A 113,154-nucleotide genomic window follows, 5' to 3' on the forward strand; every position below is an offset into this window, starting at 1 on the left:
TGCGCAGCCCGGGCTGTACCGCAACCTGCTCGGTGGCGCGGCCGAGCGGCTGGAGTCCGACACCGACGTGGTGACCTCGCTGCGCGCGCGCCTGGGCCGCAGCTACGACACGCAGCGCATCGAGCGCCTGGGCTTCGCCGAGGTGGAGCGCGTGCGCACGCTGCCGGTGGTCACGCCGCTGTCTGGCGCGGGCACCCGCACCGACCTGATCGCCGCCACGCTTAACTTCCACGGCATCTGGCGCGACGTCGACAGCGTGGTGCTGCCCACGCTGGGTCAGAGCCTGGCGCTGCAGACTGGCGTGGGCCGCGTGCACAGCATCGACGAGAGCGGGGCCACCGGCCAGGGCAGCGGCAACTTCTCGCGCCTGTACCTGCGCGCCAACGTGTGGCGTCCGCTCGGCCAGCGCTGGTTCGCGCAGGCCCGCGTCGAACTGGGCCAGGTGTTCGCCGGCGACGACGTCGACGTGCCCGAGACGCAGCGCTTCCGCGCCGGCGGCGACGATTCCGTGCGCGGCTATGCGTGGCGCTCGCTGACGCCGCAGGTGGCCGGCGTGGACGTCGGCGGCCGCGTGCTCGCCACCGCCAGCGTCGAGATCGCGCGCCCGGTGAGCGAGCGCCTGCCCAGCGTCTGGTGGGCGGCCTTCGTCGACGCGGGCAATGCCGCGGCGAACTGGGGCGACTTCAAGCCAGCCTGGGGCGCCGGCCTGGGCGTACGCTGGCGCAGCCCGGTGGGCCCGCTGCGCGCCGACCTCGCCTGGGGCGACGAGGTCCGCAGCTGGCGCCTGCATCTGTCGGTGGGCATCGCGTTTTGAACCCGACCCCGCCCGCGCGCGCCCCGCGCCGCCTGCGTCCGCTGGCCCTGGCCGGGACGGCGGTGCTGCTGTCGCTGGCCTCGGCCGGCGCCGCCCTGGGCGTGCTGCTGCACACCGAAGCCGGCTCGGCCTGGGTGCTGCGGCAGGTGCCCGGCCTGACGGTGGAACAAGCGCAGGGCCGCGTGTTCGGCGGCGCCTTCGCCGCCGAGCGGGTGACGCTGAAGGCCGGGGCGCGCCCGGTGGTGCTGCACGGCCTGGGCTGGCGCGACACGAACTGGGCCTGGCGGCCGCACGACGGCGCCTGGCTCGGCCTGAACGTGCAGGCGCCGTCGGTGCGCCGCATCGAGATCGGTGCGTCCACCGACACCACGCCGCCGTCCCCGCCGCGGTCGCTGCGGCTGCCGCTGGCGCTGCAACTCGACGGCCTGACCGTGGACCGCGTGGACTTCGAGGGCCGCGAGCTGGTGTCGGGCCTGACGGCCCGCGTCGAGCTGGGCCACGGCCGCGGCGCCGAGCACCGCGTCGAGCAGCTCGCGCTGCGCACCGCGCTGGCCCGCGTCGAGGGTCGGGCGCAGATCGGCGCCGACGCGCCCTTCGACGTGTTGGCCACGCTGGACGCGCGCTCGGCCGACGGCGTGGCCTGGCCCTGGCAGGCACTGCTGCAGGCGCGTGGCCCGCTGTCCACGCTGGAGGCCCAGGCCCGCCTGACCAGCCCGCGCTCGGCCGGCGCACAGCTCGACGCGAAGGCCACGCTGTCGCCCTTTGCCGCCTGGCCGCTGGCGGCGCTGCAGGCCAGCGCCACCGACCTCGACCTCGCCGCCCTGGTGCAGGGTGCGCCGCAGACGCGGCTGTCCGGCCGCGCCACCCTCGACACGCGGGCGCTGGACCAGCCGATGACGGCGCGCGCGAGCCTGACCAATGCGCTGGCCGGGCGCTGGGACGCGCAGCGCCTGCCGCTGCAGGCGCTCGACCTCGACGTGTCCGGCCGGGCCGACCGGCGCGACCGTCTCGACGTGCAGCGCTTCGAGCTGCGGCTGGCCGGCGACGGCGGCCGCATCGGCGGCCAGGGCCACTGGCATGCCGACGCGGTGCGCCTGCAGCTCGCGCTGCAGGGCGTGCGGCCGGCCGCGCTGGACGCGCGTGCGCCGGCGATGACGCTGGGCGGTACGCTGGCGCTGGACCTGCAGGGCCTGCCCGCGCCGGACGGATCGCGCCCCGCGGCCGCGACGCAGCGCCTGCGTGCCGAAGCGGCGCTGGACGGCCGCGGTGACGGCGCGCGCGGCGCGCCTGCGCGCGTGCGCGGCACCGTGCTCGCGCAGCGCGACGCGGACGACTGGCGCGTGCAGATCGACGGCCTGGAGGCTGCGGCCGGCACGGCGCAGCTCAACGGGCAGGCCACCGTCGAGCGGTCTCGTGCCACGGGATGGCGCGTCGCCGGGCAGGCCGGGGCGCAGGGCTTCGATCCGTCACTGTGGTGGGCCACGGCGCCGCGCGCCCAGCTCGACGCGCGCGCGCAGCTGCGACTGTCCGCGCCGGCGACCACCGACTGGCCGCTGCGCACCGCGGCCGCCTGGCAGGCCCTTCGCGGCGAGGCCCGGCTGGAACTGCTGGCGCCCAGCCAGGTGGCCGGCGTGCCGCTGCAGGGCGTGCTGTCGGCCGACGGCCGCGAGCCCGGCTGGTCCGTCGACGCCGACCTGCTAGCGGCCTCCAGCACCGCCCGCCTGCGCGGTCGGCTCGCGCCGCGCGCCGAGGACGACCGCTGGCAGCTCGACATGGACGCACCGGCGCTGGCCGCGCTGCGGCCGCTGCTGGCGGCGCTGCGCGCCGGCAGCGCCGCCGACGGCCTGGCCGGCACGCTGAAGGCCGACGTGCAGGCGCAGGGCCGCTGGCCGGCGCTGCGCACGCAGGGCAGCCTGCGCGCCGACGCCCTGCGTGTCGGGCCGGCGTCGGCCCAGCGCCTGGCGGCACGCTGGCAGGCCGGTCCGGACCGCGACGCAGCGCTGTCGCTCACCATCGACGGCGAGCGCGTGGCCCACGGCAGCACGGCTCTCGAATCGATGCGCGGCAGCGTCGGCGGCAGCCTGGCCTCGCACACGCTGCAGCTGGAGGCGCTGTCGGCGCTGCGGCCGCCCGCCTGGACCGACGCCCTGCCCAGCGGCGGCACGCAGCGCGGCAGCCGGCTGCTGCTGCGCGCCGACGGGCGCTGGACCGCGGCGCCGCCGCCCGCGCGCGGCAACCCGCCGCCGGGGCCGCTGGCCGGCCAGTGGCAGGCGCGCGTGGTCGAACTGGACGCGCGCGGCCGCGACGCGGCGCAGCCCTGGTTCAGCGCCCGCGACGTGCCCCTGCAGGCCGTGCTGGACGACACCGGTGCGCTGGTCCAGGCCGGCGCCGGGGCCGGCCGCGCCAGCCTGCTCGGCGCGGCCGTCACCTGGCGCGAAGCCCGCTATGCCGCGCCGCGCGGCGCGCAGCCGGCGCAGATCGCGCTCGACGCCGAACTGGAGCCGATGGCGCTGGCGCCCTGGCTGGTGCGGCTGCAGCCCGACGCCGGCTTCGGCGGCGACCTCACGGTCAAGGGTCGCGCCATCGTGCGGCGCCTGCAGGGCTTCGAGGCCGACCTCGTGCTCGAGCGCGCCGGCGGCGACCTCACCGTCACCAGCGACGGCGTGACCCAGCCGCTGGGCCTGACCGACCTGCGCCTGGCCATGGCGGCAGGCGACGGCACCTGGCACTTCACCCAGGCCCTGGCCGGCGCCAACATGGGCGTGCTGGCCGGCGCCCAGTCGATGCGCGTGTCGCCGCAGGCCACCTGGCCCGCGCCCGACACGCCGATGCAGGGCGTGCTCGAGTGGCGCGTGGCCGACCTCGGCGTGTGGGCGCCGTTCACGCCGCCGGGCTGGCGCGTCGGCGGCACGCTGCGCACCAGCGCCGCACTCGGCGGGCGCTTCGGCGCCCCGGAGATCGAGGGCCGCATGGAAGGCAGCGGCCTGGCACTGCGCAACCTGCTGCAGGGCGTGGACGTGCGCGACGGCGAACTGGCGCTGTCGCTGCGCGGCATCGACGCGCGCATCGAACGCTTCGAATTCAAGGGCGGCGACGGCACGCTGCGGCTGGCCGGCGGCGCCACCCTCGGTGCCGACCCGGTGACGAACCTGCAGCTCGTGGCGCAGCGCTTCCGCCTGCTCGGCCGCGCCGACCGGCGCATCGTGGCCAGCGGCGAGGCCACGCTGGCGCTGGACCGCAGCTCGGTCGCGCTGGACGGCCGCTTCGTCGTCGACGAGGGCCTGATCGACGTGTCGCGCGGCGACGCGCCGAGCCTGGACGAGGACATCACCGTGCGCGGCGGCCGCCATGCGCAGCGGCCGGCGCCGCCATCGGGCGCGGCCAGCGCCGCCGAAGCGGCCGATGCAGCCAGCGCACCGCCCCGCCGTGCGGCGCGCCCGGTCGCCGTGCGCCTGGGCGTGCAGGTGGACCTGGGACGCCAGCTGCGCCTGCGCGGTCGCGGCCTGGACACCCGGCTGGCGGGCGTGCTGACGGTCAGCGCGCCGGGCGGGCGGCTGGCGCTGAACGGCCAGGTCAGCGCGCAGGACGGCAGCTACGCCGCCTACGGCCAGAAGCTCGAGATCGAGCGCGGCGTGGTCAGCTTCGTCGGCCCGGCGGAGAACCCGCGCCTGGACATCTTCGCGGTGCGGCCCAACCTCGACGTGAAGGTGGGCGTGCTGGTGGGCGGCACGGCGCAGGCCCCGCGCGTGCGCCTCGTCAGCGAGCCCGAGATGAGCGACTACGACAAGCTGTCGTGGCTGGTGCTCGGCCGCGCCAGCGACGGCCTGGCGCGCGCCGACACCGCGCTGCTGCAGCGCGCCGCGCTGGCGATCCTGGCCGGCGAGAACGAGAGCCCGGACACGCTGCTGCTGGCCAACCTGGGGCTCGACGAGCTGTCGGTGCGGCAGAGCGACGGCGAACTGCGCGAGACCGTCGTCACGCTCGGCAAGCAGCTGTCGCGGCGCTGGTACGTGGGCTACGAGCGCGGCGTCAACAGCACCACCGGCACCTGGCAGCTGATCTACCGCGCCGCCCAGCGCTTCACGCTGCGCGCGCAGAGCGGCGCCGACAACTCGCTCGACGCGATCTGGACCTGGCGCTGGAACTGAGCGCGCTAGTTGCCGCCATTGACTGCGTCCACCACATGCTGGGCCACCTTCACCGCGCCTCGCACACTCAGGTGATCCCGATCGCGGTACATCAGCATGTCGCCGCGATCGACACGGCAAATTGGGCCGTCACAGAGCGCATCAAGCACGTCGACGACTTCCACGCCTGACGCTGCCATCTCCGAACGCAACGACGCCTGGCGGCTCTGCGCGTCCGAACGCTGGAAAGTGCAGTCGACCTTGTTTCCCAATGGCCTGGTGATGCAGTCGCGTGGCGAGAACGACAGATCCGGCACGCTGGTCAGAACGACGACCCTCTTGCCTTCCAGTGCCCGAACTGTCGTGCCGATCGCCGCCGGCAATCCGGGGTAGGTCTCCCGGAAGGCGAGCACCACGGTTTCGTACTCAGATGCCGCCACCGCCGACAGCAGATCGGTGATCGAGCTGCACTTCCTGCCTTGGATGCCCGGCAGGTCGGCCGGAGCGCAACCGTGGCGAACGATGACGGACCACTTCCCCGGTTGCTGTTGCCGCAAGCCATTGAACAGAGCTTCGGCATGACTGTCGCCCAGCAGAAGGAACTGTCGACCGTCGGTGACGCACTCCTGCCGGGGCCCCTTCAGCCACTCATCGCAGGCGCCACCCGTAGGCTGAACCAGCTCCAGGTCCTTCACCTTGTCCGTCCGACTCAGGACCATGCCAGGAATGGCCGGAACCATCACGAGTGCAGACACGGACACCGCCGCCATCCCCGCAGCGAGGGCCACAGCGACTTGACGCCGATATGTCGACCGCACGGGCCGTTCGATCCAACGATACGTCAGCACCGCCAGCACAACGGACAGCACCACGGTCGCCAGGGTTACAAGACTTCCGGTGTGGCCCGTGATGCGCAGGAACGACAACAGCGGCCAGTGCCACAGATACAAGGGGTAGCTGACAAGTCCGATGGCCACCAGCCAGCGCACTTCGAGAAGGCGGCTTCGTCCTGCAACGGCACAGGCGGCCGCCACCGTGGCCACGGTCGACGTGAGTCCCAGGCCCATGTGCTTGCTGCACAGCAGCGCAGCAGCGACGCATAGGATCAGACCCGGAGTCCCCAAGCTGTCTCGTCTCCAACCGCCGATCGCCAGGGCCGCGCCGGCCAGGATCTGCCAGAACCTCGTGTGAGGAAGGAAGTAGCCGGCTTCGCCCTGCCAGACGATCAAGCCGAAGCTGGCGGCCATGCAGGCGAACGTCATGTGCAACCGCAGTCTCGCAGGGCAAGCGACCAGCGCGAGCGGCCACAGCAGATAGAACTGTTCCTCGACCGACAGGGACCAGAGGTGCAGAAGGGGCATCAACTGCGAATCCGGGGCAAAGTAGCCCTCCAGTTGCAGCAGATGGAAGTTCTGCATGAACAGCGCACTCGCAGCCGTGTGCCGCATCAGCGCCACCAGCTCATCTTCGAACAGGACGGTGAACCCGATGGCCGCGGTGGCCGTCAGCACCAGCAACAGTGCAGGGAAGATGCGACGGATGCGCCGGACATAGAAGTCCGTCAGCCCGAAGGTGCCGGCCCCCTGTCGTTCGATGATGTCGCGAGTGATCAGGTAGCCTGAAATCACAAAGAATACGTCGACGCCGACAAAGCCACCGGGCACCAGCGCGGGAAACGCATGGAAGCCGACCACGGCCATCACGGCCAGTCCTCTCAGACCATCGATGTCGAGACGGTACGGTTGCATCGAGAGAATGTACTTGCCGCGATTCGTCCAGGCCCCAGGCTCGATGCCGGTCGCGCCTGGCGCTGGAACTGAGCCTCCTACAATCCGGCTCCCCTGCCGCCGTAGTTCAATGGATAGAACGGGCGCCTCCTAAGCGCCAGATGCAGGTTCGATTCCTGCCGGGGGCGCCATTCGCCGATGCCTGACCTGCTTGCCCAGTTCGACGCCGCGCCGCTGGCCCTGACGCTGCGCGTGGCGTCGGTGGCCACGCTGCTGGCCCTGGCCGGTGGGGTGGCGCTGGGCTGGGTCGTGGCGCGCACGCGCCTGCCGGGCCGCCAGCTGCTCGAAGCCGTGTGCATGCTGCCGCTGGTGCTGCCGCCCACCGTGCTGGGCTATGCGATCCTGGTGCTGATGGGGCGCCGCAGCGCGCTCGGCGCGTGGCTGCGCGAGCACTTCGACTACACGGTCATCTTCCATTGGCACGGCGCGGTGATCGCCTCCGCGCTGGTGGCGCTGCCGCTGGTGCTCAAGGCCGCGTCCACCGCCTTCGCCCAGGTCGACCGCCCGCTGGAGGCCGCCGCGCGCACGCTGCGCCAGTCGGAGTGGAGCGTGTTCATGCGCGTGACGCTGCCGCTGGCGTGGCCCGGCATCCTGGCCGGCACGCTGCTGGCCTTCGCGCGCGCGATGGGCGAGTTCGGCGCGTCGCTGATGGTGGCCGGTTCGATCCCCGGCCGCACGCAGACGGCGTCGATGGCGATCTACGACGCCGTGCAGGCCGGCCAGGACGACGTGGCGCTGCTGCTCGTGCTGGCGGTGTCGGGCCTGTCGGTGGCGATCCTGCTGCTGGCCAACCGGCTGCTGTGGCCGCGATGAAGCGCCGCAGCGCCATCGCCGCGGTCGCCGTCGCCTCGCTGACGGGTGGCGGGCCGTCGATCGCCACCACGCCGTCGCTCACGGTGTCGGTCACCGCCAGCATGGCCGACGCCCTGCGCGAGATCGGCGCGCGCTTCCAGGCGGCGCGCCCGGGCGTGACGCTGCACTTCAACGCCGCCGCCTCGGGCGTGCTGGTGCAGCAGATCGTCAACGGCGCACCGGCCGACGTGCTGGTGTGCGCCGACGCCGAGTCGATGGACCGCGCGGTGCAGCAGCGCGTGGTGGACCCCACCACGCGGCGCGACTTCGCGGCCAACACCCTGGTGCTGGTGGTGCCGGCGCGCAGCGGCGCGCTGCCAGCCGGCGTGGCCGGCCTGACTGCGCCGGCGGTGCGCCGTGTGGCCATCGGCAAGCCGGCCACGGTGCCCGCCGGCCGCTATGCGCGCCAGGCGCTGGAGCACGCCGGCGTGTGGGCCGCCGTGCAGCCGCGGCTGGTGTATGCCGACCATGTGCGCCAGGTGCTGGACTACGTGGCGCGCGGCGAGGTCGACGCGGGCTTCGTCTACCGCACCGATGCGCTGGCTGCCGCCGGCGCCGTGCAGTTGGTGGACCCGGCGCCGGGGCACTCGCCGATCGCCTACCCGGTGGCGGTGGTGGCCGACAGCCGCCAGTCGGCGCTGGCGCGCGAGTTCACGGCCTTCCTGCTGACACCTCAGGCGCAGGATCTGCTGGCCCGCCGAGGCTTCGCACGCCCATGAGCGGCCCGACGTTCGACGTGTCGGTGGTGCTGTCGGTCAGCGACGGGCGGCGCCGCTTCGACCTCGACGCCCGCTTCGCCGCCGACGCCGGCGTGGTGGCGTTGCACGGCGCGTCGGGCGCCGGCAAGTCGCTCACGCTGCAGGCGATGGCCGGCCTGGTGCGGCCGTCGCGCGGCCATGTGCGCATCGGCGGGCGCACGCTGTTCGACGCCGCGCAGGGCGTGGACGTGCCGGCGCGGGCGCGCGCGCTGGGCCTGGTGTTCCAGCATTACGCGCTGTTCCCGCACCTGTCGGTGCGCGACAACGTGGCCTTCGGCCTCACCACGTGGCGGCGCGGGCTGGACCCCGACGGCGCGCGCCGCGTCGACGATCTGCTGACCAGCTTCGGCCTCGACGCGATGGCGCGCAGCCGGCCCGGCACGCTGTCCGGCGGCCAGCAGCAGCGCGTGGCGCTGGCGCGTGCGCTGGCCTGCGATCCGGCCGCGCTGCTGCTCGACGAGCCGTTCGCGGCCCTGAACCGCGCGCTGCGCGAGCAGCTTCGCGGCGAGTTGCTCGCGGTGCACCGGCGCTGGCGCATCCCGGTGGTGCTGGTCACGCACGACCCGGAGGACGTGGCCGCGCTCGCCGACGTGGCCTTCGAGTTCGACGACGGCCGGGTGGTCGGGCGCACCGACGTGCGCCCCGGCACGGCGGCGCAGGAGGGCTAGCGCATGGGCCTGCGCATCGCCGCGCTGCTGCTGGCCTGCTGCGCCCCGTGCACGGCCGCCCCCACCGCGGCCCCGCCGCCGCACCGCGTGCCCGACACGCTGGCCCAGCGCGTGCAGGCCTGCACCCCGTGCCACGGCGCGCAGGGCGTGGCCACGCGCGAGGGCTACTTCCCGCGCATCGCGGGCAAGCCGGAGGGCTACCTCTACCGGCAGCTGCTGAATTTCCGCGAAGGGCGGCGCCAGAACCCCGCGATGGCTCGGCTGGTGGAGAACCTGTCGGACGCCTACCTGAAGGAGATCGCGGCGTATTTCGCGGCGCTCGACCTGCCGCACGAGCCGACGCCTGCGCGCCCGGCCGACGCGCTGGCGATGGCGCGCGGCGCCGCGCTGGTGCGGCAGGGCGACGCGGCGCGTGGCGTGCCGGCCTGCGCCAGCTGCCATGGCGCCGCGATGACCGGCGTGGCGCCCGACGTGCCGGGCCTGCTGGGCCTGCCGCGCGACTACCTCATCGCGCAGCTCGGCGCCTGGCGTACCGGGCTGCGCCGTGCCCATGCGCCCGACTGCATGGCCGACCTCGCGCGCCGCCTGCCCGACGCCGACATCGCCGCCGTGGCCACCTACCTGTCGCAGCAGCCCCTGCCGCGCGACACGCGGCCGGCTGTATCGCTGCCCGCGCCGATGCCGCAGGACTGCGGATCGGTGGCCCGATGAGCCTGACGGTCCGTCCGCGCGGGCGCGTGGCGGTGGCGCTGGCCGCGCTGCTGGCCGCGTGCGCCGTGGTGGCCGGCAGCGTGGCCTGGCTCAACGGGCGCGGCGACGCGCACTTCGCGCAGGCCGACTTCACGGTGCCGGTGACGCCGGCCCTGGTGGTACGCGGCGCCTACCTCGCTCGCGCGGGCAACTGCGCCGGCTGCCACACCGCGCCGGGCGGTGCGCCCTATGCGGGCGGGCGCGGCATCGACACGCCGTTCGGCACCGTGTACGCGGGCAACCTCACGCCCGACGCCGCCACCGGCCTGGGCGCGTGGAGCGCGGGCGACTTCTGGCGCGCGCTGCACAACGGGCGCTCGCGCGACGGCCGCCTGCTCTACCCGGCGTTCCCCTACCCGGACATGACGCAGACCACGCGCGAGGACGCCGACGCGCTGTTCGCCTACCTGCGCACGCTGACGCCGGTGGCGCAGGCGCCGCGGCCCCATGCGCTGCGCGCGCCCTTCGACACCCAGGTGGCGCTCGCGCTGTGGCGCGCGCTGTACTTCCGCCCTGGGGTGTACGAGCCCGACGCCACCCGCAGTGCCGAGTGGAACCGCGGTGCCTACCTCGTGCGCGGGCTCGGCCACTGCGCGTCGTGCCACGCGCCGCGCAACCTGCTCGGGGCCACGCGCGACGCGCAGGGCCTGGGCGGCGGCGCGATCCCGGTGCAGGGCTGGGTGGCGCCGTCGCTGGCGGCCGCCGACGCCGCCGGCGTGCAGCGCTGGCCGCTGGACGACGTCGTGGCGCTGCTCCGGACCGGCGTGTCGCCGCAGGGCTCGGCCCTCGGACCGATGGCGCAGGTGGTGATGCGCAGCACCCAGCACCTGGACGACGCCGACCTGCGCGCGATGGCGACCTACCTGCAGTCCCTGCCGGCACGGGCCGCGGCCCGCGCCGCGCCGCCCGCGCCCGACCCGGCGTCGATGGCGCGCGGCGAGCGCCTGTACGGCGACCACTGCGCCGACTGCCATGGCCTCCAGGGACAGGGCGCCGCCGGGGCCTACCCGGCCCTGGCCGGCAACCGCAGCGTGCAGCTGGACGACCCGGCCAACGTGGTGCGCGTCATCGTCGAGGGCGGCTTCGCGCCGGCCACCGACGGCCACCCGCGGCCCTACGGCATGCCGCCGTTCGGTCACCGGCTGAACCGCGCCGAGATCGCCGACGTCGCGACCTACGTGCGCAATGCCTGGGGCCAGCGCGCCGGCGCCGTGCGCGAACTGGACGTGATCGACGTGCGCTGAGCGCCGTATGCCGTCACAGCGGCGAGGGCAGCGTCTCCACCTCGCCGCGCGCCGGCAGCACCACGTGGAACGCGGCGCCGCCGCCCGCACGGTTCTCGGCGCGGATGTGGCCGCCGTGCGCCTGCACGATCTTGCGGCAGATGGCCAGGCCCAGGCCGGTGCCGCCGGAGCCGTCCTTGGTGCGGGTGGACTGCACGAAGGCCTCGAAGATCGACTCCAGCTCCGCCTCGGGCACGCCGGGCCCGCGGTCGCAGACCGAAAAGCGCGGCTCGGCCTTCGCGTTGTAGCCGGCCTGGATCTCGATCGCGCTGCCGTCGGGGGCGAAGCGCAGCGCATTGGCCATCAGGTTGCGCGCCACCTGCTGCATGCGGGTGGCGTCCACCTTGGCCAGCACCGGTGCCTCCGGCAGCACGAGGTCGATCGACTGGCCGCGCTTGCCGGCCAGCACGCGCAGCTCGTCGGCCACCTCGCGCAGCAGCGGGCGCAGGTCGCTGCGCTCCAGGTCCACGCCGCCGATGGCGCTTTCGATCTTGGCCACGTCGAGAAGATCGTTCACCAGCGCCAGCATGCGGCGCCCGGCGGCATGGATGTCGCCGAACATCGCGGCGAAGCGCTCGTGCTCGCGCGCCCGCAGGCCGCCCAGTTCCGAGAAGCCGATGATCGACTGCAGGGGCGTGCGCAGCTCGTGGCTGATATTGGCGATGAACTCGGACTTGGCGCGCGAGGTCTCCTCCGCGGCCAGGCGGGCCGCGGTGGTGGCGCGCTCGGCCTCGCGGAACTCGGTCACGTCGATCACCACCGACAGCACGCCGGCTGCGCGACCATCGTGGCCGGGCACGCGCAGCTTGTTCACGACCACGTCGCGCGGCGAGCCGTCGGCATGGACGTACACCGCCTCGTAGCGCGCGGGCAGGCCGGTGGCGAGCACCTCGCGGTCCTCGCGCTCGCTGGCCTCGCGCTCGTGCGGCGCGAGGTGGGCGCCGGCGACCTGGCCCACCGCGTCCTCGCGACGACGTCCGGTGAAGGCTTCCCAGGCGCGGTTGACCAGCAGGTAGCGCCGGTCCGGATCCGTCACCGAGCTGGGCATCGGGTTGGCCTCGATCAGTTCCGCGGTGAGGGCGAGCTGCGCGCGCAGCCGCTGCTCGGCGGCCACCAGCGCCGACACGTCCACCGCACTGCCGGCAAAGCCGACGATCGCGCCGCTGTCCACCAGCGGCATCACCGACACGTCGAAGGTGTGGCCGGCCGTGCCCTTGCCGCGAATCACGAGCTGCGCGCGCCGCACGCCGCTGTCGGCATGATCAAGGTCGAACAGCGCACGGGCCGCGTCGCGCTGGGTGCGGTCGACGTAGTCCCACAGGTGGGCGCCCACCACCACGCCCCTGCCGACGACGGCGCTCCAGCGCCGCTCGTTGGCAAAGGTGAACGCACCGCGCACGTCGGTGCGGAAGATCAGCTCCTGCAGGCTGCGCACGGTGACGTTGAGCTCCTGCTCGCGGTGCGCCACCTGGGCGCGCGCCGAAGCCAGTCGGCCATAGGCCTGCTCGCGCGAGTTCGCGCTGCGGATGGCCACCGCCATCATCAGGGCCACGAACGCCAGCGCGAGCACGGCCGCCACGACGAGGTTGCGGATCTTCGCGATCCACTCCTTCAGCGCGCTGTCGGCCGAGTACTCCACCAGCACCGCGATGGGCCGCGTGGCGGACACGCGGAACGCCGCCTGCTGCTCGCCGGCGCGCAGGCCCGGGCCGGCCCACTGGCCATGCTCACGCGCCGGCAGGAAGCTCGTGAACGGCGGCAGCCCGGCCACCGACTCGCCGGGCACCTGGGTCACGCCGCGTGTGGCCGCGATGAGCTGACCGTCGAAGGTGGTGAGCGCGGCGGCGGCATCGTCCTCGCCGAGCGAGGCCTGCTGGAAGGTGGCGAAGGCGCCGGCATTGATCAACGCCAGCAGGTAGACGCGCTGGCCGTGGGGCGCCACCACGCCGTAGATCAGCGGCAGGAAACCCACGCCGGGCGGCTGCGCCGCGGCGGACTTGCCGACCCGCAGGTCCGACAGGCCACGTCCGGCGACGAAGCGCCCGAGCCGGTCGCGGCCGGGCTCGGGCAGCGGCCCCAGCAACTCCAGATTCAACACGTAGCCCGAAGCTGCTTCTTCGGTGGACGACAGTACCCCGCCGGAGCCGTCGATGACGCCGAGCGCCCGCACGAACGGCAGGTTCACCAGGGTCTGCGCCATGGCGGCGCGGATCTCGGCGCCGTCGGGCGGTGCCCCGCGGGTCAGCGGCTCGGCCAGCGTGGCCGTGGCCAGCGCTGCGCCTTCCACGTTGCGCGTGGCGGCGTCGATGAACAGGCGCGCCATCAGCGCGTTGCGTTCGTCGACGTGCTGCCGCTCCTCCTCGTACTCGTGCCAGCCCAGCGCCGCGAAGGTGAGCAGCAGCACCGCCAGCACCGCCACGCCGACGGCCGCAAGCACGCGCGCCGGGTTCGCGCGCGGCGATCCGTCGGCGGGGGGGGCGAGCCAGCGGCGCAGCAGGGTCACGGACGAGCGAGGCTCAGGGCTTCTGGACGATCGCGCTCAGGCCATGCCGCTTCGCGGCGGCGTCGAGCCGGCCGTCGCGCTGGATCGCGGCGACGAACTCGTCCACCCGCGCCAGCCACGCGTCGTCGCCCGGCTTGACCGCATAGGCATAAGGCAGCACGTGGAAGGGCTTCGGCGGCGCCACCAGCTGCGCCCAGTCGGCGTTGTCGAGCAGGCGCCGGCTGTAGGGGTAGTCGGTCATGAACACGTCCACGCGGCCGGCCTCGAGCTCGCGCTCGCGCGTGGCCGGCGGGCTCACGCGCACAAGCCTGGCCTGCTTCAGGCTGGCCGTCATCACCGGGTCCATGAAGGTGCCGGCCTGCACCGCCACCACCACGCCGGGCTTGTCGATGTCCTCCCAGCGCGACACGACGCGGCTGCCCTTGGCCGCGACGCCGTAGACGTCGCTGCTGAGGTACGGGCGGGTGAACTTCAGGTGCTCCATGCGCTGCGGCAGCATGCCCACGGCGAACATCGCCACGTCGCAGCGATCGGCCTTGACATCGTCGATCAGCGTGGCGAAGGACGAGTCCACGTACTGCAGCTTCGCGCCGAGGTCGCGCGCGAACTCGCCGGACAGGTCGATGTCGATGCCGGCGAGCTGCTGCGTGCGCGGGCTGCGGAAGGTGATGCCGTAATAGTCCGGCCAGATGCACACGCGCAGGGCGCCGGTGCTGCGCACGCGGTCGAGTACCGGGCCGGCATGGGCAGCGACGCCGGCGCAGGCCAGCAGCAGGGCGGCGCCGATCTGGCGCAGGCCGGTCGGGATCGTGATGGGCTTCATGATCGTCTCCTTCAGGCGTCGACCTGCAGTTGCAGGTCGGCATAGCCGGTCAGCGCGGACAGCCCGAGCTGGTCGGCATTGATGCGGTCACGCAGGGCGAAAAGCTCCTCGGCGTGTTCGATGTAGGCGTCGACGACGCGCGGGTCGAAGGCGCGGCCGCGCTGTTCGCGCAGCATCTCCATCGCCTGGTCGTCGTCGAATGCGGGGCGGTAGCAGCGGTCCATCGTCAGCGCATCGCAGAAGTCGACCACCGCGACGATGCGGCCCGACAGCGGGATCGCCTCGCCCGCCAGCTTGCCCGGATAGCCGGAGCCGTCCCAGCGCTCGTGGTGCGCCAGGGCCACCTCGGCCGCCAGCTGGAACAGCGGGATGCGCGAGCGGCCGAGGATGTCGGCGCCGATCTTCGGGTGCTCGTTCATCACCGCACGCTCCTCCGGCGTCAGCGGGCCGGGCTTCTTGAGCACGTTGTCGGGGATGCCGATCTTGCCGATATCGTGCATCGGCGCGGCCTGGCGCAGCAACTGGGCGAACTGAGGCCGCTCGCCCAGCTTGAGCGCCAGCCGCTCGGCGATGTGGCCGATGCGCACGATGTGCACGCCGGTGTCGTCGTCGCGCAGTTCGGCGGCGCGCGCCAGGCGCAGCAGCGCGTCGTGGTGGGCGCGCGCCACTTCCTGCAGCGCCTCGTTGCGCTCGCGGTACATGCGGCCGAAGTCGGCCACCAGGCGCTGCATCTGGCGGTTGGCCGCGTCCGAGAAGCAGTTCTCGCCGTCGTCCAGGTTCGTGGTCATCTCGGTGTTCATGATGTTGTCTTCTCCCTTCGGCGTTTCAGTGCACGCCTTGAGCGTCGGCCACCAGGTCCAGCACCTGCATCGGGCTGAAGGGCTTCACCAGGTAGGCGTCGGCGCCGGCGTACTTGCCGGCGGCGATGTCGGCCTGGCTGCCGCGGGCCGACAGCACGATCACGCGCGACCGCGCCAGGCGGCCGTCGGTCTTGATGGCATGGCACAGGTCCAGCCCGTTGAGCGGGCCGGGCATCATCACGTCCAGCAGCACCACGTCCGGCTGGAGTCGGTGCGCCTGCTCCCAGCCGCTCTCGGCGTCGGGCGCCTCGTGGATCTCGCAGTCCTCCAGTTCCAGTGTCATGCGGATCAGGCGCCGGATGTCGGGCTGGTCTTCGACGATGAGGATCTTCTTCATGGGGGTGTGGACCGTTGGCATGGCGCAATTATGATCAAAATGAAACGTATCATTTCATTCCGGGTATTCACAACCGGCCCAAATCGGTAGAATTGCGCAATGCCCGTCACCTCCCCCGCCCCCCTGACCGATTCCGACGACTGCAGCACGCTCGAAGTGGCGCGCCGGCTCGGCATGGCCGTGCGCTCGGTGCAGCTGATGGTCGACCGCGGCGAGCTCGAAGCCTGGAAGACGCCGGGTGGCCATCGCCGCATCTCGCGCGCATCGGTCGACCGCTGGGTGGCCGAGCGCCAGCGCGGCCCGGCCGGGCCGGCCGGCTCCGTGGCGGCGCCCCCACCCCCCGCACCGCGCGCCGCCGGCGCACCGCGACGCGTGCTGCTGATCGAGGACTCCAACCACTACCAGAACCTGGTGCGCCTCCTGGTGCAGCAGCGCTTCCCCGATGTGGAACTGCACATCGCGCACGACGGCATCGAAGGCCTGGCCATGGTGGGCCGGCTGCAGCCCGACGTGCTGCTGGTGGACATCCTGCTGCCGGGCATCGACGGCGCCACGCTGGTGACCGGCCTGCGCTCGAGCACCGCGTTCGGCAGCGTGCGGCCGATCGTCGTCACCTCGCTCGAGGGCGATCAGCTCGCGCCGTATGCGTTCGCACTGGGCGGGCTGCCGGTGGTGCACAAGGCCCGCCTGGTGACCGACCTGCCGCCGCTGGTGGCGCAGGCCCTGGCCGAGGCGCAGGCCGCCCGGCCGCAAGGCGCGACCACCGCGTGAACGCAGCGCGCGTCGTGGTGGTCGACGACGACGCGTCGATCCGCCGCCTCGTCGAGCTGGCGCTCGAACCGCTGCCGATCGAACTGGTGCTGTGCGCCGACGTGCCCGCGGCGCGCGCCGCGCTGCGCGAGCGCCGCGCCGACCTGCTGATCACCGACATGATGATGCCGGGCGAGACCGGCATCGACCTGCTGCGTTCGCTGCAGGCCGACCCGTCCCTGCGCGGCGGGGCCCGGCTGGCGGTGTTCAGCGCCGGGCTCGACGGGGCGCGCCGCGCCGAGCTGAAGCTGCTCGACGTGTGGCGCCTGATCGACAAGCCGGTGTCCACGCTCGCGCTGGAAGCCTGCGTCTGCGAGGCGCTCGGCCTCGACCCCGATGCCGCGGCCGCGCCGCCGTCCGCCCCGGCGGACGACGATGCCGATGCGCAGGCCGCAGCCGCGCACTTCGGCGGCGACCTGGCCCTGTTCCGCGCCTTCCGCGACGGCTGTCTGGCGCAGTTTCCGCTCGACCGCGCGGCGGGCGACACCGCCAGCGCAGCCGGCGATGCGCCCGCGCTGCGGCGCGTGGCGCACAACCTCAAGAGCGTGCTGCGCCTGCTCGGCCTCGAGCCTTCGTCCCGGCTGGCCGCGCGCCTGGAGCAGGCTGCCGCCGACGGCGACACCGTGACCGCGCGGTCCTTGTGGACCGGCCTGCGCGACGACCTGCCACGCCCGCCGGGCTGACCTCGGCACCGGTATTTCTTCACGAAAGCCGGTTGAAAGTGTCATTTTTAATGATACATATGATTCGATAAGTGATTCGATAGGTATCATTTGTCCATCGATCGCGAAACACGGCTCCCCGGGCTGGCGCGGTCGACGCAAGAGGACACGATGAACCTGTCTCACCCCCCGATCGACACCCTGGCCACGGCAGCCGCCCAGGTGGCCGTGCCGGTCGCCGCGATGGCGCCGGCCGCGCCGGTGCGCGGCGTGCTGAGCTTCCAGCTCGGCGACCAGACCTACGCCGTGGACGTGCGCCGCGTGCGCGAGATCCGCCGCTTCGAGAAACCGACCCGCATCGCCGGCGCGCGTGCCGACGTGCTCGGCCTGATCGATCTGCGCGGCACCGTGGTGCCGGTGATCGACCTGCGCCTGCGCCTGGACGCCGGCCGCGCCGACTGCAACGCCACCACCAGCGTGGTGGTGCTCGAGGTCGGCAGCCACCTCGTCGGCGCCGTGGTCGACCTCGTCTGCGACGTGGTCGACCTGGAGCAGGCCGCGCTGCACCCGGTGCCGCCGCTCGAGAGCGACCGTCCGGTGGCCTACCTGCGCGGCCTGGCCACCGTCGGCGACCAGATGCTGCTGCTGCTGGACACCGACACGCTGCTTGGCGACGCCGTCGCCACCGAACACTGACAAGCCCACAAGGACACACGTCATGAACCGATTCAAGGTTGCCACCCGCATCCACCTGATCACCGCCCTGCTGTCGCTGCTGCTGCTGACGGTGGGCGCCTTCGGCCTGTGGGGCATCAAGGCCAGCAACGACTCGCTGCGCACCGTCTACGACGACCGCGTGGTGCCGATGCAGCAGCTCACTCAGATCCAGAAACTGCAGCTCGACGCCCAGATGGCGCTGCTCAACGCGATCGGCGACCCCCGGCCCGAGGAGATCGCCATCGCCCAGGCCACCGTCGCCAGCGCCGGGCAGGAGATCGGCAAGATCTGGACCGCCTACATGGCCACCTACCTGACGCCCGAGGAGGCCGTGCTGGCACGCGAGTTCGCCGCCGCCCACAAGCGCCTGGAGGCCGAAGGCATCAAGCCGACGCTCGACGCCGTGGTGGCGAACCGGCTCGACCATGCGCGCAAGCTGGCCGACGACACGCTGCGCCCGATGCAGGAGAAGGACGACCAGCTGATGACCGCGCTGATCAAGCTGCAGATGGACGTGGCCAAGGCCGAGTACGACGCCGCCACTGCGCGCTACGGCTGGCTGTTCGCGCTGGCGGTGGCGAGCGTGCTGGCCGGCGTCGGCGGCGCGCTGGTGGTCGGCACCCTGGTGGCGCGGAGCCTGGCCCGTGAACTTGGCGCCGAACCTTCCGAGGCCGCCACGGTGGCCCGCGCCGTGGCCTCGGGCGACCTGGGCGTGGAGATCGCGCTGCGCCCCGGCGACCGGAACAGCCTGATGGCGTCGATGCTGCACATGCGCAACAGCCTGCAGACCGCCGTGCGCAGCGTGCGCCAGAACGCCGACAGCGTGGCCACCGCGTCGGTGCAGATCGCCCAGGGCAACCTGGACCTGAGCCAGCGCACCGAGGAGCAGGCCAGCGCGCTGCAGCAGACCGCCGCGTCGATGGAGGAGCTGGCCACCACGGTGCAGCGCAACGCCGACGCCGCCCAGCAGGCCAGCCAGCTGGCCGCCAGCGCCACCGACACCGCGGTGCGCGGCGGCGAGGTGGTGGGCGAGGTGGTGTCCACGATGAAGACGATCGAGGACAGCTCGCGCCAGATCGCCGAGATCATCGCGGTGATCGACTCGATCGCCTTCCAGACCAACATCCTGGCGCTCAACGCCGCCGTCGAGGCGGCGCGGGCCGGCGAGCAGGGGCGCGGCTTCGCGGTGGTGGCCGGCGAGGTGCGTGCGCTGTCGCAACGCAGCGCCCAGGCTGCGCGCGACGTCAAGGCGTTGATCGGCACGAGCTCCGAACGCGTCGCCGCCGGTGCCGAACTGGTGGCCACGGCCGGCGCCACGATGGCCGAGGTGGTGCAGTCGATCCGCCGCGTCAACGATCTGGTGGCCGAGATCAGCGCTGCCAGCACCGAGCAGAGCGCCGGCGTCGCGCAGATCGAGACCGCGGTGACGCAGATGGACCAGGTGACGCAGCAGAACGCGGCGCTGGTCGAGGAGAGCGCCGCCGCCGCGGACAGCCTGCGCCATCAGGCGGCGCAGCTGCAGGAGACGGTGTCCGTGTTCCGTGTCGGCGAGGAGACCGCGGCCAACGCCCCGGCCGAGAGCGCCGTCACGACGGCCGCGGGTCCCAAGCCGGCCTTCGTGCCCGGCGCGCCCGACGGCGTCGAGCGCCGCAGCCCGAACCGCGCCCGCAACGTGGTGCGCCCCACCTTCACCAAGGGCGGGCCGACGCGCCCGGCGCAGAAGGTCTCCGAAGAAGGCGCGCTGATCGCCCGCGCGATGCGCACCGGCACCGACGACGCCTGGGAGAACTTCTGACCCACCCTCCGCGCAGCCGGAGTCGAGGGCGCCTTGCGGCGCCCTTTTTCTTCGCCGGGCCGCGCTTCGTTAACGGGGGACCTGATCCTGGGCACCCACCATGCGGGCGATGGTCTCGATCAGCTCCAGCGGGCTGAACGGCTTGGCCAGGAAGGCGTCGGCACCGGCCGCGACGGCGGCGGCGCGGTCGGTGGACTGGGCCCGTGCCGTCAGCATGACCACGCGCACACCGGCCAGGTCGGGATCGGCCTTGAGCTGCGCGCAGACGGCCAGGCCGTCGAGGTCGCCCGGCATCATCACGTCCAGCAGCACGACCTCGGGCCTGACGCGGCGCGCCAGCGCCAGACCCTCGGTACCGTTGGACGCCTCGTGCAGCTCGTGCGGTTCGAGCTCGAGCGACCAGCGCACGAGGCGCCGGATGTCGGGCTGGTCCTCGACGATCAGCAGCCGGCTCATGGCCGGGCCCTCCGCGCGGGGATGCGATCGGCCGATGGCGTGCAAAGGCGTGACATGTTCATGCTTCCTCCAGAACCTGCGGCGGCGTGCGCGCGGCCGCATCGGCCAGCGGCAGCCACAACGTGACGGTGGTGCCCTGTCCGGACTCGCTGGCCAGCGCCACGGTGCCGCCGAGCAGTTCGACGATCTCCTTGACGATGCTCATGCCCAGGCCGGTGCCGGGAATGGTGCCCGAGGCGTCGGCGCGGTAGAAGCGCTCGCTGACGCGGGCCAGCTGCTCCGGCGTCATGCCGATGCCGTGGTCGCGCACCTCGATGCCCAGGCGGCGCGCCGCGTCGTCGCGCAGCAGGCGCAGGTCGACGGCACCGCCCTCGGGCGAATACTTGTAGGCGTTGGACAGCACGTTGACCAGTGCCTGGCGCAGCTTGGCCGGGTCCACGTTCACCGGCGCCGGCGCGCCGCCCAGGTCCAGCTGCGGCTCGGCGCGCTGGGGGGGCGCGCGGAAGTCGGCCACCAGCACCGGCAGCAGCCGGGTCAGGTCGCAGGGCTCGAGCACGAAGTCCTGCCCGCGGCGCGCCTCGATGCGCGCCAGGTCGAGCAGCTCGTTGATGATGGCGATCATCAGCTCGCTCTGACGGTGGATCGTCGCCACCACCTCCTGCTGCCGCTCGGGCGACATGCGCCGGCGCAGCATCAGTTCCGAGAAGCCGTAGATGCTGGCCATCGGCGTGCGCAGCTCGTGCGCGGCCGTGGACAGGAACTCGCTCTTCATCAGGTCGACCTCGGTCTCGTGCGTCACGTCGCGCATCGACAGCACCTGCGACACGCCACCGCCGTGGCCCTGGCGCAGCGCGATTTCGAGCACGCGGCGCGCGGGCCGAGCCACGTCCAGGCGTTCGCGCCGGTCGGTCGGGCCGCCCTCCTTTCGCATTGCGGCCAGGCCGCGCCAGCTTGCGGCACCGTCGCACTGCGTGCGCAGCAGCGCCTCCACGCGCGCCTCGTCGGCGCCCAGCACCAGCGACTCGGCCAGGCCGGTCAGTCGCACGAACGCGGGGCTCGCATAGTGCACGCGGCGATGCGAGTCGAAGGACAGGTAGCCGTCGGCGCTGAGCGCGAAGATCGCGTCGAGCTGGTCGCCGCGCACGCGCAGCCGCTCCACCAGCACCTCGATCATCGACGAGATCGCCGCCAGGTCGTCGCTACCGGCCGCGGCCGAGGGCACTGCATCGGCGCGGGTCAGGCCCTCGAGTACATGGCGCAACTTCACCAGCGCGGCATCGCGCGAGCGCACCTCGTCGCGCAGGCGCGCCACGGCCCGGCCGAGCACGTCGAAGGTCTCGCGCAGCTCCAGTGGCACGTCCTCGGCGGCCGGCAGCGCCGGCACGGACAGGCCGTTGCGCAGCGCCTCGTCGAAGGCCTGCACGCGATGCAGGTTGCCGAGCCAGCGCACCAGCGCAAACCGGATCAGCACCAGGCCGCCGATGGCCGCGGCCAGCGCCAGCACCAGGGCCCAGCGCGTCTGCTCCCACAGGGTCCCGGCGATGCGGTCGGCGGCCAGGGTCATGCGCAGCACGCCATAGTCGCGGCCGCCCGCGGCGACGGGCTGGTTGATGTCGTACAGGCGGGCGGCCACCAGCCGCTCCAGCCACCGCGGCGGAGCCACGTCGAGCGCATGCCCGCCCGGCACGCGCAGCTCGCCGCCGCGCAGGTCGATGAAGCTGGCCGAGGCCATCGACGAGTCGCGCACCGCGCGTTCGAGCGTGCGGCGGATCGTGTCGTAGTCGCCGATCTCCGCGCTGTCGGACACGGCCGGCTGCACCACCGCGGCCAGCGACTCGGCACGCAGCTGCGCCTGCTCGAGCTCGACGCCGAACTGGTGGCGGTAGAACATCAGCAGGCCGCCGACGACGAACACCAGCAGCACCGCGGTGTAGAGCGCGTACACGCGCCCGACCAGGGTGCGGAACCACCAGTCGCGGGTCCCTCCGGGCATCAGCTCTCTCCGGGCGCCCGCGGGTCAGCGAAGCGCCGGCGGCGAAGGGGAGCGGACGAGTTCATGCGCGGCGCCATGGCGTTAGAGGCCCGGCACACCACGCCCCCCCCAAGGCGGCGCGGCGCAGGCCCTTCGGTTTATCGGCGCCGGTGCGCCCGGCCTTGAGCGCCATGCAAAGCCCCGGACTGGCGGGCTTTCGGCGCGCATTTCGCACGCTGGACACGCCAGCGGCGCCCCTAGCATCGTGCGATGGCCACGAGACCGCCTCCCGCCCGAGCTGCCGCATGGTCCGCGCCGGGCCGGATGCCGTCCGCGGCGGCGCGGCCCTGGTCGTCCCTGAAGATGCGCCTGGCGCTGCTGGGGGCGCTGCTGATCGCGCTCAGCGTCACGCTGACCGTGGGGCTGACCCTGCACACGCTGGACCAGCGCAGCCAGCAGGAAGCGCTCGACCTGTCCCTGGCCCAGACCCGCAAGGCGGCCCGCATGGTCAGCATGCGGCTGGTGCAGCTGCAGCTCGCGCTGCGCGCCGCTGCGGGCCGGCTCGATGCCGGCACGCCGGGCGACGTGGACGCCGCGCGGCGGTTCCTGGCCGAACGCGACGTGCTGGCGCAGGAGATGCACACGATCCTGGTCACCGACGCACGCGGCCGCGTGCTGGCGCTGCGCGACCGCCACGGCGTGCACCTGTCCGACCTGGACATCGGCGACCGCGCCTACTTCCGGCAGACGCTGGCGCAGCAGCGGCCGATCATCTCCGAGGCGCAGTCCGGCGAGGGCGGGCGCGAGGCGGGCGTGATGCTTACCTTCCCCGTGCGCGGGCCCGACGGCCGCATCGCCGCCGTGATCGCCGGCAGCATCGGGCTGGCCGGCAACGTGATCACCCGCGAGCTGACGGCCGACGACGAGGACGACCCCGCCCAGACGGTGATCGTGGACCCGCAGGGCCGCGTGATCGCGCACCCGCGGCGCGAGTGGCTGATGCGCGACGCCGCGCTCGAGCCCAGCCTCGCCGAAGCGGTGTCGCACTGGGTGGCCCAGGGCCGCCCGGTGGAGCCGAGCGGCCACGCCGGGCGCTACGGTGACTACATCGTGTCGCACGCCGGCGTGCCCGACGCCGAATGGGTGGTGTTCCGCACCGTGGCGCACGACCGGGTGCTGACCGGGCTGGCCGACGCGCGGCGCCAGGCGGTGATGGTGGGTGCCGGGGTTGCGCTGGCCGGCGGCATGGCGCTGCTGGTGACCACGTTCGTGATGCTGCGTCCGCTGCGCCGGCTGGAGGCCTGCGCCGGCGCGCTGGCGCGCGGCGACACGCCGAGGGACGACGAATGGCCGCAGGTGACCGGCGAGCTGGGCCAGCTCACCGACGTGCTGCGCGACGCGCTGCAGCAGCGGGCCGCGGCCGACGCCAAGGGCCGCGAACTGCTGCAGCGTCTGCAGGCGGTGATGGCGCATGCGCCGGTGGGCTTCGCCTTCACGCGTGACAAGCACTTCGAGGCGGTGAGCATGCAGTTCGAGCGCCTGCTCGGCTACCCGCCCGGCGCACTGGACTTCACGCCGGCGCGCCAGATCTACGCCAGCGACGCGGCCTACGACTCCCTGGGTGCGCGGGTGGCGGCGGCCTTCACCGTGCACCGGCCGCTGGACGAGGAACTGGAGTTCATCCGCCGCGACGGCAGCGTGTTCTGGGGCCGGCTGCGCGGCCAGCCCGTGCAGTGGGGCCACGCGGCGGGCGGCACGATCTGGACCCTGGAGGACGTGACCGAGCAGCGCCGCGAGCGCCAGAGCCTGGCCTGGACCTCGACCCACGACGCGCTGACCGGCCTGGTGAACCGGGCCGAGTTCGAGCGCCGCCTGGCCGAGCGGCTGGCGGAACGCCGCGACGGCGATGCCGCCCTGCTGTTCGTCGACCTCGACCGCTTCAAGGCGGTCAACGACAGTGCCGGCCATGCCGCCGGCGACGCGGTGCTGATCGAGGTCGGTCGCACCCTGGAGCGCCTGGTGCGCCACGGCGACACGGTGGCGCGCATCGGTGGCGACGAGTTCGCGGTGCTGCTGCCCGACTGCAGCCTGGACAGCGCGACCCGCATCGCCGAGAAGATGCGCTCCGCGGTGGACGCGCTGGAGGTGATGTTCGGCAGCACCCCCCTGCGCGTGGGCGCCAGCATCGGCGTGGCCGAGGTGGTCGCCGCGCACGGCGACGCTGCGTCGCTGATGGCCGCGGCCGACGCCGCCTGCTACGAGGTCAAGCGCGCCGGCCGCAACGGCGTGCGCCTGCACCGCGAGCCCGAGTCCCGCGGCGCGGTCGAGGACGCGATCGCTTGACGCGCACGCCGGGACGGCGTGCCGTGGCCGCGCCGGCTCAGCGGCGCATGGCCCGCACCAGCAGCAGCACCGGCAGCAGCCCCACCAGCACGATCGCGAACGACGGCAACGCCGCCTCGGCCAGCCGCTCGTCGCGCGCCAGGTTGTAGGCCACCACCGCCAGCGTGTCGCTGTCGAAGGGCCGCAGGACCAGCGTTGCGGGCAGTTCCTTCATCACGTCGACGAACACCAGCAGCATCGCCGCGGCCAGCGAGCGCCGCAGCAGCGGCACGTGCACCGCGCCCAGCAGGCGCAGGCGCGACGCGCCGAGCATGCGGGCGCTGTCGTCCAGGCTCGGCGGCAGCCGCGTGTAGCCGGCCTCCAGCGTCTGCAGCGCCACGGCGGAAAAGCGCACCAGGTAGGCCAGCACCAGCCCGGCGGCGGTCCCCGTGACGATGGCCGTGGCCGGCCCGCCGGGCCACCAGGCCTGCAGCGCGCCCAGCGGCAGCAGGATGCCCACCGCCACCACCGCGCCCGGCACGGCATAGCCCAGCGACACGAGCCCGGTGCCGGCGTTCAGGGCCCGCGTGCGCCACTGCGACGCGCGGCTGACCCGGCCGACGAAGGCCAGCGCCAGCGCCAGCGCGGTGGCGGCCAGCGCCGCGATCAGCGCGAGCTGGAAGCTGTTGAGGCACCACTGGGCAAAACGCGCCAGCGGCAAGCCCACCTCGCCGTACACCGCCTCGCGCCAGAGCAGGCGCGCCAGCAGCGCCAGCGGCAGCACGAAGCCCAGGGCCACCGGCAGCGCGCACAGGGTCCACGCCAGCGCCGCCAGGTGACCGTGCAGCACCACCGCGCGCGCCTCGCGCCCCTCGGACGCCGTGGGCCGCGAGGCCGCGAAGCGCAGGCGGGCCCGGGCGCGCCGCTCGCCCACCAGCACCACGGCCACCACCACCAGCAGCACCGACGCGATCTGGGCCGCGGCGACACGGTCGTTCATCACCAGCCACGCCTTGTAGACGCCAGTGGACAGCGTGGTGAGCCCGAAGTACGCCCCCACGCCATAGTCGGCCAGCGTCTCCATGAGGGCCAGCGCCACGCCGGCCACCAGCGCCGGCCGCGACAGCGGCAGCGCCACCTCGCGCACCCGGCGCCAGAAGCCGGCGCCGAGCAGGCGCGCGGCTTCCATCAGGTGCACGCCGCGCTCGGCCAGCGACGTGCGCACCAGCAGGTACACGTAGGGGTACAGCGCCAGCACGAACAGCACGATCGCCCCGGGCAGGCTGCGCACGTCGGGCCACAGCGCGCCCTGCATGCCGGTGAGGTCGCGCAGCGCCGACTGCAGCGGCCCGCTGTACTGCAGGAAATCGGTGTACACGTAGGCCAGCACATAGGCCGGCACCGCCAGCGGCAGCAGCAGCGCCCACTCGAACCAGCGCCGGCCCGGGAACTCGAACAGGGCCACCGCGGCGGCCGCGCCCGCGCCGACCGCCGCCACCCCGACGGCCACGCCGGCCGCCAGCAGCGCCGACTGCAGCGCGTAGCCGCCGAGCACCGTGCCAGCCTGGTGCACCAGCACTTGCCACGCCTGAGCGTCGAAGCTCAGCCATGCCCCGAGCACCCCGAGCACGGGCAGCGCCAGCAGCAGGCACAGGGCGGTGAGCAGGACACGCATCGGGCGCAGGGCATCCAGGCGGGCGACGCGCCACCTGAATGAGAATGATTCTTATGTGATGGGTATGATACGGCCATGTTCCTCGACCTCCGGGACGTCGGCGTGCGCTACGCCGCCAGTCGCAGCGGCCACGACGCCGTGGCCGGCGTCAGCCTGTCGCTGGAGCGGGGCCAGATCGGCGTGCTGATCGGCCCGTCGGGCTGCGGCAAGACCTCGCTGCTGCGGGCCGTGGCCGGCCTGGAGCGGGTGTGCGCCGGCAGCGTGCGCATGGACGGCCGGCTGCTCGCCGACGAGACCACCCACGTGGAGCCCGAGGCGCGCCGCATCGGCATGGTGTTCCAGGACTACGCGCTGTTTCCGCACCTGACGGTGCGCGACAACGTGGCGTTCGGCGTGCGCCAGCTGCTGCGCGCCGAGCGCGACGCCCGCGTGGCCGAGGTGCTGGAGCTGGTGGGGCTGGCCCATGCCGCACGGCGTGCGCCGCACCAGCTGTCCGGCGGCCAGCAGCAGCGCGTGGCGCTGGCGCGGGCGCTGGCCCCGCGGCCGGACCTGCTGCTGCTCGACGAGCCCTTCTCCAGCCTCGACGCCGACCTGCGCGACCGGCTGGCGCACGACATCCGCGCCATCCTGCAGCGCACCGGCACCACCGCGCTTTTCGTCACCCACGACCAGCTCGAGGCCTTCGCCATCGGCGACCGCATCGGCGTGATGCACCGCGGGCGCCTCGAGCAGTGGGACGACGCCTACTCGCTGTACCACCGGCCGGCCACCCGCTTCGTGGCCGACTTCATCGGGCACGGCGTGTTCACGCCGGGCGAGGTGGTCGTCACCGCCGAGGGACCGCGGGTGATGACGCCGCTGGGGCCGCTGGCCGACGCGATCGAGTGCCCGCTGCCCGGCGCCTACCCCGACGACCGCTGCGACGTGCTGCTGCGCGCCGACGACATCGTCCACGACGACGAGGCTCCGGTGCGGGCCCGCATCGAGCGCAAGGCCTTCCGCGGCTCGGAGTTCCTGTACACCCTGCGCCTGGCCTCGGGCGAGCAGGTGCTGGCGCACGTGCCGAGCCACCACGACCACCAGGTCGGCGAATGGATCGGCATCCGGCCCGTGGTCGACCACGTGGTCACCTTCGAGCGCCAGGCCGGGCCCGGGGCGCCGGCCGGCCCCGCCAGCCCGGGCGCAGGGAACAACCCGTAACCCTTTCGCGGGGGACGAACTTTGCCCTTCTTCACGCCTGTACCCTGAGGCTCGGGCGTATATTCCCGTGACGCATTTCCCGGAGGCACCCATGGGCGCCAAACTGAAGATCGCCGGCTTCGTCGCGCTGGGCGCGCTGGCCGGCGCACTGACCACCATCCAGCTGCAGGCCGTCGCGCGCGCGAGCTACACGCCGCTGCCGCTCGAGGAGATGCAGCAGCTCGCCGCCGTGTTCGGCATGATCAAGAGCGACTACGTCGAGCCGGTGGACGAGAAGAAGCTCGTCACCGACGCCATCGCCGGCATGGTCGCGGGGCTGGATCCGCACAGCCAGTACTTCGACAAGAAGAGCTTCAAGGAATTCCGCGAGGGCACGACCGGCAAGTTCGTCGGCATCGGCATCGAGATCGCGATGGAGGACGGCCTGGTCAAGGTGGTCTCCCCGATCGAGGGCTCGCCCGCCTTCCGCGCCGGCCTGAAGAGCGGCGACCTGATCACCCGCATCGACGACACGCCCGTCAAGGGCCTGACGATCGACCAGGCCGTCAAGCGCATGCGCGGCGAGCCGGCCACCAAGGTGTCGCTGACCGTCTTCCGCAAGGACGAGTCGCGCAGCTTCCCGGTGACGCTGGTGCGCGAGGAAATCCGCCAGCAGAGCGTGCGCGCCAGGCTGGTCGAGCCGGGCTACGCCTGGCTGCGCATCTCGGTGTTCCAGGAGCGCACCCTCGACGACTTCGCGCGCAAGATCGAGGAGCTGTACAAGGCCGACCCGAACCTCAAGGGCATCGTGCTCGACCTGCGCAACGACCCGGGCGGCCTGCTCGACGGCGCGATCGGCATCTCGGCGGCCTTCCTGCCGGCCAACACGGTGGTCGTCACCACCAACGGCCAGGTGGCCGATTCCAAGGCCACCTTCACCACGGCGCCGGAGTTCTACGCCCGCCGCGGCGCGGACCCGCTGCGCCGCCTGCCCGAGGCGATCAAGAAGGTGCCGCTGGTGGTGCTGGTCAACGAGGGCTCGGCCTCGGCCAGCGAGATCGTCGCCGGCGCGCTGCAGGACCACAAGCGCGCGGTCGTGATGGGCGCGCAGACCTTCGGCAAGGGCTCGGTGCAGACCTGGCGCCCGCTCACCGCCGACACGGCGCTCAAGATCACCACCGCGCGCTACTTCACGCCGGCCGGCCGCTCGATCCAGGCCACCGGCATCGTGCCCGATGTCTGGCTGGACGAGACCGCCGAGGGCAACGTGTTCGCCGCACTGCGCCTGCGCGAGGCCGACCTCGACAAGCACCTCGCCGGCAAGGACGAGAAGAAGGACGAGGCGCGCGCCAAGGCCCGCGAGGAAGCGCGCAAGAAGTTCGAGGAGCAGGTCGCCAAGAGCAAGGACCAGCAGCCCAAGCCGCTGCCCGAGTTCGGCAGCGCAGAGGACTGGCCGCTGCGCCAGGCGCTCAACCAGCTGCAGGGCAAGACGGTCACCGCGTCCAAGACCGGCGCCGAGCGCAAGGCCGAGGCCAAGACCGAGTAGGCTCGCGCCTTCACCGGCCACCGCCTCCCGAAGGCCCGCTCCGGCGGGCCTTCGTCATGGCTCCGCCCATCCCATGGACGACACCCAGCTGCTGCGCTATTCGCGCCACATCCTGCTCGACGAGATCGGCATCGAGGGCCAGCAGCGCCTGCTCGCGGCGCACGCGCTCGTCATCGGCGCCGGCGGACTGGGCTCGCCTGTGGCGCTGTACCTGGGCACCGCGGGCGTGGGCCGCATCACCATCGTCGACCACGACACGGTGGACCTGACCAACCTGCAGCGCCAGATCGCGCACGACCTGGCGCGCGTGGGCACGCCCAAGGCCATGTCGGCCCAGGCGTCGATCGCCGCCATCAACCCGGACGTGCAGGTGGTGCCGCTGGTGGAGCGGGCCGACGCCGCGCGCCTGGACGCACTGGTGCGCGACGCCGACGTGGTGGTCGACTGCTGCGACAACTTCGCCACCCGCCAGGCCGTCAACGCCGCCTGCGTCGCGCACGCCGTGCCGCTGGTGTCCGGCGCGGCGATCGGCTTCGACGGCCAGGTGTCGGTGTACGACACGCGCCGGCCCGACGCGCCCTGCTACGCCTGCCTGTTCCCGCCCGAAGCCACCTTCGAGGAGGTGCGCTGCGCCACGATGGGCGTCTTCGCGCCACTGGTGGGCATCATCGGCACGGTGCAGGCGGCCGAGGCGCTGAAGCTGCTGGCCGGCGTGGGCACGTCGCTCGCCGGCCGGCTGCAGATGCTCGACGCGCGTTCGATGGAATGGACCGAGGTGCGGCTCAGCCGCCAGGCGGCCTGCCCGGTGTGTGCCCCGCGGCGCGCCGGCGCCGCGCCAGCCAGCGGCTGAGCTGCGAGCGCGTCGGCGCGAACTCGGCGCCGCCACCCTGCTCGCACTTGTAGGCCGCCGCGGCGCAGGCCCAGGCCACGGCCGGTTCCACCGGCCGGCCTTCGCCCAGCGCCACTGCCAGCGCGGCATGGAACACGTCGCCGGCGGCCGTGGTGTCGCGCGCGCGCACCGCGGGCGCCCCCACCTGATGCACCCCGCCGTCGGCGCCGATCCAGCGCGCACCCTGCGCGCCGAGGGTCACCAGCGCGATCTCGCAGCCCTGCGCGCGCGCGGCGCGCAGCCCGGCGTCGCGGTCGCCGCCCGCAGCCCACTGGTCGCAGCCGGGCTCGGAGAACGCCACCCAGCGCGCCAGCGGCACCAGGCGTTCCAGCACGCCCGGCGCCGCCACGTCGCCGTCCAGCAGCGACGGCACGCCGTGGCGCCGCGCCCACGCCAGCGCCGCCTGCGCGCCTTCGGGCCAGCGCGTGTCGGCCATCACCACGTCGGCGCCTTCGAGCTGGCGCGTGTCCAGCGCATGGGCGCGGCGCAGCGCCTCGCCGCGGTGGATGTAGATCTGGCGCGCGCCCGCGGCGTCGACAACCACCGTCGCCAGGGAGGTGGTGGTGCCGGGCACCGCCTCCAGGCCCTGCACCTGAACGCCCTCGTCGATCAGGCGCTGCTTGAGGAAGGCGGCCGCAGCGTCCTGCCCGACGCGGCCGAGCAGGCGAGACACCGCCCCCAGGCGCACGCAGGCGATGGCCGCGTGCAGCGACATGCCGCCGGGCCGCGCGCGGTAGGCGCGGGCCAGGGTCTTGGTGGGCTCGGCCGGCATCGCGTCGACCTCGAACACGTGGTCGAGCGCGGCATGGCCGACGCAGGCCACGCGCAGGGGTCGATCCGGCGACGGGTTCCGGGCTTCAGGCGCTCGCACGCAGCGAGGCTACCACCGCGTCGGGCACCTCGAGGCCCTCGGCCTCGGCGCGGCGGCGTAGCGCCTCCCGACGCGCACCGGGCAGGCGCACGCCGTCGTCGCGCAGCATCTCGGCCACCAGCACCTCGAGGCGGTCGAGATAGGCCTCGCGGCCGGCCAGCGCGCCCGGGTCGATGACGATGAAGGTCTGGCCGATGCGCGGCCGGTTGCCCTCGTCGACGAAGAAGCTCGACGCCTCGAAGCCGAACTGGGCGCCGATCAGCGCGGTGACCAGCAGTTCCACCATCAGCGCCAGCATCGCGCCCTTGCTCGACGTGGCCGCACCCACCGGCAGCATGGAGCCTTCCAATGCGGCCTTGGCGTCGGTGGTCGGACGGCCCTGGGCGTCCAGCGCCCAGCCCTCGGGGATGGGGTCGCCCTTCTTCGCCGCCAGCATGACCTTGCCGCGCGCCACCTCGGACAGGCTCAGGTCGATCAGCAGCGGGTCGGCCGCGCGGCGCGGGAACGCCGCGGCCACCGGGTTGGTGCCGAACACCGGATGCCGGCCGCCGGCCGCCGGCATCGCGGCCGGCGAGTTGGCGAAGCCCAGGCCCACCATGCCGGCCGCGGCCACCGGGCGCAGGTGGTCGACGATGACGCCCGCGTGGTGGCTGTTGAACACGCCGGCGATGGCGATGCCGTGGCTGCGCGCGCGCTCGATCGCCTCGCGCACCGCCAGCTCGCAGGCCGGAAAGGCCAGGCCGTCGTGCGCGTCGATCTGCAGCGCCGCGCCCTGCACCCGCGCCACGCTGGCGCGCGCACCGCCGTCGACGCGCCCGTTGCGCAGGTGGGTGACGTACTGCACCACGCGCGACAGGCCGTGCGAGCCCAGGCCCTGCGACTCGGCCAGCACCAGCGCGCGCGCGGTGCTGGCGGCCATGGCCTCGTGGGCCCCGGCGCGCACCAGCGCGTCGCGCACCAGCGTGGCCAGTTCGTCGACGCCGAGCTTCATGCCAGCGCCTCGATCACCTTGTCGGCGATGAGGAAGCTCACGCGCTCGTTGCTCTCGGTGGTCACACCCGCGATGTGCGGCGTGAGCAGCAGGTTCGGGCAGCCCGCGAAGTGCTCGGCCGCGGGCAGCGGCTCCTGGCCGAAGACGTCGATCGCCGCGCCGCCCAGATGGCCGCTGCGAAGCGCCGCGGCCAGCGCCACCTCGTCGACGATGCCGCCGCGCGCCGTGTTCACCAGCACCGCGCCCGGCTTCATCGACGCGATGCGGGCCGCGTCGAACAGGTTGCGCGTGCTGTCCACCAGCGGCACGTGCAGGCTCACCACGTCGGCGCCGGTGACCACCTCGTCCAGCCCGGCGGCGCGCACGCCCAGCGCGGCGAAGGCCGGGTGGTCGGCGTCCATCATGGCGTCGAAGGCGATGACCTGCATGCCCAGGCCGCGCGCCAGACGCGCGGTGAGCTGGCCGATGGAGCCGAAGCCGATCAGGCCGAGGGTGCGACCGCCGGCCTCGCGGCCGTTGGACAGCGCCGCGCGCGGCCACTGGCCCGCGGCGACCGCCGCCGTGGACTGATAGGCGCCGCGCAGCAGCAACAGCGCGCTGGCCACCACGTACTCGGCCACCGACAGCGCGTTGGCGCCGGTGGCCGGGATCACCTTCATGCCGCGCGCCTCGCAGGCCGGCACGTCGATGTTGTCCAGGCCCACGCCCAGGCGTCCCACCACGCGGCACTGCTTCAGCGCCGCCAGCAGCTCGCCGCGCACCTGCGTGCGATTGCGCACCACGATGGCGTCGGCCGTGGCCGCCGCCGCCAGCAGCCGCGCCGGGTCGTCGACCAGCTTCGGGTCGTACTCGACCTGGTGCGCCGCCCGCAGCGCCGGCAGCGCCCGCTCGTCGATGAACTCGGTGATCACGATGCGCGCCATCGTCAAGCCTCCTGCCCCTGCAACAGCCTCAGCCCAGATCCCCGCTGCGGCCCGTCGCCCTCCCCCCACCCAGCTTCCCGCCGCGGATCCGGCTCCGCCGGTCCGCAGGCGGACGCCCCCTCGGGGGGCAGCGAGCGGGAGCGAGCGTGGGGGCCCACCATCACGCGGATTCGTACAAGCGCGTCAGCACGAACTCGCGGTGACCCAGCGCCTCGGCGGCGGTCAGGCGGCCGTTGGCCGTGCGCAGCATGCACTCCAGCAGCTTGTCGCCGGCCTGGTCGAGCGTGATCTCGCGCTGCAGCAGGCCCGAGGTGTCGACGTCCACGTGCTCGCTCATCAGGCGCACCGTGCGCGGGTTGGCGCAGATCTTGATCACCGGCAGGATCGGGTTGCCGATCACGTTGCCCTGGCCGGTGGGGAAGAAGTGCACCGCATAGCCCGAGGCGGCGCACAGCGTCACCATCTCGGCGGCGGCCGACGACGAGTCCATGAACCACAGGCCCGGGTGGGTGGGCATCTCGGCCTTGTCGATCACGCCGTCGACCGTGCACTTCTTGCCGATCTTCTGGATGTTGCCGAGCGCCTTCTCCTCGATCGTGGTCAGCCCGCCGGCGATGTTGCCCTTGGTCGGCTGGCTCTCGGACAGGTCGGTCGTCTTGTGGCGGTTGATCATGTCCTGGTAGCGGTTGAACATGAACATGAAGCGCTCCGCCACCTCCGGCGTCTTGCAGCGCGCGGCGACGATCTTCTCGCCACCGGTGATCTCGCTGGTCTCGCCGAAGCACAGGTAGTTGCCCAGCGGGTGCAGCTTGTCGAAGGCGTTGCCCACGGTGGGGTTGGCGCCGCAGCCGCTGGTGGTGTCGCTCTCGCCGCACTTGGTGCTGACCCACAGCTCGTGGATCGGGCAAGCCTCGCGCTGCTTCTCGCTGGCCCACTGCGCGTACTCGCGCGCCACCTTGCTGGCCTTCATGATCGTGGCGTGGTCGCCATGACCCTCGATGCCGAAGCCGGTGACCGGCTTGCCGGTGGCGGCGATGCCGTCGACGACCTTCTTGGTCCAGCCGTCCTCGATGCCGATCACGACCACCGCCGCGACGTTGGGGTTGCAGCCCGTGCCGATGAGGGTGCGGAAGTGCAGCTCCAGGTCGGCGCCGAACTGCAGCCGGCCATACGGGTGCGGGATCGCCAGCGTGCCCTTGATGTTGTGGGCCACGGCCTCGGCGGCCGCGTTGGACAGGTCGTCCAGCGGCAGGATGATGACGTGGTTGCGCACGCCCACGCGGCCGTTCTCGCGCCGGTAGCCGAGGAACGTGGTGTCTTTGCTGATGACGGACATGCTTACCACCTCTTGGTCTTGATGTTCTGCACGTGGGCGTGTTCGCCCGCCTTGATCGGCGCGACGACCTTGCCCATGTCGATGCCGTACTTCCACACGGTGTCACCGACGGCCATGTCGGCCAGGGCGACCTTGTGGCCGATGGGGATGTCCGAGCGCGCGACCACGCTGGTCATGCGGTCCTCGTCCATGATCCAGCCGGCGAGTTCCATGCCGGCCTTGACGCCTTCCACCACCACGACCGCCACGGTGTCCTTGGCGTCGTGCAGCACGAAATGAATCATGCGCGCTCCTTGCGTTGCTTCGGTTGAGCGGCGCAGTCTAGCGGCGCCGCGGAGCCTGTCAACAAGGTCATTCATATGACTTGTATGTAACCCCGGGCCCGGCTAGCATCGCCGCCCATGCCCAATGCCCTGCGCGTCGAACGCATCGAACCCGGCGCCCAGGGCGCGCCGCTGTACCGCCTGGCCAAGCGCTCGCTGCTGGCGGCGATCGAGGCCGGCCGCTGCACGCCGGGGGAGGCCCTGCCCAGCGAGACCCTGCTGGCGCAGTCCCTGGGCGTGTCGGTGGGCACGCTGCGCCACGCCGTGGACGAACTGGTGGCCGAGAACGTGCTCGTGCGCCGGCAGGGCAAGGGCACCTTCGTGGCCACGCACAGCGCCGACCGCTTCCTGTTCCAGTTCTTCCACGTCGAGCACCGCGACGGCCGGCGCGAGGTGCCCGAGGTCGAGCTGCTCGGCTTCGAGCGCGTGCGTGCCGGCACCGAGGCGGCCGAAGCGCTGGGCGTGCGCGAGGGCGAACCCGCGATCGAGTTCTGCAACCTGCTGCGGCTGCAGGGCCGCCCTGTCGTGCACGACCGCATCACGCTGCCTGCCGCGCTGTTCCGCGGCCTGGGCGAGAAGCGGCTGCGCGAGCGCCCGGGCACGATCTACCAGCTCTACCAGACCGACTTCGGCATCACCGTGCTGCGCGCCCGCGAGCGCGCCCGTGCGGTGGCGGCCGACCGCGCCATCGCGCGAGCCCTGGGCGTGGCGCCGGGCAGCCCGGTAATGCAGGTGCGGCGCACCGCGCTCAGCTTCGGCGAGCGCGCGGTGGAGTACCGCGTGTCCACCATCGACACCGCGCAGCACGAGTACGTGCACCTGCTGTCCCGCCCCGATGCGAACTGACGGCGAGGAGCCCCGCCCATGATGCAGCGCGCATCGGACGCCGTCGCGGCGCTCGGCCGGCTGTGGCCCGGCACCGCGCTCACCGTGGTGCTGGCGCTGGCGGCCACCTTCGTGTCGACGATGCACGGCGGACCGACACTGCTGTATGCGTTGTTCTTCGGCGTGTCGTTCCACTACCTCAGCAAGGAGCCGCGCACGAAGCCCGGCATCGACCTGTGCTCTCGCACCGTGCTGCGCCTGGGCGTCGGGCTGCTGGGCGCGCGCATCACGGCGGCGCAGATCGTGGCGCTGGGCTGGCCGACCGCGCTGACCGTCGTGGTGGCGGTGGTGGCCACCCTCTCGCTGGGCGCCTGGCTGGCGCCGCGCTTCGGCCTCTCGCGCGACCAGGGCGTGCTGTCGGGCGGATCGGTGGCGATCTGCGGCGCCTCGGCGGCGCTGGCCATTTCCGCGGTGCTGCCGCGCACGAAGGACTCCGACCGCTTCACGCTGCTGGTGGTGGTGTCGGTCACCGCGCTGTCGACCGTGGCGATGGTGCTGTACCCGCTGCTCGCGCGCTGGCTCGGGCTGCCGCCGGCGCTGGCGGGCCTGTTCATCGGCGGCTCGATCCACGACGTGGCCCAGGTGGTCGGCGCCGGCTACACCATGGGTCCGGAGACCGGCGACGTCGCCACCGTGGTCAAGCTGATGCGGGTGGCGATGCTGTCGGTGGTGGTGCTGGTGCTGTCGCTGGCGCTGCGTCGCGCGCACGACGAGGCGGCCCGGGCCCGCGCCCGCAGCGAAGCGTCGGGCGACACCTCGGACGATGCCGGCGCGCCCGCGGCGGCGCGGCCGCCCGTACTGCCCTGGTTCCTGTGGCTGTTCCTCGCGCTGGTGGCCGTCAACTCCGCGGGCGTGCTGCCGGCGCCGGTGCAGTCCGGGCTGGCGGACACGGCCCGCGCCTGCCTCGTGGTGGCGATCGCGGCACTGGGCACCAAGACCTCGATCGGCCAGCTGGCCGCGGCCGGCTGGCGGCCGATGGCGCTGATCCTGGCCGAGACGGTCTTCCTCGCGCTGCTGGTGCTGGGCGTGATCGTGTTCATGCGCTGAGCCCCCGCCGCTCGGTCGCCGCGCCGCCGCGCGCGCAGAATGCCGCCATGAGCCCGAACCGCCCCGAACTGACCGCGCGCAACTTCCCGACCGCCGAGGAGGAGGCCGCGCTGCTAAAGCCCACCTCGCGCTACGACGGGCCGGACAGCAGCTACCGCCTGGCCTTCGCCGACGAGCGCTTCCTGCTGCGCGAGGACCTGCGGCCGGTGCGCATGCAGCTCGAGCTGCTCAAGCCCGAGCTGATCCTGCGCGAGGAGAACATCCTCGCCACCATCGTCATCTTCGGCAGCGCGCGGCTACTGCCGCAGGACGTGGCGCAGGAACGGCTGGCGCAGGCCCAGGCCGGCGGCGACGCGCAGGCCGAAGCGCGCGCCCGCATGGCCCTGACGATGTCGAAGTACTACGAGGAGGCGCGCCAGCTCGCGCGCCTGATCACCGCCGCCAGCAAGGCGCTCGACGAGAAGATCGTCGTCGTCACCGGCGGCGGGCCGGGCATCATGGAAGCCGGCAACCGTGGCGCCAGCGAGGCCGGCGGCCCGAGCATCGGCCTGAACATCGTGCTGCCGCACGAGCAGGAGCCCAACGCGTACATCACGCCGCGGCTGTGCTTCCAGTTCCACTACTTCGCGCTGCGCAAGATGCATTTCCTGATGCGCTCGGCGGGGCTGGTGTGCTTCCCCGGCGGCTTCGGCACGCTCGACGAGATGTTCGAGGTGCTCACGCTCACGCAGACCGGCAAGGTGCGCCGGCGCCCCATCGTGCTGGTGGGCCGCGAGTTCTGGAGCCGGCTGATCGACTGGGACTGGCTGGTGGCCACCGGCATGATCGCGGCCGACGACCTGAAGCTGTTCCACATCGTCGAGACCGCCGAGGAGGCCTGGGGCGTGCTGGAACATGCGCTCGGCCTGGACGCGCCCGAGACCGTGACGGGCGAGTTCGCCGACGACGTCTGAACGACAATCGCGCCCCATGACGAGCCGCCAGGTCTCCCTCATCGGCGCCCCCACCGACATCGGTGCGGGCTCGCGCGGTGCCAGCATGGGCCCCGAGGCGCTGCGCGTGGCGGGCCTCGTGCCCACGCTGGAGTCGCACGGCCTGTCGGTGATGGACCGCGGCAACCTCGCCGGCCCCGGCAACCCCTGGCTGCCTCCGGTGGACGGCTATCGCCACCTGAAGGAGGTGGCGCAGTGGAACCGCGCCGTGCACGACGCGGTACATGCGGAGCTGGCGCTGCGCCGGCTGCCGATCCTGCTCGGCGGCGACCACTGCCTGGCCATCGGCTCGATCAGCGCGGTGGCGCGCTTCTGCCGCGAGAACGGCCGCAAGCTGCGCGTGCTGTGGCTGGACGCGCACGCCGACTTCAACACCCATGTGCTCACGCCGTCGGGCAACGTGCACGGCATGCCGGTGGCCTGCCTGTGCGGCCACGGCCCGAAGGAACTGGTGGAGATCGGCGGGCACGTGCCGGCGATCAGCCCGAAGGCCGTGCGCCAGATCGGCATCCGCAGCGTGGACCCGGGCGAGAAGCGCTTCGTCCACGAGCAGGGCCTCGAAGTGTTCGACATGCGCTACATCGACGAGATGGGCATGCGCCACGCGATGGAGCTGGCCCTGGCCACGCTGGACTCGAACACGCACCTGCACGTCAGCTTCGACGTCGACTTCCTCGACCCGGAGATCGCGCCCGGCGTCGGCACCACGGTGCCCGGCGGCCCCACCTACCGCGAGGCGCAGCTGTGCATGGAGATGATCGCCGACACCGGCCGCCTCGCGTCGCTCGACGTGATGGAGCTCAACCCGGCGCTGGACGTGCGCAACAAGACCGCCCTGCTCGCGGTGGACCTGATCGAGAGCCTGTTCGGCAAGAGCACGCTGATGCGCGAGCGCGGCTGAGGGCCGCGCACCGATTCGGGCCGCTGCCGCGGCGCCGGATTCCCCCTTTTGGACGAATGACCCGGCGGTGGCCGGTTCCTATCCTGACCTGAACGCTCCCCCGAGGGAGCCAGGAGATCGAGGATGGTCCGCTCCCCCGCCACTGCCCGTCACGTGCCCCGGCTCGCGCTGTTGCTGGCCCTGGCGGCGCCGGGCGCCCTGCCCGCCATCGCCGACGCTGCCACGGCCGTGGCCTGGCTGACCCTGGCCGACGGCCCGGTCGAACTGCTGCGCGGCACGCAGCGGCATGCCGCGGGCGAGGGCCTGGCGCTGGCCGGCAACGACCTGCTGCGCACCGGCACGAGCACCCGCGTCGCGCGCATCGAGTTCGCCGACGGCCGGGTGCTCGACCTCGGACCGGACACCCAGGCCCTGCTGCCCGCAGCGCCGGCCGCCGCGGCGGCTGGCCTGCCCGGCACGACGACCGCCGTGCTCGTGCAAGGCTGGGCCAAGCTGTCGGTACCTGCGGCGGTCAACGCCGGGCCCGGGCCGGGCGCCCACCTCGCCGCGCCCGGCCTCACGCTGCAGGCCCCGGCAGCCGGCACGGTGCTGCTGCATGTGGCCACCGACGGCGCCCTGCTCGCTTTTGCCGAGTCGCGCGGCGCCACGCTGGCGCGGCGTGCGGCCGGCAGCGCGTCGCCGCCCGAGGCGCTGCTGCGCGAGGGCGACACCTGGGTGCGCGAGGCCGGGGCGGCCACCGGCGGGCGTGCCGCCAGCCTGGCCGCGCTGCGGCAGGTGCCGCCGGCGCTGGCCGACACCCTGCCGCGGCGCGCCGCCCGCATGGCGTCGCTGGCGGCCGACCCGGCGCCGGGCGAGCCGCTGTCGCCGGCCGACCTGGTGGCGTGGACGCGCGCCGAACCGGCCCTGATGGCCGTGCTGCGTCCCCGCACCCGCGTCGGCGCCCAGGGCGCTGCCCGCCTCGCCCGCCACGACGTCGCCCTCGCCGCGCCCGACGCCCTGCGCCGCCGCTGACCCTTCACGACACGGACACCCGCCATGAAGCTGCTCGTCAAGTTCAATCTCGTGTTCCTGGCCGTCTTCGCGCTCGGCTGGGGCGCCACCGCCGCCGTCACGCGCCATCTGCTCGAACGCCAGGCGCAGGACGAGGTGCTGCAGCATGCGCGCTTCCTGCTCGAGAAGGCCGTGGCCGTGCGCCACTACACCTCCACCCAGGTGGCACCGCTGCTGGAGACGCAGATGAAGTACGCGTTCCTGCCGCAGTCGGTGCCGGCCTTTTCCGCCACCGAGGTGCTGGGCCGGCTGCAGAAGGCCTACCCCGACTACAGCTACAAGGAGGCCACGCTCAACCCGACCAACCCGCGCGACCGCGCGCTGGCCTGGGAAGCCGACGTGATCTCCGAGTTCCGCAAGTCGCCGGACATGAAGGAGTTCGTCGGCGAACGCGACACGCCCGCGGGCCGCGCCCTGTACATCGCGCGGCCGATCCGCATCAGCGACGGCGCCTGCCTGCGCTGCCACAGCACGGTGGACGCCGCGCCGCGCGCCCTGGTGGAACGCTACGGCCCGGCCAACGGCTTCGGCTGGCAACTGCACGAGGTGGTGGGCGCGCAGATGGTGTCGGTGCCGATGAACGTGGCGCAGGACCGCTCGCAGCACACCTGGGGCACGTTCATGGCGCTGTTCAGCGCCGTGTTCGCCGCCACCGCCCTGGTGCTGAACGGGCTGCTGTGGGCGCTGGTGATCCGGCCGATCACGCGCATGGCGCACCTGGCCGAGCGCGTCAGCCTGGGCGAGCCCGACGTGCCGGCGTTCGCGGTGCGCGGCCGCGACGAGATCGCCGTGCTGGGGCAGTCGTTCACGCGCATGCGGCGCAGCCTGGGCAAGGCGATGAAGCTGCTCGAGGGGGCCTCGTGACGACCACCCGCCTGCACCTCGCGGCCGCGGCGGGAAGCCGCGTCGCACCGGCTTCCGGCGGGCCGGCCGGGCCGGGCCCCGAGGCCCCCGCGACGCCCGGGCGCCTCGGCCGCTACGAGCTGCAGGGCCTGATCGGCGAAGGGGCGATGGGCCAGGTCTGGCGCGCGCACGACCCGCTGCTGGCCCGCCCCGTGGCGCTGAAGACCATCCGCCGCGCGCTGCTGGGCAGCGCGGACGCCGCGGTGGCGGCGACGGCGCGGCTGCGCAACGAGGCGCAGGCCGCGGCGCGCCTGTCGCATCCGGGCATCGTCTCGGTGTACGAGTACGGCGAGGACGACGGCCAAAGCTTCATCGCGATGGAGTACGTGCACGGCACGCCGCTGCTGGCCGGGCTGGCGGGCCCCGACGTGCTGCCGCTGGACGATGTGCTGTGCCTGATGGTCCAGCTGCTGGCGGCGCTGCAGGGCGCACACGACCAGGGCGTGTGGCACCGCGACATCAAGCCCGCCAACCTGATGATCACGCCCGCGGGCCGGCTGAAGATCGCCGACTTCGGCATCGCCCGCATCGACGCCGTCGCGCTGACGCAGGAGGCGTCGGTGATGGGCTCGCCCGGCTACATGGCGCCCGAGTGCTACAGCGGCGTCGGCGTGGACTGGCGCTGCGACCTGTATGCCTGCGGCGTGCTGCTGTACGAGCTGCTGACGGGCGTGCGCCCGTACCGCGGCGGCCCCGACATGGTGATGTACCGGACCATGCACCTGCCGGTGCCGCCGCTGGTGCGCGACGACGCGCCGGGCGCGTCGGAACTGGCGGCGTTCGAGCCGGTGGTGCGCCGGGCCATGGCCAAGGCGCCGGGCGAGCGCTTCGCCAGCGCGCTGGAGATGCGCGAGGCGCTCACGCGCGTGGCGCCGCGGCCGGTGCCCAGTGCACTGTCGGCGCAGGCCATGCGCCGGCTGGTGCCGGGCGCCGCCACCGGGCCGGGGGCCGGCAGCGCGCCGGCGTCGCTGCCGCGCTCGCGCCCGCCGCTGCCGCGGGCCTTGCCGTCGATCTCGCCGACGGATCCGCCGTCGGACCCGCCGGTGAATGCGTCCGGCGCAGCCGCGGGCCTCGCCGCGACCACCGTCAGCGACCGGATCGCCGGCCCGGCGTCGCAACGCTTCGCCCCCGGGCTGCTGGCCCGGCTGGCACGCGACCTGGCCCCCGAGATCGGTGCGGTGGCGCGCTGCGTCGTGCAGCGTGCCGCGGCGCGCAGCGACGGTCTGCCCGCGCTGCTGCTGCGGGTGGCCAACGACGCGTTGCCGCCGGGGCAGCGGCAGGCGTTCATCGAGCGCCATCTCGGCGGCCCGCGTCCGGCCCGGGACCCGGCACGGGCCACGGCGCCGCCGCCGGTACTGGGCGACACGCCCCTGCAGGCCGGGCTGGTGCAGGCGGCGCGCGCGCTGCTGCTGCGCCGGCTCGGGCCGATCGCGTCGTGGATGGTGGGGCAGGCGGCCGCGCAGGCGGCCACGCGCGAGCAGTTCATCGCCCGCCTCGCGGACCTGGCCGCGGACGGGCCGGACCGCGAGCGGCTGCTGGCCGCGCTGTGCCGGCTGCGCTAGCCCGTCAGGGCTGCGGGCAGGCGCCGTTGCGCTGGCGGAACTCGCGCGGCTGGATGGCGCCGCCTTCGGCGTGCAGGCCGCGCTTGAGCGACTGCGCCATGCGCTCCTCGGCGATGTAGGGCCCGCGGTCGTACTTGTAGCGCGTGCTCCAGGCGTGGCCGTCGCGCACCATGCGGTCGCCGATGTCGCGCGTGCCGTCGAACACCTTGCCGACCTTGCGGCCCCAGTCGTCGGTGGCCACCGGCTTGACGGTGACGCTGCGGTTGAGCACCAGCGCGGCCAGCGCGGCCGTGGCCTCGGCGCCGCCGACCTGGCAGCTCTCCGGCGCGTCGATGCCCTCGATGCGCACCACCACCGGCGCCGCATCGACGGCCGTGCGCAGCCACAGCGTGTCGCCGTCGACGATGCGGCTGACCTGGCCGGTGATCTCCACCGGCGGCGGCGGCTCGCTGCGCCCCTTGCGGGCCGGTGCGGCACCGGCCGTGGCCGCACCCAGCAGCAGGGCGGCCAGTGCGGCGGTCATGGCGGTCGTGGCGATGCGGGGTCTGGTCATGACGTCACTCCGAGGCCCCGGATTTTCGCCCGCGGCCCCGGGTCGCCCGACCCTTCGAAGCCGGCGCGGGCGTGGCATCGAGCACACCTTGGGCCTCGGCGAGGATGCGCTGCAACCGGTCGGCCAGCTTCTCGGTGGACAGCTCCTCCCGGAAGCGCTCCACCATCAGCGGCAGCGCGAACGGGCTGGGCACCGCCAGCTCCACCAGTTCCACGCGCTGCGCGGCCATGCGCGACAGCGTGGCGCGCAGGCGGCCCAGTTCCAGCTCCTGCGCCAGCACCTCGCGCTCGGCCTGCGCCAGCAGGCGGTTGCCGGCGTCGTACTTGCGGAACACCTCCCAGAACAGGCTCGACGACGCCTGCAGCTGCTTCAGGCTCTTCGGCGCACCCGGGTAGCCGCCGAACACCAGACCGGCGACGCGCGCGATCTCGCGGAAGCGCCGCTGCGCCAGCTCGCCCGAGTTCAGGCTCGCCAGCACGTCGGCCAGGAGGTCGCGCGTGGCGAAGGCGCTGCCGTCCCGCAGCGGCGCCGGGTCCACCGGCTGCACCGCCAGCAGCTCGATGCCGAAGTCGTTGATCGACAGCGAGAAGGTGTTGGGCTGCGCGCGCGACAGGCGCCACGCGAGCAGCTGCGCCAGGCCCATGTGCACGTGGCGGCCGCCGAACGGATAGAGGAACAGGTGATGCCCCTCGCGCGATCGGAAGCGCTCGACCAGCAGCACGCCGGGCTGCGGCAGGCGCGACAGCCGCGCCTGCGTCGCCAGCATCGGCTGCGCGGCCTGCATCTCGGGCTCGAGGAAGTCGGCCTGGAAGGCGCCGCGGCGGCCGTCGAACGTGGCCGCGGCCTCGAACAGCAGCGCCTGCACCATGTCGGTCATCGCCTCGGACAGCGCCATCTTGGTGCCGCCCCAGGCCGGCACGCGGCCCTTGTCCTTGGCCGCCTTGCGCACGTAGGCGGTCATGTCCTGCGTGCGCACGAACTCCAGCACGCGGCCGGCAAAGACGAAGCAGTCGCCGGGCGCCAGCCGCGCGATGAAGCTTTCCTCCACCGTGCCGATGCGCCCGCCGCTCAACCACGCCACCTGCATCGCCGCGTCGCTGACGATGGTGCCCACCTGCAGGCGGTGGCGCTGCGCGATGCCGCGGTCGGTGACGCGATAGCGGCCGTCCGCGCCGCGCACGACGCGGTGGTACTGCGGATACGCGCCCAGGCTGTCGCCGCCGCGCTCGACGAAGGCCAGCGCCCAGTCGAATTCCTCGCGCGTCAGCGAGCGATACGCGAAGGCGCCGCGCACCTCGTCGAACAGCGCGTCGGCGTGAAAGCCGCTGCGCGCTGCCGCCCCGGCCGTGTCCGGCTCGCTGCCCAGCGCCACCGTCACCAGGTGCTGCACCAGCACGTCCAGCGGCTTGTCGGGCGCCTCGCGCGACTCCACCCGGCCCGCCACCGCCGCGCGCCGCGCCGCGGCCGCCTCCACCAGCTCCAGCGTGTTGGTGGGCACCAGGGTGACGCGGCTGATCCGGCCCGGCGCATGGCCGCTGCGGCCGGCGCGCTGCAGCAGCCGCGCCACGCCCTTGGGGCTGCCGATCTGCAGCACGCGCTCCACCGGCAGGAAGTCCACGCCGAGGTCCAGGCTGGACGTGGCCACCACCGCCTTGAGCGAGCCGTCCTTCAGGCCGGCCTCGACCCACTCGCGCACCTCGCGGTCGAGCGAGCCGTGATGCAGCGCGATGCTGCCGGCCCACTGCGGCCGCGCGGCCAGCAGCATCTGGTACCAGATCTCGGCCTGCGAGCGCACATTGGTGAACACCAGGGTCGTGCCGCCGGTGGTGGCCATCGTGCGCTCGATCTCCTGCACCACCGGCTGCTGCATCTGCGCGCCCAGGTGTCCGCCCCAGGAGAAGCGACCGGGCTCCACCGGCAGCAGCGTGTCGATGACGATGGTCTTGTCGGTGCGGCCGCGCACCAGCTGCGCGCCCGGGCCGCACAGCGTCTGCATGGCCTGGTCGAGGTTGCCGAGCGTGGCCGACAGGCCCCACACCACGAGCTTCGGGTTCCAGCGCGCCAGCCTCGCCAGCGCCAGCTGCACCTGCACGCCGCGCTTGTTGCCCACCAGCTCGTGCCACTCGTCGACGATCACGGTGTGCACGCCGGCCAGCTCGGTGGCGGCGCGCTCGCGCGCCAGCAGCAGCGACAGCGATTCCGGCGTCGTGACCAGCGCCGTGGGCAGGCGCCGGTCCTGCCGCGCGCGCTCGCCGCTGGCGGTGTCGCCGGTGCGCTGGCCGACCGTCCAGGCCGGGGCCACGTCCGCCAGCGGCGCCTGGAGCGCCCGCGTCGTGTCGGCCGACAGCGCGCGCATCGGCGTCAGCCACAGCACGCCCAGCGGGGGCGCATGCGCCCCCTCCAGCGCGACGCCGCGCTCGCGGGCGCGCGCGATCGCGCCGAACCAGACCGCATAGGTCTTGCCGCTGCCGGTGTTGGCATGCAGCAGGCCGCTGCGCCCGGCCGCCATCGCCTGCCAGACCTCGCGCTGGAAGGCGAAGGGGGCCCAGCCGCGCGCGGCAAACCAGGCCTCGGCCCGGGCCTCGAAGGGGGTATCGGTGCGCGCTTCGACGGTCAAGGCGGGGCTCGGATGGCAGCGTCCCATTGTGCGGGGCGGGCCTGCGGCGAGGCGCCGGTCACGGCGCCGGCGGCGCTGCGGCCTGCACCCCCCTTGAATAGGGGGGAGCGACGCCGGACCCCCGCGAAGAAGGGTTTGCCCGTTGGACCGTGGCGCGACGGGTGCTGAAGATGCCGGCTTCCGTGTGCACACGCACCGCTTGTGCGCGCGGAGCCATCGGGGGCCAGCGCACGCAGACGGCAACACCATTGCCCGATGCTGGCGCTGGGTGGAACACAAACAAGTGGCTGGTGCACGCCTGTCCCGCCAACACCATGCCATCAGGAGAAGTCACGTGAGCAGAGGGTACCTACGTCATCGCCTGGCCATTGCGGCCTGCGCGCTGGGTCTCGGCGCTGGCGCCGTCCAGGCGCAGACCGTGCCGATCACCGCAGCCGAGGGCGGCAATCTGTGGTTCGTCGAGCTGCGGGGCGCGCCGCGCTCCGAGGGGGCCTCGGCTGCCGAGGTGCAGGCCGACAAGGCCTCGTTCCGCCAGGCGGCCACCACGGCCGGCGTGCGCTATCGCGAGCGCCGCGCCTACGACACCCTGTTCAACGGCTTCGCCGTCGAGGCCACGGCGGCCGAACGCGCCAAGCTCGCGCGCCTGCCCGGCGTCAAGGCCCTCTACCCCGTCGAGGTGGTGTACGCCCCGACGCCCGACACCGGCTTCGCCGGCAGCACGCCGGACCTGGTGGCGGCGATCACGCAGACCGGCGCCAACGTCGCCCAGGCCGCCGGCTGGTCCGGCACCGGGATCAAGGTCGGCATCATCGACACCGGCATCGACATCGACCACCCGGCCTTCGGCGGCACCGGCGTTCCCGGCACCACCGCCTTCCCGAGCGCCCGCGTGGCCTACGGCTACGACTTCGTGGGCGACCGGTTCAACGCCGACCCGTCCAGCGCCTCGTACAACCCGGTGCCGGTGCCCGACAACAACCCGGACGACTGCGGTGGCCACGGCACGCACGTCGCCGGCATCGTCGGCGCCAACGGCGCCATCAAGGGGGTCGCGCCGGGCGTGACCTTCGGTGCCTACCGTGTGTTCGGCTGCAGCGGCTCGACCACCGCCGACGTGATCATCGACGCGCTGGAGCGGGCGCTGGCCGACGGCATGCACGTCGTCAACCAGAGCCTGGGCGCGTCGCGCCAGTGGCCCCAGTACCCGACCGCGGTGGCCGCCAGCCGGCTGGCCAAGCTCGGTGTGGTGGTCGTGGCCTCGATCGGCAACAACGGCCCTGGCGGTTCCCAGCCCGATGGCCTGTACGCGGCGGGCGCCCCCGGCGTCGGCGCGGGCGTGATCGGCGTGGCGTCGTTCGACAACGCGCAGCGCTCGCTCACCGTGGGCGGCACGCCCTACGGCTTCAACCCCGCCACCGGCGCGCCGCTGCCGCCCACCTCGGGCAGCCTGCCGATGGCCCGCACCGGCACGCCGGCCTCGACGGCCGACGGATGCGCGGCGCTGCCCGCGGGCAGCCTGACCGGCCGCGCGGTCCTGATCCGTCGTGGCACCTGCGGCTTCTATCAGAAGGCGTTCAATGCGCAGTCCGCCGGCGCGGCCGCTGTCGTGCTGTACAACAACGCAGCCGGCGCACTCGGTGCGACGGTGGCCGGATCGCCTGCCATCACCGTGCCGGTGGTGGGCATCACGGCAGCCCAGGGCGCGGCGCTCGACGCGCTGATCGCCGCCGGCGCCACGACGCTGACCTGGGGCGACGCCTACGTCGGCTATCCCTTCGGCACGGGCGGCCTGATCTCGGGCTTCAGCTCGTTCGGCCTGGCCGCCGACCTGTCGCTCAAGCCCAATCTCGGCGCGCCGGGCGGAGCGATCTTCTCCACCTATCCGCTCGAGCTGGGCGGGTCGGCCACGCTGTCGGGCACGTCGATGTCCGCGCCGCATGTGGCAGGCGCCGCGGCGCTCATCCTGCAGGCCCGTCCCTATGACGGCCAGGAGGTGCTGAGGCAGGTGCTGCACAACACGGCTCAGCCCAAGCTGTGGAACGGCAATCCGGCGCTGGGCTTCCTCGACAACGTGCATCGCCAGGGCGCCGGCATGATCGACATCCCGGCGGCCATCGCGCAGAAGGTGGTCGTCGAGCCGACCGAGCTGGCGCTGGGTGAAAGCGGCGCGACGCCGACTTCCATCGTGCGCACGGTGAAGGTGGTCAACCACGGCCTCACGGCGGTGACCTACGACATCACGCACGAGCCGGCACTGGCGACGGGACCCTTCACCTTCGTCCAGGCCCCGGGTCTGTCGTACTTCAATGCGCCCGCCGGCGCGACGCTGAGCCGCACGTCGGTCACGGTCAACGGCAAGGACCGCCGCGGCCGCTTCGGCACGCAGTCGGTGTCGGTCACGTTCACGGCGCCCGACAGCGCCGCGCTCGCCGACCGGGGCCTGTACGGCGGCTACCTGGTGTTCACGCCGCGTGGCGGCGGCAAGACGCTGCGCGTGCCCTACGCCGGCTTCAAGGGCGACTACCAGGCCATCCGTGTGCTCGAGCCGACCGCCAACGGCTTCCCGTGGCTGGCCAAGCTGTCGGGCACGTCGTTCCAGAACCAGCCCACCGGCGCGAGCTACACCCTCGCCGGCGGCGACATCCCGTACTTCCTGATCCACCTGGATCACCATTCGGAGTCGGTGCTGCTGGAAGCGCTGGACGCGGCGACCGACCAGGTCAAGGGCCGCATCAGCCTCGACGAATGGGTCACACGCAACAGCAGCCCGACCGGGTTCTTCACCTTCACCTGGGACGGCGAGGTGTTCCAGTCGGACCCGAGCAAGCCCGGCAACTGGAGCGCGCTGCCCAACGGGGCCTACAAGGTGCGCGTCACGGTGCGCAAGGCCCTGGCCGATGTGCGCAACCCGGCGCACTTCGAGAGCTGGGTCTCGCCGGTGATCACGCTGGCGCGTCCCTGAGCCGAAGCGCCGATCGGCTCTCGAAGCCCCGCCCCGGCGGGGCTTTTTCGTTGCCGGGCGTGGTTCAGCGCGACGCGGCCGGCGCCGCGGGCTCGGGCTGCGGCTGGGCGCAGCGCAGCCAGGCGCCGCTGCGGCTCGCGTGATAGGCGAGCCGGCGCCCGTCGCCCAGGTGCACGACGACGAGCCAGCCCGGCACCAGCGCCTGCGTGTAGGCCAGCCCGGGCTGGGGGCAGCCGAGCGCGCCGTCGTTCCACACCACGGCCTTCGGCGGCTGCACCTCGGCCACGCGGCCCCCGGGACCGGCCAGGCGCAGCGCGTCCGCCCGCACCTCGGCCACCAGTGCGGCCGGGTCCACGGTGGCGCCGGTCGTCAGTGGCGGGCGCGCCGCCGGCGGCGGCACGACACGCGCGTTCTCGGCCGCGCCGGCCGGCAGGCTCTGCACTGCGCCGGCCTGCGTCACTAACCACAGCGTCGACAGCACCCAGGGCGAGATCATCAGGGGTTCTCCATCACACCCTGCTGCAACGCCCGGCCGCGTCGTCCGGCCGACGCCGGGTGCGCCGCGTGCGGCAGCGCCGTCGCGATCCAGCCTTCCAGCGGATCGACGCCGGGCGGCAGGCCGAAGCCCGGCTGCGTGGCAGCCCAGGCGGCCTGCATAAGGCACAGCACGGCATCGAGGCGGTCGCCGCTGCCGTCGTCCGCCAGGGCGTCGCGCTGGGCATGGCTGAGCGCCAGGCGAAGGCCGAGCCGCGTACGCCCCTGCTCGAGCGCCTCGATGAGGTCCTTGCGCGCGATCAGGCGCTCCGGCGTGTGGGCGCGGCGGTCGTCGCTCTTGTACGAGCGCGCGCCGATCAGCTCGCGCGCCAGCAGGCCGGGGTAGGCCTCCAGCGCGACGCGGTCGCGGTCGCCGTCGTGCAGGCCGGGCAGGTGCACGCCGGCGTCGAGCAGCCGCGGCGCCCCGGCATGCAGCATCCAGGCCACCGGCGGGTTGACCCACTTCATCGAGGGGCTGGCACCGGCCGGGCCGTCGCAGGCCCGGTGCGCGAACTTGCCGCCCGCAGGCCGCGCAGCGCAGAACTCGACGAAGCGGCGCCGGATCTCGGGGCGGGGCAGCGCGGCGTAGTGGCGCACCAGCGACGGCCAGTCCTGCGGCCAGTGCATCGCCTGCACCAGCTCGCGCGGCAGGCCGAACGGGAAGTCGAAGCCGCCCAGCCAGGGCCCGGGTTCGCGCAGCAGGGCTTCGAAGGCGGCGAAGTCGGTCTGGGTGTCCACGCGCTGCAGGGCCAGCCGGCGGCCCGACAGGCTGCCGCGCGCGACGGTGATCGCCTTGCGTCGCGACGGGGCGCTGGTGAAATCGACGCCGACGAGGGACAAGTTCATGTCGGGCATTGTCGCGGTGGCCCGTGTCCTCTCCCCGGCGGATCGACAATCGGCGCATGTCGAGGATGTGGTCGTCGCGCCGCCTGCGCATCGGGCTGGCCGTCGTGAGCGCGGCGGGCCTGCTGCTGCTGGCCCTGCAGCTGGCGCTGCGCCAGCTGCCGCAACGCGTGGCCGCGGCGCTCGGCCCGCAGGCCAGCGTGCGCAGCATCGAGCTGGGCTGGACCGGTGTGCAGGTGCAGGGCCTCGTCGTGCGCGGCACGCCGGGCCGCTGGCCGGCCGAACATGAACTGCGGGCCGATAGGGTGACGATCCGCCCGGCGCTGTCGAGCCTGTGGCGCGACGGCTGGCAGCTCGCGAGCGTGCAGGTGCACGGCGGCTACGTCGCGATGCTGCGCTCGCGCGACGGGCGCCTGCAGGTGGTGCCGTCATTGCGCGGCCGCGACGACGCGGGCGGCAAGGCCGCCGCCGGCGACGCGGCGGGCGCGCCCGTGCGCATCGACTCGCTGGTGCTCGAGGGCGTGGCGGTGGACGTGTTCGACGCCACCGTCAGTCGGGCCGCGCCGCATCGCCTGCAGCTCGTCGACGTGCGCGCCGAGGCCGGGCCGCTGGCGCTGCCGGCGCTGGACGAGCGCATCGACCTGCAGCTGCAGGCCCGGCTGCGCGGCGCCCCGCGCGACGGCCGCATCGCCGTGCGCGGTCACCTGACCCCGGCCACGCGCACCGCGGACCTGCGCGTGGAAGCGCGCGGCCTCGACCTGCGCGCGCTGCAGCCCTACCTGCTGCGCAGCGGCGAGGGCGCGGTGCGCGCCGGCACGCTGGACCTGGACCTGCATGCGCGCGCCGCGGGCGGCCGCCTCGACGCGCCGGGCCGTGTCGTGCTCGACGGCCTGGAGCTGCAGGGCGGCGGTGGCCTGATGGGCACCTTCGCGGGCGTGCCCCGGCAGGCGGTGCTGGCCGCGATGAGCCGCGACGGCCGCATCGAGATGGAGTTCAGGCTCGAGGGCCGTGTCGACGACCCGCAGTTCTCGATCAACGAGCTGTTCGCGGCGCGCTTTGCCGTCGGCCTGGCCGAGAAGCTCGGGGTCAGCCTCGGCGGCGTGGTCGAAGGCGTGGGCAGCCTCGTCAAGGGCCTGTTCGGCCGCTGAGCGGCCGGCCCGTCAGCCCGTCACCGCGGGGGCGGCAGCGGTTCGCCCAGCGCGCGGCGCCCGACCCAGCGCAGGTAGGGGCCGACCTCGGGCCGGCGGCCCACCCGCGTCGGCACGGCCACGGGCTGCGGCGCCGCGGCACGCGTGGCCACGACGAAGCTGAAGTTGAAGGACGGGTGCTGGCCCATGCGCAGGTCGGACACGCGCAGCTCGTCGCCCACCGCGGCGAACGCGAAGTAGCCGCGGCTGAAGTCCGCCACGAGCTGCACCGCCGGCAGACCGGCCACCGGCGCGCCGAGGGCGAGGCCGCGGTCGAAGGCGTCGAACGCGACGCGGCGGTCGCGGTCGAGCAGCGAATGGAAACCTTCGAGGTAGCGGTCGCCGTCGATCACCAGCACGCGCCACAGCACGCTGTTGAACGCGGTGGGCGTGACCAGCACCTGCGTCGCGGCGATGCCCTGCGCCGCCAGCGACTCGCGCGCCACCCGCTCCACATGCTGCTGCGCCGCCCAGCCCCAGCCGAGGTAGGCGGTGGACAGCAGCAGCCCCGCGGCATTGGCCCGCAGCGAACGCCGCGCCAGCGCGAGCCCGAGTCCCACGAGCAGCGGCAGCGTGTAGAGCGGGTCGATGATGAAGACGCTGCCCACGCCGTAGGGCCGGTCGTGCAACGGCAGCGCCAGCCGCGTGCCGTACACGGTCATGGCGTCGAGCAGCGGATGCGTCAACAGCGCCAGGGCCATCGCCAGCCACCAGCGCCGCCACTGCGCGCGCTCGCCCGACAGCCACGCGACCGCCACGCCGAACGGCAGCGAGAACAGCGCCAGCCACGCCAGGGCATGCGTCTCGGCCCGGTGCAGCACCATGTTGCGCACGTCGTCGCCATGGTCGATGAAGACATCGAGGTCGGGCAGCGTACCCGCCAGGGCGCCCCAGGCTGCGGCCTTCCAGAGCGCGGTGCGCCGGCCCATCGCCGCCACGCCGACGGCCGCGCCGAGCGCGATCTGCGACATCGAATCCATGGGGCTCGATTGTGGGACGGCGTCCCCGCGCGCGCCGCCGTGGGGGCTTGCGTGCGCGCCGCCGGTTCAGCGCGACTTGCAGCGCTCGTCGTAGCGTGCCTGGAAGCGGGCGAGGTCGTCGCGCTCGCCGGGTGTCAGCGTGTCGATGCGGCGCCGCTTGGCCGACAGTGCCAGCAGCATCTCGTCGCACTGGGCGGCGACGCGGGCCGCATCGGCGCGCGCGGTCTGCTCGGCCTCGCGGGCGGCCTTGCGCTCGGTGCGCTCGCGCCGTTCCTCGTTCCAGGCCTGCTGCCGGGCTTCGGCATCCTCGTCCTGGCACTTCCTCTGGTACTCGGCGCGCAGGTCACGCACCACGGACCAGGACACGCCGCGCGACGGACCGGTGCGGATCGCATCGTCGATGCGGGCGCATTCGGCACCCAGGTACTGGGAATGCGCCTGGGCACGGCCCGGCAGGCCGGGCGTGCTCTGGCGCTGCGTGGCCGAGGGCCGCTCGGGCACCGGGCCGTACTGTCGCAGCGTCGTGCTGGCGGACGAGGGCCCGGCCGGGCACGGCGTGCGGGACCACCAGGTCTGGCCCGACGCCGTGGTGCACTGATGCATGCCCTGGGCCTGGGCCAGGGCGGCCGGGGTGGTGCAGGCCATCAGGGCCGCGAGGGCCCAGCGGCCCGTGACGCGTCGGTCGAACATGCCCGCTCCCTGTCGTCGAGGCTGGTCGTGGTGGTCCTGGCAGCATAGCGGCGCGCAGGCCGCGCCACACCCGCGCGTTCGTGAGGGAGCGCACGCTGCAGCGCTCCCGCGCGGGGTCAACCCAGCGCCAGGGTCGCCACGCCGGCGGCAATGCAGGCCGCACCGGCCACGCGCAGGCCGCGGTCGGCCTCGCCGAGCAGCCGGCCGCCGATCAGCGCGGCGAACAGCATCGACACCTCGCGCGCCGGGGCCACATGCGACAGCGGTGCCATGCGCGCCGCATAGAGCACCAGGATGTAGGCCAGCGGCCCCATCGCGCTGATGGCCAGCACCGCGCGCCAGTGCTGGCGCCACTGGTCGACGAGCGTGGCGCGCTCGCGCCACACCAGCGGCGCCTGCAGCGGCACGCGCAGCACGTTGCCGAGGTAGTCGAACAGCACCGGCCCGAGCAGCATCACCTTGACCGCATAGCCGTCGATCACGGTGTAGCCGGCGATGAGCACCCCGGTGAGCGCGCCCCAGGCCAGGCCGGTGCGCACGCGCTGACGCGCGGCGGCGTCGTGTGCGCCGCGGGCGCTGCGCCACAGCGCCGGCCCGCCGGCCACCAGGAACACCCCGCTGCAGATGCCCGCCACGCCCAGCGCGGTGGCCCAGGTGAAGGGCTCGCCCAGCAGCAGCACCGCACCGGCCACGGTGACCAGCGGCGCGCCGCCGCGCGCCACCGGGTACACCACGGTGAGATCGGCCTCGCGGTAGCCGCGCAGCAGGGCCAGGTAGTAGCCCACGTGCACCACGGCGCTGGCCGTCAGCACGGCCCACTCGGCCACGCCCCAGCGCGGCAGTTCGTCGGCGCCGAACCACCAGGCCGCGGGCGCCCACAGCACCGTCACGCCGACGGCGGTGAGGAAGGCAAAGCGATGGTCGCCGCCGCTGCGCTTGGCGATCAGGTTCCAGGTGGCGTGCAGCAGCGCGGCGGCCAGCACGAGGGCGAGCGCTTGGGCGGGCATGCGGCGATTGTCGCCAGAGCCGGCGCCGCTACAGTCGCGCACAGGACACCCTGCATGAACCTCCAGCCCGTTCTCGTCGAAGCCTGGCGCGGCAGCGCCGTCGAATCCTTCCACCGCGGCGCCTGGATCGTGTCCGACGCGGCGGGGCGCACGGTCGCCAGCGCCGGCGACGTGCAGCGGCCCGTCTTCCCGCGCTCGGCGATCAAGCTGCTGCAGGCGCTGCCGCTGGTGGACAGCGGTGCGGCGGACCGGTTCGGGCTCGACGCGGCGGAGCTGGCGCTGGCCTGCGCCTCGCACGGCGGCGAGGCCGACCATGCGCGCACGGCCGCGTCGATGCTGGCCAAGGCCGGGCTCGACGCGTCGGTGCTGGAGTGCGGCACGCACTGGCCCTACGACGAGAACGCCAAGCTCGCGCTGGCGTCCGCCGGGCAGGCGCCGGGCCCACTGCACAACAACTGCTCGGGCAAGCATGCGGGCTTCGTCTGCCTGGGCTGCATGCTCGCCGGCCAGGACGATGCGCGCGCGTTCCTCGCCGGCTACGTGCGGCACGGGCACCCGGTGATGCGCGAGGTGGACGCCGGCATCGAGTCGAGCACCGGCTGGCGCCTGGCGGACGCGCCGCGCGGCGTGGACGGCTGCTCGATCCCCACCTACGGCATCCCGCTGCAGCGGCTGGCGCTGGCGTTCGCGCGCGCGGGCACCGGCGTCGGCCTGACGCCCGGCCGCGCCGATGCGGCACGGCGGCTGCGCGACGCGGTGGCGCGCGCGCCTCGCATGGTGGCCGGCACCGGACGCTTCGACACGCTGGTGATGCAGCGCTTCGGGCCGCGCGTGTTCTGCAAGGTGGGTGCCGAGGGCGTGTACTGCGCCGCCCTGCCCGGGCCGGGCCTGGGCATCGCGCTCAAGATCGACGACGGCACCACGGCGCGTGCGGCCGAGGTGGTGATGGCCGCGCTGCTGCTCGCCTGGCTGGACCCGCTGGACGACGCCGGGCGCGCCCTGCTCGACGGCCTGGCCCGCCCGGTGCTGCGCAACTGGCGCGGCCTCGAAGTCGGCCGGCTCGCGCCGCATGACACGCTGGAAGCGACGGCAAAGCACCGCGGCGCGTGACACATTGCCACCTGGAGGCGCGGTGCGGCCTCCAGAATGACGGCACTTGCTGTCTCCCATGAAGAAGACCCCGCCCGCCTATGTCCCGCGCAAGTCGGGGCTGATGGAATTCGAACCCGTGTCGATCGAAGCCGCCCGTGCCTCGATCGAGCAGATCCCCGAGGGCATGGCCGCCATGCTCAGCAACGAGTACTGGCAGAAGGTGCGCCGTGCACCGCTGGCCACCGACCGTGCGCTGACCGGCCGTGCCATGGACTGGGTGGCCCGCCTGCCCGCCGAGGTGCGGCCGCTGGTCACCTGCGACCGCTATGCCCGCATCGTCAACACCCTGGCCGCAGCCTGGGACAGCGCCTCGTCGCGCGACGAGTGCCTGGAGCACCTGCTCAAGGATCGCCGGCGCGGCCGACGCGGCTTCCCGCCCGACGTCGAACGCGAGCTGGTGGCACTGAACCGGTACGCGAGGTACCTGCCGCGATGACCGCACCGAACTCGGCCGTGGCCGAGGCCCCCCTGCTGACCATCGCCCCCGTCGATCCGTCGCACCTGCAGGCGCTGGCCCTGCTGGCCGAGGCCGGCATCGAGGCGCGCGAGATCTATCCCGAGCTGTTCGCCCCGGACAGCCCGGCCCCGACCAACCTGCCGCTGGGCGAGCGCGAGGTGTATCTGCTGGCCTGGCGCGACGGCGTCGCGGTGGGCTGCGGTGCGCTGCGCCGCATCGACGCCACCACCGGCGAGGTGCGCCGCATGTTCGTCAGCCGCAGCGCGCGGCGCGAGGGCGTGGGGCGTGCGCTGCTGGCGCGGCTGGAAGCCGACGCACTGGCCATGGGCTATCGCCGCCTCGTGCTGGAGACCGGCGTGAAGCAGAAGCCCGCGATGGCGCTGTACCGTGCCAGCGGCTGGCGCCGCATCAAGGCCTACGGCAACTTCGTCGGCGACCCCACCAGCGTGTGCTTCGGCAAGACCATGCGTTGAGCCGAGGGCCCCGGCGCGGGCCCGGATAGGATCGCTGCCAGCGGCACACCGCCGCAGCCCGATGCGCACCGCTTCCCATGGACGATCCCGACAACGACTCCCTGCGCCGACTGCTGTTCACGTTCGACGGCCGCATCGGCCGCCGCACCTGGTGGCTCTGGGCCGTGGGCGCGATGCTCGGCCTGGGCCTGTACGCCACCGTGCTGCTGCGCGTGGCGGGCGTGTCGTCGCACATCACCGAGGGCCTGGTCAACATGCTGCTGCTGTGGCCGGCGCTGGCGCTGAGCATCAAGCGATGGCACGACCGCGGCAAGTCCGGCTGGTGGGTGCTGGTGACGCTGATCCCCGTGATCGGCTGGGCCTGGGCCGTGGTGGAGAACGGCCTGCTGCCCGGCACCGCGGGCGCCAACCGATACGGCAACGCGCCCACGGCCTGACGACCCGCAGGCCCGCGCCCGCGGGCCCCGCGGCGCGGACGGATCAGTAGCGGCGGCCCATGCCGGCCACGCGCGCCACCCAGTGCGCGGCCCAGGCCACGAAGCCGCGGCGCAACGCCGCCAGCCAGCCGGCGGCCACCGGCGGCGCCGTCACCTCGCGCGACACCGACACCGCACGATCGAACGCGTCGGCCAGCGTGCGCGTGAAGGCCGCGTCGCGCACGACGACGTTGGCCTCCAGGTTGAGCAGCAGCGACAGCGGGTCGATGTTGGAACTGCCGACGGTGGCCCAGTCGTCGTCGGCCAGCGCCACCTTGGCATGCAGGAAGGCGGGCGTGTACTCGTAGATGCGCACGCCCTGCGCGAGCATCTCGTCGTACAGCACCTGCGCCGCCAGCCCGGCGATGCGGTAGTCGAGCTTGCCCTGCAGCAGCAGACGCACCTGCACGCCGCGCCGCGCGGCGCTGCGCAGCGTGCGCCGGAACAGCCGGCCCGGATAGAAGTACGGGCAGACGATGTCGATGCGCGTGCGCGCCGACTGCAGCGCCGCGACGTAGCTGCGCTCGATGGCGCGGCGCTGGCGCAGGTTGTCGCGCACGACGAACGCGGCCTGCACCGGCGGCAGGGCCTCGGGCGGCGGCGCCGGCACGCCGGCCGGCAGGATGCGCAGGCGCTGCAGCAGCGCGCGGGCGCCGGCCACCGGCTCGGCGCTGCGCGCCAGCGCCAGCAGTTCCTCGCGCCACTCCTGGCCGAAGGCGGCGCGGGTCCACATCGCGCGCGTGCTCTGCGCCACCGGCCCGACCACCGGCCCGCGCAGCGCCACCGCGAAGTCCAGCCGCGGCTCGGGCGAGCGGCCGTGGTTGAGGTCGTTGCGGTCGTCGATGATGTTGATGCCGCCGACGAAGGCATGCTCGTCGTCCACCGCCAGCAGCTTCTGGTGCAGGCGGCGCAGTTGCCCGGGCTGCAGGTAGGCGGTCCAGCGGTCGAGCGGGCGGAACACCGCCAGCGCCACGCCGCTGCCGTGGAACCACGAGCGCAGCACCGGCAGGCTGGCCTTGGAGCCGAACCCGTCCACCACGACACGTACGCGCACGCCACGCCGCGCCGCGGCCACCAGCGCGTCGGCCACCGACCGCGCCGCCTCGTCGTGGTGGAAGATGTACGTCGCCAGCCAGACCTCGTGCTGCGCGCCGACGATGGCCTGGCACATCGCCGGGAACAGCTCGTCGCCCCCGGTCAGCAACTGCACCTCGTTGCCCCCCGACAGCGCCGGCTCGCGATCGAACACGCGAAGATCCGGCAAGGCAGGCAGCGGCGGCATGGGACCCCTCAGCGCCAGCCCGCACCGATCGCACGAGCGACCAGCGAAGTGCACCACCAGCGGGCGCCCGTGTCGGGCTCCGCCCGGCACGCGGCGCCGCCCCCCCGGGGGGGAGCGCCGAAGGCGCAACGGGGGGGGGTCATTCCACCTCCAGCTCCGCCACCAGCGGCAGGTGGTCCGACATGCGGGCCCAGGCCGGCCCGCGCGGCACGTGGGTCAGGCAGCAGCGCATGCGCCGCGTGTAGATGCGGTCGAGCGCGAAGATCGGCACGCGCGAGGGAAAGGTCGGCCGCACGCGGTGGTCCACCGCCCGCGTCAGGCCGATGCGGCGCATCGGCTCGTCCAGACGCTCGCCCCAGTCGTTGAAGTCGCCGGCCACCACCAGCGGCGCGTCGGCCGGCACCTCGGCCTCGATCGCCTCGGCCAGGCGCTGCACCTGGCGCACGCGGCTGGAATGGATGAGCCCGAGGTGCGCCACCAGCGCGTGGATCGTGGTGCCCTGCCACTGCACCGGCACATGCAGCAGGCCGCGCTGCTCGAAGCGGTGGTCGCTGACGTCGTGGTGGCCCACGTCGCCGAGCGGCCAGCGCGACAGCAGCGCGTTGCCGTGCTCGCCATGCCGCGTGACGGCGTTGGTGCGGTAGGCCACGGTGTAGCCCTCGGGCGCGAGGAACTCGGCCTGCCCCTCGTCGGGCCAGCCGAACCACGTGCGCTCGAAGCGCCGCGCCTCGCGCGCGTGGTACAGCCGCACCTCCTGCAGGAACACCAGGTCGGCGTCGAGCGCCTCGATGCCCAGGCCCAGGTTGTGGATCTCCAGCCGCTTGCGCGGGCCCACGCCCCGCACGCCCTTGTGGATGTTGTAGGTGGCCACGCGCAGGCGGCTGTGCAGCTCGCTGGCCGGCGGCAGCTGGCTGTGCCGGCTCATCGCGGCGCCTGCGCGGCAAAGCGCGGCAGCATCAGCACCGCCTCGGCATTGGACGGCGAGAAGCAGCGGTCGGCAGCCTCGCGCCAGGGCAGCCACGCGTGCTGCAGGTGCTCGCGCGGGTTCAGCCGCACCGGCGTGCCCGACGGCACCTGCAGCCCGAACACATGCTCGGTGTTGTGCGTGACCCCGGGCGCATAGCGGTGGCGCCACACCGGGTAGATCTCGTACAGGTTGGCCAGGTCCCAGTCCACCAGCGCGCTGCGCGGCACGGCCGCGCCGCCGATCTCGATGCCGGTCTCCTCGGCCACCTCGCGCACGCAGGTGGCCTCCAGCGGCTCGTCGGGCGCATCCTTCGAGCCGGTGACGCTCTGCCAGAAGCCGGGCTTGTCGGCGCGCTCGATCAGCAGCACGTCGAGCGCCGGCGTGTGGATGACGACGAGGACCGATTCGGGGATCTTGTAGGTCACGGCATGAGAAAAGGCGCGGGGGTGGCCCGCGCCTCGATTCTGCCGAATGCCCGGCGCCGGCGCCGGGGGCAGACCCTGACCGCTACTGGCCCGACTGCGGGTTGCGCAGGCGGATGTGCAGTTCGCGCAGCTGCTTCTCGTCCACCGGGCCCGGCGCGTTGGTCAGCAGGCACTGCGCGCGCTGGGTCTTGGGGAAGGCGATCACGTCGCGCAGGCTCTCGGCGCCGGTCATCAGCATCACGAAGCGGTCGAGGCCGATCGCGATGCCGCCGTGCGGCGGCGCGCCGTACTGCAGCGCGTCGAGCAGGAAGCCGAACTTGGCCTGCGCCTCCTCGGCGCCGATCTTGAGCGCGCGGAAGACCTTGCTCTGCACGTCCTCGCGGTGGATACGGACCGACCCGCCGCCGAGCTCGATGCCGTTGAGCACCACGTCGTAGGCCTTGGCGATGCAGCGGCCCGGGTCGGTCTCGAGCCAGTCCTCGTGGCCGTCCTTCGGGCTCGTGAACGGGTGGTGCATCGCGCTCCAGCGCTGGCCTTCCTCGTCGTACTCGAACATCGGGAAGTCCACCACCCACAGCGGCTCCCAGTCGCCATGCGCCAGGCCCTTGGCCTTGCCGAACTCGCTGTGGCCGATCTTCACGCGCAGCGCGCCGATGCCGTCGTTGACCACCTTGGCCTTGTCGGCGCCGAAGAAGATCAGGTCGCCGTTGCGCGCGCCGGTGCGCGACAGGATCTCGGCCACCGCCTTGTCGTGCAGGTTCTTGACGATCGGCGACTGCAGGCCGTCGCGCCCCGCCCCGGCCTCGTTGACCTTGATCCAGGCCAGGCCCTTGGCGCCGTAGATCTTGACGAACTCGGTGTAGCCGTCGATCTCGCCGCGGCTCATCTCGGCGCCGCCAGGCACGCGCAGCGCGACGACGCGCCCGTCGGCCTGGTTGGCCGGGCCGCTGAAGACCTTGAAGTCGACGTCCTTCATCGCGTCGGTCAGCTCGGTGAACTGGAGCTTGACGCGCAGGTCCGGCTTGTCGGAACCGTACAGGCGCATCGCGTCGGCCCAGGTCATCACCGGGAACGGCGGCAGCTTCACGCCGATGGCGTGCTCGAACGTGCTGCGGATCATGCCCTCGAACATCGTTCGGATCTCGTCCTCGGCGAGGAACGAGGTCTCGATGTCGATCTGCGTGAACTCGGGCTGCCGGTCGGCGCGCAGGTCCTCGTCGCGGAAGCACTTGACGATCTGGTAGTAGCGGTCGAAGCCGGCCACCATCAGCAGCTGCTTGAACAGCTGCGGGCTCTGCGGCAGCGCGAAGAACTGGCCGTCGTGCACGCGGCTGGGCACCAGGTAGTCGCGCGCGCCCTCGGGCGTGCTCTTGGTGAGCATCGGCGTCTCGATATCGATGAAGCCGTTGGCGTCGAGGAACTTGCGCACCTCCATCGCCACGCGGTAGCGCAGCCGCATGTTGCGTTGCATCTGCGGGCGGCGCAGGTCGAGCACGCGGTGCGTCAGCCGCACGGTCTCGGACAGGTTGTCGTCGTCGAGCTGGAACGGCGGCGTGACGCTGGGGTTGAGCACCTCCAGCTCGTGGGCCAGCACCTCGACCTTGCCGCTGACGAGGTTGGCGTTCTCGGTGCCCGCGGGGCGGGCGCGCACCTTGCCCACCACCTTGAGGCAGAACTCGTTGCGCACGCCCTCGGCGGTGGCGAAGGTGGCGGCGCGGTCCGGGTCACAGACGATCTGGACCAGGCCTTCGCGGTCGCGAAGGTCGATGAAGATCACGCCGCCATGGTCGCGCCGGCGATGGGCCCAGCCCATGAGGGTGACGGTCTGGCCCATCAGCGCGTCGCTGACGAGGCCGCAATAGGTGGTTCGCATGAGGGAACTCCGGGTTCTTTGGGTTCAGGCCGGCGGGCGCGCCGCCGGCAAGGAAGAAGTTGGCGCCATCGGATGGCCGAACGCCCGCCGCGCGTCCGGCCGGGTCAATTTCGGGCGGCGATCGGGGCAGCGGGCGGGACGGCGGACGCCGGCGGCGCCACCACGCCCATCGAGATGATGTACTTCAGCGCCTCGTCCACGCTCATGCGCAGTTCGATCACGTCGGCGCGCGGCGCCATCAGGAAGAAGCCCGAGGTCGGATTGGGCGTGGTCGGCACGTACAGGCTCAGGTAGTCGCCCTGCAGGTGCTGCGCCGCCTCGCCGCCCGGCTTGCCGGTGACGAAGGCGATGGTCCAGCTGCCGGCGCGCGGATACTGCACCAGCACTGCTTCGCGGAAGGCATTGCCGCTGGAGGAAAACAGCGTGTCCGAGACCTGCTTGACCGAGCTGTAGATCGACTTGACGATCGGGATGCGGTGCAGGATGCGGCTGCCCTGGCGCAGCCACCACTGTCCCATCATGTTGGCGGCGAACACGCCGCTGACCAGCAGCAGCACCACCACGACCACGAGGCCGAGGCCGGGCACGTGGCGCAGCATCTCGATGGTGGCCCTTGCGCCCTCGGGCAGCACGTGCTGCGACAGGGTCAGCAGCCAGCCGAAGACGCCGTCGACGAGGCCGAGCAGGGCCTGCAGGACCCAGACGGTGACCGCCAGGGGCAACCAGACCAGCAGGCCGGCGATCAGGTACTTCTTCACGACGAGCTTCCCGTGGACGGCGCAGGCGCCGCGGCAGGGGCCGGCGCCGGCGCCGGAGCAGCGGCAGGCGCGGGGGACGCGGCCGGAGCGCCGGCCGCCGCCGCGGGAGCGGCCGCGGGCTTGTCGGCGGCCTTGGACTCGGGCTTCTTGCCGCCGTCGCGGAAGTCGGTCACGTACCAGCCCGAGCCCTTGAGCTGGAAGCCCGCCGCGGTCACCTGCTTCTCGAAGCGCGGCGCGCCGCAGGCCGGGCAATCGACCAGGGGCGCGTCGGACAGCTTCTGCAGCACGTCCTTCGCGTGTCCGCAGGCGGCGCAGCGATAGGCGTAGATCGGCATGGTTCAACCCTTCAGGCAGAACCGCGGATTATAGGAGGCCGCCCCCGGAGCGGCGGCCCCCCTCGGCCGCCCTAGTGCGGGTGCTTGCCGGCGTGGGGATGCTCCGCGGCGTGCAGGGCGGCCTCGATCGAGTGCCCCTTGCGAGCCACGATCTGGGGCGCCAGCGAGCCCAGCAGCATGCCGATGATCGACGCGAAGAAGCCCAGCAGGTTGGGCGGCACCAGCGCCTCGGGCGCCACGGTGTTGGCGGTGAGCCAGGTGCCGATGCCCATCACGATGGACAGCAGCGCACCCTGGGTCGTGGCCTTCTTCCAGTAGGCCCCGGCCACCAGCGGGATGAAGGCGCCCGCCAGGGTGACGTTGTAGGCGTTCTGCACCATCTCGTACATGGTGCTCTTGCTGTTCAGCGCGAACAGCAGCGCGCCGGCCGTGAAGGTGACGAGGATGATCCGGGTGTTGAGCAGCAGCTGGCGGTCGCTCATGTGCGGCACGAAGGGGCGCAGCACGTTCTCGGAGAACAGCGCCGCCGGCGCCAGCAGCGCGCCGCTGGCCGTCGACAGGATCGCCGACAGCAATGCGCCGAAGAACATGATCTGCGCCCACAGCGGCATCTTGCCCAGCACCAGGTCGGGCAGGATGCGCTGGATGTCGCGCGCGTCCTCGGCGTTGAACAGCTCCTTGATCGACGGGTCCCCGACCAGGGCCGCATAGGCGATGTAGATCGGCACGAAGGCGAAGCAGAAGTAGATCAGCGCGCCGATGACCGTGCCGCGCACCGCGGTCTTCTCGTCCTTGGCGCTGGTCATGCGCTGGAACACGTCCTGCTGAGGCACCGAGCCGAAGGCGAACGCGAAGAAGGCCCCGGCCAGGGCCCACCATGCCGCGGCGTCCATGTCGGCCGGGAACATCACGAGCTTGCCGTCGGCCGCTGCCTGCGAGATGACCTTGCCGGCGCCGCCGGCCATGTCGCCCACGAGCAGCGCCACCAGGGTCAGGCCGATCAGGATGACGACGGTCTGGAACAGGTCGGTGAAGGCCACCGACCACATGCCGCCGAAGATGGTGTAGATAAGCACCACGCCGGCGCCGATCATGATGCCGGTGTTGAGGTCCAGCGCGCCGCCGGACAGCGTGGCGATGACCAGGCCGAGGGCGGTCATCTGCGCCGAGGTCCAGCCCAGGTACGACAGGACGATGGCCGTGCTGGTGAGCACTTCCACGCCCTTGCCGTAGCGCTGCTTGTAGAAGTCGCCGATGGTCAGCAGGTTCATGCGGTAGAACAGCCGCGCGAACAGCAGCGCGGCGATCACCAGGCAGACCGAGGCGCCGAACGGGTCGCCGGGGATGCCGTTCAGGCCGTCCTTGGCGAAGGTGGCCGACACCGACAGCACCGTCTCGGCGCCGAACCAGGTGGCGAACACGGTGGCCACGTTCATGTACAGCGGCAGCGAACGCCCGGCGACCAGGAAGTCCCTGGCGCCATGGACGCGGCGCGCGGCCACCAGGCCGATGGCGATCGTGACCAGCAGGTAGGCGACGACGAAAGTGATCAGCACGGCGGTCTCCTCGTGGAGGGGCGGATTTCGGGCGGGCCGAAGTGTAGGGCCCTTCGGCCCTGCCCCATCCTGGGGATCACCTCAGCCACGGCCCGAGGCGCAGCAGGATCTGGGCCAGCAGCAGCCCGCCCACGAAACCCAGACCCACCCAGAGCATGGCGCGCAGCAGCCGGTTGATGCGGCGCTGCTCGAGAAGGATGGACTGCATCAGGGCCTTGTCGTCGCGCGGCTGCAGCGCGGCGTGCAGCAGGCGCGGCAGCTCGGGCAGCAGCTTGGCGTAGCGCGGCGCCTCGTCGCGCAGGCGCTCGGCCAGACCCGCCCAGCCGATCTGCTCGTTCATCCAGCGCTCGAGGAAGGGCTTGGCGGTGCTCCACAGGTCCAGTTCGGGGTCGAGCTGTCGGCCCAATCCCTCCACGTTCAGCAGGGTCTTTTGCAGCAGCACCAGCTGGGGCTGGATCTCCACGTTGAAGCGGCGCGAGGTCTGGAACAGGCGCAGCAGCACCTGGCCGAGCGAGATGTCCTTCAGCGGCCGGTCGAACAGCGGCTCGCACACGGTGCGGATGGCCGATTCCAGTGCGTCGACGCGGGTGCCCGCGGGCACCCAGCCGCTTTCTAGGTGCAGCTCGGCCACGCGCTTGTAGTCGCGCCGGAAGAAGGCCAGGAAGTTCTGCGCCAGGTAGTCGCGGTCGTTGTCGGTGAGCGTGCCGACGATGCCGAAGTCCAGCGCGATGTAGCGGCCGAAGGTGGCCGGGTCGACGCTGACCTGGATGTTGCCCGGGTGCATGTCGGCATGGAAGAAGCCGTCGCGGAACACCTGGGTGAAGAAGATGGTGACGCCGTCGCGCGACAGGCGCTTGAAGTCCACGCCCGCGGCGCGCAGCCGCTCCACGTGGCTGATGGGGATGCCGCTCATGCGCTGCATCACCATCACGCTGGGCGTGCACCAGTCCCAATACATCTCCGGGATCTCGACCAGCCCGAGGCCGGCCATGTTGCGGCGCAGCTGGGCCGCATTGGCCGCCTCGCGCACGAGGTCGAGTTCGTCGTGCAGGTAGACGTCGAATTCGGCCACCACCTCGCGCGGCTTGAGGCGCTTGCCGTCGACGCTGACGCGCTCGACCCAGCCGGCCAGCCGGTGCAGCAGCGCCAGGTCGTCGTCGATGGCCCGCAGCATGCCGGGCCGCAGCACCTTCACCGCCACCGGCCGGCCGTCCTTGAGCGTGGCGAAATGCACCTGGGCGATCGACGCGCTGGCCACCGGCTCGGCGTCGAAGTCCGCGAACACCTCGGCCAGCGGGCGGCCGAACGCGCGCTCGACAATCTCGATCGAGCGCGCCCCAGGGAACGGCGGCACGCGGTCCTGCAGCCGCGCCAGCTCGTCCGCCAGGTCGGGCGGCAGCAGGTCGCGCCGGGTGGACAGCACCTGGCCGAACTTGACGAAGATCGGGCCCAGCCGCTCCAGCGCCCGGCGCAGGCGCACGCCGCGCGGCTCGTCGAAGCGGCGCCCGAGCCGCGCCAGCCGGGCCAGGCCGCGCAGCCAGCGCTGGCGCAGGCCCGACAGCGCGATGTCGTCGACGCCGAACCGCAGCAGAGTGAACGCGATGAACAGCGCCCGCGCGAGTTGCCTCATCGGCCACCGGCTCCGGCAGCGGGCACCCAGGAACGCAGCGCTGCCGCGGCCGCGCGGCCCCACTCGGCCAGCTGGTGCGCGGGCGCCGGCCCGATCAGGCCGGCGAGGTCGGCCTCGATGTCCCAGCGCAGGTGGTCCACCAGCCAGCGGATGTCGCCCGCGAGCGCCGCGTCGCCGTCGATCTGCACGGCAGGCTGCGCCTGGCCGGCCAGCGTGGACAGCAACTGGGGCAGGTCGGGCATCGCGAAGCGCAGTTCGAGGTCGGGCTCGGCGCAGGCGGCGTCGACCTCGACCAGGCCCGCCGGCGTCACCGCCAGCGTGGTGTCCGGCAGGGCGGGCAGCCAGCCCGCCAGCGCGGGCGGCGCGATGCGCACGCGCCGGCCGGCATGGGCCTTCAAGCGCTCCGCGGCCGCCGGTTCACGCGAGATGACGTGGTTGAGCAGCAGCACCAGCCGGGCCTGCACGGCCGGCAGCAGTTGCGAGTGGACGGAGTGCAACATTTGCACGCATTGTAGGGAGCCGACCCTGTCCGTCCCCCGCATCGGGGGAGGCCCGGTCCGGGGCTTGGGTCAGAATCGGCGCGCCGTCCAAGGACGCCGACGAAGCATGCGCTCGCCCACCGTGGCCGAGGCAGCGCTGCGTGGCGGCCGCCACCACCCGATGTTCGAAGAGCGCAACTACAAGCGAACGTTCTACAGCGCACCGCAGTCGGTGACCTCGCTGGTCGCCGCGCTGTCCGAGCCGCTGATCATCGTCGCCGTGCTGATCGCGGCCACGCTGGCCTACGACGAGCCGCTGTCGCGGCCGACGCTGACCCTGTGCCTGCTGTCGTTCGCGATCACGTTCCCGGGGCGCAACCGGTTCAAGGACAAGCTGCTCAACGCGGCCACCGGCATCGTCAGCTCCTGGGTGCCGCTGCTGGGCATCCTGTACCTGTGCGGCTACGCCACCAACAGCCTGTACTTCTTCGAGGGCCGGGTCCTGCTGGCCTGGGCCGTGGTGACGCCGCTGGTGCAGTGGGCGGCCGTCTGGGCCGGCCGGACCGTGCTGCGGCGGCGCGCGCGGCAGCCGCACCTGCGCAAGTCCGCCATCATCGTGGGCGCCAGCCCGCTGGGCGTGAAAGTGGCCGCGGCGCTCGAAGGCAACCAGGAGGAAGGGCGCGACTTTCTCGGCTGGTTCGACGACCGCAACGACGAGCGCGTCGCGGCCGAGACCGCCGGCCGCATGCTGGGGGGCCTGAAGGACGTGGCGCCCTATGTGCGCGCCAACGGCGTGTCGGAGGTGTTCATCACCCTGCCGCTGGGCTCGCAGCCGCGCATCCTGGAGCTGCTGGAAAGCATCCAGGGCACGACGGCGTCGCTGTACTTCGTGCCCGACGTGTTCGGCATCAGCATCATCCAGGGCCGGCTGCAGGACATGAACGGCGTGCCGGTGGTGGGCATCTGCGAGACGCCCTTCACCGGCACCAACGAGCTGGTCAAGCGCCTGTCGGACATCGTGCTGTCGTCGATCATCCTGGTGCTGATCTCGCCGCTGCTGCTGGCCATCGCCATCGGCGTCAAGCTCAGCTCGCCCGGCCCGGCGATCTTCCGCCAGCGCCGCAACGGGCTGGACGGCGAGGAGATCGTGGTCTACAAGTTCCGCTCGATGCGGGCCATGGACAACGGCCCCGTGGTGGCGCAGGCCACGAAGGACGACCCCCGGATCACCCGCTTCGGCGCGTTCCTGCGCCGCACCTCGCTGGACGAGCTGCCGCAGTTCTTCAACGTGCTGCAGGGCCGCATGAGCATCGTCGGCCCGCGCCCGCATGCGGTGGCGCACAACGAGATGTACCGCCAGCTGATCAAGGCCTACATGGTCCGGCACAAGGTCAAGCCCGGCATCACCGGTTGGGCCCAGGTGAATGGCCTGCGTGGCGAAACCGAGACGGTGGACAAGATGAAAGCGCGGGTCGAATACGATCTGGAGTACCTGCGCAACTGGTCGCTCGTGTTCGACCTGCAGATCATCGTGCGCACCATCCGCGTGATCTTCTTCGACCGCAACGCGTACTGAAAACCAGCCCACCACGGAGGCAAGCACATGAAGACCCGCCACACCGCCCTCGCCCTGGCTGCCGGACTGCTCGTCCACGGCGCCGCGCTGGCCCAGAGCGCCGACCGGCCCTGGTATGTCGGCCTGACGCAGGACTTCACGCGCGACTCCAACGTGTTCGGCGCCGCCACCGGCGAGGTCGCCGACACGATCTCCACCACGTCGCTGCGGGCCGGGCTGAACCAGCCCTTCGGCCGCCAGCGCCTGCGCCTGGACGGCAGCCTCAGCCACCAGCGCTACGACAGGGTGTCCGAGCGCAACAACGACGGCTACAGCCTGGCCGCCACGCTCGACTGGTCCACCGTCGAGCGCCTGTCCGGCAACGTGCGCATGAACAGCCAGCGACGCCAGGCCGAGTTCCGGGTCGGCGGCCTGACCCCCCTGTCGCTGTCCAACATCGAGCGCACCGACGACATCAACGCGACGGTGCGACTGGGCGTGGTGACGATGCTGGCCTTCGAGGCCGGCGCCGGGCACCGCAAGGTGGACTTCAGCGCCAGCGAGTTCGCCGCGCGCGAGTACAAGCAGGACAGCGCCAACCTGGGCATCGTCTACCGCCCGAGCGGGATCCTCAGCCTGTCCGCCGGAGGCAGCGCGGCGGACACCAAGTACCTCGCCCCCGAGGCCGGCCAGACCGAACGGGACAGCGCCAAGCGGCGCGACCTCTTCGTCGCCGCGAACTGGGTCCCCTCGGGCGCCAGCACGATCGACGCCCGCCTGGCCTACACCACCAACGAGTACCGGCTGGCGCGCCTGGCCGACTTCGACGGCGTGACCGGCTCGGTGAGCTGGGCCTGGCGCCCGACCGGGCTGCTCGCGCTGACGACCAGCCTGGCGCGCGACACCGGCCAGGAGTCGGGCTTCCGGGTCACCCCCGGCACCGCGACGACGCAGGCCACCGACTTCTCGCAGACGACCGACCGGGTCTCGATCGCGGCGACCTACGAACTGACCGGCAAGATCCGCCTTCTGACCGACGTGTCCCACGCCCGGCGCCAGTTCATCGACATCGCCGGCGCTTCGGGCCGCGAGAACTCGACGCGCCTGCTGCTGGGTGCCCGCTGGGCGGCCACCCGCACCATCAGCGTGGGCTGCGACGTGAGCCGCGAGTCGCGCTCCGGCTCGGGCACGGGCGTGGCGGAGTTCGACACCGATCGCTACGGCTGCTTCGGATCGATCACGCTCGACTGACCTCGTCATGCCCGTCGTTCTCCTGACCGGGGCCGCCGGGTACATCGGCTCGCACACCTGGGTCATGCTCGAGCGCGCCGGCCTGCAGGTGGTCGGCGTGGACGACCACCGCAACAGCTCGCCACGCGTGCTCGATCGGCTGGCCAACCTCCTCGGCCATGCGCCGGTGTTCGAGCAGGTCGACGTCTGCGACGCCGCCGCGATGGCCCGCGTGCTGGCGCGTCATCGCGTCGACGCGGCGGTGCACTTCGCCGCATTGAAGGCGGTGGGCGAGTCGGTCCGCGACCCGCTGGCCTACTACGCCAACAACCTCGGCGGGCTGGTCTCGACCTGCGCCGCCCTGCGCGCCGCCGGCGTCCGGCGCTTCGTGTTCAGCAGCAGCGCCACGGTGTACGGCCAGACGGACCGCCAGCCCATCCCCGAGGACACGCCGCTCGAGGCCACCAACCCCTACGGCGCCACCAAGCTGATGGCCGAGCGGATCCTGGCTGACCTGGAGGTGGCCGACCCGTCCTGGCAGACGGCCTGCCTGCGCTACTTCAATCCGGTCGGCGCCCACGACAGCGGGCTCATCGGCGAGGACCCGCGCGGCGTCCCGAACAACCTGATGCCCTATGTGGCCCAGGTCGCCGTGGGCCAGCGCCAGCGCCTGCAGGTCTACGGCAGCGACTACCCCACGCCGGACGGCACCGGCGTGCGCGACTACATCCATGTGCTCGACCTGGCGGCGGGCCATGTGGCGGCCCTGCAGCGTCTGCTCGACCAGCCCGGGTCGTTCACGGTCAACCTGGGCAGCGGCTCGGGACATTCCGTGCTGGACGTCGTTCGCGCCTACGAGCGCGCCAGCGGGCGTGAGATACCCTACGACCTGGTGCCACGCCGCCCGGGCGACGTGGCCACCAGCGTGGCCGACCCGTCCAAGGCCCTGGCCGTGCTGGGCTGGCGCACCCAGCGCAGCCTCGACGACATGTGTGCAGACAGCTGGCGCTGGCAGCGCCGCAATCCGAGGGGATTCGACGGGCCCCTGGAGCCCTAGAGAGAGAAGACATGAAAGTGACCGTGATCGGCAGCGGCTACGTCGGCCTGGTGACCGGCGCCTGCCTGGCCGAGATGGGCAACCACGTGGTGTGCCTGGATGTCGATGCAGGCAAGGTGGCCCGGCTGCAGCGTGGCGAGATTCCGATCCACGAACCGGGCTTGGACGCCGTGGTGGCGCGCAATGCCGCTGCCGGACGGCTGCAGTTCACCACCGACGCCGCCGCGGCCGCCGCGCACGGCACGCTGCAGTTCATCGGCGTGGGCACGCCGCCCGACGAGGACGGCTCGGCCGACCTGCAGTACGTGCTGGCCGCTGCGCGCAACATCGGCCGCCACATGACCGACTACAAGGTCGTGATCGACAAGAGCACGGTGCCGGTGGGCACGGCTGCCAGGGTGCGCGCGGCCATCGCCGAGGAACTGCAGGCGCGCGGCGTGTCGGTGGACTTCGCGGTCGTCTCCAACCCCGAGTTCCTCAAGGAAGGCGCTGCGGTCGAGGACTTCATGCGGCCGGACCGCATCGTCGTCGGCGCCGAGGACGAGCGCGCCATCCACCTGATGCGCGCCCTGTATGCCCCCTTCATCCGCAACCACGACCGTCTGCTGGTGATGGACATCCCCAGCGCCGAGTTCACCAAGTACGCCGCCAACTGCATGCTGGCCACCCGCATCAGCTTCATGAACGAGTTGTCGCGCCTGGCCGACCGCGTCGGCGCCGACATCGAGCAGGTGCGCAAGGGCATCGGCAGCGACCCGCGCATCGGCTACCACTTCCTCTACGCCGGCACCGGCTACGGCGGCTCGTGCTTCCCGAAGGACGTCAAGGCGATGGTGCGCAGCGCCGCCGCGCAGGGCGTGCGCATGGAACTGCTGGAAGCCGTCGAGGCCGTCAACGAGCGCCAGAAGTCGGTGCTGGTCGACAAGGTCGTGGCCCGCTTCGGCGAGGACCTCGCCGGCCGCAGCTTCGCGATGTGGGGCCTGGCCTTCAAGCCCAACACCGACGACATGCGCGAAGCGCCCAGCCGCGTCATCGTGGCCGGCCTGCTGCGCCGGGGCGCGCGGGTGCGTGCCTACGACCCGATCGCCGGCGCCGAAGCGCGGCGGGTGTTCGGCGACGCGCCCGGCCTGGAGATCGTCGACAGCGCCGCGGCCACGCTGCCCGGCGCCGACGCGCTGCTGATCGTCACCGAGTGGAAGGAATTCAAGAGCCCCGACTTCGACGCGATCCGCAGCCAGCTGCGCCAGCCGCTGGTCTACGATGGCCGCAACCTGTACGAGCCGGCCCTGATGAAGTCGCTCGGCATCGAGTACATCGGCATCGGCCGCGGCACGGCCTGAGCCGTTGCGGCCGGCCGCAGGGCGCGGCCCGCTGCCGGAACGTGCCATGCGTCACGCCGACCCGCGCTTCGGGGGGCATCGCCCCGATCGCCGGACGGTGAAAATCCTTGCTGCCAAGGCCAATGCGACCCGTCGGCTGTCGATGGCGCGAACCTTGATGGAGAAATGAGAATGTCCGTTGTCGCGGTGCTGGGCCTGGGCTATGTCGGCCTTCCCCTGGTGGTGGAGTTCGGCAAGCTGGGCCGCACGATCGGCTTCGACATCGTGCAGAGCAAGGTCGACGCCTGCCGCGCCGGGCGCGATCCGTCGCGCGAGATCCCGGACGCCGACATGGCCAGTGCGGTGCATGCGCACTACACCAGCGACCCCAAGGCGCTGTCCGAGGCCGACTTCCTGATCATCGCCGTGCCCACCCCGGTGGACGAGGCGCACCGCCCCGACTTCGGCCCGCTGATCGGTGCCAGCCGCAGCGTGGCGCCGCACCTCAAGCCCGGCGCGGTGGTGATCTTCGAGTCCACAGTCTACCCCGGCGCCACCGAGGAAGTGTGCATCCCCGAGATCGAGCGCGTGTCGGGCAAGCGCTGGAAGCGCGACTTCTTCGTCGGCTACAGCCCCGAGCGCATCAACCCGGGCGACCGCGAGCACATGCTCACCAACGTGATCAAGGTGGTGTCCGGCGACACGCCGGAGACGCTGGAGCGCGTGGCCGCGCTGTACGAGCGCATCGTCAAGCCGGGCGTGCACCGCACCAGCAGCATCAAGGCCGCCGAGGCCTGCAAGGTGATCGAGAACACCCAGCGCGACCTGAACATCGCGCTGATGAACGAGCTGGCGATCATCTTCGACAAGGTCGGCATCGACACCAGCGAGGTGCTCACCGCCGCCGGCACGAAATGGAACTTCCTGAAGTTCAAGCCCGGCCTGGTCGGCGGCCACTGCATCGGCGTCGACCCTTACTACCTGACCCACAAGGCGGAGATGCTGGGCTACCACCCGCAGGTAATCCTGGCCGGCCGGCGCATCAACGACGGGATGGGCAAGTACATCGCCGAGCAGACGGTCAAGCACATGATCGCCGCGGGCAGCCACATCAAGGGCGCCAAGGTCAACGTGCTGGGCCTGACCTTCAAGGAGAACTGTGCCGACCTGCGCAACAGCAAGGTGGTGGACATCATCAACGAGCTGCGCACCTATGGGCTGGACGTCTGCGTGCACGACCCGGAGGCCGACCCGGAGGAAGCCCTGCACGAGTACGGTGTCCGCCTGATGACCTGGGACGAGCTGCCGCGCGCCGAGGCCGTGGTCGCCGCCGTGGCCCACAAGCAGTTCCACGCCCTGGGCCCGGGCGACCTGGGCCCCAAGCTGGCCGGCGGCGGCTGCTTCATCGACGTCAAGGCCGCCTTCGACGAGCAGACGCTGCGCAACAGCGGCTGGCGCGTCTGGCGCCTGTGACGCCACCCTCGAAGACGGCAATTGCTCACTCGTTGGCCCACTCCCGTACGCCTGAGGGATTGCACCCCGGCAACACCCCCTCCATGATCGATCGCTGAGCCGGCGGACCGCGTCTCGCGCCCCACCGGCACCCATCTTCGAACCGTCACCGAGGCCTCAAGGCCAGAGGACCCCCATGCTCAAGCAAGCTAAGAAGTCGACCGCCATCCAGGACAAGGCCACCCCGGGCCTGGCCGCCAGCAACATGACCGGCACCGGGCCCGGCGGGCTGTCGGTGCGGGAGTTCGCCCAGTGGTACCGCGACCGCGAGCTGGAGCAGTGGCAGCAGTTCGACCTGGGCGCGATCGAGAAGATCGCCAAGGCGCTGGAAACTGCCGAGAAGAAGGGCCGCACGGTCTACGTGATGGGCAACGGCGGCTCGGCCGCCACCGCCTCGCACATCGCCACCGACTGGTCCAAGACCGCCGAGCGCAAGGGCAAGAAGCTGATCCGCTGCATGTCCCTGAACGACAACGTGGCCTTCATGACCGCGATCGGCAACGACCTCGGCTACGACGAGCTGTTCTCGCGCCAGATGGAGAACCTGGTCGAAAAGGGCGATGTGGTCGTGATGATCTCGGGCTCGGGCAACTCGCCCAACGTGATCAAGGCGGCCGAGCTGGCCAAGAAGCGCGGCGCGGTCACCATCGGCATGACCGGCTTCGCCGGCGGCAAGCTGCGCAAGATGGTGGACATCTGCCTGCACATCCCGAGCGACCAGTACGGCGTGATCGAGGACATGCACATGGCGGCGGGCTCGATCCTCGCGTTCTACCTGAAGCAGCGCCGCTGACGCGCGGCGGCTCGACGGCCGGGCGATGATCCACTACGTCACCACCAACGGCATCGGCAATGCCTGGGTCGCCAACGAACTGAGCCGGCTCGAAGCCGCCGGCGTGCCGTTCGTGCTGCACGCCCTGCGCAAGCCCGAGGCCCTGTTCCACGGCTCCGACTGGGCGGTGCGGCTGAACCAGCGCACGCGCTCGATCTACCCCCTGCCCGGCCCGGCGCTGGTGCTGTCGCTGCTGCTGGCGCCGCTGCTGTTCCGCGGCCGCTTCTTCGCGGCGCTGCTCAATGCCCTGTTCGGCCGCCGCGAGCACCTGCGCGCCCGCCTCGGCGGCATCGCGCACCTGGCCGTGGCCTGCCACTGGGCGCGCCGCATGCGTGCGGCCCCCGAGCCGGTGACCCACATCCATTCGCAGTGGATCCACTCCTGCGGCACGGTGGCGATGTACCTGGGCTGGCTGCTCGACCGCCCGTTCAGCTTCACCGGCCACGCCACGGACCTCTTCCGCGACCGCTGCGCACTGCTGGACAAGATCGAGCGCGCCGACTTTATCGTCTGCATCTCCGAGTTCCACCGCGACTTCTACCTGAAGCACGGTGCGCGGCCCGAGCAGTGCGTGATCGCCTACTGCGGCATCGATCCGGCGGTGTTCCATCCACGTGCCGCCGCGGCCCCCGTGGCTGACCGCCCGTACCGCATCCTCGCCTCCGGCCGCCTGGTCGAGAAGAAGGGCTTCGCGCTGCTGGTGGACGCCTGCCGCCTGCTGGCCGACCGCGGCGAGCGCTTCGAGTGCGTCATCGGCGGCAGCGGGCCGCTGGAGGCCAGCCTGCGTGCCCAGGTGGAGCGGCTCGGCCTGGGCGACCGCGTCTGCGTCACCGGCCAGGCCCTGCAGCAGGAGAAGATCATCGACTTCATGCACGGCGGCGACGTCTACGTGCTGCCCTGCGTCTGGGCCGCCGACGGCGACGTCGACGGCCTGCCGCAGATGCTGATGGAGGCCATGGCCTGCGGCCTGCCCGCCGTGTCCACGCGCCTGGTCGGCATCCCGGACCTGATCCGCGACGGCGAGACCGGCGTGCTGGTGCCGCCCGAGGACACCGTGGCGCTGGCCGACGCCATCGCCGGCCTGATGCACGACCCGGCGCGCTCGAAGCGCCTGGCCGACGCCGGCCTGCGCTGGGTGCACGAGCGCTTCGACCTGCGCGACTGCCTGGAACCGCTGATCGACCGCTACCGCCAGCGCCTGGGCCTGCCCGGCGCCGCGCCCACCACCCTGCCCCTGAGCGCCCCCGAGGCGAGCCGCGCATGATCATCTCCCAGACCCCGTACCGCGTCAGCTTCTCCGGCGGCGGCACCGACCTGCCGGCCTTCTACCGCCAGGAATACGGCGCCGTGCTGTCGATGGCGATCGACAAGCACATGTACGTCACGGTGAGCCCGCGCTTCGAGCCGAGCACGCGCGTGGCCTACACCCGCGTCGAGATGGTGGACAAGGTCGGCGACCTGCAGCACGAGCTGGTGCGCGAGGCGCTCAAGCTCACCGGCCTGGGCCGCCACCTGGAGATCACCACCGTGGGCGACGTGCCGGGCGGCACCGGCATGGGCTCGTCGAGCTCGCTCACCGTGGGCGTGCTGCAGGCGCTGTACGCCTACAAGGGCCAGATCGTCAGCGCCAAGAACCTCGCCGAGCAGGCCTGCCGCATCGAGATCGAGGTGCTGGGCAAGCCGATCGGCAAGCAGGACCAGTACGCCGCCGCCTTCGGCGGCCTGAACTACATCCGCTTCAACCCCGACGAGTCGGTGGACGTGGAACCGGTGCCGGCGCGGCCCGAGACCATGCAGGAACTGGGCAGCCGCATGATGCTGCTCTACACCGAGCAGCAACGCGACGCCGACGGCATCCTCAAGCGCCAGAGCGAGGGCACCAAGGACCGCATGCCGGTGCTGCGCGCGATGCGCGACCTGGCGCACGAGATGCGCGTGGCGCTCGGCGGCGGCGGCGGTCTCGACGAGTTCGCGCGTCTGCTGCACGAGGGCTGGGAACTCAAGCGCTCGCTCGGCTTCGGCATCAGTATGGAGAAGGTGGACGCCTGGTACGACCAGGCGCGCAAGCTCGGCGCGCAGGGCGGCAAGCTGCTGGGCGCGGGCGGCGGCGGCTTCCTGCTGCTGGTGGCGCCCCCGGAGCGGCACAACCTGATCCGCGACGCGCTGGGCCATCCACGCGAGCTGGCGCTGGGCATCGACCGCCGCGGCGGCCGCATCATCTTCATCAGCGATCACCAGCGCCTGCTGCACAACCAATGACCAAGGTCCTGATCACCGGCGGTGCCGGCTTCATCGGCTCGCACACCGCCGACGCGCTGCTGCGCGACGGCTACCAGGTGCGCGTGCTCGACTCGCTCGAGGAACCCGTGCACCCGGGCCACGCGGTGCCGGCCTACCTGGACCCGCGCATCGAGTTCGTGCGCGGCGACGTGCGCGACGCGGCGGTGCTGCTGGACGCGCTGCGCGGCTGCGAGGTGGTCTACCACCTGGCCGCGTTCCAGGACTACCTGCCCACCTTCAGCCGCTTCTTCGACGTCAACGTCACCAGCACGGCGCTGATCTACGAGCTGATCGTGCGCGAGAAGCTGCCGGTCAAGAAGGTGATCGTCGCGTCCAGCCAGGCCGCGCTCGGCGAGGGCCTGTACCACGACGCCGCCGGCCGGGCCGTGCTGCCCGACATCCGCCCGACCGAGCAGCTCGAGCGCGGTCAGTGGGAGCTGCAGGCACCCGCCGGCTTCACCGGCCCGCTGCAGTGGCAGCGCACCGACGAGACCGTGGCCAACCCGCAGAACCAGTACGGCCTGTCCAAGATCGCCGAGGAGCGCGTGGCGCTGTCGCTCGGCAAGCGCTACGGCATCCCGAGCGTGGCCATGCGCTACTCGATCGTGCAGGGCCCGCGCCAGAGCTTCTACAACGCCTACAGCGGCGCCTGCCGCGTGTTCAGCCTGAGCTTCCACCTCGGCCGCGAGCCGATGATCTACGAGGACGGCCAGCAGGTGCGCGACTTCGTCAACGTGCACGACGTCGTGGCCGCCAACCTGCTGGTGCTGGCCGACAGCCGCGCCGACTACGAGATGTTCAACGTCGGTGGCGACAAGCCCTACACGGTGGCCGAGTTCGCCAGCGCGGTGGCCGAAGTGTTCGGCGCGCGCGGCTACCGGCCCGAGCCCTGCGGCAAATTCCGCTTCGGCGACACGCGCCACATCTGCTCCGACGTGGGCAAGCTCAAGCGTCTGGGCTGGAAGCCCACGCGCAGCATCCACGACAGCGTCACCGACTACAAGGCCTGGCTCGCGACCGCCGACAACGCGGCGCAGATCCTGGACTACTGCAACCGCCAAATGGCGCAGCTCAACGTCGTGCGCGACGTGGCCAAGGCGTGAGCGCGGCGGCGGTGCCCGGGCGCGCGCCGCGCGCCAAGGCCCTGCTGCTGGCCGGCGGCCTGGGCACCCGGCTGCGGCCGATCACCGACACCGTGCCCAAGTGCATGGTGGACATCGGCGGCCGGCCGCTGCTGGGCCACTGGTTCGACGCGCTGGCTGCGGCCGGCGTGCGCGACGTGCTGATCAACACGCACCACCTGCCGGGGCCGGTGCGCGACTTCCTCGCCGAGCGCAACCGCCACGGCTTTCGCGCCGGCGAGGCCTACGAGCCGGTGCTGCTGGGCTCGGCCGGCACCATCGCCGCGGCCGCGGGCTATGCCGACGACGCCGACGACATCGTCATCGTCTATGCCGACAACCTGTCGGACGTGGACCTGGGCGCGCTGCTGGCCACGCACCGCCGCCACGCCCAGCCGATGACCATGCTGCTGTTCCGCACGCCGCGGCCGAGCGCCAGCGGCATCGCCGAGCTCGACGCCGGCGGCCGCGTGATCGACTTCGTCGAGAAGCCGGCGCAGCCGAAGTCCGATCTGGCCAATGCCGGCGTCTACGTCGTCACCGCAGCCGCGTGGCGCGAGATCGCCGCGATGCGCGCGTTCGACATCGGCTTCGAGGTGCTGCCGCGCTTCGTCGGCCGCATGCACGGCCACCTGCACCCCGGCTACCACCGCGACATCGGCACGCTCGAGGCGCTCGACGCCGCGCGGCGCGACGTCGCCGAGGGTCGCTTCGTGCCCTCCCCCGCTTCCACCACCCCTTCTCCAGGAACCCAGCCATGAGGATCTTCGTCACCGGCGGTGCCGGCTACGTGGGCAGCGCCTGCCTTCGACTGCTGCTGCGCGAGGGCCACGACGCGATCGCGTTCGACAACCTGTCCGAGGGCTATGCCGAGGCCGTGCCCGCGGGCCGCCTGGTGCAGGGCGACATCCGCGACACCGCCGCGCTGGCACAGGCGATGAAGGCGCACGGCGCCGAGGCGGTGATGCACTTCGCCGCGGCCACCTACGTCGGCGAATCGGTCACCAACCCCGACCACCACTACGGCAACAACATCGCCGGCACGCTGAGCCTGCTGCGCGCGATGCGCGAGACCGGCGTGCAGCGCATGCTGTTCTCCAGCACCTGCGCCACCTACGGCGACAACCCGACGCCGCCGATGAACGAGGACGCGGCGCAGATCCCGTGCAGCCCGTACGCGCGCACCAAGCTCGCGGTGGAATGGATGATCCGCGACTTCGCCCACGCCTACGGCCTGGGCTTCACGCTGCTGCGCTACTTCAACGCGTCGGGTGCCGACCGCGACGGCGAGTTCGGCGAGAACCACGAGCCGGAGAACCACCTGATCCCGCTGCTGCTGCAGGTGGCCGCGGGCCAGCGCGACAAGCTGCTGATGTTCGGCGACGACTACCCCACGCCCGACGGCACCTGCATCCGCGACTACGTGCACACCGACGACCTGGCCAGCGCGCACCTGCTGGCGATCCAGGCCACCACGCCGACCACCGCCGAGGTCTTCAACATCGGCACCGGCAACGGCCAGTCGGTGCGCCAGGTGATCTCCGCCTGCGAGAAGGTCACCGGCCGGCCGATCGCCATCGAGGTGGTGGCGCGGCGTCCCGGCGATGCGCCGGCGCTGGTGGCCGACCCGACCAAGATCAAGACGCGCCTGGGCTGGCAGCCGCAGTGGAACCGCATCGAGGACATCGTCGAGAGCGCCTGGCGCTGGCACCAGCGCTACCCCAAGGGCTACGCCAGCAAGGTGGCGGCTCAGCGCGCGGCGGCGGGCAGGTAGGCGGCGGCGTCGGCCAGGCGCGCGATGCGCCCTGGCGCCGGCGCCTCGTGCGGGCGGAACAGCAGGCAGTGCGCCAGCCCCGCCGCGCGGCCGGCCTGGATGTCCGTGTCCATGTCGCCCACCAGCACCGAGCGGGCGAGGTCGACGCCGAACTCGGCCGCGGCCTGCAGGATCATCCCCGGCTGCGGCTTGCGCAGCGGCGAGTCCACCTTGTAGCGGCCGATGCCATGCTCGGCGTGGTACGGGCAGTAGTACACCTTGTCGATCGGCGCGCGCTCGGCCTCGAAACGCTCGCACATCCAGGCACTCAGGCGGTGGAAGTCGTCCTCGGTGTAGTAGCCGCGCGCGATGCCGGCCTGGTTGGTGACGACGAAGACGCGGCAGCCCGCGCCGCGCGCCTGGCGCACCAGCTCGAAGATGCCGTCGATGAAGTGGAAGTCCTCGACGCGGTGCACGTAGGCGTGATCGACATTGATCACGCCGTCGCGGTCGAGGAACAGCGCGGGCCGCACAGGGCTCAGCGCGCCTGGCGGTGCGCCAGCATCAGCTCGTGCGCGGCCCGCGTCTTGCCCACCAGCAGCGCGCGGCGCTGGTAGCGGCCGACGAAGCGCAGGAACTCCGGGTTGTCGTAGCGCGGCTTGCGTCGCAGCCAGCCCCAGATCCAGCCCCACAGGATGGTGAGCTGCCCCAGCACGTAGGGCTTCTGGTTGAAGCGCGACACCGCCGACGCCGTCAGGTAGAGCAGGCTGGTGCCCATGTAGTACTGGCCGAAGCCCTGGCGCAGGCGGCCGGTGTAGACGCCCTTGTGGCTGGAGCCCTGCGGGCGCAGGTGGATGAAGCGCAGCTCGGGCTCGTCCCAGCTCACCGCCTCCCAGCCCTTCATGCGGCACATGTGGCCGTCGATGCCGTCCCAGCCCACCTCGCGCACGAAGCCGCCGATGGCCAGGAAGCTGCTCATGCGGTAGAACTTGGCCGCGCCGATGGAGTTCTCGTCGCCGTGGCGCTCGTAGACGAGCGAGCCGCCGTCCTCGATGTAGGTCTTGCCGCTGCAGGTGGCCAGGAACGGGTCGGCCTTCATGCGCTGGATCAGCAGCTCGAAGTAGCGCGGCGGCATGCGCAGGTCGAGGTCGAGCTTGCAGACGTAGTCGAACTGCTTCGGGTCGATCGTGTCGTAGCCCGAGTAGAACGCGTCGACCACGCCCGGGCCCACGGCGCGCACGCCGCGGTCCTTGCGCGTGACGATGCGGATCCAGTCGTGGCGCGCGGCGTACTCGGCCAGGATCGCCGGCGTCTCGTCGGTGGAGCCATCGTCGACGATGACCCACAGCGCCGGGCGCAGGCTCTGCGCGGCCACCGAGTCCAGCGTCTGGCGCATGTACTTGGCCTCGTTGCGGCAGGGCGAGATGATGACGTAGCGGTCGGCGGCGGGAGATGGCATCTCGGTGTCGGGGGTGTCGTGCGGGCGCAGGCGCGCCGGGCTGCACAAGGGGCGCGAGGAAGACTGCATTTTCGGTGATCCACAGGGGGGGATGGGGGCTGTCGTCGGTGCAGAGGGGCCGTGGTGGCGTGTCGTCGTGCACGCGACGGCCGGTCGCGTGCCTCGGTCTGTCGCCCGCGCGTCAGGCCCCCGGCGTCACGCCGCAGGCGCGCAGCATCAGGCGGTCCAGGCGCTGCACCAGGGTGCCGCGCACGGCGGCCTGCGTGAAGGTGTGGTCGGCGCCATCGACGAAGTCCAGCGACAGGCGGCCCTGCCGGGCCAGGCGCCGCACCGCCGGGCCGCCCTGCCGGTGCAGCAGCGTGCAGCCGGGCGCATCGGTCGCGAACACGAAGTGCAGCGGCCGCCCGCTGCCTGAGGCGCGCAGCAGCTCGCCCGCCAGGTCGTTGGCCTGCGGCCGGCCCAGGGCGCGCGCGAGGTCGCGCCAGCGCAGCACCACGGCGCGCGCCGCGGCCGTCGCCGCGGTGACGGCGATCTGCCGCAGGTCCAGCTCGCCGCGCGCCAGGCGCTGCCAGGTCTGGCGCCGGAACAGGCCGGTGCGGTAGCGTTCGCCAGCCAGCAGCACCTCGTAGTCCTTCAGGTCGGACAAGGGCGTGCCCGGCTCCCAGAAGTAGGTCAGCGGATTGATCATCAGGGCCGACGCCACCGGCAGGCCGGTCGTGGCCGCCTTGAAGGCGTGGTACGCACCCGAGCACAGGCCCATCGCGTGGCACGCAGTGGCGCCCTCGTGGCGGCGCAGCCAGTCCAGCGCCGTGGCCACGTCGGCCAGGGCGCTGCGCGAGTACACCACGTTGTCGGGCTCGCCGGTCCGCGGCGGGCTCTCGCCGATGCCCGACAGGTCCAGCCGCAACGTCGTCACCCCCTGCCGCGCCCAGCGCCGCGCGAGCTGCACCCACAGCCGGTTGGGGCCGATCGCATGCACCGCGCCGGCGTTGAGCATCAGCACCGCCGGCCCGGGCCGTGCCTGCGGCGACGGGCGGCACACGACGCCGAAGAGCGCCGTGCCGGCACCCGTGTCGATGCGCACCGGCGTCTCGAACCAGTCCGGGCCTGCACCACCGCTCAGGCCTTCGCCGACGTTCGACGTCCCCGCGGGCATGGGCACCGCGGGATGCACCGGATCGCGTGCCCAGTCCCACAGCGTGGCCACCACGCCGTCGACGATCGGCCGCGGCGTCTGGGCACGCTGCGGGTCCGCCACCATCGCGGCGTACCCGCTCCAGGGTTCGGCACGGGCGTCGAGCCCGGCGCGAGCCAGCGCCGCCGCCAGGCCGCTCGGGTCGGGCAGGTCGTCGCGCTCGACCACCCGCACGCGCAGCGCGGCGGGCAGCGGCAGGGTCCTGAGGTCCATCCGCCCGAGCGACGCGCAGGTGGCCGCGGACATCGCGAAGCCGGCGGATTCGATGCCCTGGTCGTCGCGCGGCGCGGTGTCGGTGGCCGGTGCGCCCAGCAGAGCCAGTTCGCGCAGATAGGCCCGGCCCCGCACCACGGGCGCCACGAGCACCAGCCCGTGGACGTCGTCGCGGCCCTGCGCCGCCGCGGCCGCCAGCAGCGCACCGAGCCGCACGCCCAGCAGCACCACGCGCTGCGCGCCGGTGGCCGCGCGCACGGCCTGCACGGCCTGGCGCACGGCGTCCACCCACAGCGGCCACTGGTCGGCCTGCCCGTCGTCGAGGTCCGACGAGTGCCCGCAGCCCGGGTAGTCGAAACGCAGCGCGGCGATGCCCGCGTCGGCCGCGGCCTGCGCCATGTCGCGCAGCGCGCGATGGGCGCACACCTCCTCGAAGCCGAAGGGATTGCACAGCACCAGCGCCATCCCGCCCGGCGCCACCGACGCCGGCCGGTGCAGCCAGCCGAACAGGCGCTGCGCGTCGGGACCGAAACAGACGGGCTGCGCTGGCGTGGGGCTCAAGCCGGCTCTCCCAGCGCGACCACCTGGGTCGAGTTGAGCATGCGCACGCAGCCGCGCGCCTGCGTGACGCCGGCGCGCGGCCGGGCCCGCACCTCGCGCGCATCGCCCGGCGCAAGGTGGAAGTGGTTGTCCGCGAGGTCGTGGCCGTCGATCTCGATGCACACCGACTGCGCGAATCGCTGCGCCTGCAGCTGCACGACGACCGTGCCGCAGCCGTCGCGGCGCAGACGGGCGGCCGCCAGCGCGGGCTGCGCATCGACCTCCGCGGGGCGCCCGGCGGGAAAGTGGAAGGCTTCGCCGAGCCGCGTGCCGTCGGCGCCGTCCAGGCACACCTGCACCAGCCCGATGGCCGGCGGGCCGAAGCGGTAGCTGTAGGTCAGGTCGTGGAAGCCGTCGAACAGCCCCGCCAGCGCCACCGTGCAGCGGCCGCGCGGCGCCAGACTCAGGGCGTGCGATGCCCGCGCCACCGGCGCATCGCCGGGTGCGAAGAGCGCCACCTGCAGCACGGAGTCCAGCGGGCGGTCGGGTTCGTGCACCACATGCGCATGGAGCCCGTTGCCGCCCTCGTCGGTCAGCAGCACGGCGGTGGGCTGCAGCGCGCGGCGCAAGGGATGCCAGCAGGCCTTGGGATGGCCCGCGTCGTCGAGCAGCCCCCAGCCCGCGCCGGCCCAGAGGTCGCGCAGCGTCCACACCAGCGCGCCGCGCGTCGGCGAACCCGGGCGGCGCCACTCCGCGAAGGCTTCGGCCATCAGCGCGCCGCCCACCTCGCGCGACAGCGCCAGGTAGCGCTCGTGGTCGTCGTGCCGACAGGACACCGCGTCCACGCCGAACAGCTCGCGCAGGTAGTGGTCGCGCACGTCCTCGAAGTCCCAGCCGGCGCCGAGGTCGCGCGGCACGCGTGCCTTCCAGGCCGCGTGGTGCACGCGCAGCGACCCGCCCTGCGGCATGCGCAGCACGGCCTCGGTGTCGGGCACGTGGGCGATGGCCAGGCATTCGGTGGCGAATCGCACAGCGGCGCGGCGCGCGTCGTGAAGCGGGCGCAGGTAGGCGCCGACGCCGTAGTACGACGAGGTGCCCACGTCGCTCTGGTGCGGCAGCGCTCCGCCGTGCGCGCTGGACGGCCAGTAGGGCACGCCGGGCAGCCCCGCGTGCACGAGATCGCGCAGCACCGCATGGAACAGCGGCGGTTCCCACAGCGAGCGCGGTGCGCCCCACATCGCCGCCTGCTGGCCGCCCTCGCTGTTGCCGCACACGACCGCCAGCGACGGCCTGCCCTGCCAGCGAGCGAGCTGTTGCCGCACCTCGGTCTGCACCGACGCCGCGAACGCCGCGTCGTCGGCGGGGTAGTCCATGCTGGCGAACATGAACTCCTGCCACACCAGCACGCCCTCGGCATCGCAGGCGTCGAAGAACACGTCGTCCTCGTAGACGGTCGCGCCGCTCACGCGCAGCATGTTCATGCCGGCGTCGCGCGCCTGCACCACCGCGGCATGCACGGCGCCGGGCGCGGGCCGGTGGCCGACCGGGTCCAGCGGCATCCAGCAGGCGCCGCGGCAGAACACCGGCACACCGTTGACCTGCACGGCGAAGTCGCCGTCCGTGGTGTCGACCTCGATGCGGCGCAGGCCGAGCGGGCGCAGCAGCTGCACGTGCCGGGCCGCGCCCTGGCGCTGCACCTCGAGCGAGGCCGCGTACAGGGCCGGCTCGCCGTGCGTGTGCGGCCACCACAGGGCAGGCCGCTCCACCGAGAGCGTGCCGTGCCAGCGCTGCGGGTCCGACGGGTCGGCTTGCAAGACCGCCCGATGCCGCTCGGCGCCCCGCGCCAGCTGCAGCACCACGGCCAGCGCGTCGGCACGGCAGACGACGCGCACCACGCCGCGTCCGTCCTCGACGCCGGCCTGGATCGATTCCACCGCCACGTCGACGGGCCGCGATGTCTCGATGGCGATGTCGCGCCAGGCTCCGAGCGGCGGTGCCGGCGGGGACCAGCCCGGAGTGCGGCCGATCAGGGTCTGGCGGAACCAGCGCAGCTGCTGGTGCTCGACCATCGGCGTGCGCCAGCGCGGCCGGGGCCGGCGCGCCTTCAAGGCGGCATCGAGCGAGGCCACGCGCAGGTGCAGCACGTTCGGGCCCGGTCGCAGCCACGGGCGCCAGTCGACCCGGTGCGCGACGAACATGTTGTCGCTGTGCAGGGCGTGGTGGCCGTTGACCCACAGGTCGGCGAGGCCGCCCAGGCCGTCCAGCCGCAGCGGGCCGATCGCAGAAGCGTCGTGGGCGTCGAGGTCGTGGGCGTCGAGGTCGATGCGGGCCCGCAGCCACCAGTCGTGGGCGTCCAGTCGCAGCGCAGGGCTGTCCACATGCCAGCGGCCGGCATGGGTCAGCATCGCCGCCACGGTGCCCAACGGTGCGTCGATCCAGTCGGCTTCGGCGGGCAGATCGCCCGGCGCGACCGCGCTGCCCGGGGGCACGGCCGCGATCTGCCACCCTTCCAGCGCGTGCTGCCGGGGGCTCCCGCCGTCCGGCGCCGCGGCCAGGGTCATTGCATCGGGCGGACGGCGTCCAGCTCGAGCAGCGCGTCGCGGATCGACGCGATGCTGGTGAACACGCTGCGCTTGAGCAGGTGGTCCGGGAACTCGATGTCCAAGGCGCCCTCGAGCGCCAGCATCACGTTGACGCTGGCATGCGACGTCATGCCCGACTGGTACAGGTCGGCGTCGTCGGCCATGGATTCGACCGGCCGGGACAGGCGACCGTGGTCGCCGAGGACGGAGCGGATCTGGCGGGTCAGGGCGTCGGTCGGGCTCATGAGTGACGGCTGGAGGATCGATTCGAAGACTCGTTGGCACCGGCGACCGCGGCGGGCGCGCCGGCACACAGGGCAGTGACCACGGCCGCGGCATAGCCGCCGTCGTGACTGAGGCTCAGCGCCACGCCCGTCACCCCGAGCCGTGCGGCGGCTTCGGCGGCGCGGCCATGCAGCGCCAGGCTGGGTGCGCCGTCGGCGGCACGTTGCACCTCGATGTCGCGCCAGCCGGCGCCGGCCTCGGACAGGGCGAAGGCCTTGATGGCCGCTTCCTTGGCAGCGAAGCGGGCGGCCAGGTGCTCGGCGGCCCGTGCGGGCTGGGAGCGTGCGTAGGCGATCTCGCCGTCGCTGAACAGGCGCTGCAGGAAGCGGTCGCCGAAGCGGTCGAGCGACTCCTGGATGCGGCTCACCTCGACCAGGTCCAGGCCCACGCGCAGCGGCACATCGCCACCGAAGGCGGGCGCGTGGCCGGGGCTGGGGAGGGAGAACATGGGGGGACTGCAGGTTCAGTGTGGCAGTCGAGACTATCGCTCCCCTTGTCCGCGCGCAACAACCACTCGTTCAGGGAGAGAGGTGCCTCAAATTGCACGTTTCGATCGAGCTAGGGGGGTCGGCAGGGGCGGCCCGCGCTATTCTGATTTCAGGCCCCAGGGGGTGGCTCGGCGGCATCCCGTCCGCCGCAGTGCAGGTACCCCGGGGCCCCGAGATGACGCACACCTCCGAGGTCCGCCAGGACCAGTCCTTCCAGGCCCTGCTCGACGCCGCCCGGCGCATCGCCCAGACCGTGGCGGCCGACCATGCCGATGCGGTCGATTCGCAGGCCCGATTCCCCCAGGAGACGCTGGAGGCGATGCGCGCGGCCGGCCTGCTCTCGGCCCCGGTGCCGCGCGCCCTGGGCGGTGCCGGCTGCGGCCTGCACGAACTGGGGCGCCTGTGCGCCGCCGTGGCCCATGGCTGCGGCTCCAGCGCCATGGTGCTGGCCATGCACTACATCCAGGTGGCCTGCGTGGCGCGCCACGTGCCGACCGACGGCGCGCTGGCCGGCTTCCTGCGCGGCCTGGTGCAGCACCAGTGGCTGCTGGCGTCGATCACCTCCGAGGTGGGCACCTACGGCGACACGCGCAGCAGCATCTGCGCGCTGCAGCGGCAGGGCGAGCGATTCGTGCTCGACAAGGACGCGACCACCGGCTCCTACTGCGCCCATGCCGACGCGATCGCCGTGACCTGCCGCCGCGACGCCGACGCCGCCGCCAGCGACCAGGCGCTCGTGCTGGTGCGGCGCGAGGACGCAAGACTGACCCAGACCACCACCTGGGACACGCTGGGCATGCGCGGCACCTGCAGTCCGGGCTTCCGGCTTGAGTCGTCGGGGCCGGCCGAGTTCGTGCTGCCGGTGCCCTATGCCGACATCTCGGCCCAGACCATGGTGCCCTACGCCCATGTGCTGTGGTCGTCGCTATGGTGGGGCATCGCCTCCGACGCGGTGCGCCGCGCGGCCCAGTTCGTGCGCGGCCAGGCGCGCAAGAGCCCGGGCACGGTGCCGCCGACGGCGCAGCGCCTGGCCGAGGTGACGGTGCAGCTGCAGACGATGCGTCAGCACTGGGAGTCGATGGCCGAGGCCTTCGACGCCGTGCCCGACACGCCGCAGGGCCGCCAGGAACTGGCCGGCATCGGCTGGGGACTGCGGCTGAACCACCTGAAGATCGCCTGCTCCGAGGCGGCGCCGCAGATCGTGCACCGCGCGCTGCAGATCGTGGGCATCCTCGGCTACAAGAACGACTCGCCGTTCAGCCTCGGCCGCCACTACCGCGACGTGCTGTCGGCGTCGCTGATGGTGTCCAACGAGCGCATCGCGGCGCGCAGCGCGTCGATGCTGCTGGTGCACAAGGACTCGCCGTGAACCCCGGCCAGGCGCTGTTCGACGGCCTCGTGGCGCATGGCCACGTGGTGCCGGTGGGCGTGGCGGGCGCTTTCGGCCGCGGACCGGTGTTCGAGGACGTGCTGCGCCGCTTCGACGCGCTGGTCGACCGGGCCGCGGCCGACGAGCGCCCGGAGTGGGTGATGTTCCCGCCGGTGATCGATCGCCGCGTGCTCGACCGCGTGCGCTACCTCGACTCCTTTCCGCAGCTGTGCGGGTCGGTGCACAGCTTCTTCGGCGACCCGAAGCAGGCCGCGGCGCTGGCCGAGGCCTCGGCCGGGGGCGGCGACTGGGGCCCCTACCTCGGCCAGACCGGCGTCGTGCTCGCGCCGGCGTGCTGCTATCCGCTGTATCCCACGCTCGCCGGCACGCTGCCCGCGGGCGGGCGCGTGGTGTCCCTGCTGGGCTGGGCCTACCGCCACGAGCCCTCCCCCGAGCCGACGCGCATGCAGGCCTTCCGCGTGCGCGAGCTGGTGCGCGCCGGCTCGCCCGACGACGTGGTGGCCTGGCGCGACCGCTGGCTCGAGCGCGGCGTGGCGCTGCTGCAGTCGCTGGGCCTGCCGACGCAGACCGACGTGGCCGCCGACCCCTTCTTCGGCCGCCGCGGCAAGATGATGGGCGCGAGCCAGAAGGAGCAGAAGCTCAAGTTCGAGGTGATGGTGCCGGTGATCTCCGACACCGAGCCCACGGCGCTGTGCTCGTTCAACTACCACCAGGACAAGTTCGGCGGCGAGTTCGGCATCCGCACCGCCGACGGCGCGGTGGCGCACACCGCCTGCCTGGGCTTCGGCATGGAGCGCGTGACGATGGCGCTGTTCAAGGTGCACGGCTTCGACCCGGCGGCGTGGCCGGCCGGGGTCCGCCGCCAGCTCTGGCCATGAGTGCCGGGCCCGCGCCGGCCGTGCGCGTGCTGCCGGGCGTGCAGGCGGGCGCCTACCGGCCGCATGCGCTGCACGGCGACACCCAGGCCTGGGTCGAGAAGAACTGCTACGCCGACGTCTGGATCGAGCTGCTGCACTCGATGGGCCTGGAGCCGCACGCGGTGCTGCCGTTCACGCTGGCGGTGGACTTCGAAGGCGACCAGTGGACCTTCTTCAAGCCGCCGCCGGGCGACCTGTGGGCGCTGTACGGCGTGGACGTGCAGGAGCTGACGGTCTGGCGGCCGCTGGCTGCGCACCTGCAGGAGCACGTGGGCGCGGGCAAGCTGGTCAGCGTCGAGGTCGACGCGCACTGGCTGCCCGACGTGGCCGGCACCGACTACCGCCGCAACCACGCCAAGACGACGATCGTGGTCAACGAGTTCGACGCCGCGGCGCAGCGCCTGGGCTACTTCCACAACGCCGGCTACCACGCGCTCGACGGCGAGGACTTCCGGCGCCTGCTGCACCTGGAGGCGCCGGACGACCCGGCCCGCCTGCCGCTGTTCGCCGAACTGGTGCGGGTGGACCGCGTGCAGCGACATGCGCCGCCGGTGCTGCGTGCCCGCTCGGCGCGTCTGCTGGCCGACCACCTGGCGCGCCGGCCCGCCACCAACCCGCTGCCGCGCTTTGCCGAACGCTTCGCGAGCGAGCTGCCGCAATTGCAGACGCTCGGCCTGGCGCACTACCACGCCTGGGCGTTCGCCACCGTGCGCCAGTGCGGCGCGGCCTTCGACCTGGCGGCGGCGCACCTGCGCTGGCGTGCCGGCTTCGGTGCGGCCGATGCCGCCGACGCCGTCATCGCCGCGGCCGCCTTCGACCGCATCGCCGCCGGCTGCAAGGCGCTGATCCTGAAGGTGGCGCGGGCGGTGAACAGCGGCCGCGCGCTCGATGCGGCGCCGGTCTTCGACGACATGGCGCGCGCGTGGGACGAGGGCATGGCGGCCACCGGCCGCGTCGTCGCGGCGCCCGCGGACGCCGCCTAGCCCGCAGCTCAGGCCGGCCCGAGCACCCGCGCCACCGCCGCGAAGGCGTCGATGCCGGTGGGCACCGACCGCACCTCCACCGCCATCGTGCCGGCCGGCGTTTCCAGCCGGGCCACGGCCGCGCCCTCGTGCGCCCCGGCCTCGAACGACGACGGCGCCAGCCGCAGGCCCAGGCCCACGGCCTTGAGGCAGGCTTCCTTGCGCGTCCACACGCGCAGGAACGCGGCCTCGCGCTCGGGCCCCTCGGGCGCGTCGAACACCGCCTCGCGCTCGGGCGCGGTGTAGAGCCGCTGCGCCAGCGCCCGGGCGTCGTCGAGCGTGCGCCGCACCTCCAGGTCCACGCCGATCGGCGCGCCCTGCTGCAGGCCCACCAGAGCCCAGTCGTCGCTGTCGCTCAGGTTGAACTGCCAGCCGTCATGGCCCACGAGCTGGGGCTTGTCGTGTTCGTCCGGCGCGATGCGCAGCTGCTGCGGCGCCTGACCCAGCGCGGCGCCGAGCAGGCCGCGCAGCGCCACGTGCGCGGCCAGATAGCGGCGACGGCGCAGGTCGTACAGGAAGCGCGCCGCGCGCGCGATCTCCACCGTGTCGAGCCAGTCCTGCTGCGCCCCGGTCGGCGCCTCGTGCAAGGGGCACAGCCACAGCCGCAGGCCGGGCCAGGCGTCGAGGGCGATCGGCTCGGCCACGTGCACGCGCCGCGCGCTACTTGTACTCGATCAGGTGCGCGCGCCGGCCCGACAGGCGCAGCGCGACGTACTTGCACTGCCCCACCGCCTCGGCGAACTTGCCCGCGACGTTGAAGAAGGCCCACCACGCGCGCACGGCAGGCGGGTACGGCACCACCATGCACAGACGCAGCATCTGCAGCGGATACAGCAGCAGGCCCCACAGCACCCAGGGGCCGAGCAGCAGCGCGCCGGCGCCCAGCGCCAGCGGCAGCGCGAGGCCCCAGAACCAGGCCCGGCGCGACTCGCGCACCTTGTGCCGCTCGGGCGGCGCGCCATGCAGGTGCGCGCCCTCGGCATAGGTGTAGCCGGCGCGCATGCTGCGCTTCCACCACTGGCCGATGCGCGTCATGGCCGCGTCGTGCAGCGTCATCTCGTCGGGCAGGCGCCAGATGCGCCAGCCGGCGGCGCGCAGGCGCACGCACAGCTCGGGCTCCTCGCCGGCGATGCAGGCGTCGCGGTAGCCGCCCACCGCCTGCAGCGCGTCCACGCGCGTCATCACATCGCCGCCGCAGGAGCGGGCCTCGCCCACGGGCGTGTCCCACTCCAGGTCGCACATCCGGTTGTAGATCGAGCGCTCGGGATGGCGCTCGCGGCGCCGGCCGCACACCGAGGCCACGTCGGGCCGCCCGCGCAGGAAGGCCGCGGCGGTGGCCAGCCAGCCCGGCGCGACCGCGCAGTCGCCGTCGACGAACTGCACCAGGGTCGCCGACGGCGCCAGCTCGCGCACGCGGCGCCAGCCGGCATTGCGCGCGCGCGCCGCGGTGAACGGCACGCTCATGTCGATCTGGACCACGTCCACGCCGATCGAGCGCGCGAACGCCACCGAGTCGTCGGTGGAGCCCGAGTCCACGTAGACCACCAGGGCCGCGCTGTCGATCACCGAACGCAGGCAGGCCTTCAGGCGCTCGCCCTCGTTGCGGCCGATGGCCACGACCGCGACGTCGGACAGCAGGTCAGCCACGGCGCGTCAAAGCTGCTCGGACACGGCCGGCTTCTGCAGCTTCCACAGCGTGTCGTCGAACAGCTTCCAGCCGTCCATCGCGCCGCGGCACAGCCACTTGAACATCCACAGCGGCTCGCCACCCTCGACCTTGACGCGCGGCAGGCGCGCCAGGTCGGCGCCGCGGCGCAGCGTGCCGTGCTGGGCGATGAACACCGTGCTGTAGCCGGCGCCGGAGAGCATGCCGGCCGTGGCGGGGCTTTCGTCCAGCCGCATGCCGAACGGGTAGGCGAAGGAGCGCACCGGGCGGCCCAGGTGCTGCTCCAGCAGCTGCTTGGACTGCACCGCCTCGTCCAGCGCCTCGGCCAGCGGGATGCGCGCCATCGAGCGGTGCGTGTGCGCATGCGAGCCCACGGTGACGCCGGCCGTGGGCAGCGCCGCCACCTCGTCCCAGGTGAGGTAGCGCTCGCCCGACGCGCTGACGGTGCCGACGAAGCCGGTGGTCACGTAGGCCACCGACGGGATGCCGTGGCGGCGCATGATCGGCGCGGCGATGTGCAGCACGCTGGAGAAGCCGTCGTCCATGGTGACGAGCACCGCGCCGTGCGGCAGGTCGCGCTCGCCGCGCACGAAGCGCTCGATGTCGTCGAGCGACACCGCCAGGCGCTGCTCGGCGAGCCACTTCATCTGTGCCTCGAAGGCGGCGGCGTCGACGCACCACGGGTCGCGGTGGGCGTCGCCGAAGCGGTGATAGGTGAGCACGCGCACCACCGGGCCGCGGCCGAAGACGCGGCGCAAGCCGATCGACCCCGACAGCACGCTGCCGATCACCATCGCGCGGCGGGCCGCCTTCTTGACCACCCAACGCAGCAGCGACACGCTCATCGGTAGACCCCAGACTCCGCCCGGTCGGTGCCGAGCATGCGGTTGCGCAGCACGCGCGCGAGGAACAGCGGGTTGCCCAGCAGGTAGCGACGCGCCTTGTGCGGCTGGCGGATCAGCAGGTGCAGCCACTCGTAGCCGATGCGGCGCACCCAGGCCGGCGCCCGCACGAGGTCACCGACCCAGTAGTCGAACAGGCCGCCGGTGCCCATGCACAGCGGCACGGTCAACTGCGGCAGGTGCTGCGCGATCCACTGCTCCTGCTTCGGGTTGCCCATGCCCACGAGCAGCATGTCGGCACCCGAGGCGTTGATGCGCTGCACCACCTCGGCATTGGCCTGCGCGCCCTTGTCGGACAGGAAGCCGTGGTGGCAGCCGGCCAGGCGCCAGCCGGGGAACGCGGCCTGCGCATGGGCCGCCGCGCGCTCGATGCGCTCGGGCGTGTTGCCCAGCAGGTAGTAGGACAGGCCGCGGCCGGCCAGGCGCTTGAACAGCAGCGGCACCACGTCCGTGCCGTTGACGTTGTCGCGCAGGCGGCGGCCGTGCAGCAGGCGCGCGGCCCAGCGCACGCCGGTGCCGTCGCCGAACACGCGGTCCGCGCCGCGCAGCACGGCGAGGTAGGCCGGGTCGTCGCTGGCAACGTTGAGCGTGTGTGCATTGACGAAGTACACCGCATGGGCCGGCGCGCGCGGCTGGCGCAGCAGCACCTGCTCGAACCAGTCCACGGCCTGGTCCATGGTGACGTCGGTCACCGGCACGCGCAGCACGGACAGCGAGTCCCCGTTGGCGGCACGCGCGCCGTTGGCGGGCACGGCAGGCATCGTGTCCGCCAGTTCGCCCTGCGCGGTGTCGGTGCTCACGACGCGACCCCCGCGTCGGACGGCGCGGCCAGCCGCGCCAGCAGCGCCTTGCGGTCGACCTTGCCGTTGGCGTTGAGCGGCCAGTCGGTCACGAGGTGCAGCGCGCTCGGATGCATGTAGGGCGGCAGGCGCGCGATCACGCGATCGCGGATCGCGGCCGTGTCGGCCCGGTCGGTGCCGATGAAGCCGACCACGCCGTCGGCCCCGCTCGACGTGACGGGCCAGCCCACGGCGATGGCGACCTCGACACCGGCCTCCTCGCGCAGCACGGCTTCGATCTCGCCCAGCTCGACGCGGTAGCCCTGGATCTTGATCTGGTTGTCGACGCGGCCCAGGTACACCAGCGGGCGGCCGGGCGCAGGGCGGCGCACGCGGTCGCCGGTGCGGTAGTACACCTCGTCGCGGCCGGGCGGCACCACGAACGCGGCCGCGGTGCGCGCCGGATCGTTGAAGTAGCCGAGCGTGAGCTGGGGGCCGGTCATCAGCAGTTCGCCGGCCTCGCCCACGGCCACCTCGCGCTGCTGCTCGTCGGCCACCAGCACCTTCATGCCGGGATAGGGTTCGCCGATCGGCACCACGCCCAGCTCGCTGTCGGCCGGCGAGGCGGCCGCGTCCCAGCGGTACAGGGTGCAGGCGATCGTGAGTTCGGTCGGGCCGTAGAGGTTCTCGCACACCGAGTTCGGCGCCGCCTCGGCGAAGCGCTGGATCACCTCCACCGGCAGCGCCTCGCCGCAGAACAGGCTCCAGCGCAGGCCGGGGAACTTGCCCGGCTTGAGGATGCGCAGGCGGCTCATCAGCACCGCCGTCGACGGCACCGAGAACCACACCGTGAGCCGGCAGTCGTTGACGTACTTGCCCGGCAGCATCTTCTGGCTCTGCGTGGGCGCGCACAGGCAGGCGCCGCGCTCCCAGCAGACGAACATGTCGAACGCCGACAGGTCGAAGGTGAGGTCGAAGGTCTGCGAGAAGCGGTCCTGCTCGGTGATGCCGTAGCGCTCCACCATCGCGTCGACGAAGTGCGTGACGTTGCGGTGCGCCACCATCACGCCCTTGGGCTGGCCGGTGCTGCCGGACGTGAACAGCAGGTAGGCGATGCCCGACGGGTCCACGTCGCGCGCGGTCCATCGGCCGGCGTCGGCCAGCGCGGCGCGCGGCACGAACCGGTGCGCCGGCCAGCGCTGCTCGAACGACGACACGTCGTCGTGCTCGGCCATCAGCAGCACCAGCGGCGTGTCCACGCCGTCGAGCACCTCCTCGAGCTGGCGCGCGCCGTGGCTGTCCACGACGAGACTGCGGCAGCCCGAGCGCACCAGCATCGCGCGCGTGCGGTCGGTCGGGAAGGCGGGGTTGAGCGGCACGTAGCCGTGGCCGCGCAGCAGCGCGCCCAGTACGCCGGCGTAGGCGGCGATCGAACGGTGCCCGAACACGGCGGTGAGCTGCGGCTCGCCGGCCGGGGCGTGGGCGTCCAGGGCCACCGCCAGCGACGCGGCCAGGTCGCGCAGCTGGCGGTAGGTGAGCACCCGGCCGTCCAGCTCGAGGGCCGGACGGTCCGGGAACCGCTCCACCGAGCGGAGGAAGCCCGTGCGCACGGTACGGCGCTCGACGCTCATGCCGAGGCTCCTGTCAGGCGGTCGCGGCGAAGAACGCCTCGTACAGCGAGTCGATGCTGGTGAAGACGGCCGGCTCGATGTCCTCGACGTCGACGTCCTCGCCGCGCAGGCTCTCGATGAAGAGCACGAACTCGACGATGTCCAGCGACGACAGGATGCCCTGCTCCAGCAGCTGGGTCTGGTCCGAGAAGTCCTTGCCCGGGGGCGTCTTGGCGTGCTTGACGATCCAGTCGCGCAGCTTGGTTCGGACGTCGCTTTCTTGCATGGGCTGGGGGGCCGCCTCAGAGCACCGGCTCTTCGGTCAGCAGGCCGTTCTTGATGAAGTAGGTGACCAGCTTGGCCGACGCGGCGCGGCGCAGGGCCACGCCGGCCGGGTGCGCCATCGCCATCTGGCGCAGCTCGTAGCTGTCGGCCAGGCCGGCGTCGCGGTACATCGTGGGGTTGTAGTAGTCGCCCCAGGACGCGCGCAGGTAGTCCACCAGCCACTGGCGGAAGCCCGCGAGCTGCTCGGGGGTCCACTTGGCGCTGTGCTGCTGGAACAGCTCGGCCAGGTAGAGGCGGCCGAAGGCCAGGTGGCGCGCCTCGTCCACGTGGTGCATGCGGTTGATCTCGCGCACCAGCGGGTCGCAGCGCTCGTCCTTCTCGATCACGAGGTTGTAGTAGTCGCCCAGTTCCTCGACGACCATCACCTTGCAGAAGAAGGCAACCTCCTCCTCGCCCTTGGCGTACTCGCGTGGCAGGGAGATCTTCTTCTCCGGGTACACCTTGCCGATGTAGCGGTGGCAGAACTCGCCGAACATCACCATGTGCTTGTTTTCCTCGTCGAGGAAATGGTGCAGGTACTCGGTGATGTGCTTGTTGTTGCTGCGGCTGTAGAGGCGGTCCGACAGGCCGGCCACCAGCGGGCGCTCGCCCTGCAGCACCAGGCTGAAGAAGTTGCCCAGCTCGAACTTGGACAGGGTCTTGCGCTGCGTCTCGTCCAGCGCGTCCCAGGCACTCGTGCCGTGGATGGAGATCAGCTCGGGCGGCATCATCCAGGCCCCCTCGACCAGTTGGTCGGGCCAGGTGATCGAGTTGTAGACGTCCCAGAACTTCTTACGGGAGGCCTTGGTGAGGCGGACGGCGAGTTCCGATGCGGTTTCCATGCAACTGCTCCAGGGAAAACTACGGTGGGGAAGAACAGCGAAGGATGCTAACAGCCGGGCGGGCCGCCCGGCCCCCCCACCCTGGGGACCCGCCCCCGGCAAGACCCCACGACCCGGCCCGGAATGCCGCCTAGTTCACGGATGGGCTAGAGCGCCATCGGCCCGTGGCCGTCCATGTTGGTCAGGTGCAGGCCGCGGGCGGTCTCGTCGAAGGGTTCCAGCAGGGCGCGCAGGGCCGGCGACGGCGCGAACATGCGCTTGTCGGGCAGCACGGCATAGCCATTGCGGCCGAAGCCCGCCGCCCAGGCCGGGTGGGCCTGGTTGGACACGATGATGTCCACGCCGCGGCCGGCCAGGAAGGCCGTGGCGGCATGCACCACCTCGCCGGCATCGTCCGGGTCGGCCAGGCAGTCGACCACCGAGCCCACGCGCAGGTCGCCGAAGCGGGCGTCGCCGCGCATCGCGGTGTCCATCACCAGGGCCCAGCCGACGGTGCGGCCGTCCCGGTCGACCTTCAGGCGCAGCACCGGTGGCCAGCCCACCGCGGGCGCCAGCACGTTCATCGAGGCCGCGTCGCGCTGGGCGATGGCCAGGTAGCGGCCCCGGCAGCGCTCCCACAGCTCGTCGGCCCAGGCGCCGAACGCCGGCACCAGGGTGGCCGTGGCCGTGAAGCGTCCGCCGCCGTGGCGCAGGCGCATCGCCGCATGGAGCAGCGGCAGCCCGACGCTGCCGGCGCCGCTGAAGGCGGCGATGTCGAGCACCGCGCGCCGCGCCGGCGACGAGCGCAGCAGCGCGTTGTACCGCAGGAAGCGGAACGGCTTGAGCACACGCAGGCAGAACGGCGTGTGGTGCATCACCCAGCCCATCTTGAGCAGCATCTGCACCACCGGCTGCTCGTTGCCACCATGGCCCCAGCTGTAGAGCAGCGGGTACTTCTTGAGCATGTCGCGCACCATGCGCAGGCCCAGCGTGTTGAAGCGCGCGTCGACGCTGCCCTCGGAGAACGGCCCCTGCCAGTCGGTGACCGTGTGCACCTCGCCGCGCACCCACCACGGCTGCGGCTTGAGCGCGAAGGCGCCGCGCACGCTGCCGTCCTCGTCGTCCAGCGCGAGGTGGTACTCGCGCCACACCGTCTGGCCGGGCAGGCGCGCGATCCAGTCGGGCCGGGCGTCGGCGTAGAAGCCCCAGGGCGAACCGCCCTCGGCCATGCGCCGGTTGAATGCGGCCACCGCGTCCTGGTGCTTCGCCTCGTACCCGACGATCCGGATGGCCATGTCACCAGCCCCTCAGCGCGGAGCGGACGGCTTGGCCAGCGCCTGCGCCACCACGCCGGCGATCACGGCATAGCCGGCGGACACCTCGTGGCCGTCGTCGTCGGCGGGATACAGGCGCTCGTGCGCCGCGATCCGCTGCTCCAGCGCCGGCGTGGCGTCGACATGCTCGATGCGCTCGCGCGTCATCGCCTCGCCCAGCCGGGCCAGCGCACGCGCCTCCACGTCGCACAGGCGCGCGTGCGCGGCCGGCATCGGCGCCGACGTGGCCTTGAGGTAAGCGCAGTACGCGCGCTCTTTGGTGGGGATCGTGACGACCAGCAGGCGCGCGCCCTGGGCCGACGCCTCGACCTGCAGTTCGGCCAGCGCCCGCTCGGTGATCTGCAGGCCCTCGGCCACCGCCGCGCGCTCGGCGTCGACCGCCTGCAGGCGCACTGCCGGCCTGAACACGGTGCGCGTGGCGGGCGCCGCCGGGTCCTGCCAGGCCCAGCGCTGGTCCGTCGGCGCGGCCGCGGCAGTCGCCTGCGGGGCGGCACCGCGCGACAGGAAGCCGGCCACGGTGGCCCGCGCCACCGAATACACCATGCTGTGGCGCGCCAGCCAGTCGCGCAGGGCACCGAAGCGCTTGGGCGGCTCGTCGGCCGCGGCGGCAGTGTCGGGCGCCGGCGTGGCCGAGCGTCGCCAGGCATGCCAGTGCGGCCGGCCGTGCGCCATGTAGTAGGCGTCGACGATGTCGTTGCCGAAGTACAGGCCCACGACGATCACCTTGGGCTCCAGGCCGCGCGCGGTGGTCCGGGCCAGGTGCAGGTACTGCAGCGGCCCGAAGCCGCCGAGCCCCATGTTGTAGACCGGCTCGCCGAGGCTGCGCGACAGGTGCTGCGGCCAGCTGCCGTCGCGCGGCGCACTCACGCCGTAGGTATGCGAGTCGCCGATGGCCACCACGCGCGACTTCGCCGGCACCTGCGCGTTGCGGAAGCCCAGGTCGTCGTGACCCGTGGTGCCGGGCGCGATGCGAACGCCGAGCGCCGGGTCGTCCACCAGCGTGGCCTGCATGAAGTCCGACGGGTTCAGCGCGATGCGCAGCACCGTTTCCATGATGGCCACGCCGACACCCAGCGTAAAAACCACCGCCAGCACGGGCGCGAGCCACCCAGGCCTTCTGAGCTCCTTGTCGCTCACGCCGCGGCCCGTATCAGTCCAGCTCGAACGCCGTCTCGTAGTTCAGCTTGAGCGCCGGGTCCTGCTGCTCCTTGCGCAGCAGGCAGTTGCCCACGGCGAGGATGTCGAGCTCGGTGCCCATGAAGCAGCGGAACGCGTCCTCGGGGCTGCCCACGATGGGTTCGCCGCGCACGTTGAAGCTGGTGTTGACCAGCACCGGGCAGCCGGTGCGGCGCTCGAACGCCGACAGCAGCGCGTGATAGCGCGGGTTGGTGCGCTCGTGCACGGTCTGAATGCGCGCCGAGTAGTCCACGTGCGTCACCGCCGGGATGTCCGAGCGCGGCACGTTGAGCTTGTCGATGCCGAACAGCTTCTGCTCCGCCGCGGTCATGGCGCGGCGGCGCGGCTTGACCACGTCGGCCACCAGCAGCATGTAGGGGCTGTCGCCGTCGAGCTCGAACCAGTCGGCCACCTTCTCGCGCAGCACCGAGGGCGCGAAAGGGCGGAAGGACTCGCGGTACTTGACCTTGAGGTTGAGTTGCTTCTGCATCGTCGGCGAGCGCGGGTCGCCGATGATCGAACGGCAGCCGAGTGCGCGCGGGCCGAACTCCATGCGGCCCTGGAACCAGCCCAGCGCCTTGCCCTCGGCCAGGTCGGCCGCACAGGCCTCGACGATGGCCTCGTCGCTCATCACCTCGAACTTCGCCCCGGCGGCCGCGAGGCGCGCCTCGATGTCGGCCTGTTCGAACTTCGGGCCCAGGTAGGAGCCCTTCATCGCGTCGCCCGGCACCACGGTGCGCGGCTGGCCCATCTGCAGGTGGTAGCCCACCAGCGCGGCGCCCAGCGCACCGCCGGCATCGCCCGCCGCGGGCTGGATGTAGATGTTCTCGAAGTGCTTGTCGCGCAGCACCTTGCCGTTGGCCACGCAGTTCAGCGCCACACCACCGGCCAGGCACAGGTTCTGGATGCCAGTCTCCTTGCGCAGCGCGCGAGTCAGGCGCAGCACCACCTCCTCGGTGGCAGCCTGCAGCGACGCGGCCAGGTCCATGTGGTGCTGGGTCAGCTGCTCGCTGGCCTTGCGCGGCGGTCCCCCGAACAACGCGTCGAACTTCGCGTTGGTCATGGTCAGGCCGGTGCAGTAGTCGAAGTAGCTCAGGTCGAGGCGGAACGAGCCGTCGTCCTTGACGTCGATCAGGTGGCGGAAGATCTTGTCGACGTACTTCGGCTCGCCGTAGGGCGCCAGGCCCATCACCTTGTACTCGCCGGAGTTGACCTTGAAGCCGGTGTAGTACGTGAAGGCGGAATACAGCAGGCCCAGCGAGTGCGGGAAGTGGATCTCCTTGATCACCTCCAGCTTGTGGCCGTCGCCGATGGCCACCGAGGTGGTGGCCCACTCGCCCACGCCGTCCATCGTCAGCACCACGGCCTTCTCGTACGGGGACGGGAAGAACGCGCTGGCCGCGTGGCTGAGGTGGTGCTCGGAGAACAGCAACTCGCCGTTCCAGCGCTGGCTCGTGTCGTGCTTGCGGAACTCCTTGAGCAGCAGGTCCTTCAGAAACAGCTTCTCGCGCAACCACAGCGGGATCGACATGCGGAAGGACTGGAAGCCACGCGGCGCGAACGCCAGGTAGGTCTCCAGCAGCCGCTCGAACTTCAGGAAGGGCTTGTCGTAGAAGACGACGCGGTCGATGTCGCCCAGCGTGACGCCGGCCTCGGCCAGGCAGTACTGCATGGCGTTGACCGGGAAGCGCGCGTCGTGCTTCTTGCGCGTGAAGCGCTCTTCCTGCGCCGCCGCGACGATGACACCGTCGTCCACCAGGGCGGCAGCACTGTCGTGGTAGTAGGCCGAAATGCCGAGCACTCGCATGCGATCGCCCGCCTCAGAACAGGGTGTAGATGAAGGGCGCGACGGCCGAGCCCTGTGCCAGCACGATCAGCGCGCCCAGCACCAGCATCATGAGAAAGATCGGCCACAGCCAGAACTTCTTGCGCGCACGCAGGAAGGCCCACAGTTCCTTGATGATCGACATGGCAACTCCTGAGGAACCCGGGGGTTCAGAACTGATTGGTCATCGACGTGGGCGGCGGGCCGGGAGGCTCGCGGTTCACCCAGTAGGTGGCGGCGGCAGGCTCGCGCTTGAGCTTGAGTGGGTCCTTGCCAAACAGGCGCATCAACAGGCCCGTGGGCGTGAACACCAGGAAGAACAGGATGCCCAGCGCGATGGGCGCGACGACCTTGCCCATCAGCAGGCCGAGCTTCATCCACAGCCGGTTGGGCACCGCGAGGATGCGCGGGATCACGAGCGCGACGACGGCGAACGCCACCGCGATGCCGGCCGCCCATCCGCGCACCGGGCCGCCGTGCATCAGCGGCCACGCCGCGATGATCGCGAACACGATCGCGAACACGACGCCGAAGCTGCGGTCCGACGAACCCTCGATGTGCTCTTCTCTGCTCAGGTCTTCATGTGCCATGACGCGATCCTAAATTGACAGTGCCTCTCGGTGGCGCCCCGACCCCACGGTCGAGGGCCCCTATGCCGCAGTCTGGCCGACTGCGGAATTGTCCCTTGGCGGGGCCTCCAGCATCCGGTTGCCGGGGGCCGATGTGTGCAGTAGCGCCGAGTTGCGGGCGAAATCGAGCAGCATCCACGGTGGGTCGGAGCGTGGCTTTCTTTGCAGGGTGCGGCGCAGCTGCCACAGGCAGAAGCACCCCATCCAGGCCAGGTCGGTGGCGGCGGCGTACCACCAGCCATGCTGCCGGATCCAGTAGCGGCGGCGCGACTCGAACCAGTAGGCGGGCCGGCGCCGCGGCGCGGCCCCCGGCGTGGTGACGCCGGTGCTCTGGCCGGCGATGTGCATCACGCGGCTGGCCGGCACGTACCAGCACTGCCAGCCGGCGCGGGCCGCGGCGCGGCAGAAGTCGGTCTCCTCGAAGTAGAGGAAATAGCCCTCGTCCATCAGGCCGGCCTGCTCGAACACCTCGCGCCGCACCAGCATGCTGGCGCCGGGGATCCAGTCGACGCGCTCGGGGCGGTCGCCCATGGTCATCAGCACGACATGGCGCTTGAGCAGGCGGTCGACCAGGCGCAGCCGCAACGCGCTGGCGATCTCGCTGCGGATCGACGGGAAGCGGAACGCATGCGGCCAGAGTTCGCCGGTGGCGATCTCGAAGCTGCTGCCGGCGATGCCCACCTCGGGGCGCGCCTGCACGAAGTCGAGCAGTTCGCACAGCGCACCCGGCCGCACCTCGGTGTCGGGGTTGAGGATCCAGAAGTGGTCGGGCGGCGACGGAGACGCGAGCGCGGGCCGGATGGCCAGGTTGTTGCCGTAGGCGAAGCCGCCGTTGACCGGCGCAGGCATCACCCGGGCCCAGCGGCCCCAGCCTTCGCGCTCGATGGCGGCGCCGATGACCGCCACCGAATCGTCGCCCGAGGCGTTGTCGACGACGACCACGTCGACCTGGGCCGGTACCGAGGCCCGCTCGGACGCGAGGCTGCGCAGGCAGGCCACCACATGGGTGGCGGTGCGGTAATTGACGACGACGACCCGTACCCGGGTCGTCGCGGCAGCGTCCGGTGTCATGCGCGCGGGCTGCCGCCGGACTGGGCCGTGGCTGCGCCGTGCCAGAGCGCGCTGTGGCGCAGCAGGTCCGCCTCGAAGCGGGGCGGCGTGGCGGGAACCCGGCCCACCAGCCGGTGGCGCAGCCGGCCGATCGGGCACACCAGCAGCAGCGCCAGGTCGGTCAGGGCCGCATAGGCCCGGCCGTAGTGCTGGACGAAGTAGCGGCGGCGCGACTCGAACCAGTAGGCGGGCATGCGGCGCGGCGCGCGGTCGCGCACGGTGACGCCGCTGCTCTGGCCGACCAGGTGCACGATGCGCGACTGGGGCACGTGCCAGCACTGCCAGCCCGCGCGCTGCGCGCGCAGCAGGTACTCGGTCTCCTCGAAGTAGAGGAAGTAGCCCTCGTCCATCAGGCCGAGCTGATCGACCATGTCGCGCCGCATCAGCACGAACGCGCCCGACACCCAGTCGACGCGCCGCGGCTGCTCGGGGATGCCCAGGTTGGTGCGGAAGCGGTCGAACAGGCGCGACAGCGCGCCGATGGCAAGGTGCCCGAGCATCTCGTTGACCGCATTGGGAAAGCGGAAGCAGCAGGCCTGCGGCGTGGCGTCCGGGTCCTCGCTGCGGCCGCCGGCGGCCCCCACCTCGGGCCGGGCGATCATGAAGTCGAGCAGGGTGCGCAGCGCGCCGGGCCGCACCACCGTGTCCGGATTGAGCAGCAGCAGCCACTGCGCGTCGGCGTGGCGCTGCTGCATCGTGCGGATGGCCACGTTGTTGCCGGCGGCGAAGCCGCGGTTGGCCGGAGCGCGCACCAGTTCGGCCCATTCGCCCCAGCCGCGCTCGTCGATCGCGCGCGCCACCACGTCGGCGGCACCGTCGGGCGAGCAGTTGTCGACCACCACGACGCGCAGCCCCGGCACGCTGGCGCGCTCGGGCTCGATCGACGCCAGGCAGTCGATCGTCAGCGGCGCGGCCCCGTAGGCCACCACCGCGATCACCAGTCGCTCGTCGGCGGCGGGCATCGGCTCAGTGCGGCGCCGGGGCGTTGACGCGGATCGCCAGGTTGCCCGGCGGGTGCGTGTTCTCGTGCAGCACCTGGTGCGCCAGGCCGACCTCCTCGAAGGCGAAGGTGCGCGCCAGCGCGGGGTCCACCGAGCCGTCGATGACCATGTCGTTCAGCGCCCGGCACTGCTCGGTGTTGGCGAAGTGCGAACCCTGCAGGCGCTTCTGGCGCATCCACAGGTAGCGCAGGTCGACGTCGGCGTTGTAGCCCGTGGTGCCGGCGCAGATGACCACCATGCCGGCGTTGTCGCACAGCAGGATCGAGGTCGGGATGGTGGACTCGCCGGGGTGCTCGAGCACGATGCGCGGGCCCTGGCGCGAGCCGAGCACCTCGCTCCACTTCTTGCGGAACGCGTTGGCGCCCTGCATCCACTGCGCGTAGGCGGCGGCGTCGGCGGTGTCGGGCAGGCGACCCCAGTGCGTGAAGGCCGGGTCGGTGCGGTCGATCACGCCGTGCGCGCCCAGGCGCAGGCAGTGCTCGACGCGCTCCTTGGACGAGACCACCGCGATCGGGATGCCGCCCTTGGCCTTGACGATCTGGATCGCCATCGAGCCCAGGCCGCCGGAGCCGCCCCAGATCAGCACCGGGTCGCCCGGCCGAACCACGTGCGGCTCCCAACCCATCAGCTGGCGGTAGGCCGTGGCGCCCACCAGCATGTAGGCGGCCGAGGCCTCCCACGACAGCTGGGGCGGCTTGGGGTGGCACTGGTAGTCGTCGACGAGCGTGAACTGGGCGAACGAGCCCCAGTTGACCTCGTAGCCCCAGATCCGGTTGGACGTGGACGTGATCGGGTCGCAGCCGGCGCGGATGTCCGCCGCGTCCTCGTCCCACATGGCGCACGACAGCACCACCTCGTCGCCAACCTTGACGCCGCGCGCGCCTTCGCCCACGGCCCACACGATGCCCGACGCATCGGAGCCGCCGATGTGGAACGGCGGCTCGGACTTGTCCTGCTTCTGCCGGCTGGCGATCACGTCCACCGGTCGGCCCAGCGCGGCCCACACGTTGTTGTAGTTGATGCCCGCGGCCATCACCCACACCAGCACCTGGCGCGGACCCGGCTTCGGCACGTCGACCACCTCGGTGCGGAACGCGTCGATCGGCTGGCCATAGCGTTCCGGCCGGATCAGGCTGGCGTACATCTGCCGCGGCACATGGCCCAGCGGCGGCGTCTCGCCCAGCTCGTAAAGCGCCTTGGTCTCGGCCATCGGGGTCACTCCTTGCCCAGTGTGTCGATCACGCGGCGCAGCTGCGACACCAGCACGCGCACGTTGGGTTCGAGAACCATGTTGTCGTGGTTGCCCGGCACCTCGAACACCTGCAGCTCGCCGGCGTGAGGGGTCCAGAAGTTGTCCTCGCGGACGTAGTTGCGGTAGCTGTCGACCATGCGGCCGCCGCTCAGGCGGTAGCGGATGTCCAGCTTGGGCCGGAACACCGCCACCTTCACCGGCACCTTGGGCACCTGGTAGCGCGCCAGCGCGCGCAGGAAGGCGTCGCCGATGCGGCGCGACTGGAAGCTGCTGGCCTGGGCCGGGTCCTGGCCCGGCGGCAGGTCGGACGCCGGCGCGGAGGCGCGCGGACGCAGCCGCCGCGCGACCTTCTCGACCAGCACGCCGGGGCCGTCGCGCTGCACGTTCTGCATCAGCATCGACAGCTTGTCGCCGAACGAGAAGCGCGGGATCTCGCGCGCCGGGGTGTCGAGCATCAGCACCGCCAGCACCTTCTCGCCGCGCGCCTGCAGCTGGCGCGCCATCTCGTAGGCGATCAGGCCGCCGCCGGAGAAGCCGCCCAGCAGGTACGGACCCTGCGGCTGCACCTGCACGATCTCGGCCAGGTAGTCGGCCGCGGCCTCCTCGAAGCTCTCGTGCGGCGCGACGTCGCCGTACAGGCCGCGCGCCTGCAGCGCGTAGAACGGCCGCTCCTCGCCCAGCAGGTGGGCGAGGTGGCTGAGGTTGAGCACGTTGCCGAACATGCCGGCCACCACGAACAGCGGCGTGCGGCCGCCCGACGGGCCGGCCTGCATCGGCACCACGTGGCGGAAGCGCAGCGCCGCGGGCGCCTCGGCCGGCTCGGCGGCCGCCCCGTCCCCAGGCTCGGCGCCTTCCACGAAGGGCCCGCCACGCACCAGCGTGGCCAGCGCCTCGATGGTGGGCGACTGCATCAGCACCGACATCGGCAGGTCGACCTTGAACTTGTCGCCGATCTCGTTGAACAGCCGCACCGCGATCAGCGAATGGCCGCCCAGGTCGAAGAAGCTGTCGCGGATGCCCACGCCTTCCACGCCCAGCAGCTTGGCCCACAGCTCGGCCAGCGTCTTCTCGACCGCGTCGCGCGGCGGCGCGAAGTCGCTGTCGAGCTCGGGCCGCGAGAAGCGCGCCGCGTCGCTGCCGGCGCTGCTGGCGCGCGACAGGCCCTCGGCCTGCGCCATCAGGTCCTCGACGCGCATCGAGCTGACAATCGCCTCGGCCGGCAGCTCGCCGGCCAGCAGGCGGGCCAGCGCGGCCAGGCCCTCGGCCGGCGCGATGCCCTGGCTGACGTTGTGCGCCAGCGCCGCCTCGCCGGGCGACAGCGGCTTGGCCCGCGCGGCGGCGTCGCCGCCTTCCACGCCCGTGGGCGGGGCCTCGGCGCGCGGCGCATGCCAGGGACCGTCCAGGCGGCGCAGCGTCAGCTGCTCCACCTCGGCCAGCACCCGGCCCTGCGGGTCGGTCAGCGTCACGTCGAAGGCGGCGAAGTCGCTGCGCGCGTCGCCGCTGCTGGCCAGCCGCAGCCAGCTGACGATCTCGCCCTGCAGCGGCGCATGGAAGCGCAGGCCGCGATAGGAGATCGGTGCCCACAGGTTCTGCGCCACCTCCTGCTCGGCGTAGCCGGGGATCAGGTCCATCGCGCAGCCGGTGGCGATGTCGAGCAGGCCGGGATGCAGGCCGTGCGTGGCCAGGTCGCCGGCGAACTGCGGCGCGAGCTGCAGCCGCGCCAGCGCCTCGCGCGAGCCGAGCTGCAGCCGGCGCAGCACCTGCCAGCGCGGGCCGAAGCGCAGGTGGTGTTCCTGCCGCGTGCGCAGCGCGCCGGAACCGGCCGCCGCGGTGGCCGGCCCGGTGCAGCGCGCCTGCACCTCGTCCAGCGGCACGGCCGCCGGCGCCGGCGGCACGCCGACGTCCACGCGCGCCACTGCGCAGCGCTGGAAGCCCTCGCCCGACGACGCATGGATCTCCACGTCCCAGTGGCGGGCATCGCCGCGCAGCACCACGCGCAGGGCGCGCCGGCCGCCGTCGTCGACGAACATCGGCGCCTCGAAAACCAGGTTGTGCAGGTGCCACGGGCCGGCCGCGCCCAGCTCGGCCAGCGCGGCGCGCACCAGCTCGAGGTAGCCGGTGCCCGGCAGCAGCGCCTCGCCGCTGCCCAGCCGGTGCTCGTCGATCACCCAGTCGCTGCTGCTCAGCGTGCCGGTGAACACGTGCACCTGGTCGGTACCCTCGCGCGAGCTGTAGTGCTGCTCGAACTGCGGGTTGGTGGCGGGCTGCGCCTGGGCCTGCGCCGGCACCGGGTCGGCCGGCGCCGACGGCGCCGCCGGGGCGCCGATCTGGCCCACCATGCCCACGTCCTTCCAGATGCCCCAGCCGATCGCGGTGACCGGATAGCGGCGCTGGCCGCGGCACGACTGCGCGAAGGCGTTGACGAAGGCGCTGGCGCCGACGTAGTCCACCTGGCCGGCCGGCGCGATGTGCGCGCTGGTCGACGAGAACAGCAGCATGAAGTCCAGCGGCGTGTCGCGGAACAGCTCGTCGAGGATCAGCGTGCCGTAGATCTTGGCGCTGAACACGTCCTCGATGTCGCGCGGGCTCTTCAGCGCGATCAGGCTGTCGCGGATGGTGCCGGCGGCATGCAGCACGCCGTGCACCGGGCCGAAGGCCTTGTGCACCTCGGCCAGCGCGTCCTTCATGCTGTCGGCCACGGCCACGTCGGCCGACAGCGGCAGCACGGTGGCGCCGAGCGCCTCGAGCTGGCGCACCTTGACGATCGAGCGCGAGATGCTGTCGTCGGCCTTGTGCCGTGCCAGCCAGTCGTCCCAGTCGGCGCGCTGCGGCATCGGCGTGCGGCCGATCAGCACCAGCCGGGCCTTGACTTCGCGCGCGAGCCACTCGGCGATCACGCCGCCGATGCCGCCCAGGCCGCCGGTGATGAGGTAGGTGCCGCCGTCGCGCAGGCGCGGCTTCGCGTCGGCCGCCACCGGGGCGGCCTCGCCCAGCAGGCGCTGCCAGCGCACACCGCCGCGCCAGGCGATGACGCGGTTGCCGGGCAGCGCGGCGAGGTCGTCGGCCAGGTCGGCCATCAGGCGCGCCATGTCGGGCGCCGGCGCGGCGCGCGCGGCGCGGCCCTCGGGCGGCGCGCCCAGGTCGACGTCGACGAAGCTGCAGCTCAGCGCGGGGAACTCGCGCGGCAGCACCGCGCAGGGGCCGAGCGCGGTGGCCTTGTCCGGGAAGGGCAGCGCCTCGTCGCGCACGCGCTGCGCGCCGTTGGCCAGCACCACGAGGTGCGCGCCCCTGTCGGCCAGGCCGGCCTTGGACAGCGCGCGCGCCAGGTGGAACAGCGAGTAGAAGCCGTGCTCCTGGTTGCGATGGAAGAAGGTGGAGCCGGGCCGGAAGCCGCGGTCGAGCGTGACCAGCCAGCCGTGCGCGATGCGCTCGGGCGCGAGGTCGCGCGCCACCAGTGCGTCGACCAGTTCCGGGTAGCCCGCGCCGCCGGCCTCGGCGGCCAGCGTGTAGGTGTGCTCGTCGACCTGGGCGAAGGTGTCGCCCGGACGCACCGCGATCACGCGGTGGCCGGCACCGCGCAGCTGCGCCAGCAGCGCATCGCCGAACGCATCGCGGCCGGCGAAGGCGAGCCAGGTGCGCGGCGTGGCGTCGCGATCGATCACGCCCTGCTGCACCCAGCGCGGCTGACGGAACCACTGCGCCAGCTCGGGCAGCTTCATCGGGCGCTGCGTGTCGGTCTTGGCCGTCGACGTACCGACACCCGGCTCGATCCAGTAGCGCGCGTGCTGGAACGCGTAGGTCGGCAGCGCGAGCCGGCGCCGGCCCTTGCCCCACAGCTTGCGCGTGTCGAACTCCACCCCCAGCGCCCACAGCCGGCCCATCGCCGTGCGCAGGTAGACGAGGTCGGGCGTCTTGTCGTCCGGGTGGCGCATCGACGACAGCACGCGCTGCGTTGGCGCGCGCGGGTTCTGCCGCGTCAGCGCGCCGAGGATGTTGCCGGGGCCGACCTCGAGGAACACGAGGTTGTCCTGCTGCAGCATGGTGTCCACGCCGTCGGCGAACAGGATCGAGTTGCGCAGGTGGCTCACCCAGTACTCGGGGTCGCGCGCGCTGGCCGCGTCGAGCCAGCCGCCGGTGCGGTTGGAGACGATGCGCAGCTTGGGCTCGCCGAGCTTGATGCCCTGCAGGTAGGCGCGGAAGCGCGGCAGGATGCCGTCGAGCAGGCGCGAGTGGCCGGCCACGCTGACCTTGACGCGCTGCGTCTCGATGCCCTGCTCGAGCATGCGCGCGGCCATGGCCTCGAGCTGGTCCACCGGGCCCGAGGCCACCGACAGCTGCGGGCTGTTGGCCGAGGCCAGGTCCAGGGTGTCACCGAGCCAGGGCTTGAGTTCGGCCGCGCCCATCGGCACGCTGAACATGCCGCCGGGTGGTGTCTGCTCGACGAGCTGGCCGCGCAGCAGCAGCAGGCCCAGCGCGTCCTCGAACGAGAACACGCCGGCCACGCAGGCGGCGGTGTTCTCGCCCATGCTGTGGCCGATCACGATGTCGGGCTTGACGCCGTAGTGCGCCCACAGCTGGGTCAGCGCATACTCGACCAGGAAGGTCATCGGCAGCTGCGCCGACGGGCGCGCCAGCGCCTCGTCCATCTCCGGCGTGGCGTCGCCCTGCGGCAGCAGCACGGCCCGCAGGTCGGCGCCGAAGCGGGTCTTCAGGATGTCGAGCCCGCGGTCGATCCACTCGCGGAACACCGGCTCGGCGTCGTACAGGCCGCGGCCCATGTGCACGTACTGCGCACCGCCGCCGGGGAACATGAACGCGAGCTGGGGCTTCTCGACCTCCAGCGTGTGGGTGTAGACGCGGCGCGGCTCGGGGTTGTCCAGCAGCGCGATGGCCTCGGCCGTGTCGCGCGCGGCCAGCACGCGGCGCTGCTCGAACGCGCGCCGGCCGGCCTTGAGCGTGTAGGCCACGTCGGCCAGCTCGGCCTCGGGATGCTCGCGCAGCCACGCCGCCAGGCGCTGCGCGTTCTGGTCCAGCGCCTTGCGGTTGCGCGCCGACAGCACCAGCAGCTGCGGCGAGGCGTCCTTCGGGCTCGGCGGCCGCTCGGGCGCCTCTTCCAGCACGACGAAGGCATTGGTGCCGCCGACGCCGAGCGAGTTGACGGCGGCGCGCCGCGGGCCGTCGCCGCGCGCCCACTCGGTCGCCTTGGCGGCGACGCGGAACGGGCTCGACTCGAAGTCCAGCCGCGGATTGGGGGCCTCGAAGTTGAGCGACGGCGGCACCAGGCGGTTTTCCAGCGCGAGCGACGCCTTGATCAGGCTGGCCACGCCGGCGGCGGTGTCGAGGTGGCCGATGTTGGTCTTGACCGAGCCGACGAGGCAGTAGCCCTTGCGGTCGGTGCTGGCGCGAAAGGCCTGGGTCAGCGCAGCGATCTCGATCGGGTCGCCCACCGGCGTGGCGGTGCCGTGGCATTCCACATAGCCGATGCTGTCGGCGCCGACGTCGGCCAGCTCGAGCGCCTCGGAGACGCAGGCGGCCTGGCCGTCCACGCTGGGGGCGAGATAGCCCACCTTGCGCGAGCCGTCGTTGTTGACGGCACTACCCTTGATCACGGCGTGGATCTTGTCGCCGTCGCGCAGCGCGTCCTTCAGGCGGCGCAGCACCACGACGCCGGCGCCGCTGCCGAACACCGTGCCCTTGGAGCGGTGGTCGAAGGTGCGGCAGTGGCCGTCCGGCGAGAGCACCTCGCCTTCCTTGTAGTGGTAGCCCACGCCATGCGGCACCTCGATGGTGACGCCGCCGGCCAGGGCCATGTCGCACTCGCCCGACAGCAGGCTCTGCACCGCCATGTGGGTGGCCACCAGCGACGTGGAGCACGCCGTCTGCACGTTGACGCTCGGGCCCTGCAGGTTGAATGCGTAGGACACGCGGGTGACGAGGAAGTCCTTGTCGTTGCCGGTGTGGCGCAGCAGGAACAGGCCGACGTTGTCCACCAGCTCCGGATTGGTCAGCAGGTTGAACGTGAAGTAGGCGCCCATGCCGCAGCCGCCGAACAGGCCGATGGAGCCGTCGAAGCTCTCGGGCACGTGGCCGGCGCTTTCCAGCGCCTCCCAGCACACCTCGTAGAACTGGCGGTGCTGCGGGTCGAGGATGCCGGCCTCCTTCGGGCTGAAGCCGAAGAACTCCGGGTCGAACTGGTCCACGTCCTGCAGCGGGATGCCCGCGCGCACGTAGTTCGGATCGGCCAGCGCGGACGGCGGCACGCCCTTGGCGAGCAGTTCCTCGTCCGTGTAGTGGCGCACGGACTCGACGCCCGCCTTCAGGTTGGCCCAGAACTGCTGGGGGTTGGCCGCGTCGGGCACACGGATCGCCATGCCCACGATGGCGATGTCGCTGTCGTTCACGTCAGTCATCGAAGGAGTTTCGCAGTCTCAGGGCCGGAGTCGGCAGGGCGGCGGCCCATGCAGGCCGCCATCCCGTGAGGAAGTCATCGCGTCGAGCGGGTCGCTGGAACCCCTGCGACGCCAGGGTCTATTCGTCGGCGTCGGCGTCGGCCGTGGCCCGGCGCCGCTGCATCGCCGCGCGCCGGCCCTGGGCTCGCGCCTTGCCCGACTGCGCCGCGGCGTCGTCCTCACCCTCGTTGCCGAGGTAGGCCGACAGGCTCTGGATGGTCGGGAAGCGGAAGATGTCGGTGATCGACAGCTCGCGCTGCAGCGCCTCCTTGAGCCGGCGGTGCGTCTGCACGGCCAGCAGCGAATGCCCGCCGAGATCGAAGAAGTTGTCTCGCGTGCCGACCTGCGGCAGCTTGAGCACGTCCTTCCAGATCGACGCGATGGTCTCCTCCAGGCCCGCCGTCGGCGCGACGAAGGCCTCGGCCGCGGCCGGCGCGGCCGTGGCCGTGTCCGGTGCCGGCAGGGCCTTGCGGTCGATCTTGCCGTTCGGGGTCTGCGGCATGGCGTCGATGACGACCAGGAAGGCCGGCACCATGAAATCGGGCAGGCGCTCGCGCAACTGCTCGCGCAGGGCGGCCTGCTCGATCGTCTGGCCGGCCTGGGCCACGAGGTAGCCCACCAGGCGCACGTCGCCCGGCGTGTCCTCGCGCGCCACCACCACCGCCTCGCGCACCGCGGGGTGTGCCAGCAGCGCGGCCTCGATCTCGCCCAGCTCGATGCGGTAGCCGCGCACCTTGACCTGGTGGTCGAGTCGACCGAGGAACTCCACCATGCCGTCCTCGCGCAGGCGCGCCAGGTCGCCGGTGCGGTAGATGCGGCCGCCCGCGGCGCCCTGGAACGGGTGCGGCAGGAAGCGCTCGGCCGTCAGCTCGGGCCGGTGCAGGTAGCCCCGCACCACGCCCAGGCCGCCGATCACCAGCTCGCCGGGCACGCCCGGCGGCAGCGGCTGCTGGCGCCGGTCGAGCACGTAGATCGACTGGTTGGCCAGCGGGCGGCCCAGCGGCACCGGGCCGTCGTGCGACTTGTCCAGCACGTGCACCGCCGACCAGATGGTGGTCTCGGTGGGCCCGTACATGTTCATCAACCGGCCGGCGATCAGATCGTTGAGTTCGCGCGCCAGCGGCGGCGGCAGCGCCTCGCCGCCGACCATCATGCGCTGCAGGCCCTTCATGCCCGCCTTGGCCTGGTCGTCCATCAGCAGCATGCGCGCCATCGACGGCGTGCACTGCAGGTGGGTGACACGGTGGCGCGACAGCAGCGCCGGCAGCGTGTGCTCGGCGCTCGTCACGCGCGGCGGCAGCGACAGCTTGCGCAGCTGGTTCAGGTAGGGCAGGTGCTCCAGCACCGACGCGGAGTCGACGCCGAAGTCGATCAGGCAGGCCACGTCGTCGACGCCGATCGCCTTGATGGCGTCCACCATCGCGACGCAGCTCTCGGGCGTGCCGAACAGGCCGCTGGTCTCGTAGTAGCGCTCGAACGAATGCTCCAGCAGCGCGTCCATCTCCTCCTTGGAGATCGACTGCAGGTCGATGCCGCCCATCGCGTCGCGGTTCTTGAACGCAGGGAAGCTCCAGGCGTACTGCTTGACCAGGTTCAGCGAGCTGCGCAGGTACTCGATGAGCGGCTGCTTCACCTTGGCGCGCACCGCGGCGGCGTCGGGGCCGACGAAGGTGTGCAGCATCAGCGACACATAGCCCTCGCCGGGGTGGCCGGCGTCCTTCCAGGCCTGGCGGTAGGCAGCCAGCTTGTCCTTGAGCTCCTCGACCGTCTGGCCCAGCAGGTGGGTCAGCACGTTGGCGCCGATGCGGCCGGCGGCGATGAAGGTCTCGGGGTTGCCGGCCGAGGTGACCCAGTACGGCAGTTCCTTCTGCACCGGGCGCGGCAGGATGCGCGTGTCCACCGCCTTGCCCAGCGGGCCGTCGAAGGCGATCGCCTCGCCGCGCCACAGGCGCCGCACGACGTCGATGTTCTTCAGCATCACGTTCTTGTTGTCGGCGTAGTTCTCGGGCCGGAGCACGAAGTCGTTGGGTTGCCAGCCCGACGCGAACGAGATGCCCACGCGGCCCTTGGAGATGTTGTCCACCACGGACCATTCCTCGGCCACGCGCAGCGGATGGTGCAGCGGCAGCACCACGCTGCCGGCGCGGATCTGCACCCGCTCGGTGACGGCCGCGATGGCCGCGCCGGTGACCGCCGGGTTCGGGTACAGGCCGCCGAAGGCATGGAAGTGGCGCTCGGGCGTCCACACCGCGGCGAAGCCGTGCTGGTCGCCGTACTTCGCGCCTTCGAGCAGCAGTCGGTACTTGTCGGTGACGCCCTCGGACTCGTCGCTGGAGAAGTAGAACAGGCTGAAGTCCAGCGGCCGGTGCGCATGCGCGCCGCGCGCCGGCGTGGCCGCGGAGCGGTCCTCGTCGGACGACACCACCACGTGGTAGCCGCGCGCCAGGGTCCAGCACAGCTCGAGCACCGAGATGTCGAACGACAGGCTGGTGACGGCCAGCCACGTGCCCGGCGCGTCGTCGCCGAGGTGGCGATCCATGCCGGCGAAGAAGTTGACGACGTTGCGGTGCTCGACCATCACGCCCTTGGGCTTGCCGGTCGAGCCCGAGGTGTAGATCACGTAGGCGAGGTGGCGCGGCTCGGCGCCGCCATCGAAGGCGTCGGCCGGCTCCGTGCCGATCGAGGCCCAGTCGCTGTCCAGGCAGACCACCTTGCCGCGGTACTTCGGCAGGTCGCCGCGCAGGCGCTCCTGCGTCAGCAGCACGGCGACCTTGGCGTCCTCCACCATGTAGGCGATGCGGTCGCGCGGGTAGGTCGGGTCCAGCGGCACATAGGCGCCGCCGGCCTTGTGGATGCCGATCAGGCCGACGATCAGCTCCACCGAGCGCTCGGCCATCAGGCCCACCAGCGAGTCCGGGCCCACGCCCAGCGCCGACAGGCGGCGCGCGAGCTGGCTGGAGCGGCGGTCGAGTTCGGCGTAGGTGAGCGTGACGCCGTTGCAGGTGACGGCCGGCTGGTCCGGCGTGCGCGCGGCCTGCTCGGCGAACAGGCGGTGCACGCAGGCGTCGGCGCGCACCGGGGCGGCGGTGGCGTTCCACTCGTCGAGCACGCGATGGCGCAGCGCGGCGTCCAGCAGCGGCAGCTCGGCCAGGGGGCGCTGCGCGTCGGCGTCGGCGGCTTCGAGCAGCTGGGCGAACTGCGACTGCAGTGCCTGCACCTGGCCGCGCGACAGCTTGGCGGCATCGAACAGCCAGCGGCTGGCGCGGCCGTCCTCGGTGAAGGCCACGGTCAGCTCGTTGCCCGGCCGCGCCGAGACGGCGTCGAGCGAACGCACGATCAGCACCGACACCGGCAGCACGCGCGGGTCGCGCGCCACGGCCATCGCGCGCAGTTCGGGCGTGCGCGCCACGGCGTCGGTGGCGAAGCTGCCGCGCTTGCGAAGTTCGGTGCGCTCGGCCACCACCGCGTCGCGCAGGCGGGCGAACGGCAGCGCGAAGTCGACCGCGGCGCGCAGTGGCACCTGGGCCGCGAACCACGCGCCGTCGGGGCCGACCTGGTCGGCCAGCGCCGGGTCGGCGAAGCCGACGTCGAAGGCGTCCTTGTCGGCCAGGCGGGCCAGCAGGCCCAGCGCGGCGGCGACGAGGGTGTCGCCACGGTCGCCGGCCGCGGCGGGATGCGCCGCGTCCAGGTGCATCCACTGCGCCGGCTGCGGCGGCGCGCTGCGGTCGATGGTCGGCAGTTCCACCGTCTCCTGGGTCTCCAGGCGACGCAGCCAGAACGGCTCGTGCGCACAGACCGCGGCATTGAGCGCCGACCGGCGTGCCACCGCGTCGGCCGACGGCACGTCGAGGCGGGTGCCGGCGCGCAGGCCGAACTCGGACTGGGCCTCGCCGGCCGAGACGGCACGGCCGCAGGTCGCTTCGAGCCGAGACAGGCGCAGGTCGCCGTCGGCGGTGGCCACGGTGATGCCCGACAGGTCGGCCGCCACCACGGTGCCGGGCTCGGCACCCGACGACGTGCCGGCCTTCTCGGCCGCGGCCACCAGCAGCACCCGGCCGCCGACGCTCAGCTTGGGCGCGCCGATCGGGTTGGCATAGGTGCCGAAGTCCAGTGCGCGCACCAGCGTGACGATGCGGTCGGCGCCCTGGTCCCAGCGGATCGCGCAGGCCGCCTCGGGGCGGTCCTTGCGGCCGTAGTAGCGCTCCAGCGCCTTCGTCTGCGGCTGGCCGGCCAGCGTGCCGGCTTCCAGGCCGGCCATCAGTTCCTCGAAGCCCTCGATGGCGGCCTCGTAGTTGCGCGTGTTGAGCGTCAGCGAGGTCTCGGCGTCACCCAGCGCGAAGCGCTTCTGGACCAGGATGTCGCCCTGGTCCACCTGCGCCGTCATCGTGTGCCAGGTGATGCCGTAGGCCTTCTCGCCATTGAGCAGCGCCCACACCGGCGTGTTCAGGCCGGCGTACTCGGGCAGCGGGCCGTCGTGGAAGTTGATCGCGCCGCGCACGGGCAGGGCCAGCACGTCGGCCGGCAGCACCGACAGGTTGGTGACGCTGAACAGGTAGTCAATGCGGCCGAGGTCGGCCGCCCCGCGCAGCGCGGCGGCGTCGGCCAGCACGCGCACGCCGCGCGCCGCGGCCCATTTGCGGATGGCCGGCCGGCCCGACACGATCGCGGCGACGGCGTGGCCCCGCTGTTCCAGGATCTCGGCACATTGGATCAGCAGCGACTCGCCGCCGATCAGCACGCAACGCCATGAATTTGCCATCGTCGTCCGCGGATAGATTCGTTCGTTGTTGAGCAGTCGCCGGCCCGGCGCCGGCGTGGGCCCCCTGCCGGACGCTGCGCGTCCCCGTCGGGGCCGACATGTTGCGCGGCCTTCATGTCAGCACGTACTTCCTGCCGACACCGCGCTCGATGCGTGGACGAA

Annotated in this window: 95 protein-coding genes and 1 tRNA gene (1 of these 96 cut by a window edge); 44 read left to right on the forward strand and 52 right to left on the reverse strand. The window is 72.6% G+C overall.

Annotated features, from left to right (window positions below; genetic code table 11):
- Window positions 1-814, forward strand: partial view of an autotransporter assembly complex protein TamA gene (locus AC2EAQ_RS06610; protein ID WP_484641030.1) — the final stretch only. Its footprint begins 1,064 nt before the window's first position; only the last 814 of its 1,878 coding nucleotides appear in the window; its start codon lies off the left edge, out of view; the stop codon is at window positions 812-814.
- Window positions 811-4,962 (forward strand): translocation/assembly module TamB domain-containing protein, encoded by a 4,152-nt coding sequence (locus tag AC2EAQ_RS06615; protein ID WP_484641031.1) that lies wholly within the window; start codon window positions 811-813, stop codon window positions 4,960-4,962. The genes AC2EAQ_RS06610 and AC2EAQ_RS06615 overlap by 4 nt, the downstream gene beginning before the upstream one ends.
- Window positions 4,963-4,967: 5 nt before the next feature.
- Here AC2EAQ_RS06615 and AC2EAQ_RS06620 read toward each other — a convergent pair whose 3' ends face one another.
- Complete coding sequence (locus AC2EAQ_RS06620) at window positions 4,968-6,689, reverse strand: acyltransferase family protein (RefSeq protein ID WP_484641032.1); 1,722 nt, start codon at window positions 6,687-6,689, stop codon at window positions 4,968-4,970.
- 95 nt (window positions 6,690-6,784) lie between these two features.
- On the opposite strand from AC2EAQ_RS06620, the gene AC2EAQ_RS06625 reads away from it, so the two are divergent.
- From AC2EAQ_RS06625 to AC2EAQ_RS06650, 6 genes are all read left to right on the forward strand, one after another.
- Window positions 6,785-6,859, forward strand: a tRNA-Arg gene (locus AC2EAQ_RS06625).
- A 7-nt stretch (window positions 6,860-6,866) separates the two neighbouring features.
- The gene (modB, locus tag AC2EAQ_RS06630) at window positions 6,867-7,541 is read left to right on the forward strand and encodes a molybdate ABC transporter permease subunit (protein ID WP_484641033.1); all 675 of its coding nucleotides are present in this window, start codon (window positions 6,867-6,869) and stop codon (window positions 7,539-7,541) included.
- A complete protein-coding gene (gene modA, locus AC2EAQ_RS06635) occupies window positions 7,538-8,299 on the forward strand; it encodes a molybdate ABC transporter substrate-binding protein (RefSeq protein ID WP_484641034.1) in 762 nt (253 codons plus the stop codon). The genes modB and modA overlap by 4 nt, the downstream gene beginning before the upstream one ends.
- A complete protein-coding gene (locus AC2EAQ_RS06640) occupies window positions 8,296-9,006 on the forward strand; it encodes an ATP-binding cassette domain-containing protein (RefSeq protein WP_484641035.1) in 711 nt (236 codons plus the stop codon). The genes modA and AC2EAQ_RS06640 overlap by 4 nt, the downstream gene beginning before the upstream one ends.
- Before the next feature lie 3 nt (window positions 9,007-9,009).
- Window positions 9,010-9,717, forward strand: a complete 708-nt coding sequence (locus AC2EAQ_RS06645) for a c-type cytochrome (protein ID WP_484641036.1) — start codon at window positions 9,010-9,012, stop codon at window positions 9,715-9,717.
- Complete coding sequence (locus tag AC2EAQ_RS06650) at window positions 9,714-11,000, forward strand: c-type cytochrome (protein WP_484641037.1); 1,287 nt, start codon at window positions 9,714-9,716, stop codon at window positions 10,998-11,000. Before AC2EAQ_RS06645 ends, AC2EAQ_RS06650 begins: the two co-directional genes overlap by 4 nt.
- Window positions 11,001-11,013: 13 nt before the next feature.
- Here the strand turns inward: AC2EAQ_RS06650 and AC2EAQ_RS06655 are convergent, their stop codons facing one another.
- The 4 genes from AC2EAQ_RS06655 to AC2EAQ_RS06670 are packed head-to-tail and all read right to left on the reverse strand — an operon-like array spanning window position 11,014 to window position 15,562.
- The gene (locus AC2EAQ_RS06655; protein ID WP_484641038.1) at window positions 11,014-13,542 is read right to left on the reverse strand and encodes a cache domain-containing sensor histidine kinase; all 2,529 of its coding nucleotides are present in this window, start codon (window positions 13,540-13,542) and stop codon (window positions 11,014-11,016) included.
- A 13-nt stretch (window positions 13,543-13,555) separates the two neighbouring features.
- Window positions 13,556-14,365: an ABC transporter substrate-binding protein gene (locus tag AC2EAQ_RS06660; protein ID WP_484641039.1), complete on the reverse strand. Its 810-nt coding sequence runs from the start codon at window positions 14,363-14,365 to the stop codon at window positions 13,556-13,558.
- Window positions 14,366-14,376: 11 nt separating this feature from the next.
- Complete coding sequence (locus AC2EAQ_RS06665) at window positions 14,377-15,165, reverse strand: HD-GYP domain-containing protein (RefSeq protein ID WP_484641040.1); 789 nt, start codon at window positions 15,163-15,165, stop codon at window positions 14,377-14,379.
- Window positions 15,166-15,190: 25 nt separating this feature from the next.
- Window positions 15,191-15,562, reverse strand: a complete 372-nt coding sequence (locus tag AC2EAQ_RS06670) for a response regulator transcription factor (RefSeq protein WP_484641041.1) — start codon at window positions 15,560-15,562, stop codon at window positions 15,191-15,193.
- 99 nt (window positions 15,563-15,661) lie between these two features.
- Here AC2EAQ_RS06670 and AC2EAQ_RS06675 point away from each other — a divergent pair, with 99 nt between their 5' ends.
- From AC2EAQ_RS06675 to AC2EAQ_RS06690, 4 genes are all read left to right on the forward strand, one after another.
- Complete coding sequence (locus AC2EAQ_RS06675) at window positions 15,662-16,333, forward strand: excisionase family DNA-binding protein (RefSeq protein WP_484641042.1); 672 nt, start codon at window positions 15,662-15,664, stop codon at window positions 16,331-16,333.
- Window positions 16,330-17,055 (forward strand): response regulator, encoded by a 726-nt coding sequence (locus AC2EAQ_RS06680; protein WP_484641043.1) that lies wholly within the window; start codon window positions 16,330-16,332, stop codon window positions 17,053-17,055. Before AC2EAQ_RS06675 ends, AC2EAQ_RS06680 begins: the two co-directional genes overlap by 4 nt.
- A 150-nt stretch (window positions 17,056-17,205) precedes the next feature.
- Window positions 17,206-17,730, forward strand: coding sequence for a chemotaxis protein CheW (locus tag AC2EAQ_RS06685; protein ID WP_484641044.1), 525 nt, complete (start codon window positions 17,206-17,208; stop codon window positions 17,728-17,730).
- 22 nt (window positions 17,731-17,752) lie between these two features.
- Window positions 17,753-19,546, forward strand: a complete 1,794-nt coding sequence (locus AC2EAQ_RS06690; protein ID WP_484641045.1) for a methyl-accepting chemotaxis protein — start codon at window positions 17,753-17,755, stop codon at window positions 19,544-19,546.
- A gap of 69 nt (window positions 19,547-19,615) precedes the next feature.
- On the opposite strand, the gene AC2EAQ_RS06695 is transcribed toward AC2EAQ_RS06690, so the two are convergent.
- Both AC2EAQ_RS06695 and AC2EAQ_RS06700 read right to left on the reverse strand, forming a co-directional pair.
- Window positions 19,616-20,002: a response regulator gene (locus tag AC2EAQ_RS06695; RefSeq protein WP_484641046.1), complete on the reverse strand. Its 387-nt coding sequence runs from the start codon at window positions 20,000-20,002 to the stop codon at window positions 19,616-19,618.
- Window positions 20,003-20,060: 58 nt separating this feature from the next.
- Window positions 20,061-21,995, reverse strand: a complete 1,935-nt coding sequence (locus tag AC2EAQ_RS06700) for a sensor histidine kinase (RefSeq protein WP_484641047.1) — start codon at window positions 21,993-21,995, stop codon at window positions 20,061-20,063.
- 249 nt (window positions 21,996-22,244) lie between these two features.
- On the opposite strand from AC2EAQ_RS06700, the gene AC2EAQ_RS06705 reads away from it, so the two are divergent.
- Complete coding sequence (locus tag AC2EAQ_RS06705; protein ID WP_484641048.1) at window positions 22,245-24,317, forward strand: sensor domain-containing diguanylate cyclase; 2,073 nt, start codon at window positions 22,245-22,247, stop codon at window positions 24,315-24,317.
- 37 nt (window positions 24,318-24,354) lie between these two features.
- Here AC2EAQ_RS06705 and AC2EAQ_RS06710 read toward each other — a convergent pair whose 3' ends face one another.
- A complete protein-coding gene (locus AC2EAQ_RS06710; protein WP_484641049.1) occupies window positions 24,355-25,971 on the reverse strand; it encodes an ABC transporter permease in 1,617 nt (538 codons plus the stop codon).
- A gap of 75 nt (window positions 25,972-26,046) precedes the next feature.
- Between AC2EAQ_RS06710 and AC2EAQ_RS06715 the strand changes: the two genes are divergently transcribed.
- The 3 genes from AC2EAQ_RS06715 (at window position 26,047) to AC2EAQ_RS06725 (ending at window position 29,546) form a co-directional block, all read left to right on the forward strand.
- Window positions 26,047-27,171: an ABC transporter ATP-binding protein gene (locus tag AC2EAQ_RS06715; protein ID WP_484641050.1), complete on the forward strand. Its 1,125-nt coding sequence runs from the start codon at window positions 26,047-26,049 to the stop codon at window positions 27,169-27,171.
- A gap of 91 nt (window positions 27,172-27,262) precedes the next feature.
- Complete coding sequence (locus AC2EAQ_RS06720) at window positions 27,263-28,696, forward strand: S41 family peptidase (protein ID WP_484641051.1); 1,434 nt, start codon at window positions 27,263-27,265, stop codon at window positions 28,694-28,696.
- A gap of 73 nt (window positions 28,697-28,769) precedes the next feature.
- Window positions 28,770-29,546, forward strand: coding sequence for a HesA/MoeB/ThiF family protein (locus AC2EAQ_RS06725; RefSeq protein WP_484641052.1), 777 nt, complete (start codon window positions 28,770-28,772; stop codon window positions 29,544-29,546).
- Here the strand turns inward: AC2EAQ_RS06725 and AC2EAQ_RS06730 are convergent.
- The 5 genes from AC2EAQ_RS06730 to AC2EAQ_RS06750 form a co-directional block, all read right to left on the reverse strand.
- Window positions 29,479-30,456: a PfkB family carbohydrate kinase gene (locus tag AC2EAQ_RS06730; RefSeq protein WP_484641053.1), complete on the reverse strand. Its 978-nt coding sequence runs from the start codon at window positions 30,454-30,456 to the stop codon at window positions 29,479-29,481. The genes AC2EAQ_RS06725 and AC2EAQ_RS06730 overlap by 68 nt on opposite strands.
- Window positions 30,443-31,447 (reverse strand): Ldh family oxidoreductase, encoded by a 1,005-nt coding sequence (locus AC2EAQ_RS06735; RefSeq protein WP_484641054.1) that lies wholly within the window; start codon window positions 31,445-31,447, stop codon window positions 30,443-30,445. The genes AC2EAQ_RS06730 and AC2EAQ_RS06735 overlap by 14 nt, the downstream gene beginning before the upstream one ends.
- Entirely contained in the window at window positions 31,444-32,370 is a 927-nt protein-coding gene (locus AC2EAQ_RS06740) for a hydroxyacid dehydrogenase (RefSeq protein WP_484641055.1), read from the reverse strand. Before AC2EAQ_RS06740 ends, AC2EAQ_RS06735 begins: the two co-directional genes overlap by 4 nt.
- A gap of 160 nt (window positions 32,371-32,530) precedes the next feature.
- Complete coding sequence (locus AC2EAQ_RS06745; RefSeq protein WP_484641056.1) at window positions 32,531-33,706, reverse strand: UxaA family hydrolase; 1,176 nt, start codon at window positions 33,704-33,706, stop codon at window positions 32,531-32,533.
- A gap of 2 nt (window positions 33,707-33,708) precedes the next feature.
- Window positions 33,709-33,990 carry an SAF domain-containing protein gene (locus tag AC2EAQ_RS06750; protein ID WP_484641057.1) on the reverse strand — a complete coding sequence of 94 codons (282 nt, stop codon included), beginning with the start codon at window positions 33,988-33,990 and terminating at the stop codon, window positions 33,709-33,711.
- Between the two features lie 117 nt (window positions 33,991-34,107).
- Here AC2EAQ_RS06750 and AC2EAQ_RS06755 point away from each other — a divergent pair, with 117 nt between their 5' ends.
- The 7 genes from AC2EAQ_RS06755 (at window position 34,108) to AC2EAQ_RS06785 (ending at window position 41,369) form a co-directional block, all read left to right on the forward strand.
- Complete coding sequence (locus AC2EAQ_RS06755; RefSeq protein ID WP_484641058.1) at window positions 34,108-34,875, forward strand: GntR family transcriptional regulator; 768 nt, start codon at window positions 34,108-34,110, stop codon at window positions 34,873-34,875.
- Between the two features lie 18 nt (window positions 34,876-34,893).
- The gene (locus AC2EAQ_RS06760) at window positions 34,894-35,961 is read left to right on the forward strand and encodes a YeiH family protein (protein WP_484641059.1); all 1,068 of its coding nucleotides are present in this window, start codon (window positions 34,894-34,896) and stop codon (window positions 35,959-35,961) included.
- A 47-nt stretch (window positions 35,962-36,008) separates the two neighbouring features.
- A complete protein-coding gene (locus AC2EAQ_RS06765; RefSeq protein WP_484641060.1) occupies window positions 36,009-36,914 on the forward strand; it encodes an LOG family protein in 906 nt (301 codons plus the stop codon).
- Window positions 36,915-36,930: 16 nt separating this feature from the next.
- A complete protein-coding gene (gene rocF / locus AC2EAQ_RS06770) occupies window positions 36,931-37,854 on the forward strand; it encodes an arginase (protein ID WP_484641061.1) in 924 nt (307 codons plus the stop codon).
- Between the two features lie 123 nt (window positions 37,855-37,977).
- Window positions 37,978-38,865, forward strand: a complete 888-nt coding sequence (locus tag AC2EAQ_RS06775) for a hypothetical protein (RefSeq protein WP_484641062.1) — start codon at window positions 37,978-37,980, stop codon at window positions 38,863-38,865.
- 24 nt (window positions 38,866-38,889) lie between these two features.
- Window positions 38,890-39,768, forward strand: a complete 879-nt coding sequence (locus AC2EAQ_RS06780) for a Tll0287-like and HAMP domain-containing protein (protein WP_484641063.1) — start codon at window positions 38,890-38,892, stop codon at window positions 39,766-39,768.
- Window positions 39,765-41,369 (forward strand): serine/threonine-protein kinase, encoded by a 1,605-nt coding sequence (locus tag AC2EAQ_RS06785; protein ID WP_484641064.1) that lies wholly within the window; start codon window positions 39,765-39,767, stop codon window positions 41,367-41,369. Before AC2EAQ_RS06780 ends, AC2EAQ_RS06785 begins: the two co-directional genes overlap by 4 nt.
- Before the next feature lie 4 nt (window positions 41,370-41,373).
- Here the strand turns inward: AC2EAQ_RS06785 and AC2EAQ_RS06790 are convergent, their stop codons facing one another.
- Window positions 41,374-41,922 carry a thermonuclease family protein gene (locus tag AC2EAQ_RS06790; RefSeq protein ID WP_484641065.1) on the reverse strand — a complete coding sequence of 183 codons (549 nt, stop codon included), beginning with the start codon at window positions 41,920-41,922 and terminating at the stop codon, window positions 41,374-41,376.
- A 4-nt stretch (window positions 41,923-41,926) separates the two neighbouring features.
- A complete protein-coding gene (locus tag AC2EAQ_RS06795; protein ID WP_484641066.1) occupies window positions 41,927-44,566 on the reverse strand; it encodes a ligase-associated DNA damage response DEXH box helicase in 2,640 nt (879 codons plus the stop codon).
- A 307-nt stretch (window positions 44,567-44,873) separates the two neighbouring features.
- On the opposite strand from AC2EAQ_RS06795, the gene AC2EAQ_RS06800 reads away from it, so the two are divergent.
- Complete coding sequence (locus tag AC2EAQ_RS06800) at window positions 44,874-47,501, forward strand: S8 family serine peptidase (protein WP_484641067.1); 2,628 nt, start codon at window positions 44,874-44,876, stop codon at window positions 47,499-47,501.
- A 64-nt stretch (window positions 47,502-47,565) separates the two neighbouring features.
- On the opposite strand, the gene AC2EAQ_RS06805 is transcribed toward AC2EAQ_RS06800, so the two are convergent.
- Together AC2EAQ_RS06805 and AC2EAQ_RS06810 are read right to left on the reverse strand one after the other, a co-directional pair.
- Complete coding sequence (locus AC2EAQ_RS06805) at window positions 47,566-47,997, reverse strand: DUF8738 domain-containing protein (RefSeq protein ID WP_484641068.1); 432 nt, start codon at window positions 47,995-47,997, stop codon at window positions 47,566-47,568.
- The gene (locus AC2EAQ_RS06810; protein ID WP_484641069.1) at window positions 47,997-48,881 is read right to left on the reverse strand and encodes a DUF429 domain-containing protein; all 885 of its coding nucleotides are present in this window, start codon (window positions 48,879-48,881) and stop codon (window positions 47,997-47,999) included. The genes AC2EAQ_RS06805 and AC2EAQ_RS06810 overlap by 1 nt, the downstream gene beginning before the upstream one ends.
- Before the next feature lie 56 nt (window positions 48,882-48,937).
- On the opposite strand from AC2EAQ_RS06810, the gene AC2EAQ_RS06815 reads away from it, so the two are divergent.
- Window positions 48,938-50,026, forward strand: coding sequence for a DUF748 domain-containing protein (locus AC2EAQ_RS06815; RefSeq protein WP_484641070.1), 1,089 nt, complete (start codon window positions 48,938-48,940; stop codon window positions 50,024-50,026).
- Between the two features lie 20 nt (window positions 50,027-50,046).
- Here the strand turns inward: AC2EAQ_RS06815 and AC2EAQ_RS06820 are convergent, their stop codons facing one another.
- From AC2EAQ_RS06820 to AC2EAQ_RS06830, 3 genes are all read right to left on the reverse strand, one after another.
- Window positions 50,047-51,045: a metal-dependent hydrolase gene (locus AC2EAQ_RS06820; RefSeq protein ID WP_484641071.1), complete on the reverse strand. Its 999-nt coding sequence runs from the start codon at window positions 51,043-51,045 to the stop codon at window positions 50,047-50,049.
- 66 nt (window positions 51,046-51,111) lie between these two features.
- The gene (locus AC2EAQ_RS06825; protein WP_484641072.1) at window positions 51,112-51,735 is read right to left on the reverse strand and encodes a hypothetical protein; all 624 of its coding nucleotides are present in this window, start codon (window positions 51,733-51,735) and stop codon (window positions 51,112-51,114) included.
- Window positions 51,736-51,851: 116 nt separating this feature from the next.
- Window positions 51,852-52,742, reverse strand: a complete 891-nt coding sequence (locus AC2EAQ_RS06830) for an EamA family transporter (RefSeq protein ID WP_484641073.1) — start codon at window positions 52,740-52,742, stop codon at window positions 51,852-51,854.
- A 54-nt stretch (window positions 52,743-52,796) separates the two neighbouring features.
- Here AC2EAQ_RS06830 and AC2EAQ_RS06835 point away from each other — a divergent pair, with 54 nt between their 5' ends.
- The 4 genes from AC2EAQ_RS06835 (at window position 52,797) to AC2EAQ_RS06850 (ending at window position 55,261) form a co-directional block, all read left to right on the forward strand.
- Window positions 52,797-53,852 carry an asparaginase gene (locus AC2EAQ_RS06835; protein WP_484641074.1) on the forward strand — a complete coding sequence of 352 codons (1,056 nt, stop codon included), beginning with the start codon at window positions 52,797-52,799 and terminating at the stop codon, window positions 53,850-53,852.
- 58 nt (window positions 53,853-53,910) lie between these two features.
- A complete protein-coding gene (locus AC2EAQ_RS06840; RefSeq protein ID WP_484641075.1) occupies window positions 53,911-54,330 on the forward strand; it encodes a hypothetical protein in 420 nt (139 codons plus the stop codon).
- On the forward strand, window positions 54,327-54,824 hold the full coding sequence (locus AC2EAQ_RS06845) for a GNAT family N-acetyltransferase (protein ID WP_484641076.1): 498 nt from the start codon (window positions 54,327-54,329) through the stop codon (window positions 54,822-54,824). Before AC2EAQ_RS06840 ends, AC2EAQ_RS06845 begins: the two co-directional genes overlap by 4 nt.
- A 77-nt stretch (window positions 54,825-54,901) precedes the next feature.
- The gene (locus tag AC2EAQ_RS06850) at window positions 54,902-55,261 is read left to right on the forward strand and encodes a DUF805 domain-containing protein (protein ID WP_484641077.1); all 360 of its coding nucleotides are present in this window, start codon (window positions 54,902-54,904) and stop codon (window positions 55,259-55,261) included.
- Between the two features lie 43 nt (window positions 55,262-55,304).
- On the opposite strand, the gene clsB is transcribed toward AC2EAQ_RS06850, so the two are convergent.
- The 9 genes from clsB to AC2EAQ_RS06895 form a co-directional block, all read right to left on the reverse strand.
- Window positions 55,305-56,582, reverse strand: a complete 1,278-nt coding sequence (clsB, locus tag AC2EAQ_RS06855) for a cardiolipin synthase ClsB (RefSeq protein ID WP_484641078.1) — start codon at window positions 56,580-56,582, stop codon at window positions 55,305-55,307.
- Between the two features lie 139 nt (window positions 56,583-56,721).
- Window positions 56,722-57,507 carry an endonuclease/exonuclease/phosphatase family protein gene (locus AC2EAQ_RS06860; RefSeq protein ID WP_484641079.1) on the reverse strand — a complete coding sequence of 262 codons (786 nt, stop codon included), beginning with the start codon at window positions 57,505-57,507 and terminating at the stop codon, window positions 56,722-56,724.
- Entirely contained in the window at window positions 57,504-57,974 is a 471-nt protein-coding gene (nudB, locus tag AC2EAQ_RS06865; protein ID WP_484641080.1) for a dihydroneopterin triphosphate diphosphatase, read from the reverse strand. Before nudB ends, AC2EAQ_RS06860 begins: the two co-directional genes overlap by 4 nt.
- 82 nt (window positions 57,975-58,056) lie before the next feature.
- Window positions 58,057-59,847 (reverse strand): aspartate--tRNA ligase, encoded by a 1,791-nt coding sequence (aspS, locus tag AC2EAQ_RS06870; RefSeq protein WP_484641081.1) that lies wholly within the window; start codon window positions 59,845-59,847, stop codon window positions 58,057-58,059.
- Between the two features lie 104 nt (window positions 59,848-59,951).
- Window positions 59,952-60,605: a DUF502 domain-containing protein gene (locus tag AC2EAQ_RS06875; RefSeq protein WP_484641082.1), complete on the reverse strand. Its 654-nt coding sequence runs from the start codon at window positions 60,603-60,605 to the stop codon at window positions 59,952-59,954.
- Window positions 60,602-60,940: an FmdB family zinc ribbon protein gene (locus tag AC2EAQ_RS06880; protein ID WP_484641083.1), complete on the reverse strand. Its 339-nt coding sequence runs from the start codon at window positions 60,938-60,940 to the stop codon at window positions 60,602-60,604. The genes AC2EAQ_RS06875 and AC2EAQ_RS06880 overlap by 4 nt, the downstream gene beginning before the upstream one ends.
- Window positions 60,941-61,011: 71 nt before the next feature.
- Window positions 61,012-62,496 carry a high affinity choline transporter 1 gene (locus AC2EAQ_RS06885; RefSeq protein WP_484641084.1) on the reverse strand — a complete coding sequence of 495 codons (1,485 nt, stop codon included), beginning with the start codon at window positions 62,494-62,496 and terminating at the stop codon, window positions 61,012-61,014.
- A 76-nt stretch (window positions 62,497-62,572) separates the two neighbouring features.
- The gene (gene ubiB / locus AC2EAQ_RS06890; RefSeq protein ID WP_484641085.1) at window positions 62,573-64,126 is read right to left on the reverse strand and encodes a ubiquinone biosynthesis regulatory protein kinase UbiB; all 1,554 of its coding nucleotides are present in this window, start codon (window positions 64,124-64,126) and stop codon (window positions 62,573-62,575) included.
- The gene (locus tag AC2EAQ_RS06895) at window positions 64,123-64,626 is read right to left on the reverse strand and encodes a hypothetical protein (RefSeq protein WP_484641086.1); all 504 of its coding nucleotides are present in this window, start codon (window positions 64,624-64,626) and stop codon (window positions 64,123-64,125) included. The genes ubiB and AC2EAQ_RS06895 overlap by 4 nt, the downstream gene beginning before the upstream one ends.
- A gap of 106 nt (window positions 64,627-64,732) precedes the next feature.
- Between AC2EAQ_RS06895 and AC2EAQ_RS06900 the strand changes: the two genes are divergently transcribed.
- The 12 genes from AC2EAQ_RS06900 (at window position 64,733) to galE (AC2EAQ_RS06955) (ending at window position 77,285) form a co-directional block, all read left to right on the forward strand.
- Entirely contained in the window at window positions 64,733-66,181 is a 1,449-nt protein-coding gene (locus AC2EAQ_RS06900; protein ID WP_484641087.1) for an undecaprenyl-phosphate glucose phosphotransferase, read from the forward strand.
- A gap of 27 nt (window positions 66,182-66,208) precedes the next feature.
- Window positions 66,209-67,411, forward strand: a complete 1,203-nt coding sequence (locus tag AC2EAQ_RS06905; protein WP_484641088.1) for an outer membrane beta-barrel protein — start codon at window positions 66,209-66,211, stop codon at window positions 67,409-67,411.
- A gap of 7 nt (window positions 67,412-67,418) precedes the next feature.
- A complete protein-coding gene (gene galE / locus AC2EAQ_RS06910; protein WP_484641089.1) occupies window positions 67,419-68,447 on the forward strand; it encodes a UDP-glucose 4-epimerase GalE in 1,029 nt (342 codons plus the stop codon).
- Window positions 68,448-68,458: 11 nt separating this feature from the next.
- Window positions 68,459-69,787: a UDP-glucose dehydrogenase family protein gene (locus AC2EAQ_RS06915; RefSeq protein ID WP_484641090.1), complete on the forward strand. Its 1,329-nt coding sequence runs from the start codon at window positions 68,459-68,461 to the stop codon at window positions 69,785-69,787.
- 46 nt (window positions 69,788-69,833) lie between these two features.
- On the forward strand, window positions 69,834-69,956 hold the full coding sequence (locus AC2EAQ_RS06920) for a hypothetical protein (protein ID WP_484641091.1): 123 nt from the start codon (window positions 69,834-69,836) through the stop codon (window positions 69,954-69,956).
- 2 nt (window positions 69,957-69,958) lie between these two features.
- On the forward strand, window positions 69,959-71,239 hold the full coding sequence (locus AC2EAQ_RS06925; protein WP_484641092.1) for a nucleotide sugar dehydrogenase: 1,281 nt from the start codon (window positions 69,959-69,961) through the stop codon (window positions 71,237-71,239).
- Between the two features lie 175 nt (window positions 71,240-71,414).
- Entirely contained in the window at window positions 71,415-72,071 is a 657-nt protein-coding gene (locus tag AC2EAQ_RS06930) for a D-sedoheptulose-7-phosphate isomerase (protein WP_484641093.1), read from the forward strand.
- A gap of 25 nt (window positions 72,072-72,096) precedes the next feature.
- Window positions 72,097-73,374, forward strand: a complete 1,278-nt coding sequence (locus tag AC2EAQ_RS06935; RefSeq protein ID WP_484641094.1) for a glycosyltransferase family 4 protein — start codon at window positions 72,097-72,099, stop codon at window positions 73,372-73,374.
- The gene (locus tag AC2EAQ_RS06940) at window positions 73,371-74,369 is read left to right on the forward strand and encodes a GHMP family kinase ATP-binding protein (protein WP_484641095.1); all 999 of its coding nucleotides are present in this window, start codon (window positions 73,371-73,373) and stop codon (window positions 74,367-74,369) included. The genes AC2EAQ_RS06935 and AC2EAQ_RS06940 overlap by 4 nt, the downstream gene beginning before the upstream one ends.
- Entirely contained in the window at window positions 74,366-75,493 is a 1,128-nt protein-coding gene (locus AC2EAQ_RS06945) for an NAD-dependent epimerase/dehydratase family protein (protein ID WP_484641096.1), read from the forward strand. The genes AC2EAQ_RS06940 and AC2EAQ_RS06945 overlap by 4 nt, the downstream gene beginning before the upstream one ends.
- Window positions 75,490-76,272: a nucleotidyltransferase family protein gene (locus tag AC2EAQ_RS06950; protein WP_484641097.1), complete on the forward strand. Its 783-nt coding sequence runs from the start codon at window positions 75,490-75,492 to the stop codon at window positions 76,270-76,272. Before AC2EAQ_RS06945 ends, AC2EAQ_RS06950 begins: the two co-directional genes overlap by 4 nt.
- Window positions 76,269-77,285, forward strand: coding sequence for a UDP-glucose 4-epimerase GalE (gene galE / locus AC2EAQ_RS06955; RefSeq protein WP_484641098.1), 1,017 nt, complete (start codon window positions 76,269-76,271; stop codon window positions 77,283-77,285). The genes AC2EAQ_RS06950 and galE (AC2EAQ_RS06955) overlap by 4 nt, the downstream gene beginning before the upstream one ends.
- On the opposite strand, the gene AC2EAQ_RS06960 is transcribed toward galE (AC2EAQ_RS06955), so the two are convergent.
- The 6 genes from AC2EAQ_RS06960 to acpS all read right to left on the reverse strand — a co-directional run bounded on the left by AC2EAQ_RS06960 (window position 77,261) and on the right by acpS (window position 83,986).
- Window positions 77,261-77,797 (reverse strand): D-glycero-alpha-D-manno-heptose-1,7-bisphosphate 7-phosphatase, encoded by a 537-nt coding sequence (locus AC2EAQ_RS06960; protein ID WP_484641099.1) that lies wholly within the window; start codon window positions 77,795-77,797, stop codon window positions 77,261-77,263. The genes galE (AC2EAQ_RS06955) and AC2EAQ_RS06960 overlap by 25 nt on opposite strands.
- Before the next feature lie 5 nt (window positions 77,798-77,802).
- On the reverse strand, window positions 77,803-78,723 hold the full coding sequence (locus tag AC2EAQ_RS06965) for a glycosyltransferase family 2 protein (RefSeq protein ID WP_484641100.1): 921 nt from the start codon (window positions 78,721-78,723) through the stop codon (window positions 77,803-77,805).
- A gap of 181 nt (window positions 78,724-78,904) precedes the next feature.
- The gene (locus AC2EAQ_RS06970) at window positions 78,905-80,692 is read right to left on the reverse strand and encodes an alpha/beta fold hydrolase (RefSeq protein WP_484641101.1); all 1,788 of its coding nucleotides are present in this window, start codon (window positions 80,690-80,692) and stop codon (window positions 78,905-78,907) included.
- Entirely contained in the window at window positions 80,689-83,232 is a 2,544-nt protein-coding gene (locus tag AC2EAQ_RS06975; RefSeq protein ID WP_484641102.1) for a glycoside hydrolase family 2 protein, read from the reverse strand. Before AC2EAQ_RS06975 ends, AC2EAQ_RS06970 begins: the two co-directional genes overlap by 4 nt.
- On the reverse strand, window positions 83,229-83,498 hold the full coding sequence (locus tag AC2EAQ_RS06980) for an acyl carrier protein (RefSeq protein WP_484641103.1): 270 nt from the start codon (window positions 83,496-83,498) through the stop codon (window positions 83,229-83,231). Before AC2EAQ_RS06980 ends, AC2EAQ_RS06975 begins: the two co-directional genes overlap by 4 nt.
- Window positions 83,495-83,986, reverse strand: coding sequence for a holo-ACP synthase (gene acpS, locus AC2EAQ_RS06985; protein WP_484641104.1), 492 nt, complete (start codon window positions 83,984-83,986; stop codon window positions 83,495-83,497). The genes AC2EAQ_RS06980 and acpS overlap by 4 nt, the downstream gene beginning before the upstream one ends.
- A gap of 215 nt (window positions 83,987-84,201) precedes the next feature.
- Between acpS and AC2EAQ_RS06990 the strand changes: the two genes are divergently transcribed.
- Genes AC2EAQ_RS06990 through AC2EAQ_RS07000 form a run of 3 tightly spaced genes read left to right on the forward strand, consistent with a single transcriptional unit; the run spans window position 84,202 to window position 87,316 of the window.
- On the forward strand, window positions 84,202-85,395 hold the full coding sequence (locus AC2EAQ_RS06990; protein WP_484641105.1) for an acyl-CoA dehydrogenase family protein: 1,194 nt from the start codon (window positions 84,202-84,204) through the stop codon (window positions 85,393-85,395).
- Window positions 85,392-86,294: an amino acid--[acyl-carrier-protein] ligase gene (locus AC2EAQ_RS06995; RefSeq protein ID WP_484641106.1), complete on the forward strand. Its 903-nt coding sequence runs from the start codon at window positions 85,392-85,394 to the stop codon at window positions 86,292-86,294. The genes AC2EAQ_RS06990 and AC2EAQ_RS06995 overlap by 4 nt, the downstream gene beginning before the upstream one ends.
- Window positions 86,291-87,316: a DUF1839 family protein gene (locus AC2EAQ_RS07000; RefSeq protein ID WP_484641107.1), complete on the forward strand. Its 1,026-nt coding sequence runs from the start codon at window positions 86,291-86,293 to the stop codon at window positions 87,314-87,316. The genes AC2EAQ_RS06995 and AC2EAQ_RS07000 overlap by 4 nt, the downstream gene beginning before the upstream one ends.
- Before the next feature lie 8 nt (window positions 87,317-87,324).
- Here AC2EAQ_RS07000 and AC2EAQ_RS07005 read toward each other — a convergent pair whose 3' ends face one another.
- The 17 genes from AC2EAQ_RS07005 to AC2EAQ_RS07085 all read right to left on the reverse strand — a co-directional run bounded on the left by AC2EAQ_RS07005 (window position 87,325) and on the right by AC2EAQ_RS07085 (window position 112,992).
- Entirely contained in the window at window positions 87,325-87,999 is a 675-nt protein-coding gene (locus AC2EAQ_RS07005; RefSeq protein WP_484641108.1) for a 4'-phosphopantetheinyl transferase family protein, read from the reverse strand.
- Between the two features lie 16 nt (window positions 88,000-88,015).
- Window positions 88,016-89,002 carry a glycosyltransferase family 2 protein gene (locus AC2EAQ_RS07010; protein WP_484641109.1) on the reverse strand — a complete coding sequence of 329 codons (987 nt, stop codon included), beginning with the start codon at window positions 89,000-89,002 and terminating at the stop codon, window positions 88,016-88,018.
- Window positions 89,003-89,008: 6 nt separating this feature from the next.
- Entirely contained in the window at window positions 89,009-89,866 is an 858-nt protein-coding gene (locus AC2EAQ_RS07015; RefSeq protein WP_484641110.1) for a polysaccharide deacetylase family protein, read from the reverse strand.
- Entirely contained in the window at window positions 89,863-90,723 is an 861-nt protein-coding gene (locus tag AC2EAQ_RS07020; RefSeq protein WP_484641111.1) for a WecB/TagA/CpsF family glycosyltransferase, read from the reverse strand. Before AC2EAQ_RS07020 ends, AC2EAQ_RS07015 begins: the two co-directional genes overlap by 4 nt.
- Window positions 90,720-92,333 (reverse strand): amino acid adenylation domain-containing protein, encoded by a 1,614-nt coding sequence (locus AC2EAQ_RS07025; RefSeq protein ID WP_484641112.1) that lies wholly within the window; start codon window positions 92,331-92,333, stop codon window positions 90,720-90,722. The genes AC2EAQ_RS07020 and AC2EAQ_RS07025 overlap by 4 nt, the downstream gene beginning before the upstream one ends.
- A gap of 13 nt (window positions 92,334-92,346) precedes the next feature.
- Window positions 92,347-92,598, reverse strand: a complete 252-nt coding sequence (locus tag AC2EAQ_RS07030) for a hypothetical protein (protein WP_484641113.1) — start codon at window positions 92,596-92,598, stop codon at window positions 92,347-92,349.
- Window positions 92,599-92,614: 16 nt separating this feature from the next.
- Entirely contained in the window at window positions 92,615-93,478 is an 864-nt protein-coding gene (locus AC2EAQ_RS07035; RefSeq protein WP_484641114.1) for a diiron oxygenase, read from the reverse strand.
- A 146-nt stretch (window positions 93,479-93,624) separates the two neighbouring features.
- Window positions 93,625-94,752, reverse strand: coding sequence for a hypothetical protein (locus AC2EAQ_RS07040; RefSeq protein ID WP_484641115.1), 1,128 nt, complete (start codon window positions 94,750-94,752; stop codon window positions 93,625-93,627).
- A 12-nt stretch (window positions 94,753-94,764) separates the two neighbouring features.
- The gene (locus AC2EAQ_RS07045) at window positions 94,765-95,928 is read right to left on the reverse strand and encodes an SGNH/GDSL hydrolase family protein (protein ID WP_484641116.1); all 1,164 of its coding nucleotides are present in this window, start codon (window positions 95,926-95,928) and stop codon (window positions 94,765-94,767) included.
- Window positions 95,929-95,941: 13 nt separating this feature from the next.
- Window positions 95,942-97,774, reverse strand: coding sequence for a carbamoyltransferase family protein (locus tag AC2EAQ_RS07050; RefSeq protein ID WP_484641117.1), 1,833 nt, complete (start codon window positions 97,772-97,774; stop codon window positions 95,942-95,944).
- A gap of 13 nt (window positions 97,775-97,787) precedes the next feature.
- Window positions 97,788-97,937 carry a DUF5989 family protein gene (locus tag AC2EAQ_RS07055; protein WP_484641118.1) on the reverse strand — a complete coding sequence of 50 codons (150 nt, stop codon included), beginning with the start codon at window positions 97,935-97,937 and terminating at the stop codon, window positions 97,788-97,790.
- Window positions 97,938-97,962: 25 nt separating this feature from the next.
- The gene (locus AC2EAQ_RS07060) at window positions 97,963-98,382 is read right to left on the reverse strand and encodes an SxtJ family membrane protein (RefSeq protein WP_484641119.1); all 420 of its coding nucleotides are present in this window, start codon (window positions 98,380-98,382) and stop codon (window positions 97,963-97,965) included.
- A 60-nt stretch (window positions 98,383-98,442) separates the two neighbouring features.
- A complete protein-coding gene (locus AC2EAQ_RS07065; protein ID WP_484641120.1) occupies window positions 98,443-99,492 on the reverse strand; it encodes a glycosyltransferase family 2 protein in 1,050 nt (349 codons plus the stop codon).
- Complete coding sequence (locus AC2EAQ_RS07070; protein WP_484641121.1) at window positions 99,489-100,493, reverse strand: glycosyltransferase family 2 protein; 1,005 nt, start codon at window positions 100,491-100,493, stop codon at window positions 99,489-99,491. The genes AC2EAQ_RS07065 and AC2EAQ_RS07070 overlap by 4 nt, the downstream gene beginning before the upstream one ends.
- A 4-nt stretch (window positions 100,494-100,497) precedes the next feature.
- Window positions 100,498-101,742, reverse strand: coding sequence for a crotonyl-CoA carboxylase/reductase (gene ccrA / locus AC2EAQ_RS07075; protein WP_484641122.1), 1,245 nt, complete (start codon window positions 101,740-101,742; stop codon window positions 100,498-100,500).
- A gap of 5 nt (window positions 101,743-101,747) precedes the next feature.
- A complete protein-coding gene (locus tag AC2EAQ_RS07080) occupies window positions 101,748-108,194 on the reverse strand; it encodes a type I polyketide synthase (protein ID WP_484641123.1) in 6,447 nt (2,148 codons plus the stop codon).
- 118 nt (window positions 108,195-108,312) lie between these two features.
- The gene (locus AC2EAQ_RS07085; RefSeq protein WP_484641124.1) at window positions 108,313-112,992 is read right to left on the reverse strand and encodes a MupA/Atu3671 family FMN-dependent luciferase-like monooxygenase; all 4,680 of its coding nucleotides are present in this window, start codon (window positions 112,990-112,992) and stop codon (window positions 108,313-108,315) included.
- Between the last annotated feature and the right edge of the window lie 162 nt (window positions 112,993-113,154).

The sequence above is a fragment of the Aquabacterium sp. T101 genome, from assembly GCF_057219775.1.

What these genes read in the sequence shown, in the direction of transcription:
- AC2EAQ_RS06620 (WP_484641032.1), bottom strand. Translation starts at nt 6,689, where the DNA reads ATGCAACCGTACCGTCTCGACATCGATGGTCTGAGAGGACTGGCCGTG.
- modB (WP_484641033.1), top strand. Translation starts at nt 6,867, where the DNA reads ATGCCTGACCTGCTTGCCCAGTTCGACGCCGCGCCGCTGGCCCTGACG.
- modA (WP_484641034.1), top strand. Translation starts at nt 7,538, where the DNA reads ATGAAGCGCCGCAGCGCCATCGCCGCGGTCGCCGTCGCCTCGCTGACG.
- AC2EAQ_RS06640 (WP_484641035.1), top strand. Translation starts at nt 8,296, where the DNA reads ATGAGCGGCCCGACGTTCGACGTGTCGGTGGTGCTGTCGGTCAGCGAC.
- AC2EAQ_RS06645 (WP_484641036.1), top strand. Translation starts at nt 9,010, where the DNA reads ATGGGCCTGCGCATCGCCGCGCTGCTGCTGGCCTGCTGCGCCCCGTGC.
- AC2EAQ_RS06650 (WP_484641037.1), top strand. Translation starts at nt 9,714, where the DNA reads ATGAGCCTGACGGTCCGTCCGCGCGGGCGCGTGGCGGTGGCGCTGGCC.
- AC2EAQ_RS06660 (WP_484641039.1), bottom strand. Translation starts at nt 14,365, where the DNA reads ATGAAGCCCATCACGATCCCGACCGGCCTGCGCCAGATCGGCGCCGCC.
- AC2EAQ_RS06665 (WP_484641040.1), bottom strand. Translation starts at nt 15,165, where the DNA reads ATGAACACCGAGATGACCACGAACCTGGACGACGGCGAGAACTGCTTC.
- AC2EAQ_RS06670 (WP_484641041.1), bottom strand. Translation starts at nt 15,562, where the DNA reads ATGAAGAAGATCCTCATCGTCGAAGACCAGCCCGACATCCGGCGCCTG.
- AC2EAQ_RS06675 (WP_484641042.1), top strand. Translation starts at nt 15,662, where the DNA reads ATGCCCGTCACCTCCCCCGCCCCCCTGACCGATTCCGACGACTGCAGC.
- AC2EAQ_RS06685 (WP_484641044.1), top strand. Translation starts at nt 17,206, where the DNA reads ATGAACCTGTCTCACCCCCCGATCGACACCCTGGCCACGGCAGCCGCC.
- AC2EAQ_RS06690 (WP_484641045.1), top strand. Translation starts at nt 17,753, where the DNA reads ATGAACCGATTCAAGGTTGCCACCCGCATCCACCTGATCACCGCCCTG.
- AC2EAQ_RS06695 (WP_484641046.1), bottom strand. Translation starts at nt 20,002, where the DNA reads ATGAGCCGGCTGCTGATCGTCGAGGACCAGCCCGACATCCGGCGCCTC.
- AC2EAQ_RS06700 (WP_484641047.1), bottom strand. Translation starts at nt 21,995, where the DNA reads ATGCCCGGAGGGACCCGCGACTGGTGGTTCCGCACCCTGGTCGGGCGC.
- AC2EAQ_RS06705 (WP_484641048.1), top strand. Translation starts at nt 22,245, where the DNA reads ATGGCCACGAGACCGCCTCCCGCCCGAGCTGCCGCATGGTCCGCGCCG.
- AC2EAQ_RS06710 (WP_484641049.1), bottom strand. Translation starts at nt 25,971, where the DNA reads ATGCGTGTCCTGCTCACCGCCCTGTGCCTGCTGCTGGCGCTGCCCGTG.
- AC2EAQ_RS06715 (WP_484641050.1), top strand. Translation starts at nt 26,047, where the DNA reads ATGTTCCTCGACCTCCGGGACGTCGGCGTGCGCTACGCCGCCAGTCGC.
- AC2EAQ_RS06720 (WP_484641051.1), top strand. Translation starts at nt 27,263, where the DNA reads ATGGGCGCCAAACTGAAGATCGCCGGCTTCGTCGCGCTGGGCGCGCTG.
- AC2EAQ_RS06725 (WP_484641052.1), top strand. Translation starts at nt 28,770, where the DNA reads ATGGACGACACCCAGCTGCTGCGCTATTCGCGCCACATCCTGCTCGAC.
- AC2EAQ_RS06735 (WP_484641054.1), bottom strand. Translation starts at nt 31,447, where the DNA reads ATGAAGCTCGGCGTCGACGAACTGGCCACGCTGGTGCGCGACGCGCTG.
- AC2EAQ_RS06740 (WP_484641055.1), bottom strand. Translation starts at nt 32,370, where the DNA reads ATGGCGCGCATCGTGATCACCGAGTTCATCGACGAGCGGGCGCTGCCG.
- AC2EAQ_RS06745 (WP_484641056.1), bottom strand. Translation starts at nt 33,706, where the DNA reads ATGTCCGTCATCAGCAAAGACACCACGTTCCTCGGCTACCGGCGCGAG.
- AC2EAQ_RS06750 (WP_484641057.1), bottom strand. Translation starts at nt 33,990, where the DNA reads ATGATTCATTTCGTGCTGCACGACGCCAAGGACACCGTGGCGGTCGTG.
- AC2EAQ_RS06755 (WP_484641058.1), top strand. Translation starts at nt 34,108, where the DNA reads ATGCCCAATGCCCTGCGCGTCGAACGCATCGAACCCGGCGCCCAGGGC.
- AC2EAQ_RS06760 (WP_484641059.1), top strand. Translation starts at nt 34,894, where the DNA reads ATGATGCAGCGCGCATCGGACGCCGTCGCGGCGCTCGGCCGGCTGTGG.
- AC2EAQ_RS06765 (WP_484641060.1), top strand. Translation starts at nt 36,009, where the DNA reads ATGAGCCCGAACCGCCCCGAACTGACCGCGCGCAACTTCCCGACCGCC.
- rocF (WP_484641061.1), top strand. Translation starts at nt 36,931, where the DNA reads ATGACGAGCCGCCAGGTCTCCCTCATCGGCGCCCCCACCGACATCGGT.
- AC2EAQ_RS06775 (WP_484641062.1), top strand. Translation starts at nt 37,978, where the DNA reads ATGGTCCGCTCCCCCGCCACTGCCCGTCACGTGCCCCGGCTCGCGCTG.
- AC2EAQ_RS06780 (WP_484641063.1), top strand. Translation starts at nt 38,890, where the DNA reads ATGAAGCTGCTCGTCAAGTTCAATCTCGTGTTCCTGGCCGTCTTCGCG.
- AC2EAQ_RS06790 (WP_484641065.1), bottom strand. Translation starts at nt 41,922, where the DNA reads ATGACCAGACCCCGCATCGCCACGACCGCCATGACCGCCGCACTGGCC.
- AC2EAQ_RS06795 (WP_484641066.1), bottom strand. Translation starts at nt 44,566, where the DNA reads ATGGGACGCTGCCATCCGAGCCCCGCCTTGACCGTCGAAGCGCGCACC.
- AC2EAQ_RS06805 (WP_484641068.1), bottom strand. Translation starts at nt 47,997, where the DNA reads ATGATCTCGCCCTGGGTGCTGTCGACGCTGTGGTTAGTGACGCAGGCC.
- AC2EAQ_RS06810 (WP_484641069.1), bottom strand. Translation starts at nt 48,881, where the DNA reads ATGAACTTGTCCCTCGTCGGCGTCGATTTCACCAGCGCCCCGTCGCGA.
- AC2EAQ_RS06815 (WP_484641070.1), top strand. Translation starts at nt 48,938, where the DNA reads ATGTCGAGGATGTGGTCGTCGCGCCGCCTGCGCATCGGGCTGGCCGTC.
- AC2EAQ_RS06820 (WP_484641071.1), bottom strand. Translation starts at nt 51,045, where the DNA reads ATGGATTCGATGTCGCAGATCGCGCTCGGCGCGGCCGTCGGCGTGGCG.
- AC2EAQ_RS06825 (WP_484641072.1), bottom strand. Translation starts at nt 51,735, where the DNA reads ATGTTCGACCGACGCGTCACGGGCCGCTGGGCCCTCGCGGCCCTGATG.
- AC2EAQ_RS06830 (WP_484641073.1), bottom strand. Translation starts at nt 52,742, where the DNA reads ATGCCCGCCCAAGCGCTCGCCCTCGTGCTGGCCGCCGCGCTGCTGCAC.
- AC2EAQ_RS06835 (WP_484641074.1), top strand. Translation starts at nt 52,797, where the DNA reads ATGAACCTCCAGCCCGTTCTCGTCGAAGCCTGGCGCGGCAGCGCCGTC.
- AC2EAQ_RS06840 (WP_484641075.1), top strand. Translation starts at nt 53,911, where the DNA reads ATGAAGAAGACCCCGCCCGCCTATGTCCCGCGCAAGTCGGGGCTGATG.
- AC2EAQ_RS06845 (WP_484641076.1), top strand. Translation starts at nt 54,327, where the DNA reads ATGACCGCACCGAACTCGGCCGTGGCCGAGGCCCCCCTGCTGACCATC.
- AC2EAQ_RS06850 (WP_484641077.1), top strand. Translation starts at nt 54,902, where the DNA reads ATGGACGATCCCGACAACGACTCCCTGCGCCGACTGCTGTTCACGTTC.
- clsB (WP_484641078.1), bottom strand. Translation starts at nt 56,582, where the DNA reads ATGCCGCCGCTGCCTGCCTTGCCGGATCTTCGCGTGTTCGATCGCGAG.
- AC2EAQ_RS06860 (WP_484641079.1), bottom strand. Translation starts at nt 57,507, where the DNA reads ATGAGCCGGCACAGCCAGCTGCCGCCGGCCAGCGAGCTGCACAGCCGC.
- aspS (WP_484641081.1), bottom strand. Translation starts at nt 59,847, where the DNA reads ATGCGAACCACCTATTGCGGCCTCGTCAGCGACGCGCTGATGGGCCAG.
- AC2EAQ_RS06880 (WP_484641083.1), bottom strand. Translation starts at nt 60,940, where the DNA reads ATGCCGATCTACGCCTATCGCTGCGCCGCCTGCGGACACGCGAAGGAC.
- ubiB (WP_484641085.1), bottom strand. Translation starts at nt 64,126, where the DNA reads ATGAGGCAACTCGCGCGGGCGCTGTTCATCGCGTTCACTCTGCTGCGG.
- AC2EAQ_RS06895 (WP_484641086.1), bottom strand. Translation starts at nt 64,626, where the DNA reads ATGTTGCACTCCGTCCACTCGCAACTGCTGCCGGCCGTGCAGGCCCGG.
- AC2EAQ_RS06900 (WP_484641087.1), top strand. Translation starts at nt 64,733, where the DNA reads ATGCGCTCGCCCACCGTGGCCGAGGCAGCGCTGCGTGGCGGCCGCCAC.
- AC2EAQ_RS06905 (WP_484641088.1), top strand. Translation starts at nt 66,209, where the DNA reads ATGAAGACCCGCCACACCGCCCTCGCCCTGGCTGCCGGACTGCTCGTC.
- galE (WP_484641089.1), top strand. Translation starts at nt 67,419, where the DNA reads ATGCCCGTCGTTCTCCTGACCGGGGCCGCCGGGTACATCGGCTCGCAC.
- AC2EAQ_RS06915 (WP_484641090.1), top strand. Translation starts at nt 68,459, where the DNA reads ATGAAAGTGACCGTGATCGGCAGCGGCTACGTCGGCCTGGTGACCGGC.
- AC2EAQ_RS06920 (WP_484641091.1), top strand. Translation starts at nt 69,834, where the DNA reads ATGCGTCACGCCGACCCGCGCTTCGGGGGGCATCGCCCCGATCGCCGG.
- AC2EAQ_RS06925 (WP_484641092.1), top strand. Translation starts at nt 69,959, where the DNA reads ATGTCCGTTGTCGCGGTGCTGGGCCTGGGCTATGTCGGCCTTCCCCTG.
- AC2EAQ_RS06930 (WP_484641093.1), top strand. Translation starts at nt 71,415, where the DNA reads ATGCTCAAGCAAGCTAAGAAGTCGACCGCCATCCAGGACAAGGCCACC.
- AC2EAQ_RS06935 (WP_484641094.1), top strand. Translation starts at nt 72,097, where the DNA reads ATGATCCACTACGTCACCACCAACGGCATCGGCAATGCCTGGGTCGCC.
- AC2EAQ_RS06940 (WP_484641095.1), top strand. Translation starts at nt 73,371, where the DNA reads ATGATCATCTCCCAGACCCCGTACCGCGTCAGCTTCTCCGGCGGCGGC.
- AC2EAQ_RS06945 (WP_484641096.1), top strand. Translation starts at nt 74,366, where the DNA reads ATGACCAAGGTCCTGATCACCGGCGGTGCCGGCTTCATCGGCTCGCAC.
- galE (WP_484641098.1), top strand. Translation starts at nt 76,269, where the DNA reads ATGAGGATCTTCGTCACCGGCGGTGCCGGCTACGTGGGCAGCGCCTGC.
- AC2EAQ_RS06965 (WP_484641100.1), bottom strand. Translation starts at nt 78,723, where the DNA reads ATGCCATCTCCCGCCGCCGACCGCTACGTCATCATCTCGCCCTGCCGC.
- AC2EAQ_RS06975 (WP_484641102.1), bottom strand. Translation starts at nt 83,232, where the DNA reads ATGACCCTGGCCGCGGCGCCGGACGGCGGGAGCCCCCGGCAGCACGCG.
- AC2EAQ_RS06980 (WP_484641103.1), bottom strand. Translation starts at nt 83,498, where the DNA reads ATGAGCCCGACCGACGCCCTGACCCGCCAGATCCGCTCCGTCCTCGGC.
- acpS (WP_484641104.1), bottom strand. Translation starts at nt 83,986, where the DNA reads ATGTTCTCCCTCCCCAGCCCCGGCCACGCGCCCGCCTTCGGTGGCGAT.
- AC2EAQ_RS06990 (WP_484641105.1), top strand. Translation starts at nt 84,202, where the DNA reads ATGACGCACACCTCCGAGGTCCGCCAGGACCAGTCCTTCCAGGCCCTG.
- AC2EAQ_RS07000 (WP_484641107.1), top strand. Translation starts at nt 86,291, where the DNA reads ATGAGTGCCGGGCCCGCGCCGGCCGTGCGCGTGCTGCCGGGCGTGCAG.
- AC2EAQ_RS07015 (WP_484641110.1), bottom strand. Translation starts at nt 89,866, where the DNA reads ATGAGCGTGTCGCTGCTGCGTTGGGTGGTCAAGAAGGCGGCCCGCCGC.
- AC2EAQ_RS07025 (WP_484641112.1), bottom strand. Translation starts at nt 92,333, where the DNA reads ATGAGCGTCGAGCGCCGTACCGTGCGCACGGGCTTCCTCCGCTCGGTG.
- AC2EAQ_RS07030 (WP_484641113.1), bottom strand. Translation starts at nt 92,598, where the DNA reads ATGCAAGAAAGCGACGTCCGAACCAAGCTGCGCGACTGGATCGTCAAG.
- AC2EAQ_RS07035 (WP_484641114.1), bottom strand. Translation starts at nt 93,478, where the DNA reads ATGGAAACCGCATCGGAACTCGCCGTCCGCCTCACCAAGGCCTCCCGT.
- AC2EAQ_RS07040 (WP_484641115.1), bottom strand. Translation starts at nt 94,752, where the DNA reads ATGGCCATCCGGATCGTCGGGTACGAGGCGAAGCACCAGGACGCGGTG.
- AC2EAQ_RS07050 (WP_484641117.1), bottom strand. Translation starts at nt 97,774, where the DNA reads ATGCGAGTGCTCGGCATTTCGGCCTACTACCACGACAGTGCTGCCGCC.
- AC2EAQ_RS07055 (WP_484641118.1), bottom strand. Translation starts at nt 97,937, where the DNA reads ATGTCGATCATCAAGGAACTGTGGGCCTTCCTGCGTGCGCGCAAGAAG.
- AC2EAQ_RS07060 (WP_484641119.1), bottom strand. Translation starts at nt 98,382, where the DNA reads ATGGCACATGAAGACCTGAGCAGAGAAGAGCACATCGAGGGTTCGTCG.
- AC2EAQ_RS07065 (WP_484641120.1), bottom strand. Translation starts at nt 99,492, where the DNA reads ATGACACCGGACGCTGCCGCGACGACCCGGGTACGGGTCGTCGTCGTC.
- AC2EAQ_RS07070 (WP_484641121.1), bottom strand. Translation starts at nt 100,493, where the DNA reads ATGCCCGCCGCCGACGAGCGACTGGTGATCGCGGTGGTGGCCTACGGG.
- ccrA (WP_484641122.1), bottom strand. Translation starts at nt 101,742, where the DNA reads ATGGCCGAGACCAAGGCGCTTTACGAGCTGGGCGAGACGCCGCCGCTG.
- AC2EAQ_RS07080 (WP_484641123.1), bottom strand. Translation starts at nt 108,194, where the DNA reads ATGACTGACGTGAACGACAGCGACATCGCCATCGTGGGCATGGCGATC.
- AC2EAQ_RS07085 (WP_484641124.1), bottom strand. Translation starts at nt 112,992, where the DNA reads ATGGCAAATTCATGGCGTTGCGTGCTGATCGGCGGCGAGTCGCTGCTG.